Source organism: Bradyrhizobium sp. STM 3562, from assembly GCF_045571435.1.
GTDB lineage: Bacteria > Pseudomonadota > Alphaproteobacteria > Rhizobiales > Xanthobacteraceae > Bradyrhizobium.
Map to the genome: position 1 here is coordinate 1653855 of NZ_CP120694.1, position 113328 is coordinate 1767182.

Consider the following 113328-nt stretch of genomic DNA (forward strand, 5'->3'; position numbering starts at 1 on the left):
GTCAGGCCGTCGCGCCGTACCGCGCCGAAGGCGTCCGCATAGGCCTTGAAGGCGGCGTCGACGGCATCGATCGGCGGCGGCGGCTTGAGCTCACGCAGCGCCGTGCTGCTGTTGCGCAGGAAGTCGGTCGCTGCCAAGGCAGTTGCGTGCATCGATGGCGTGAGCCGCTGCACCACCTCCGCGGGCAGCTCGCAGCCCACGGCCCGCCCGAGCATCACGACGTCATGGCGCAGCCGTAACAGCGTTCGCAGCAACGGCCCCGTATCGGGCGCGGAGGTCAGGCGTGCCATGCGCTCATGCTCGGCCTCGGCGCCGATGGCGTTGAGCCGCGTCAGTGCCGCTCCGATCCCGTCCTGGATGCGGCGCAGACGCCGGTCATCGGGCGGGCGTGCCATCCCCTTGAGCAATTCCGCCAGCGCGTCCGCGATCAGGCGGAGCATGGTGGCAGCGGCCTCGGTCGTGAGCTGATGGCCGCGAGACGGCCAGACCAGGACCGAGACCAGGAAGCCGACGGCGCCGCCGACCACGACCTCGAGCACGCGATCGAGCGCGGACACCTCCGGGCTGACATGCTGCATGGTCGGGACGAGCAGCACGATCACCGCCGTGACCGGCAGGACATTGAAATTGGTCCTGAACGAGGCGATCAGGGCAAGCGGCGCGACCGCAAGCGCGAGCACGCCGAGCAGGGCCCACTCGTTTTCGTGTGGAATCAGGATCGCGAGCGCGCCGCCCCAGGCAACGCCGATGAAAGTTCCCAACAGATAGTCGGTCGCCGCCTTCAGCGAGCGACCGAGGCTCATCTGCGTGACGATCAAGGATGTCAGCACGGCCCAGAGCGGCAGCCGCAAGTGCAGCGCCTGCGCCAGTGCAAACGCCACCAGCGCGCCCAGCGCCACGCGCAACGCCAGGATCAGTTGCAGGCGGTAGCGATGGGCCAGCGCGCGGCCGTGTCGTAAAAACTTTGCAATGCGCTTTGCGTCGAGCGGCATCAATCGGCGTCTTCGGTTCGAACAAAGCCGATTTAACCCGCCCCTTCCGGAAAGACAATTTGGACGATTAGAATGATACACCGTCCGCGCGCGCCAGGGGCGGCTCCTTCAGGGAAAACGCATGACCGAAGCAACATCAATCGGCACGCGGCGGGACCTCATGCGAGGCGCCGCGGCGGGTCTGGCGACCAGAGTTTGCCTGCGGATGCGGCAGGCGCGGGCGGCGGAAAAGATGAGCCAAGCGCAGGCCGAGTATCGCGACACGCCGAACGGCCTCTATAGCTGTGCGATGTGCTCGCTGTTCGAGCCGCCCGCGGCCTGCAAGGTGGTCGAAGGCGAGATCAGCAAGGACGGCTGGTGCAAGGCCTTCGCGCTCGCAGATTAGCGCACCGCCGTCCCCGGCTTTCGGCGGGAAGGCGAGCGATATCACGCGCTTTCAAATGAGTTCACGATGAATCGGTTCACGATGCGCCCATGGGCGCTCCTTGCGGGAGCTGGCGCGCGAGGCCTTTCGACGCCTCCAGCCCTTTCGGGAAGCCGCTGCGATTGTTGTAAAGGCGCAACTTGCCGCGGCCTCGTCTCTGCTGCGCGGCGGCATCCTGCGCGCCGATATAGTCGAGCACCATGATGCCGCCGACCGTCAACAGCGCCAATGCGACATTGCCCTTGCGCGGGTTGCCAATCCGCAGTTCGGGCAGCAGCGTCGCGATATCCATCCCGTCGCCGGCGACGCGGCTCCACAGCCCCGCCTTTTTATCGACCGAGAGCGACATGACGCCGCTCGAAATCTCGCGCAGGCCATAGACGCGCACCAAGCCTTCCCTGCCGCGCATGCCGAGCGCGCGGGTGACGCGGTGCGGAGCGAGCAATTCGATCGCGCCAACACCAATGCTAAACCAGCCGAGCGCTCGCGCGAGCCGGTCGGTCGAGGTGAGCGACCCGGGGCCCGAGCGAATGATCGTTGGGTCGCCTTTCGGCCTGACGAAATTGGAAAGCGCGTACATCGCCGTGCCCATCCTGTTTTCTCGCGTTACGGCCTAAGCATCACTTTGATGCAACTGTCCTGCTTGTCGCGGAACACCCGGTACATTTCGGGGCCTTGCTCCAGCGGCACCGTGTGCGTGATCACGAAGGAGGGATCGATCTGGCCCGCCTCGATGCGCCGCACCAGCTCGTCCGCCCAGCGATGCACATGGGTCTGTCCGGTGCGCATGGTCAGGCCCTTGTTCATGAAGGCGCCCATCGGGACATGATCGGAAAAGCCGCTATAGACGCCGGGGACCGAGATGATGCCGCCGGGCCGGCAGACATAGATGATCTCGCGCAACACGTGCGGCCGGTCGCTCTCCAGCATCAGCATCTGCTTGGCGCGGTCGAGCAGCGTATCCGGCTGGCCGACATTGATATGCGCCTCCATGCCTGTCGCGTCGATGCATTTCTCCGGACCCCTGTCGTCGGTGAGCTCGTTGAGTCGCTCCACCACGCTCTCTTCCTCGAAATTGATCGTAATGGCGCCGGCGGCTTCCGCCATCGTCAGCCGTTCGGGAATGCAGTCGATCGCGACCACCTCCTTGGCGCCGAGCAGAAGCGCGCTGCGGATCGCCATCTGGCCGACCGGTCCACAGCCCCATACCGCGACCGTATCGGTGGGCTCGATATCGCAATGCACCGCAGCCTGCCAGCCGGTCGGGAAGATGTCGCCGAGCATCACCGCCTGCTCGTCGGAAATGCTGTCCGGAATCTTGATGTTGGTGGTGTCCGCAAACGGCACGCGCAGATACTCCGCCTGTCCACCCGGATAACCGCCCGTGATGTGGGTGTAACCAAACAGGCCGGCGGTGGTGTGGCCGAAGACCTTGTTGGCGATCTGCTTGTTGCGGTTGGTGGTCTCGCAGACAGAATAGTTCCCGCGCTTGCACTGCTCGCATTCGCCGCAAATGATGGTGAATGGGACTACGACGCGGTCGCCCTTCTTCAGCTTGCCGTTGACGCCGGAACCGATCTCGACGACCTCGCCCATCATCTCATGGCCCATGATATCGCCGGGCATCATGGCCGGGATGTAATTGTGGAACAGGTGCAGGTCCGAGCCGCAGATGGCGCATCCCTTCACCCGGACGATGGCATCCCGCTCATGCTCGATCTCGGGATCGGTGACAATATCGCAGCGGATATCCTCCTTCCCGTGCCAAACCAGCGCTCTCATGCGAACCTCCCGCACAACCTTCTTGCAGGAAAGTCCGAGAGTTGTGGAAGGTTGCTAGCGCGCTGCGGGATTTTTCTCGTTCGTCGGGCGGCCGATGTGCGGCGATTGGGGCGAGGCACAAGGCAAGTCGCAAAGTACGCGACCAAGCCGAGTCCGCCGGGAAACTAGCCGCAAGCATCGGGCGTTAGCCCATTCCACGCCAAGCGAGGAGAAAGGCCATGCATATTCGCGAGATGATCTCGGCGCACCCGGATGTCAAAGGCAACTTCAGCGAGCCGCTGATCGGCTGTATCGAGGCGTGCGCCGACTGCGCGGTGACCTGCACGTCATGCGCCGATGCCTGCATCGCCGAGGCAAGCGTCGCGGATCTCAAGCAATGCATTCGTCTCAATCTGGATTGCGCCGACGTCTGCGCCATGACCGCGGCGCTGGCCTCGCGCCGGGCCGGATCGGACCAGGAGGTGCTGCGCAGCGCGATCGAACTGTGCGCGCTGGCCTGCCGGCTTTGCGCGGAAGAATGCGCAAGGCACGCGCAGCACCACGAGCACTGCAAGCTCTGCGCCGAGGAATGCCGGCGCTGCGAGGAGGCCTGCGTCAGCGCTATTCGCAGCGTTCATTAACGGCGCAAGGGATCAAGGGATACGAGCCGATGAGCTTCGATTTTCCGATCGCCCCGCCGATCCTCATCAAGGACAGTCCGAAGCCGCGCCGGCTGCAGACGCTGCAGGAGGCGCGGCAGTTCGCCAAGGATGCCCTCGCGCTTGGGCGCAGCCCGCCCTGGCGCGACATCCACCGGCGTCTTGCGGAGGCAAACTCCGAGGAAGACGCAGTCGAGGCGATCGGCGCGCTGCGCGAACTTTTGATGGATGAAGGACTGCTGGTATCCTCGGATAGCAGCCTGGACTAAGTCCTACTGCGTCGGTAGACCCTCATGGCGAGGAGGCGCAAATGCGCTGTCTCCGGACGATGCTGCGCATCGCCGGGAGAGCCCATGAGGCCCCGATGCCGGCCTCATCCTTCGGGACGCTTGGCTCGCGCAAGCCCGTAAGCATGAGGGGGATAGAGCCGCTCACGACATGGTAGGACGAGCCGGCTGCTAAGCCGCCCTCAGTTTTTCCGGGTGATTGCGCGCGAGCCGGGACCGGCGCGCCTTCTGCCGCGTTTTCTCGCGGCGCTGCCTCGCCGGATCACGCCCGGCAAGCGTCTTGACGCTTTTCGGCGTGCGCCGCGCTGCGGGATGCATCTTCTTCACCTTGGGGTTTGCGATTGGACCGCGTGCCATGGACTCTCTGAGTTCAACGTTGGTTCCAGAACGAGCCGAGCCGTAACGGATCGGCCTCCGCTCTCTAACGCCAAGGCGCGCGTCAGGTTGCGCGTGCGATCTCCGCTTTCGACACCACGATCTCCGTGATCGCGCCCTCGCGGCTGAACCGCTGCATACGCTGCTCGACATCGGCCAGCATCGCGCCTGCTCTATCGCCGAGCACCGCAGGCGAAGAGGTCGAGAAGGTGAGCACGCGCTGCGCCAGATCGCGCGGGGTGATTTCATGGTTGCTCTCGACCTTTATGGTCTCGGCGAGACCAAACCTCGTCCCGCCGAGAAGGGCCGCAAGATCCTGACGGCGATGCGCGCTGCCGTCCGTGCCCGACCAGAACTGGCGTGCCGCGTTGTACTCGTCCAGCCATGGGTTGCGGCCATCGGCCGCGGATCGCGCCGAGCACACGACGATCACGCCATGGGGCGCCACCAAGCGCTCAAACACCGCGGCGATGACGGTGCGATCCATCCAGTGCAGGGCGCGGCCGATCGTGACGACCTCGAATGTGCCGACATCGTGAGGCAACTGCTCAGCTTTGCCTTCGATCAACGCGAACGCTTGCCCGGCACGTGCCGGCGCTTCTCTGGCTGCTGCGATCATCGCCGGTTCCGGATCGACGCCGACGATGCGCCCGACGTAAGCGGCAAAGCCGAGTGCCAGCAGGCCCGGTCCCGTGCCGAGATCGATCAGCGCGTGCTGCTTCGAGAAGCCAAGCCTTTCCGCCACGGTGCGGAAAAATGCCGCCGGGTAGGGCGGGCGGAATTGCGCGTAGAGCGGAACGGTGCTGGCGAAGCGGCCGATCATGCGCTGAGTATCGTCTTCCTGCAGGCCGTGGCCAGTTACCGCGGATCAATTTTCCGTTCGGCCCGATCACGCCATGCGGCGCGTTGCTCGGCCCATTCGCTTGATTTGCGGGAACAAGGCAACATAAAGTCTCGTGATCGGCGCTCGCTCTCGACGGAGGATCGATCGATGCGCGTTGCTTTCGCCTTGGCCGGTCTCGGCGGGTTCAATGCCCATGGCGCGGGATTCCTTGCCGCGGCCACGAAGTGGGGCATCAAGCCGGAGCTGGTGACCGCGACCAGCGGGCAAATTCTCGTGCTTGCGGACTGGCTGAGCGCGAAGGATTTGCGGGCGAGCCTGATCATGCGCGAACGCGAAAGCAATCCCCTGGCGCAGCTACAGACTGCCTTTTTCGGCTATCCGGGCGTGTTCAGGCCGGCCTACCCGGAAGCGCTGGCGCGTCTGATCTCGTGGCCGAGCGCCAGGGAAGGCGTGCTGAAATCGGTCGCCGATCGTTTGCTGCCGGCGCAAGAATACGTGCCCGACCGGCCCGAGACCTATTTTCAGAATGTCGCGGACATCTTGAACGCGAGCCCGGTAGGTATTCTCTTCAACAGTTACGAACCGGCAACCGGGCTGGGCTTCCTCTACGGCAACAAAATCGCTGCAGACTTGATGCCGTCTGAGAAGGCCATCCCGAAAGCGCGTCCGACGATCGCAAATCCCAGGCGCGACCTGCGCTACGTCGCCGACGCGACCGCGGAGCGCGCCATTCTGCCGATCACGGCGGAGGCGATCAAATCCGCGCTTTGGCTCTCGCTCTATGGATTCCACAACATTCCCGGCGGAAGGATGGATGGCGCCTATCACCGCTCCTGCATCCTCTCGGAGCTCCACGTCTTCGACCGCATCTTCGTCGCCCGTCCGCTCGCCAATGGCTGGTTTGGCAAGGAGCCGTCCAACTGGTTCGACGTACAGGACTGGATTTATGAGATGTGGTTTTCGGTCGGCTACAAGGCCGAGGTCGATGCGCTGAAACGCATCAACGATCTCATCGAGGCCGGCACGATCAGCGACCCCAAGTTCAAGAAGGTCGAACTGATCGAAATCGAGCCGGAAACGCCGGCCGGCTATTTCCATTATTTCGTCGAACGCGACGAGGTCTACGACCGAGCCTTCAGACGCTCGGAAGAGATGTTCAGAGAATTAAGACTTGCCGAGCCGTCGGCCGGGGCGCGCGAGGCCGCCGGCGCGCTCGAGGTTTGATGAGTTTTGAGCAAGCGCTCGGCGGGTCAAACATTCTCCGCCGTCATTCCGGGTTCGCACATTGCGGCCTGCCGGCGTTGCAAGATTGATCTTCGATGGACGAGCATAGCGAATACCATGTTCGGCGGACGACCAACACCATCAGTGCCATTATCGCGACTGGCGCCAGTGGCACCCCGTTCGAACTCGCTGGTATCGTGATAAATGGACTCACGTAAAGTGCGGCGAGCGCTGCGCGCTCATATGGCAGCCAGCCCTTGCCAATCGCCTCCGAGATCAGCCAGGCGCCGGGTACTGCAAGGATCACCATGTCGTAGTTGCCCAAAAATGGCACGCACAGGGCCGTTGTCGACACAAGCAGGGCCATCTCGGCGGCTCCGCCCGGCCGCCTCGATACAGTGAAGACGAGTGCCGCTGCCGCGGCGGCGGCAGTCACACATTGAACGAGCCAAGCCAACTCAGGTGATCCGCCGGCCAGCCGTATCGCGGCATAGGGACTGGCGAACTTATCAAAGCCCGGAGCGCCACCTCCATTCCAAGCAGCCGCCGCAGGGAGCGAGCCGATGAATCCGCTCCATGAGTCAACTCCGAAAACAATGGTGGCGGCGGCGATCAGCAAAAGAGCCGTGGCCGATGCCGCTGCAAAGGCACGCCATCGTCTGGCTGCTATCAAGACGAGCGGTGCGAGAAGGGCGAGCTGCGGCTTGTACACAAAAGTGCCAATGAGCACGCCTGCGACAACGGGGTAACGATCCAAAGTCAGCGCAGAGCCTCCCAGGAGCGCTGCCGAGAAGAGCGAATTCTGTCCGAAGAGGGCGCACACCGCCACCGCGGGGAACGCGATCGCGGGAACAATTGATCTCCCCTTGAGAACAGCTCGAATTACGGTCGCATAGGCGGCGCCGCTCGCGGCGATCCAAAGTGCTGCAGCCGTCGCAAAGGGGACGGGCGCAAACGGCAGGCAGAGGAATAGAGCAGGTGGAGGATAAAAGAACGGCGGGTACTGCCCCGGGCCGAACAGAGACACTAGTGCAGCACGTTCCGCTTCACCATAAGCATCTCCGGGCCGGCCATGAATCGCGAACCTGGCCGAGGTCCAGAACGCGGCGAAGTCGTGGCCTACGTTCATGGTCGGTACAGTCCATGGAATCGTCGCGATGAACCCGATCGACACGACCAGAAGCACGCGGGCAAATGCGGTAGCACGGTCCTGTGTGAGCCAATGGGCCTCGCGAAAGATGCCCATGCAGCGGGACGTCAACGTCGTTGCAGGCAAGTTCTCCGCACTCATCAGTCCGCCATCCTGCCTTGGACAATCTCTGGATGCCAAAACGCTAGTTGTAGCGGCTTAAAACTTCGTTTGAGACTTCGGGCCTGGACAGCCCCACGAGAACGGGAGGGCGCGTGTCTTCGACAGTCGAAATCGAAGCGAGCTATTCAAAGACGTCGTCCTGGCGATAGCCGCGGCCCGTAACAAAGGCGTTGTGATGGTCGTCTGCCGTTCGAGCCTGAAGACGGATTCGGCGGATGCCAGGATAGGCGGATGCTCTTAGCTGGAGACGACACCGATGGCGCGCTGCAGGTCACCGATGGCGCGCAGAAAGCTGTCGGCCGGCGTGGTTTCGGGATCGATCAGGCGATGCAGCCGAAAACCGTCTTCCAGCGCGAGCAGGATCGCGGCGGCCCAGGCCGGGTTGCGCGGGCTCCGTCCGCTGTTCTTCATGGTGGTCTCCACGATCTCGGCGACCAGCTTGCGCCGCGCGCGCAGCCTTTTGGCGAGCTCCGGCCGTCGCTTCTCGGCGCGCGCAACGTAAAGGATCATCTCCATGTGCAGCAGGGGCGAGCGGCCGAGCGGGTCCTGCTGGCTGCGGTCCATGCTCCTCAGGGCCTCGATGAAATCAGCCGGGTCCTTGTGCTTGTCGAGCAGATCGAGATTGCGCCGAATGGATTGCGCCACGTGCTCCTCGAGCATGGCGATGATGAGCTCGTCCTTGCTCCTGAAGTTGGAATAGAAGGCACCGCGCGTGAAGCCGGCCGCCGCGGCGATCGCCTCGATGCTGGCCGAGCCTATGCCTTGTTCCTCGAACACCCGCGCCGCCGCCTCGAACAGCTTTTCACAGGTATCGTCGCGTGTCGGTCTGGTGCGAAGCCTTGACATCGGCCCAATTTAGGCGACAATGCAACTTAATACAATAGTGTATCGAGTTGCATCCGGCCGGCGCAAGCCCGACGCCAGAGGAAACGCCCAAGCGAACCGAATGTGTGAACGCACATTCGGCGCGGCAAACAGAACGAGGTCACCATGAATGAACATGTGCAGACCACGGCGCCGGACCCGCTGTTCAATCCGCTGTCGCCGGATTTCATCAGGGATCCTTATCCCTCCTATGAACGGCTGCGTACCACCGCTCCGATGCATCTCACCGTGCATGGCGCGTTCCTCGCGAGCCGTCATGCCGAGGTGAGCCAGGTCCTGCGCGACAAGCGCTTCGGCAAAGATTTCGTCGAGCGCAGCAAGCGCCGCTACGGTCCTCACATCATGCAAGAGCCGATCTTTCGCGCCATGAGCCACTGGATGCTGCAGCAGGATCCGCCCGATCATACGCGGCTGCGCGGCCTTGTGGTAAAGGCGTTCACCGCGCGTCGCGTCGAGGACATGCGGCCGCGCATCCAGCAGGTGGTTGATCAGACCATAAACGCCGTCATCGAGCACGGGCGGATGGACCTGATCGAGGATTTTGCCTTCCGCCTGCCGGTAACCATCATCTGCGACATGCTCGGCATCCCCGAGGAGCATCGCGAGGTGTTTTACAAGAGCTCGCGCGATGGCGGTCGCATCCTCGAGCCAGTGCCGCTGACGCCGGAAGAGATCGCGCAAGCCAACGCCGCCAATGCGATGGCAAAAATGTATTTCGAGCAGCTTTTCGAGCTGCGTCGGAAGAACCCGGGCGACGATCTGACCACGCAACTGGTGCAGGCGGAGGAGGACGGTCACAAGCTGACCAATGAGGAACTGACCGCCAATATCATTCTGTTGTTCGGCGCGGGCCATGAGACGACGGTCAATCTGATCGGCAACGGGCTCCTGGCGCTGCACCGGAACCCGGACCAGCTTGCCCGCTTGAGGGCCGATCCGTCGCTGATCACTGGCGCGATCGAGGAACTCTTACGCTACGATTCGTCGGTGCAGATGACCGGGCGGGTGGCGCTGGAAGACATCGAGGATCTCGGCGGCAAGCGGATCCCGAAAGGCGAAAGCGTTCTCTGCTTGCTGGGCTCGGCCAACCGCGATCCGGCCGTCTATCCTGACAACCCCGACCGGCTCGACATCAGGCGGCCCAACGTGCGGCCGCTGTCCTTCGGCGGCGGCATCCACCGTTGTTTGGGCGCGCAATTGGCGCGTATCGAGGCGGAAGTCGCGATTGCGACCCTGCTCCGCCGCATCCCAGAGCTGCGGCTGGATGACGCAGAGCATCCGGAATGGCGACCGACATTCGTGCTGCGCGGCCTGAAGCGGCTCCCGGCGAGTTGGTAGGGTTTTCGGCGTCGGGCCGGGAAGTGTGCCACAACGGGGCTGGTCCTATCCCGCGCAGGTGGGGTCTTTAGTCCACTGCGGCGCCTCAGTCCAACGACTAAAGTCTGTTGGAATATTGGATCATCCCGCTTTCGCGGCCGACGACAGATGGTGTGGATGACTGTGACATCGCCACAGTTGTCTCTATATAAGGTATTGCTCTGGCGCTGAGCGGTCCCCGAGGGCCGCCGGGGGATTGTCGCCGGTGCTTGCCAAAAGGAGACCCCGTGCAGACGACGCTGCTCGGCTTCGCGATCGCCTTGATCTTGGCGCTGATCGCCGCATTGATCGGGCCGTATTTCATCGACTGGAACCAATTCCGGCCGCAATTCGAGGCCGAGGCGACGCAGATCATCGGCGCGCCGGTCAAGGTTTCGGGCGAGTTGCAGGCGCGGCTGTTGCCGACGCCGACCTTGCGGCTGGGCTCCGTTGCGGTGGGTGGCCCCAATGATCTCGGCAAGGTTCGCGCCGACAGGCTCGAAGTCGAGTTCAGTCTCGGTGACCTCATGCGCGGGCAATGGCGGGCCAATGAGCTCAGCATCGGCGGCATGTCGCTCGATCTCGGGCTCGACCGTGACGGCCGGATCGACTGGCCGGCCTCGAACGGCAGGTTCAATTGGGCCTCGCTCTCGATCGATCGTTTGAACGTGACCGGCCGCGCGGCGCTGCATGATGCACTCAGCCGGTCTACGCTGGAGCTGAGCGATATCGGCTTTTCCGGCGATGTCCGCTCGCTCTCCGGCGCAATCCGCGGCGACGGCAAGGTCACCGTGGCGGGTACGCGCTATCCGTTTCGCGTCTCCTCCGGACAGACCAATGACGGCAACGGCACCCGTCTTCACCTCAACATCGATCCGGGCGAGCGGCCCGTTTCTGCCGAGCTCGACGGTGTGCTGAATTTCGAGGCACGAGCGCCGCGTTTCGAAGGCGCGCTCACGCTGGCCGTTCCGCCCGCGCCGAAAGCCAAGGCGAATGAAGCCCGTACGCCCTGGAAGGTGACCACCAAGCTCAAGGCCGATCATAACGGCGCGCAACTCGAGCAGATCGAGGCGAGCTACGGCAGCGAGGAACGCGCGCTGAAGTTTTCCGGCGCCGGCGACATGCGCTTCGGCGCTTCGCCGCTTCTGCATATGGCTCTCTCCGCGCGCCAGCTCGATATCGACCGCTTGCTGGCGACGGACAATGCGGCCGACAGCGGCGTCCAGCCAGTGCTGATATGGCCGGCCTTGCGCGCCCTGACGGCGGACGTGCCGCATCCGCCGCTGCCGGTCCGCATCGAAGCAAGCGGCGAGCAGATCATGCTGGGAAGCCGCCCGCTGCAGAATCCGTCGATCGAACTGCATGGCGATGCGACGTCGTGGGCGATCGATCGGCTCGACCTCCGCGCACCGGGCAACACCCATGTCGGCTTCAACGGCTCGCCTTCCTCCCGCACTCTTGCCGGCGCGCTTGATATCGATTCTGCCGATCCGGATGTGCTGATGGCTTGGCTCCAGGGACGCAGCGATCTTTCCAGCCGCGGCCAGAAGTCGTTGCGCCTGCGCGGTAACGTCGCCGTTAATCCCGACGGCGTGGTCCTCGACCGGTTGAAGGCGGAGACCGACAGCGGGACCCTCGAAGGGCGGGTTGCCTTCTCGCCTGCGGCCGGGAACGGCGGCCCCCGGCTGGATGCGGCGTTGCGGGCGGATCAGCTCGATCTCGATGCAGCGGCGGCATTGGTGCGTTCGTTGGCGGGCCCACAAGGACAATGGCCGGACGAAGCGAAGCTTTCGCTCGATGTGGGCCGTGCCATCTCGGCTGGTCAGGAGTTTCGTCCGCTTCTCGCGAGCTTGACCTACACGCCAAAGAGCATCCTGCTCGATCGGTTGAAGATCGGCCAGCCAGGTGGCGTCACGCTGGATGGCGGCGGCCATTTCGATCGCGACACCTTGCTCGGAAGCCTGACGGTCGACTCGACCGCCGCGTCGATGGGCCAAATCAGCGGGATCGTTGCCCCGTTCGCGCCGTCAATTGCCGCTCGGCTCAATGCGATGGGAACGGGCACGGATCCGATACGGGCGAAACTGACGCTCAATCTGTCCCGAAGCAAGGCAGCGCCGGCCGAGATCTCCGCGCTGGCTCAGCTCAACATCGACGCACCGCAGCTCATCAAAGGCGACGCCACGGCGAGCGCCAGCCTGCCTGCCCAGGCGGTCCGCAACCTTGACTTCGACGCGCTGAGCCGCAGCGACGTCAATATCGCGACCAAGCTGTCGGCGCAGCGGAGCGATACGCTGCTGACGCTGCTTGGCATCGGTCATGTGATCGCGGCAGGCGAGGGGCCGACTCAGTTCGAAGCGTCCATCAGCGGCAAATGGCGCATGCCGCTGCACGTGTCGACGAAGCTGACGGGGACGGCGATTGACGCCGATGCGCAAGGCAGCGCCGAGCCGTGGGCACAGGATGCCAAGACCGACGTGAATTTGCGGGTGCGCAAGGCGAACCTTGCGCCGCTGTTCGGTCTCAAGCCGTCGGATGCGTCTGCGCAAAATATCAGCCTGTCCTCGCACGTCTCGCTTGAGGGCAACAAGCTGACATTCGACGATCTCGACAGCACAAGTGCGACGGCGCGGCTCCGCGGGCATTTGGCCGTCAGCCTTGGCGAGCAGAGGGAGGTGCAAGGTGAGGTGGGGCTGGATGCACTCCAGCTTGCGCCGGCCTTTGCTGTTGCGATTGGCGCTGCCGGTCATGATCCGGCCGCGCCGCTGGTTGCGGGCCTCTCCAAGGGCTGGCGCGGCCGCATCACCTTTCAGGCGCTGCGCGGCGAACTGTGGGATGGCATCGAACTGCGCCCGGTGAGCGGCGTCATCAGGAGCGATGGTCAGTCGATCACGTTTGATGGGCTGAAAGGAGCGATCGGCGGCGGCGAAGCGAGTGCCACGATCGATGCAAGGGACGGCGCCAACGGGCTCGTGCTCAATGCCAGCGTCGAGCTCAGGAATGTTGACGGCGCGGCGCTGCATTATCGCAACCTGAAAATGCCCGCGAGCCGCACCTCCCTGCAAATGGCGTTGACGACCCAGGGGCGGAGCGTCTCCGCGCTGACCGGCGCGCTGTCAGGCAACGGCACGGTGACGCTGCAGGGCGCCAGCATCATGGGCCTCGATCCGCGCGCCTTCGAACTCGCGATCCGCGCCGGCGACAGTGGCCTGTCGATCGACGATGCAAAACTGCGGCAGATCGTCGAGCCGGCGCTCGCGTCGGGGGCGCTGCTGGTTGCCTCCGCGCAAATCCCCTTCACTGTGAGGGACGGACGGCTGCGCGTCGGCGCGACCGCGCTGGAAGGCGATGGCGTCCGCGCCATCATTTCCGGCGGCTACGACATCCCGGCCGACCAGGCCGATATAAGGGCCACGCTCGCGTCCACTGCGATCGGTTCGGGCAGCAGCCATCCGGAGATCCAGTTGTTCATGGCCGGCCCGCCGGGCGCGCTGACCCGCAGCGTCGATGTGACGAGCCTGTCGTCCTGGCTGGCCGTGCGCGCAATCGATCGTGAGACGCGCCGGCTGGATTCGATCGAGCGTGGCGAGCCGCAACCGCAGGAGCCTGCGACCCTTCCGCCATCGACAGCCGCGTTGCCGCTGCCGGGGCGGCCGGAGCCCATGCCGTCTCACCAATCATTGTCGGATGCGCCGCTGTCCGGCCATGAGCCGCCGCGCCGCATCCCGGGAATGCCGAAGACGGCTCCGCCGCGCCTGCCGAGCCCGCCGGCCGTCTCAAATCCTGCACCGGCCGTGAGTCAGCAGGTTGCGCCCCTGCCACCGCCGATCGACGTCCGGCCGCCGCCCGGACCGCCGCCGCTCCCGGTCAAGCCCAAACCGCGGCCGCCGCTGGTGCTGACCCCGCCGGCGATAACGAACCCCTAGATGTGAACTTTGATCCGGAAAAGTGTGCAGCGATTTTCCGGACAGATCATGCTCAAATAAAACTTAGATCGCGAGCTTCGGCGCCGGCACGCCGCGATGAAACAGGAGCAGGTCAAGCGAGGGGGGCTCGCTTCCGGTGACGATCGAACAGCAGGCGTGCGCCTGGCCGCGGTGATGGGTCTGGTGATTGAACAGGTGCAACAGGATGTCCTGTAGCGGCTGCTGTTGCGGCTTGCCCGCCATGGTCTGGTACGACACCGTTTTGCCGAGGTCGTCCGCGCCGTAGCCGGCGATCACGCGCTCGAGCCGCGCATCTTCCGCCATGCGCGCCCGCGCAAGCTCGTACCGGTCCTCGAACAGGATCGCATCGAGCTGGCTGGGATGCTCGCCTTCGCCGGTCAGGCGCTTCAGCCAGACGCGATCGGTAAGCAGCAAATGGTTCAGTGTGCCGTGCAGGCTGCCGAAGAACACGCCGGTGGGCCGGCGGTACTGCTCCTCGCTCATCGCAAGCGCGACCTCGTAGAGGCGGCAATTGGCCCAGTGGTTGTAATCGGCAAGCTGCCTGAAGTTCTCGATGCTCATCGTGGTCCTTGATGCAAGCGAAGCCCGCCGATCTTATCTTGCGGAAGGCACGACATTGGTGAGATTATCTCACCGATTGTCACCGGAGACCCGCCCTTGCCAAGGCCGGCCCCGCCCTCGGCACGCGCATTGTTGGCGCTGTCGCAACTCCACAGCCTCGGCAGCCTCACCGAGGCCGCCGAGCGGCTCGGCGTGACGCGCTCGGCGCTGTCGCATCGGATTGCCGAACTCGAAAAGAGCTTGGCGATCGCGCTCACGCGCAAGGTGGGGCGCAAGCTCGTTCTGACCGAGGACAGGGAAAGGCTGCTTGCCAGCATGGGCGATGCGCTGGAGCGCACAGAAGCGGCCGTCGAACCGTTCCAGCGCCATCGCGGCCAGGTCCGGCTGTCGACGGTTTCGACCTTCGCCTCGCTCTGGCTGATCCCGCGCCTTCCCGATTTTCAGGCGCGCAGGCCCGGTGTTGAAGTCGCGATCTCGACCACTACGCGGGCGGTCGATCTGTCCAGCGAGGACGTTGATTGTGCGATCCGGCACGGCCGGGGCGAATGGAAGGACGTTATCTCGACCTTGTTGTTTGCGGAGACCTTGATGCCGGTCGCCGCGCCCGCGGTGGCCGGCCGCGTGCGCGCGAACATGGGCCGGGGCTGGCGCGGCACTCCGCTGATCCGGGCACGCTCGCGCTTCATGGACTGGACGCGCTGGCAGAAGGCGGCTCCCTTCTCCGCCAACGGCTCGCCCAAATGGCTCACGGTGGAAACGCGCGCTCAGGCGCTCGATGCGGCGATTGCGGGCGCGGGGATCGCGCTGATGGACATGGCCTATATCGGACCGCCCGTGGCATCAGGCAGGTTGACGATGCTGGCCGATCATCCGTTGCGGCTTCCGACTGGTTACTATTTCGTTTATCGGCCGGGGGTACGGAACCTGCGACTTCTGACCGATTTCCGCGATTTCGTCGTCGAGGCCGCCGAACCGTTCCGCGCGGCGGCAGCAGTTGCGAAGTCGTAAACCCATTTGCGCGAAATTAAGCGAAATCTGAGCGGCAATCCTTAGTTGCCGATTTTACGGAATAATTGCGTTTCCCGCCTAGATTCAAAACCATCTGAATCCATGCGGCCTCTGTTGCGAGTTGAGGTTTTCTGACAATGAGTGAGGCGAAATCGTTTCTGCGCGATCTTGATCACGCGATCTCGCGAGGAACGGCTGAAAGCCGCGAGCGCGCCTTGTGGTATGCGACCAACCTGCTGATCACGGGCGGTTACAGCGAAGACGAGATCCGGACCTTCGGCGAAGTGATCGGGCGGCTCGCCGAGGAGATCGAGGTCGCCGCGCGCGCGCAGCTCGCCCAGCGGCTCGCCTCTTTCGACAAGGCGCCGACCAACGTCATCCACAAGCTGGCCTTTGACGATGCGATCGAGGTTGCCGGACCCGTGCTGACCAATTCGGAACGGCTCGACAGCGACATCCTGGTCGCCAACGCCGAGACCAAGGGCCAGCCGCATCTGCTCGCGATCTCCAAGCGCAAATCGCTCGATGCGGTGGTCACCGACGTCCTGGTGACGCGAGGCGATCGCGAAGTCGTCACGTCGGTGGCGAGTAACCAGGGGGCGCGCTTTTCCGGCTTCGGCTTCCTGCACATGATCAAGCGCGCCGAGGGCGATTCCATCCTGGCCGAACAGCTTGGCCTGCGCACCGACATCCCGCGGCACTTGTTTCAGCAGCTCATCGCCAAGGCATCGGAGGACGTGAAGAAGCGCCTGGCGCGCGAGCGTCCCGAGATGGTCGCGCAAATTCAGAGCTCGGTCAGCGAGCTTGCCGGCGCGCTGCAATCCAAGCTCGGTCCTTCCTCGCGCAGCCATTTCGTCGCCAAGCGCGTGGTCGCGACACAGCACCGCCTCGGCAATTTGAACGAGGCGAGCATCGCGGGCTACGCCTGCTCGCATCGCTTCGACGAAGTGACGATCGGGCTGTCTTTGCTGAGCGGCGTACCCGGCGACGTGATCGAACGCGTGCTGATGGACCGCAACCGGGAAATGCTGCTGGTGCTCGCCAAGGCACTCGACTTCTCCTGGGAGACCACGATGTCGCTGTTGTTCCTGGGCGCCAAGGATCACCGCATCTCGGCGAAGGACTTGAGCGACTTCAAGGACGAGTATCGCGGCCTGAACGTCGAGTCCTCGCGTAGCATTCTGAAGTTCTATGAATCCCGCATCTCGGGAGTTCCGATCCCGGCCTGATTACCGCCGCTGTCCACAAGTCCATCAGGAAGCAACCTTGAGCATCGATGTGAGCGAGTTGCGCATCCGTCCCGCCGACCGCAATGGGCCGAAGGGCGAGGGCTCTGTGGCCGATGCGGCCTGGCTCGTTCTCGATGCTGCGAGCGATCTCGGCGATGAGGTCGCGGTGGCGGCGTGCCGGCGCGTCATCGATGCCGGCCTGACCGGCAGGCCGGCCGCGTCATGCGATCTGCAGCTCGTGCAGGATTATTTCAGATAATCAACCCGCGCCGAGCGCGAGTGCGATGTTGTAGGTCGCAAAGCTCGCGGCATAGGCAAGCGCGAGCATGTAGGCGAAGGTGAGCGCCATCCATTTCCAGCTTCCGGTCTCGCGGCGGATCACTGCGAGCGTGGATGCGCATTGCGGCGCGAAGATATACCAGACCAGGAGCGACAGCGCGGTCGCAAGGCTCCATTTGGTGGTGAGCACCTGTCCGATCTGTTCGGCCGCTTCCTTGCCGCCCTCGATCGCATAGACCGTTCCGAGCGCCGCCACCGCGACTTCCCGCGCAGCCATGCCCGGGATCAGCGCAACCGCGATCTGCCAGTTGAAGCCGACCGGCGCCAGCACAGGCGCGATCGCTTTCCCAATGATCGCGGCGAGGCTGTAGTTGATTGCCGGCTCCTCGGCGCCTGTCGGCGGCTGCGGGAATGAGGCCAGAAACCAGATCAGCACCATCATCGCAAAGATCGTGGTGCCAGCGCGCTGCAGGAACATTTTGGCGCGGGTGTAGATGCCGATGGCGATGCCGCGCAGGCGTGGCATCTTGTAATCGGGCAATTCCAGCATGAAGGGCGCGGGCTGGTAGTCGCGCCACATGAAGAATTTCACCAGGAAGGACATGCCGAGCGCGCTGGTGATGCCCGTCGCATAGAGGCCGAACATCACGAGCCCCTGCAGGTTGACCCAGCCCCAGATGTCCTTGGGCGGAATGAACGCCGAGATGATCAGCGTGTAAACCGGGATACGCGCCGAGCAGGTCATCAGCGGCGCGATCAGAATGGTGGTGAGGCGGTCGCGCCGGTTGTCGATCACGCGCGTCGCCATGATGCCGGGGATGGCGCAGGCAAAGCTCGAGAGCAGCGGAATGAAGGCGCGTCCGTGCAGCCCGGCGCCGCCCATGATCCGGTCCATCAGGAAGGCCGCGCGCGCCATGTAGCCGAAATCTTCGAGCAGCAGGATGAACAGGAAGATGATGATGATCTGCGGCAGGAACACGATCACGCTGCCGACGCCGGAGATCACGCCGTTCTGCAAGAAGCTCTGCAACAGGCCGGAAGGCAGCGTGTCGTGAACGAATTGGCCTGCCGCGTCGAAACCTGATGACAACAGCTCCATCAAGGGCTGCGCCCAGGCGAACACCGCCTGAAACATCACGAACAGGATGGCGAGCAGGATCACAAGTCCTGCGACCGGGTGCAGCACGACCGAGTCGATCCGCGCGGTCCAGGTGTCGGGGCGTTTGGGCAGGCTGACGCTCGATGCGATGATGCGATCGGCTTCGCGCTGGGTGGCGCGAAGCTCCGAGGCCGAGAGCGCGCGCCAGAGATTTGGCCGGGACTCGGCTTGCGCTTGTGCCGCGATCTCGTCGGTGAGCCGCAGGAGTTCGGCGGTGCCGCCCTTGCGCACCGCGATGGACGTGACCACGGGCACGCCGAGCGCGGCCGACAGCTTCGGCACGTCGACGGTGACCCCGCGCCGCTTGGCGATGTCGAACATGTTCAGCACCAGCGCCAGCGGCCGGCCGGTTGCCTTGAGCTCGAGCAAGAGCCGGATCGTCAGCCGCAGATTGGTGGAATCGGCGACGCACAGCACGAGATCTGGGAGGATCTCGCCTTTCGCTTTGCCCAGGACGAAGTCGCGCGTGATCTCCTCGTCCGGGCTGCGGCCACGCAGCGAATAGGTGCCGGGCAGGTCGACCACCGAGACCTGGCGGCCCGCCGGCGTGACGAAGAAGCCTTCCTTGCGCTCGACCGTGACGCCGGGATAGTTCGCGACCTTCTGCCGGCTGCCCGTGAGCGCATTGAACAGCGACGTCTTGCCGCTATTCGGTGTGCCCACCAGGGCAAGATGCATCAGGGGAGCTTCCATCGTTTTGAGGCCCGGTCGCGTCAGGCGACGATGATCGCCATCGCTTCGCGCCGCCGGATTGCGACGGTCACATTGTCCACGCGCACGGCGATCGGGTCGCGTGCCACGATGCCCTCGTGCAGGATCTCCACTCTTGCGCCCTCGACAAAGCCGAGCTCGATCAGCCGGCTTTCGAGCTCGTCGCTCGGCAGCGTGGATTTGGCCTGGCCGGCGGCCAGCCGATGGATCGTGCCGCTATAGCCGCGGGGCGCAAGGCCTAGCGGCACTTGCTGCCTGAGGTCCGGGAGGTCGGTCATGAGCTGTATTTTCAATCGGCGCGGGCGAGGTCAAGCGCAAGCTTGCGAATGCTTCGCACCTTAGAGCGATTTTAAAGAGGCCAACTTTGCGCAGGGTCAAACTCGGCTTCCGCGCGTGCCGATTCCGCCGAAAAATGTCTTCGCGCGTGATCGAGGCTTCGTGATCCGCCCGTCGGGAATAGCGCGCTCGGCCGGCGGCCCAGCCGCAAGGACCGCAGGTGTCCCCGCCGCCATCTGAGCGGCTACCAAAAGGCGCTTGGCGGCGGGCGCAACCGAGGCGCCCGCCCCGATCTCTACGAACCCGATGCCGCCGAGGAGGCGTGCGGATGGCCTTTGGGATCGCCTGCCACCGCGCCGGAGCCCGCCGCTGCGCGGCTCTTGAAGTAGTCGAGCACGAACAGGCGGATCGCCGAGGACAGATTGCCCTGCTGGCGTTTGCTGTCGATTTCGCCGACCAGCTCCGAGAGCGTCATGTTGCGCTCTCCGGAGATCTCCTTCATGCCGTTCCAGAACGCCTCTTCGAGGCTGACGCTGGTCTTGTGACCGGCGACCACGATCGAACGCTTGACGACGGGTGACTTCATGATGCGTTCTCGCCCCCGAGCTGATGCTGGTCCAACAACTCGCTGGCGCGCTGCTTGCGCTTTTGCTCGGCCGTCCGTTCCGATTTGCTGCGGCCGAATCGCGCGCGATTCGCTTCGGCCTCTTTGGCCGCCTGCTCGCGCTCGATGCGCTTCTTGAAACGCTTCAGATTGACGATATCCCCCATGCACACCTCCCGCTATTTATGAAATCGGGAAAAGGCGAGGATATCGGGAAGACGCGCGTGGCTCGTAAAATTAAAACCAGTATCCGTATGCGCCGTAAAGGCGAGGGTTAACTCGGTCATGGAAACAATCCCTGCTAATCGCTGCCTAACACAATCAAAAAATACGTGCCGCACTGCGAAAGGCTTTGCCTCTCTGGCGGCCGGCCAACGACAAAGCCCCCTCAGCCTCATCGCCGCCCGTTATGGTTTATAATTATATCGTCCAACGGTAAATCGTATCGCGCTCCGTAGTTTTCCGGTGGACGCGTTTTCGTGTTGCCCCTCAATCGTCAGCCTGGACGTGTCATCTTGTCCGGCTGCACCAACTGATCGAATTCGCTTTCGGAGACGAAGCCGAGGCGTAACGCCTCCTCCTTGAGCGTGGTGCCCCGCGCATGTGCGGATTTGGCCACCTTCGCGGCATTGTCGTAGCCGATCTTGGGAGCAAGCGCGGTCACCAGCATCAGCGAACGCTCCATCAATTCCTGGATGCGCTTTTCATCGGCGCGGATTCCGACGACGCAGTGCTCGGTGAATGAACGCGCGGCGTCGGCCAGCAATTGGGTCGACTGCATCATACAATAAGCGAGCACAGGCTTGTAGACATTCAATTCAAAATGGCCCTGGCTGCCGGCCACGGTGATGGCCGTTTGATTTCCGAACACCTGGCAGCAGACCATGGTCATCGCCTCGCACTGGGTCGGATTGACCTTGCCGGGCATGATCGAGGAGCCGGGCTCGTTTTCCGGCAGGATCAATTCGCCCAGGCCCGAGCGCGGGCCCGATCCGAGGAGGCGGATGTCGTTGGCGATCTTGAACAGTCCGGTGGCGGCCGAATTGATGGCGCCATGCCCAAAGACATAGGCATCGTTGGAGGCCAGCGCCTCGAATTTGTTGGGGGCGCTGACGAAGGGCAGCTTGGTGATCTTCGCGACCTCTTGCGCGAACAGCTTGGCGAACCGCGGCTTGGAGTTAAGGCCCGTGCCGACCGCGGTGCCGCCTTGCGCCAGCGGATAGAGTTCTTTCAAGGCGAGGCGCAGCCGCGCGATGCCGCTCTCGACCTGCGCGGCATAGCCGGAGAATTCCTGTCCCAGCGTCAGCGGCGTTGCGTCCTGGGTATGGGTGCGGCCGATCTTGACGATCTTGGCAAAGGCCTTTTCCTTCGCCCGCAGCGCGGCGAGCAGTTCGCCCAAGGCGGGGATCAGATTGCCGGCAATGGCGGTCGCCGCCGCGATGTGCATCGCTGTCGGGAAGGAGTCGTTGGACGACTGGCTCATGTTGACGTGATCGTTCGGATGCACCGGCTTTTTCGCGCCGAGCTCCCCACCCAGCAGTTCGTTGGCGCGGTTGGCGATCACCTCGTTGAGGTTCATGTTGCTTTGCGTGCCGGACCCGGTCTGCCAGACCACCAGCGGAAAATGTTCGTCCAGCTTGCCGTCGATCACCTCGCGCGCGGCGCGAGCGATTGCGCGGGCGCGGCGCTGATCGAGCAGGCCAAGCCCGCGATTGGTTTCGGCCGCGGCAAGCTTGACGATGCCGAGCGCGTGCACGATCTCGATCGGCATGCGGTCCTTGCCGATACGGAAATTCTGCCTGGACCGCTCGGTCTGCGCACCCCAATAGCGATCGGCAGGCACCTCGATGGGACCGAAACTGTCGGTTTCGATGCGTGTTGCGCCGCTTCGCGATGATCTCGTCGGCTGGTCCATTGAACTGGCCCGTCACTCTCGTCGAACGCGCCGAAAGTTGCACGCGAGCTACGGTCTTTCGAACATCGCGCGTGCGCTATTTCTTGCGGAAGCGATCCAGCCGCACCACCTCGGCGCCCTCGCTCGGCTTTGCCGGCTCTTCCGCGGGTTCAGCCGGCGCCGCCGGAGCGGCGAGGGGAGAAGCCGGGGCCGCAGGCGCTGCGGGGAGGTTTTGGGCCGCGGGCTCGGGCGCGGTCTCCGACTGCTCGAATTTCAGGCCGAACTGCACGGAAGGATCGAAGAAGCTCGTAATGGCGCTAAAAGGAACCGCGAGCCGTTCCGGGATGCCGCCAAACGACAGGCCGACCTCGAAGCGGTCTTCATACACCACCAGGTCCCAGAACTGATGCTGCAGGATGATGGTCATCTCGTCAGGATATTGCGCAAGTAGCCGCGGCGAGAGCTTCACGCCCTCCGCGCTGGAGATGAAAGTAATGAAAAAATGATGTTCGCCGGGCAATCCGTGCGCGGCGGCATCGCTCAAAACCTTGCGCAACACCCCGCGCAGCGCGTCCCGCGCCAGCACATCGTATCTGATATGGTCGGTCGCCATGGTCGGGTCCCTGTCAGGTTCGTCTTACGCCGGCAAAACCGGTAGGCCGGTCATTCCCAACTCCGGTCATCCGACTCGCCCTTCTCACTGCTTATGCTACTCCGGCGGTATTCGAAGGTCAGCAGCCACCGCGGACAGAAATTGCGGCAGGTCTAGCCCGGGGGATAAGCAGGTGAAAGTGGAGGCTTCTGTTGCCAGGTGCCTCCGAACCCCGCCTAGCGGAGCTTAACCCGCTAGGGCTTTAAAGTGGTCTTTCAAACTGCGTTACGCAGCCTGAGCAACCGGAGCATAGTTGTCGTTGGCAACTATTGCAGTAGCCCGATAACGGCGGAACAATACCGGGAAAAAGCTCGCCCTTTACGCCCTCGTCGATCCTGTTTCGCCCCCGCCGAAACCCACCTTTATCCGGTGGGCTTGGGTGGAGGCGCCGGGTACTGCCCCCGGGTCCGATAGGTTTATTGCGACGGCCGTTTATTTCCATAGCCGGCGAACCGGCACTCCCAATATAAGGGCAAACTTCAAGAAAAACAGTGCCGTAATGCCACGCTTGCCGGGAACACGCCAAATTGGCTTGGCGTCGGCGCGACTGCCGTCTACCCTGCCGGAATGTCGTTGGATTCGCCGCCGGCCGCTGTCTCTCGGCCGGATCTCCCCTTGAGCACCGCCCAAGCTCCGCCCGGCCTCGTCGCGCTGTCTTTCGCCTTTGCCAAGATGTCGCTGGCCGGATTCGGCGGGGTTCTGCCGTTCGCCCGCCGCGCAATTGTGGAAGAACACCGCTGGATGACGGCGGACGAGTTCAACGAGACGTTCGCGCTCTGCCATTTTCTGCCCGGTCCAAACATCGTGAACCTGTCGTTCGTGTTCGGTTCGCGCTTCCGGGGCTTCGTCGGCGGGCTTGCGGCCTTTGCCGGGCTGGTCGCCCCGCCGATGGTCCTGGTCATGGCGCTTGCGGCCCTTTACGCCCATTACGGGGATATCCCGGCGCTGCGCCGGGTCCTGGCGGGTATCTCCTGCGCGGCGATCGGGCTTTTGGTGGCGACCGTATTTCGCATGCTGATGCCGCTGATCAAGAGGCGTGATCTCGCGGCGGTCCTGCTCATGGTCGCGGTCTTCGTCGCGATCGGGCTGGGACGGCTACCGCTCCAGTTCGTGCTCCTGGTCGCCGTGCCAATCAGCCTCGCCATCACCCTTTACATGCGACAACGGGCCGTGACGTGACGTCCGAGACGAATCCGATTTGGGCGCTGGTTTGGACCTTCGGTCTGATGTCGCTGTTTGCCGTCGGCGGCGCCAATGCCGCTATTCCGGAAATGCACCGCATCGCCGTCGATGTCCGGCATTGGCTGACCGACAAGCAATTCGCCGACGTGTTTGCGATCTCGCAGCTCTCGCCGGGGCCCAACGTGCTGATCGTGACCCTGATCGGCTATGAGGTCGCCGGCTTCTACGGTGCATTTGCGGCGACGGTTGCGATGTGCCTGCCCACCGCGCTGCTTGCCTATGGCGTGAGCCGGCTGCTGCGGGGCACCAAGGGCGCGCGCTGGCCCGCGCTTATCCAGGTCTCATTGGTGCCGCTGTCGATCGGCTTGATGGGCGCGAGCGCGCTGGTCGTGGCGCAGGCCTCCGATCGGACCTGGCCTGCGGTCCTGCTGACCCTCGCTGCCGCCGTGCTTGCCTTTGCAACCCGGCTGAACCCGCTCTGGATCTTGCTCGCCGGCGGTGTTTTGGGTTTTGCTGGCATCGTCTAGCGAAAGCCGCTAGGCAGGAGGGACCGAGCGGCGACGCGAAGGTCCGAACAAATCCGAAATAAACCGGGCGCCAAGCCCGAATTCGGGGGGAGATATCGATGAGTGACACGCCGGGCGGGCCGCTGCGCCAATCCGTCACACCGAAATGGATTCGGGGCCCGCAGGATTTCGTCGGCGGCATCGTCTTGATGGGCGTTGCGCTGTTCGCGCTCTGGGCTTCCAGCGATCTGCAGGGCATGCATGGCTTCACTTTCGGGCCCGGGACCGCGCCGCGCATGTTCGCCGTCCTGCTGCTTGGGCTGGGCGCTGCGGTGATGATCACCGGCCTCGTCAGCGAGGGGCAGACACTCGCCCACTATTCCTGGCGCGGCCCGCTGTTCGTTTCGCTCGCCATCATCTTCTTCGCCGTAGCGATCCGGCCGCTCGGGCTCGTGGTGTCGGGCTTCGCGGCCTTCCTGATCTCCGCGCTCGGCACGCCCGAGACCCGCTGGGTCGAGACCATCATCGTCGGCATTTGCCTCACCGTCGGCTGCGCGCTGCTCTTTCCTTACGTGCTGGGACTGCCGATGCCGTTGTTCCCGCAATTCCTGGTGCGGTGAGGGCGCAATGGCCGATCTTTTTCACAACCTCATCCTCGGCTTTGGCGTCGCCGTCACCCCGGTGAACCTGATGCTCTGCCTGATCGGCGCGCTGGTCGGCACGCTGGTCGGTGTGTTGCCCGGCATCGGCACCATCGCAACCGTCGCGATGTTGCTGCCGATCACCTTCGGCCTGCCGCCGGTCGGCGCGCTGATCATGCTGGCCGGCATCTATTACGGCGCCCAATATGGCGGCTCGACTACCTCGATCCTCGTCAACATCCCCGGCGAGGCGACCTCGGTGGTCACTACGCTCGATGGCTTTCAAATGGCGAAGCAGGGCCGGGCGGGTCCGGCGCTCGCGATTGCCGCGATCGGCTCGTTCATCGCGGGCTGCGCGGCGACCGTGCTGATCGCGCTGCTCGGCGCGCCGCTCACGAAATTTGCCCTGGCCTTTGGTCCGGCCGAATATTTTTCCCTGATGGTGCTCGGCCTCATCTTCGCGGTGGTGCTGGCCAAGGGCAGCGTGTTGAAGGCGATCGCGATGATCGTGTTCGGCTTGCTGCTCTCGATGGTCGGCTCCGACATCGAAACCGGCGCCTCGCGCATGGCCTTCAACATTCCCGAGCTCGCCGACGGGCTTGGCTTTGCCACCGTCGCCATGGGTGTGTTCGGCTTCGCCGAGATCATCCGCAATCTCGACACCGGCGCGGAGATGGACCGGGAGCTGGTGCAGCAGAAGATCACCGGCCTGATGCCGACCAAGAAGGACATGATGGAGTCGCTGCCCGCGATCTTCCGCGGCACGGTACTGGGCTCGATCCTCGGCATCCTGCCCGGCGGCGGCGCCGTGATCGCGTCCTTTGCGGCCTATACTTTCGAGAAGAAGATTTCGCGCGAGCCGCAAAAATTCGGCCGCGGTGCCATCTCGGGCGTGGCGGCGCCGGAAAGCGCCAACAACGCGGCGGCGCAAACCTCGTTCATTCCGTTGCTCACGCTGGGCATTCCGCCCAATGCGGTGATGGCACTGATGGTCGGCGCCATGACCATTCACGGCATCGTGCCGGGACCGCAGGTGATGCAGAAGCAGCCGGATCTCGTCTGGGGCATGATTGCCTCGATGTGGATCGGCAATCTGATGCTGATCATCATCAACCTGCCGCTGGTCGGCATCTGGGTGCGGCTGCTACGCGTACCCTACCGCTTGATGTTCCCGTCGATCGTCGTGTTCTGCGCCATCGGCATTTATTCGGTGAACAACGCGCCGGTCGACGTCATCCTCGCGGGCGCCTTTGGCCTCGTCGGCTATTGGTTGATCAAGCACGAGTTCGAGCCGGCGCCGCTCCTGCTCGGCATGGTCCTGGGGCCGCTGATGGAAGAAAACCTGCGCCGCGCGCTTCTGATCTCGCGCGGCGACTGGAGCGTCTTCATCACCCGGCCGCTGTCGGCGGTGCTGATCGCCGCAGCCGCCGGGCTGCTGGTGCTGGCGGTATTGCCGACCCTGCGCCGCAAGCGCGACGAGGTGTTCGTGGAAGGGTAGCGCGTCGCGCGCCTTCCCGTTCCGCGAGCCGTCCCCGTGGAAGCGGTCTTCTCCCTCTCAGCGCGAGCTTGGCTCGTTGCGCCCCGTAAGAACGGGGGAGGGAGAAGACAACGCAGGTTCCGCCCCCTTGTTCGTTTTGGGCCGGATGCTCATTTTTTCGGGGTATAATTGCGAAAGACGGCCGAGTCGCGCTGTTGACGGCCGCGCCGGGCCGGTAAATTCGCCCTCTTTCCCAGGCAACGCGACCCCATGAACCAGTACCACGACCTGCTCGAGCGCATTCTGTCTGGCGGTGTGGAGAAGCACGACCGCACCGGCACCGGCACGCTGTCGATTTTTGGTCACCAGATGCGCTTCAACCTGCAGGCCGGTTTCCCGATGCTGACGACAAAGCGCCTGCCGCTGAAGGCGATCGTGCATGAGTTGCTGTGGTTCCTCAAAGGCGACACCAACATCAAATATCTTCACGAGCATGGCGTCACCATTTGGGACGAATGGGCCGACGCCAATGGAGATCTCGGCCCGGTCTACGGCTCGCAATGGCGCTCGTGGCCGGCGCCGGATGGACGCCAGATCGACCAGATCAGCAATGTCGTCGAGATGATCAGGAAGAACCCGGACTCGCGGCGGCTGATCGTCACTGCCTGGAATCCGGCCGAGGTCGACAAGATGGCGCTGCCACCTTGCCATTGCCTGTTCCAGTTCTATGTCGCAAGCGGCAAACTGTCCTGCCAGCTCTACCAGCGCTCCGCGGACGTGTTCCTGGGCGTGCCCTTCAACATCGCCTCCTATGCACTGCTGACGATGATGGTCGCGCAGGTCACCGGGCTCAAACCCGGCGATTTCGTTCATTCACTGGGGGACGCGCATCTCTATTCCAACCATCTCGATCAGGCCCGGCTGCAGCTCACCCGGCCGACGCGCCCCTTGCCGACCATGAAGATCAATCCCGAGGTGAAGGACATTTTCAGCTTCCGCTACGAGGACTTTAAGCTCGAGGGCTACGACCCGCACCCGCATATCAAGGCCGAAGTCGCGGTGTGAGCGATTGAATGTCTCTGACCATTTCTCGCGCCCGCCCCGACGACGTCCCGCTCGTGCTGGCGTTGGTGCGCGAACTCGCCGAGTATGAAAAGCTCTCGCACGAAGTCGAAGCGACCGAGGTGCTGATCGAGGCGGCGCTGTTTGCGGAACAGCCGCGATTGTTCTGCGAGATCGCGCGCTGGAACGGCGAGCCGGCCGGTTTTGCCGTGTGGTTTCTCAATTACTCCACCTTTGCGGGGCGCTTCGGCATCTATCTCGAGGATCTGTTCGTCCGGCCCCAATATCGCCGCAACGGCATCGGCAAGGCGCTGCTCGCCCATCTTGCCAAGACATGCGTCGAGAACGGCTGGTCGCGGCTGCAATGGGCGGTGCTTGACTGGAACGCACCTTCGATCGAGTTCTACAAGTCGCTCGGCGCCGGCCTGATGGATGAGTGGACGCTGTGTCGCGTCACCGGGCCCGCGCTGCAAGCGCTGGCGGCGAAGGCTTGAAAGCGATGGAAATCGTCCTTATCGCCGCGGTCGCCGACAATGGGGTGATCGGCGCGAACAACACGATTCCCTGGCGGCTGAAAAGCGATCTGCAGCGCTTCAAGGCGATGACGATCGGCCGGCCCGTGATCATGGGCCGCAAGACCTTCGTCTCGCTGAAGCGGCCGTTGCCCCGACGTACCAACATCGTCGTCACCCGTGACGCCGGCTTTCGCGCACATGGTGCCATCGTGACGACGTCACTGGAGGACGCGAAAGCGGTGGCGCGCGGCGACGCGCTGCGGCGTTCGGTCGGCGAGATCGCGGTGATCGGCGGCGCGGACATCTACGCGCAGTGGATGCAGGACGCCGATCGCCTCGAAATCACCGAAGTGCATCTCCATCCCGAAGGCGATACCACCTTTCCGGTGATCGACGCGGCTTTGTGGGAAGAGATGGCCCGCACGCGCCATCCCCCCGGCCCGGAGGACAGCGCGGCATTCTCCTATGTGACCTATCGGCGCAGGGCTAAGGGTTACAAGGGTTAACTGCGTTCGGTAATGTTTAATTTGACAAATATCGCCCCAAGCATAGCTGCTTGCGCTAAATGCCGAAGCGGGGGCGTTGCGAAGCTTGCGTTGTAAGGGAAGGGGGCGTCCCTTATAAGGCCTGACGGTATTGCGGGACCGAGCGATCAAGCCGTCGCTCCCGCGGAGGAGAGTATCGAATGCCGTGGAAGAATCAGAGCGGAGGCCCCTGGGGCTCGGGTCCCAAGGGACCATGGGGCTCGGGCCCGCAACCGGTCGGGCCGCGGCCGCCCGATCTGGAAGAGCTTCTGCGCCGCGGCCAGGATCGTCTGCAGCAGCTCCTGCCGGGCGGCTATTTCAGCGGCCTCGGTATCGCGCTGATCGCGCTCATCATCGTCGCGATCTGGCTGTTCTCCGGTATTTTCCGCGTGCAGTCCGAAGAGCTCGGCATCGTGCTTCGCTTCGGCAAATATGTGCGCGATGCGCAGCCGGGATTGAATTACCATCTGCCTTATCCGATCGAGACCGTGCTCCTGCCGAAGGCGCTGCGCGTCAACACCATCTCCATCGGCATGACGCTGATCGACGATCCGGCCCGGCGTGGCCGCTCGATCCGCGACGTGCCCGAGGAGAGCCTGATGCTGACCGGCGACGAGAACATCGTCGATGTCGACTTCACGGTGCTGTGGCGGATCAAGCCGAATGGCGCCGCCGACTTTCTCTTCAACATCCAGAATCCCGAAGGCACGGTGAAGGCGGTCGCGGAAAGCGCGATGCGCGAGGTGATCGGGCGCTCCAACATCCAACCGATCCTGACCGGCGCCCGCACCACCACCGAGCAGGCCGTGCAGCAGTTGATGCAGCGGACGCTCGACAGCTACGGCTCGGGAATCCAGATCACCCAAGTGCAGATGCAGAAGGTCGATCCGCCGGCGCAGGTCATCGATTCCTTCCGCGACGTGCAGGCCGCGCGCGCCGACCTCGAACGGCTGCAGAACGAGGCGCAGACCTATGCCAATCGCGTCGTGCCCGATGCCAGAGGCCGCGCCGCCAAGATCCTTCAGGACGCCGAAGGCTATAAGCAGCAGGCGATCGCCGAAGCCAAGGGCCAGAGCGCGCGCTTCCTGAAGGTCTATGAGGAGTATGCCAAGGCGAAGGACGTGACGCGGGAGCGCATCTATCTCGAAACCATGGAGCGCATCCTCGGCGGCTCCGAGAAGCTGGTCTTCGACGGTGCGGCCGGCCACGGCATCGTTCCCTATCTGCCTTTGAACGAGCTGACGCCGCGGCGCCAGCCTCCGGCGACCACCGGCTCGGCGCAGCAGTCCAGTGGAGTTACGAAATGAAGTCTCCTGTTACAGGCATCATTGCGCTGGTGTTGCTGCTGCTCGTCGCCATCGTCGCCTACAGCTCGGTCTTTGCCGTGCAGCAGACGGAACAGGCGCTGGTGGTGCGGTTCGGCCGGCCGGTTGCCAGCGTGACCGACCCCGGCCTGCATTTCAAGGCGCCGTTCATCGATACCGTGATCCCGGTCGACCGGCGCATCCTTGATCTCGAAAACCCCTCGCAGGAAGTGATCGCCTCCGACCAGAAGCGGCTCGTGGTCGACGCCTTCGCCCGTTACCGCATCAAGAATGCGCTGCGGTTCTATCAGAGCGTCGGCACGGTGCAGGCGGCGAACCTGCAATTGACCACGCTGCTCAACGCCGCGCTGCGGCGCGTGCTCGGCGAGGTCACCTTCATCGAGGTGGTGCGCGACGAGCGCGAAGCCTTGATGCAGCGCATCCGCGACCAACTCGATCACGAGGCCGACGGCTACGGCATCCAGGTGGTCGACGTCCGTATCCGCCGTGCCGATCTGCCCGAGCAGAACAGCCAGGCGGTCTATCAGCGGATGCAGACGGAGCGTCAGCGCGAAGCGGCCGAGTTCCGCGCCCAGGGCGGCCAGAAGGCCCAGGAAATCCGCGCCAATGCCGACCGCGAGGCCACCGTCATCGAAGCGGAGGCGAGATCCCAGGCCGAACGCACCCGCGGCGAGGGCGATGCCGAGCGCAACCGGCTGTTCGCCGAGGCCTACAGCAAGGATCCCGATTTCTTCGCCTTCTATCGCTCGATGGGGGCTTACGAGGCCGGGCTGAAGAGCAGCGACACCCGCTTCCTGCTGCGGCCGGACTCCGACTTTTTCCGCTACTTCAACAACCCCTCGGGTAAGACGGCGGAAGGGTCGGCAGCGCCTGCTACCAGCGGGGCCACCCCGGCGCCCAGCGCAGCCGCGACCAGCCCCTCCCCGAAGCCCTGAACGGCCTCAGGTGATCGACAATTGACAGCGGCGGCGCGAAGCTTTTCGTTCGCGCCCGCCCAAGAGCAACATGGAAAATACACATGAAGCGGGAGGTTCCATTCCGATGAGATCCCTAGCGATCGCCGACTTCCTCATCGGTCTGGGCGTCCTGTTCGTGATCGAAGGCCTGCTGTTCGCGGCAAGTCCGGCCTGGATGCGCAAGGCGATGAAAAGCGCGTTGGCGACTCCGGACAATGTCCTGCGTGCGGTCGGCATCGGCTCGGCGGTGATCGGCCTGATCGTAATCTGGGCAGTGCGGCGCCCGATCTAGTCTCCGTCGTTTCGGGGCGCGCCGGCACGTGGTGCTGACGGGCCATCGGGATGACGTCCCGCAAAAAGAACGCGATCTTGAGGGCTGGCGTCGGCTTTTTGCCGCATTAGCTAACCCTTATGGCGACGAAATCCGCAACAATCTGAATGCTTGCGCCGTACCCCCGTTCGGGCGCAGTGTGGACGTAAATCCCAATTCCGATCTCTGGAGAGAATTTATATGTTCGCTGCCACATCCGCCTTGAGCGATCGCCTGCGCCCGCTTCTGGCTGCAGTCTGCCTGGGCGCGGCGGCGGTGCTGATCTCAAAACCCGCCTTCGCGCGAGGACCCGAGGGCATCGCCGACGTCGCCGAAAAAGTGATCGACGCTGTTGTCAACATCTCGACTTCGCAGACCGTCGAGGTCAAGAACGATGGTCACGGCGCGATGCCGCAACTTCCGCCGGGCTCGCCATTCGAGGAATTCTTCGACGACTTCTTCAAGAACCGAAGGGGCGGCAAGGGCGGCGGCGACCTGATGCCTCATAAGACGAATTCGCTCGGCTCCGGCTTTATCGTCGATCCCGCCGGCGTTGTCGTCACCAACAATCACGTCATCGCGGACGCCGACGAGATCAACGTGATCCTGAACGATGGCACCAAGATCAAGGCAGAGATCGTCGGCATCGACAAGAAGACCGACCTTGCCGTGCTGAAGTTCAAGCCGCCGCATCCGCTGACCGCGGTGAAGTTCGGCGATTCCGACAAGCTGCGGCTCGGCGACTGGGTGATCGCGATCGGCAACCCCTTCAGCCTGGGCGGCACGGTGACCGCGGGCATCGTCTCGGCGAAAAACCGCGACATCTCCTCCGGTCCCTATGACAGCTACATCCAGACGGACGCGGCCATCAATCGCGGCAATTCCGGCGGCCCGCTGTTCAACCTCGATGGCGAGGTCATTGGCGTGAACACCCTCATCATCTCGCCCTCCGGCGGCTCGATCGGCATCGGTTTTGCCGTGCCGTCGAAGACGGTCGCTGCCGTCGTCGATCAGCTCCGCCAATACGGCGAGCTGCGCCGCGGCTGGCTCGGCGTGCGCATCCAGTCGGTGACCGACGAGATCGCCGACAGCCTGAACATCCATCCGGCACGCGGTGCGCTGGTCGCGGGCGTCGACGACAAGGGCCCCGCGAAGCCGGCCGGCATCGAGCCCGGCGATGTCGTCGTCAAGTTCGACGGCAAGGACATCAAGGAGCCGAAGGATCTCTCCCGCGTGGTGGCTGACACCGCGGTCGGCAAGGAGGTCGATGTCGTCATCATCCGCAAGGGCCAGGAGGAGACCCATCACGTCACCTTGGGCAAGCTGGAAGACACCGACAAGGTGCAGGCCGCGCTCAAGCCCAAGGACGAGCCTGCCGACAGGCCTGTGACGCAAAAGGCGCTCGGCCTCGATCTTGCGGCCCTGAGCAAGGACCTGCGCAGCAAGTTCAAGATCAAGGACAGCGTCAAGGGCGTGCTGATCACCGGCGTCGACGGCGCCTCGGATGCCGCCGACAAGCGGCTGTCGGCAGGCGACGTCATCGTCGAGGTCGCGCAGGAGGCGGTATCGAGCGCCGCCGACATCAAGAAGCGCGTCGACCAGTTGAAGAAGGACGGCAAGAAGTCGGTTCTGCTGCTGGTGTCCAATGCGGATGGCGAACTGCGGTTCGTGGCCCTGAGCGTGCAGTAGCCGGTCGCAGCCGCTCTCCCTCCACGTCGTCATGGCCGGGCCTCGTCCCGGCCATCTACGTTTTGTGCACCGTCATTCCGGGGCGCCTCGAAGAGACGAGCCCCGAATCTCGAGATTCCGGGTTCGGTCCTGCGGACCGCCCCGGAATGACGGTGCCCACATTTGGCAGTGAGTTAGGACACAAACTCCTCCCGCCGATAGCCCTGCGCATAGAGCAGCGCGCTGAGATCGCCGTGATCGATTCGCGCGGCGGCCGCGATCGCGACCGCGGGCTTGGCATGATAGGCGACGCCCAGCCCGGCCTTCTGGATCATGCCGAGATCGTTGGCGCCGTCGCCGACCACGAGCGTATCGATCTCATCGAGGTCGAAGGACTGGGTGAGCTCGATCAGCGTCGCGAGCTTGGTGGCGCGGCCCAGGATCGGCTCGCGCACTTCGCCGGTGAACTTGCCATCGCGTACGACGAGCTCGTTGGCGCGATTTTCCTGAAAGCCGATTTTAGCCGCGATCGCATTCGTGAACAGTGTGAAGCCGCCCGAGATCAGGCAGGTGTAGGCGCCGTGGGCGCGCATGGTCATGACCAGCTCGCGGCCGCCCGGGGTGAGCGTGATGCGCTTTGTCAGCACCTCGTCGACCACACTGATCGGCAGGTCCTTGAGCAGGCCGACGCGCTCGCGCAGCGCAGGCTCAAAGGCGATTTCGCCGCGCATGGCGCGCTCGGTAATTTTGGCGACATGCTCCTTGAGCCCGGCGAAGTCGGCGAGCTCGTCGATGCATTCCTGGCCGATCATGGTGGAATCCATGTCCGCCAGAAAAAGCTTCTTGCGCCGGGTCGCGATAGGCTGCACGACAATGTCGATCGGCAGGTCGCCGCGGACCTCGCGCAGCCGGCCCTCGATCGCGTGGACCTCCTCCTCGCTCTGGAAGGGGATGTCGACCGCGACTTCGTCGAACAGCCATTGCACGTGTCCGGGCGAGGGCAGCACGGCAAGCGCGCCGTCCACGATCGTGGACTCGAGTGCGGGATTGGCGGGATTGCAGATCAGGGTCGCGACGAGAGACATCGGGTGATTTCGCTTCGGAAGAACAAGGCGGTGCTTATCGCAGGGCCGACCGCCAGCGGCAAGTCGGCGCTCGCACTGGATCTTGCGGAAAAAACCGGTGGAATCATCATCAATGCCGATTCCATGCAGGTCTATCGGGACCTGCGCGTGCTGACCGCACGTCCTTCGCCCGAGGAAGAGGCGGCCGTCGCCCACCGGCTTTACGGCTATGTCGATGCGGCGATCAACTTCTCGGCCGGCGCGTGGGTCGCTGACGCCGCTTCGGCGCTCACTGATGCGCGTGCCCAAAATCGCGTGCCGATCTTTGTCGGCGGCACCGGGCTCTATTTCAAGGCGCTGACGCGCGGGCTCTCCGCGGTGCCGCCCGTGCCGGCCGAGATACGCGAGGCCGTGCGCGCGCGGCTTGAGCGTGACGGCGTGGAAGCCATGCATGCGGAACTCGTGCGCCGCGATCCCGCCGCTGCGGAACGCTTGAACCCGCGCGATCGCACCCGCATTGCGCGGGCGCTGGAGGTCGTCGAGGCGACCGGGCGCTCGCTGCTCGACTGGCACCGCGAAGGCCTGCCGCCGGTGCTGCCGCCGGGGCAATTTTCCGCCTTGTTTCTCGCGCCCGAACGCGACGCGCTCTACGCCCGGATCGACGCCCGGTTCGAGGCCATGCTCAAGGCCGGCGCCTTGGAGGAGGTCGAGCGGCTGGCGGCGCGACAGCTCGATCCGCTGTTGCCGGCGATGAAGGCCCATGGCGTGCCGCCGCTGCTTCGGTATCTCAAGGGCGAGATCACGCTGGAGCAGGCTTCCGACATTGGCCGCGCCGATACGCGACACTATGCCAAGCGGCAGTTCACCTGGTTTCGGCACCAGCTACCGGAGTTTGCTTGGGTGAAACCGGGGGAGGTGAGGGCGTGGCTCAAGCAGGAGCTGTAGTTATCGGTCCCCGTCATTCCGGGTTCGGTGCTCTCGCACCGTCCCGGAATGCCGGCGCCGGCCATTGCCTTCAGTGCTGTCGCCGCAAATTCGCCCTCGCGGAAATCTTGGAACGCGGTTACACTCCCAAAGCGCACCAAATCGGCCGGTATGCCTTGACTTTGGGCCGTCGGCCGCTATGTTGCGCGCAACCTTTGGGAAGTCCGGCCCGAGCCATGCGTAACTTTATTTCCAACCTCCTTATTATCGTGGTCGTACCCAGGCGCACCGCCGGGGATGGCTGACGTCCATCCAAATCCAGGCGGTGTGCATGGGGCCTCTTGGGCCCTTTTTTATTTCCCGAAACAGAAGACGAAGCGGCCGTGCGAAAGCGGCAAATGCGGAGCCAGCCATGAACGAGACAAGCCATAATCCCAACCAGATGACGGGAGCCGCCATGATCGTGCGGGCGCTGATCGATCATGGTGTGCAGCACCTCTTCGGCTATCCCGGCGGCGCGGTGCTCCCGATCTATGACGAGATTTTTCAGCAAGACGCGATCGAGCATATCCTGGTGCGGCACGAGCAGGGCGCGGGCCACGCCGCGGAGGGCTATGCGCGTTCGACCGGCAAACCGGGCGTCGTGCTGGTGACCTCCGGCCCCGGCGCCACCAACATGGTGACGCCGCTGACCGATGCGCTGATGGACTCGATTCCGCTGGTCTGCATCACCGGCCAGGTGCCGACGCACCTGATCGGCAACGACGCCTTCCAGGAGTGTGACACCGTCGGCATCACGCGTCCCTGCACCAAGCACAACTGGCTGGTGCGCGACGTCAACGATCTCGCCAAGGTGCTGCATGAGGCCTTTTATGTCGCAACCTCGGGCCGGCCGGGACCGGTCGTGGTCGACGTGCCGAAGGACGTGCAGTTCGCCGTCGGCACCTATCATCCGCCGCGCAAGTCCGACGTGCACATCTCCTACGCGCCGCGGGTGAAGGGCGATGCGACGCAGATCCGCAAGGCCGTGGCGCTGCTCGCCTCGGCCAAGCGGCCCGTGATCTATTCCGGCGGCGGCGTCATCAATTCCGGCCCTGACGCAGCAAAGCTGCTGCGTGAGCTGGTCGAGGTCACCGGTTTTCCCATCACTTCGACCCTGATGGGGCTCGGCGCCTATCCCGCATCGGGGAAGAACTGGCTCGGCATGCTCGGCATGCACGGCACTTTCGAGGCCAACATGACCATGCATGATTGCGACGTCATGCTGTGCGTCGGCGCGCGCTTCGACGACCGCATCACGGGGCGGACGGACGCGTTCTCGCCGGGCTCGAAGAAGATCCACATCGATATCGATCCCTCCTCGATCAACAAGAACATCCGCGTCGACGTGCCGATCATCGGCGATGCCGGCAACGTGCTCGGCGATCTGTTGCAGGTGTTCAAGGCGGAAGCCAAGAAGCCGGACATCAAGGCCTGGTGGCAGCAGATCGCGACCTGGCGCGCGCGCAATTCGCTGCATTACAAGAAGAGCAGCGACATCATCATGCCGCAATACGCGATCCAGCGGCTGTTCGAGGCGACGCGCGGCAAGGACGTCTACATCACCACCGAAGTCGGCCAGCACCAGATGTGGGCGGCGCAGTTCTTCGGCTTCGAGGAGCCGCACCGCTGGATGACCTCGGGCGGGCTCGGCACCATGGGCTATGGCCTGCCGGCGGCGATCGGCGTGCAGGTCGCGCATCGCGACAGTCTCGTCATCGATATCGGTGGCGACGCCTCGGTGCAGATGACGATCCAGGAGATGTCGACGGCCGTGCAGCACGAACTGCCGATCAAGATCTTCATCCTCAACAACCAGTACATGGGCATGGTGCGGCAGTGGCAGCAGCTCCTGCACGGCAACCGGCTGTCGCATTCCTATACCGAGGCGATGCCGGATTTCGTCAAGCTGGCGGAAGCCTATGGCTGCGTCGGCATCCGGGCGATCAAGCCGGGAGACCTCGACGGCGCGATCAAGGAAATGATCTCGGTGAAGCGCCCGGTGCTGTTCGACTGCCGCGTCGCCGCGCTGGAAAATTGCTTCCCGATGATCCCCTCCGGCAAGGCGCACAATGAGATGCTGTTGCCGGCGGAGGCCGAAGATGAAGCCACCGCCGCGGCGTTTGCCGGCGGCAAGGCGCTGGTGTGAGCCATGGCGAACGCCACGACGCGTCGCTCTCCACACCTCGCTCCGCTTGCGGGAAGAGGTCGGATCGCATCGAAAGATGCGGTCCGGGTGAGGGGGATTCTCCAAGAACTCGGTGCGTGGATGGAGCCCCTGACCCCAGCCCTCTTAGCGCGAGCTTTGCTCGTCGCGCCCCCGCGAAGAGCGGGAGGCAGCGGGACGGCGCTCGCGTTCGCAGCACCCGCATCCGCGGGGCAATGCAATGTTTGACCTCGCCGAGCTCGAGCGCGCGCATGAGGTGGTCCGCGACGCGGTGCCGCCGACGCCGGCCTATGCCTGGCCGCTGCTTGCAGAGCGGCTGGGAACGGCGGTCATCGTCAAGCACGAGAACCACACGCCGACCGGCGCTTTCAAGGTCCGCGGCGGGCTGACCTACGTCGACCGTTTGAAGCACGAAAAGCCCGAGACGCGCGGCCTGATCTCGGCCACGCGCGGCAATCACGGCCAGAGTCTGGCTTTTGCCGGACGGCGTCACGGCCTGCCGGTGACGATCTACGTGCCGCGCGGCAATTCGGTCGAGAAGAACCGGGCAATGGCCGCATTCGGCGCGAGGCTCGTCGAGCATGGCGAGGATTTTCAGGCCGCGCGCGAAGAGGCCTATCGCCAGGCGGGGCGCGAAGGCCTGCACATCGTGCCCGCCTTTCATCCGAAGCTCGTGCTCGGCGTTGCCACTTACGCGCTGGAATTGTTGCGCACCGCGCCCGATATCGACGTGCTCTATGTGCCGATCGGGCAAGGCTCCGGCATCTGCGGCTGCATCCTGGTGCGCGACCTGCTTGGCCTGAAGACCGAGATCGTCGGCGTGCAATCGTCGCTGGCGCCATCCTACGCGCTCTCTTTCGCGGCCGGCACGGTCGTCACCACCGAGAGCTCCAACACGCGCGCCGACGGCATGGCGACGCGCATTCCGGATGCCGATGCGCTGGCAATCATCCGCAAGGGCGCGTCCCGCATCGTGCAGGTCACTGACGAGGAGATCGCCGCCGCGATCCGCGCCTATTGGACCGATACGCATAACCTTGCCGAGGGCGCCGGCGCCGCCGCGCTCGCTGCCGCGCTGCAGGAGAAGCACAGGCTTAGGGGCCGTCGCGTCGGGCTGATCCTGAGCGGCGGCAATATCGATTTCGATCTGTTTCGCAAATGGGTGATGGCGGAGAGCGCCAGCGCCGAGAGGATACCGGTGTGATGAGGATCATCGCGCCGCGAATGCAGTCGTCATGCCCGGGCTTGCCCGACTTCGATGCTGCCTTCGTCATTCCGGGCCGATGCGAAGCATCGAACCCGGAGTCTCGAGATTCCGGGGTCGTTTCTTTGGGCCGCCCCGGAATGGCGGAACAGAGAGAGTGTGCTCGACATGGCGACACAGAGATGAGCAGGGGACAACAAGCATGAGCCAGCCCGCATCGGCCTATTTCATGGAAGACCGCCAGGATCCCAGCGAGACCCATACGCTCGCGGTGCTGGTGCAGAACGAGCCCGGCGTGCTCGCGCGCGTCATCGGCCTGTTCTCGGGGCGCGGCTACAACATCGAAAGCCTCACCGTCTCCGAGACCGAGAACCAGAAACATCTCTCGCGCATTACCATCGTCACCACGGGCACGCCGATGGTGATCGAGCAGATCAAGCATCAGCTCGACCGCATGATCCCGGTCTATCGGGTTGTCGACATGACGCAGACGGGCCGCGCCATCGAGCGCGAGCTTGCCATGGTGAAGGTGCGAGGGCAGGGCGAGCATCGGGTCGAGGCGCTCAGACTTGCGGACGCCTTCCGCGCCCGCGTCATTGATGCCACCACCGAGAGCTTTGTGTTCGAGATCACGGGCAACACCGCCAAGATCAACCAGTTCATCGACCTGATGCGTCCGCTCGGCCTGGTCGAGGTGTCGCGCACAGGCGTTGCCGCCATCGGCCGCGGGCCTGAAGGGATGTAAGAGCCATGCTGGCGCGCGACTGGTTCTACAATCAGAGACGGCGGATCGGGCTCGACACCGCGGTGGCCTCGATCTACGGCCAAGACCACGATGCCGACCTGCGCGCCCGCGCGGCGCTGAGCATGCTCGGCGTCGAGCCGGGCTGGCGCGTTGCCGATATCGGCTGCGGCAACGGCGTGCTCGCGACCGAGGCGGCGTTGATGGGCGCCGAGGTCGACGCGATCGATATTTCGCCGGCGATGCTGGCGCTCGCCGAAGTCTACGCAACCGATCGCAGGGCCCGCATCCGCACCCGGTCGGCCGGGCTGCTCAGCTTCGCCTATGAGCCCGACTCCTATGACCTGATCGTCAGCGAGTTCACGCTGCACCATCTGCCGGACTTCTGGAAAGCGGTGGCGGCCGCGCGCATCTTCGCCGCGTTGAAGCCCGGCGCAAATTTCTATCTGCGCGACATCGTCTTCGTCAGCATGCCAGACGGGGGCGAGCGCAGCGTCGGAGAATGGGCCGATTTCAATATCAAGAATCACGATTTCGAGCGCGACAGCGTTGTGACGCATATGCGCGACGAATATTCCACCTTCGGCTGGGTGATGGAGCGCATGCTGACCGAGGTTGGCTTCACGCTCATTTCCGCCGATTATCATGCCCCACTGCACGGCACCTATCTGCTGAGGAAACCAAAGCCAGGCGAACAAGGCTAACAAGAGCCAGGAACAATGAAACCGGCCGACGTCTTTATCGCCGTCCTGGTGGCGGTCATCTGGGGACTTGCCTTTGTCGCAAGCCGTATCGCGCTCGACGAATTATCGCCGGCGCTGATGACGGCGCTGCGCTTCGGCATTGCGGCCGTCCCTTGCCTGTTCGTGGCCAAGCCGAAAGTCTCATGGTCGCTGCTGGCCGCGATCAGCTTCACGCTGTTTCTCGGTCAGTTCCTGGCGCAGGCGTATGGCATCGCGCACGGCGTGCCGGTCGGCTTGACCTCCGTGCTCGTGCAGAGCCAGGCGCTCTTCACCATCGCCTTTGCCGTGATCGCATTTGGCGAATGGCCGACGCCGGTGCAGATGCTCGGCATTGCGATTGCCGCAATTGGTCTGCTGATGATCTGCGCCACTGTCGGCTATGATTTCAGCGTTGGCGCCTTCGCCGTGCTGATGGTTTCGCCGATCAGCTTTGCCATTGGCAACCTGTTGCTGCGCCGTGCCCGGGGCGTACCGATGTTCGACCTGTTCGCCTGGCTGTGCCTGACCGCGGCGATCCCGCTCTTCGCGCTGGCCTTGGCCAGCGACGGCCCGGCGCCGACCCTGCATGCGCTGACCCATATGTCGCTCACCGGCCTCGCCTGCATGCTGGCGCTGGGCGCCATCTCCACCTCCATCGCCTATTGGCTATGGGGGCGGCTGCTGCGCGATTATCCGGCTGCCCAAGTTGTGCCCTTTGCGCTCTTGGTGCCGTTCGTGGGCTCGGCGGCCTCCAGCGTCGTTTTCTCCGAGAAATTCGGGGCGTTACGGCTGGCGGGCATGGTTACGGTGGTCGGCGGCATCGCCGTAATGCTGCTGTCGAAACGGTCGCGCGCCGTGCCTGTGATCGTGGAGTGAGCCATGTCGCAGTCGCTTTTCTTCGCCTTCATCGTCTTTGCCATCGTCATGTTCTTCACGCCCGGGCCGAACAACATCATGGTGTTGTCCTCGGGGCTGACTTACGGCTTTCGTCGCACACTGCCGCATATCGCCGGCATCACCGTCGGATTTGCCTTCATGGTCGGTGCCGTGGGCCTCGGCTTCGGCACCATCTTCATCGCCTATCCGGTGCTGCAGACGATCCTCAAATATGCGGGCGCGGCCTATTTGGTCTATCTCGCCGTCGTGATCGCGATGTCCGGCCCGCCGACGCCCGGTGAGGAAGACGGCGGCGGCCCGATGACGTTCTGGGGCGCCGCCGTGTTTCAATGGGTCAATGTGAAGGGCTGGGTCATGGTGATCGGCACCATCACCGCCTATGCCGCGATCGCGCGCTTCCCCCTCAACATCGCGATCCAGACGCTGCTTTGCCTAGTCTTGGGCGTGCTCTCCACCGCGACCTGGACGCTGTTCGGCAGCGCCCTGCGGCCGGTGCTCAAATCGGAACGGGCGGTACGGGCCTTCAACGTGGCGATGGCGCTCTTGCTGCTGGCGTCGCTCTATCCGGTCTTCATGGACGCATAAGGCCGCGATCCGCCATGCAGAATCGAGTTTCCAATGGACGATAAAATGCTCTAGACAACCCGCGAAATCTAAAAACTCACCCGACAAATCCTGATCTGACCCGGCCGATGGCGGCCACTCGAAGAGGAAACCACTGATGCGTGTTTATTACGATCGCGATGCTGACCTGAACCTGATCAAGGGCAAGAAGGTCGCCATCGTCGGCTATGGCAGCCAGGGCCACGCCCATGCGCTGAACCTGAAGGATTCCGGTGTCAAGGAGGTGGCGATTGCGCTGCGCAAGACCTCCGGCTCGGTGAAGAAGGCCGAGGCCGCCGGCTTCAAGGTGCTCGATGTCGCCGAGGCCGCCAAATGGGCCGACCTCGTGATGATGCTCACCCCCGACGAATTGCAGGGCGACATCTACCGCGAGCACCTGCACGACAACATGAAGAAGGGCGCGGCGCTGGTGTTCGCGCACGGCCTGAACGTCCACTTCAACCTGCTCGAGCCGCGCGCCGATCTCGACGTGCTGATGATCGCGCCGAAAGGGCCCGGCCACACCGTGCGCTCGGAATATCAGCGCGGCGGCGGCGTGCCCTGCCTGATCGCGATCGCCCGCGACGTCTCGGGCAACGCCCATGATCTCGGCCTCAGCTACGCCTCCGCCATCGGCGGCGGCCGCGCCGGCATCATCGAAACCACCTTCAAGGAAGAGTGCGAGACCGACCTGTTCGGCGAGCAGGTGGTGCTGTGCGGCGGCCTGGTCGAGCTGATCAAGGGCGGCTACGAGACGCTGGTCGAGGCCGGCTACGCGCCGGAGATGGCCTATTTCGAATGCCTGCACGAGGTGAAGCTGATCGTCGACCTGATCTACGAAGGCGGCATCGCCAACATGAACTACTCGATCTCCAACACCGCCGAATACGGCGAATACGTCACCGGTCCGCGCATCATCACCGATGAGACCAAGAAGGAGATGAGGCGGGTGCTGGCCGACATCCAGTCCGGCCGCTTCGCGCGCGACTGGATGCTGGAGAACAAGGTCAACCAGACCTCGTTCAAGGCGACCCGCGCCAAGCTCGCCGCGCATCCGATCGAGGAGATCGGCGCCAAGCTGCGCGACATGATGCCGTGGATCAAGAAGGGCGCGTTGGTCGATAAGACCAAGAACTAGCCTTTGATCCACGTTCTTGTTTGCGAGATCGCGCAGGGCGCGATCTCGACAGCAGGAACTCAAAACCTTCTGGAACGAAGTTCTCTCTCCCCGAGTGCGGGGAGAGAGCCAGGATAAGGGGACTCTCCGCGGACCGAACTCGTGGAGAGTCCTCCAATGCCCCGCCCGCTTCTCCCCGTGATCGCGACGAGGGACTGGCTCCGCGCATAAGCCGCTCAGCCGCCCAGCCGACAGCGCTTGCTTTCGAGGCTGATGACGTCGTGCACGGTTTCGAATTACCGCAAACGAATTTTTAAGGCTTGCCCGGCATGGTGCCCGCGAGATCCGGGCAAGCGATCTCGCCGCTGTGCAGCCAGAGTTCTTGGACTTCATCCATCCGCTCCGGCTCTTGTCAAACCGCTTCGGCTTCTTCAAGCGCGGCAATGGCGATCAAGAAGTGAGAGTTAAATCACATCCTTGATCTGTGTGCTCTCTGGGCGGATCCTCGTGGTCCAAAAGCCTTGTCGCTTCAAAGACGAAGACTTAATATTTCATCTTCTCTCTCATCGCGAGCTGTGCTCACCTCTCGGCTGAACGAAGCGCCCGCGCTGCAAGCATTGAGAGCTCGTGCATATTCTTGCTGATCGGTGGCATCTTGCCGCGCTCCTGGCGACCGCTTTTGCTTGAGAACATGAAATCGCTCGCGGCATTGTAAGCTGGGCAAAGGCCTGCCCGCGCCGTGCCCGTCACTCCAGGTTCACGGCGGTGGGCACGCGCTGCTTTGCCCACCCTACAACTCTCAAGGAGGTTCGCATGGCTCTCACCGTCAAGCAGATGTTGGAGGCGGCCAATGCCGCCGTGCCGAAGATCTCGCCGCGTGAGGCGCAGGATCTGATCGCGAAGGGCAACACGCTCGTGGTCGACGTGCGCGACGCGCCGGAGGTCGAGAAGAGCGGCAAGGTCAAGGGCGCCGTGCATGTCTCGCGGGGTATGCTGGAGTTTCGCGCCGATCCGGAGTCGCCCTATCACGACAAGAACTTTGTCAAGGACAAGAACGTCATCCTCTATTGCGCATCCGGCGGACGGGCCGCGCTCGCTGGCAAGCTGCTCAAGGATATGGGCTACGACCATGTCTACAATATCGGCGGCTTCAAGGATTGGGCCGACAGCGGCGGCGCGGTTGAACCGGGCGCGTGAGGCTGCGGCAGACCGGGCCCTGGCGGATCAGCGCTCGCAGAGCTGGCGCTGCCCCCCATAGGGCTTGTAGCTGCAGTCCGAAGCCCGGAACGAATGATAATAGCGTTCGCAAGCTTCGACATTGCATCGCGGGCCCTGCTGGGGCGTCGGCGCGGTGTCGCCCTGATCCGACGATCGCAAACCGGCGTTGGACTGTCCGACCGTGGTCGGCTCGGCCGGCGCGGTTTGGGCGAGCGTTGGTGCGCCGGCTTGCTGCATGAAGTCTTTCCAGATCCTGGCCGGGAGTGAGCCGCCGACGACGCCCTTCATCGGAGTGTGATCGTCATTGCCGACCCAAACGCCGACCACGAGAGCGTTGTTGAAGCCGATGAACCAGGCATCGCGATAGTCCTGGCTCGTGCCGGTCTTGCCGGCGGCAAACTCCTCGAGCTGCGCGGCGCGACCGGTGCCGTGCTCGACCACGCCGCGCAAGAGATCGATCAGTTCGCCCTGATATCGGCCAAGGCCGTGCTGGCCTTGCTCGGGTCCGTTGATCTGCACGTAATCCTTGTCGCTCGCGGTCTTGATGGCGGCAATGCCATGGGCATTGACGGGCGCCTTGCCGGCGCGCACGGCCGCATAGGCGGAGGTGAGGTCGAGCAGCGTCACCTCGGACGTTCCGAGCGCGAGGCTGGGATTGTTCTGCAGCGGGGAATGCAGGCCGAGGTCGCGCGCCGCCGCGATCACCTGGGCGATGCCGACCTGCTGGGAGAGACGCACGGTGGCATCGTTGAGCGAATTGGCGAACGCGTCTGCGAGCGTGACCTTGCCATGATGATGGCGCCCGTAGTTCTCCGGTTCCCAGCCCCGAATGTCGACGGGGGCGTCGAGGATTTCGTCATCCGGCGTGAAACCCTGGCGCAACGCCGCATAATAGTCGAACAGCTTGAATGCCGAGCCCGGCTGTCGCTGGGCCTGGACCGCGCGATTGTATTGGCTGTCGGCATAGCTGCGTCCGCCGACCATCGCCACCACTGCGCCATCAGGCCGCATGGCGACCAGCGCCGCCTGCGTTGCGTGTTTCTCGGCTCCGTACCTGGCAAGCATCGACCTGACCGCGTCCGTGGCAAGCTGCTGCAGGCGCAGGTCGAGCGTGGTCCTGATACGAACGGTGCCGCCGAAGGCGGGCGTCACTGCCGCCGCCTTCTTGTACACCCAGTCGGCGAACCAGTCGCTTGAGGCCGGCGCGAGGTCCGCCGGACTGGGCCTTGCCGGACTAAGCTTGGCCGCCAATGCATCGGCCTGGCTCAACTTGCGGTTATCGACCATCGCATCGAGCACCGTCGCCGCGCGCTTGCGCGCCGCGTCAGGATCGCGGAAGGGGTCGTCTTGCGAGGGGGCGTTGATCATGCCGGCAAGCATGGCGGCTTCGGGCAGCGTGAGGTCGCCGACGCCCTTGCCGAAATAGAGCTTGGCCGCGGCAGGAAAGCCGGTGGCGCCCGAGCCCAGATAGACATTGTTGAGATAGCTTGTGAGAATGGCGTCCTTGCTCAGATGATGCTCAATCCAGATCGAGATCGCCGCCTCCTGAATCTTGCGCCTGTAGGTGCGCTCCGGGCTGAGGAACAGGTTTTTCACGAGCTGCTGGGTGATGGTGCTGCCGCCGGCGACCGTCTTGCCGGCCGCCAGATTGTCCTTCATGGCCCGCAACACCGACGGCCAATCGATCGCGGCATGCTCGTAAAAATGCCGGTCCTCGATGCTGAGGACGGCATTGATGAGATTCGCGGGCATCGCATTGGCATCGACCGGCGGCAATTGTAGCTGCCCCTTTCGGGACAGGTCGTGCCCGTCCGCGGAGGTCAGCGCGATCACGCGTCGCCCTGTCACTTCCGCGGCAGAAGGAAAATGCACGTCGCGCAGCGTCCACAGCAGCGCGCCCGCCAGCATCGCCACGACGAAGATCATGCTGACCGCACCCGCAGCCGCGTAGAACAGCGACGATCTCCGGGATGATTGCGAAGTGGAGCCATCATCCGGAGCGCCAGGAGGATGCCCGATCACGGAACCCATGCCTCATTATGGCAACCGCGCTGCCTGACCGGCGGGTACGTCTTGCGCGGTGCGGAAAACCTGGCGAGAAACGCCGGTTCATACACTGCGGTTCCCAACACGCGATCGCTCAACGGTTGGATCTGAGCGCAGGAACAACCGCCTGGATCAGCGGTAGTTTCAGCTTCTACTCCCACGTGAGCTATCGGTTCGCGATTGGGGCACCGACGGCCGCAGGCGGCACGGTGTCAGCGGAGACCTCGCCCTCCACTACACTTGATGAGGCAAGTAATCTTCCAGACGGAACTCGAGCCAGGAGACAAATAATGAGAACTATCTCGATACTCTTCGCCTGCGCCTTGACCTCGTCTCTGCTGGCCGGGCCCGCATTTTCCGCGGTCAAATTCAAGCGCTTCCCCCATTGTCCTGAGGGGCTCGTTACGAAGAGGACCTGCGAATGCCACGCGGGCGCCTCCGGCCGTTACCGTTTTTGTCACGCTGGAGATTATTGCGATACCGCGAGAGGTCACTGCGATAAGTAGCTATTGGCGCTCAAGCGCGGTTCTCCAAATACGGACACATGGCCGCCGCGCGGGGGACAATCCGAAACCGCGATTTCAGCGTAAAGATGGACAAAGCTTACAGCTTGATTCGATATTTTTAAGCGACGGAGTCAGGGGCAATGTTGAACGCGGATGAGAACAAGCCGGCTGCAAAATCCGGCCAGCGGAACCGGAAGTCGGCGGAGCAGGGCGGCAAGGTCCGAGGGCGGAACCGCAAGTCCGATCAAGTGCGGGATGCCAAGCCCGATGAAGCGCAGGAGGCTGCTCATGCGCAGGTGAGCGAGCCGATCGCGGCGATTGAAACCGCACCGGCTGAAACCGCGCCGGCTGAAAGCGCGGCGAGTGAGCCGGCGGCAACCGGCAGCGAGCCAATTGAAAGCGAGCAGAGCGCCGCCGTCCACACCGACGTCCCGCCCGTCGTCTTGAACCCACCGGCAGAAACCGTTCCGGTCAACATCCAGACGATCGCGAATGCCTACGGCGACTACACGAAGAAGTCGCTCGAACAGACCAGGTCCTTTTTCGAAAGGCTTGCGGAAGTGCGCTCGCTCGACAAGGCCTTCGAGCTGCAGACGGCATTCGTCAAGCAGGCATATGAAACCTACGTTGCCGACTCCCGGAAGATTCGCGAGCTGCATAGGGAACTGGCCAGGCAAAGATTGGCGGGTTTCGAGGGCTTCATGACCAGGATGAGCCAAACCCCGTTCGGCCTGCAGTCGGGGACGAGCGGCGGGATCGCGAGCTCTTAACCGGGAGCGCTCTTGCGCAACTCGGTGACGAAAACGCGCATGTTCTCGGAATAGTCGACCGGCGTCGTCACCAGGTGAACGCCTCCTTCTCTGAAGGCGGCTTCGAGGGTCGGCGCCAGGTCGTCCGGGCCGTCTACGCGGCTGCCCGTGATGCCATACGCCCTCGCATAGGCGACGAAGTCCGGATTGCCGAAGCTCATGCCGAAATCGGCATAGCCGTCGACGGCCTGCTTCCAGCGGATCATGCCATAGGCATTATCCTGCAGGATCAGCACGACGAGATTGAGCTTGAGGCGAACCGCCGTCTCCAGCTCCTGCGAGTTCATCATGAAACCGCCGTCGCCGCAGACCGCGAGCACGCGACGCTCCGGATAGAGCGTCGCTGCCATGATCGCCGATGGCAGGCCTGCGCCCATCGTGGCGAGCGCATTGTCCAGCAACAGCGTGTTCGCGACCCGGGTCCGATAGTTCCGCGCAAACCAGATCTTGAACATGCCGTTGTCCAGGCACACGATGCCGTCCTCGGGCATGACTTGGCGCACGTCATGAACGATCCGCTGCGGGGTCAACGGATAGCGGCTTTCCTCAGCCCTCTCGGCGATGTGGCCAAGGATCTCCTGCCGCAGCTCCAGGAGCGCGCCTGCATTTGGTAGCTGGCCCTCGAGGCGGTCGGCCAGCAATCCGAGGCTTGGACCGACATCGCCGACCAGTTCGGCTTGGGGCCAGAACACTTCCTCGACCACGGCCGGCAGGTAGCCGACATGCAGGACGGTCGGGCCATTCGGCCCCATCAGGAACGGCGGCTTCTCCACCGTGTCGTGGCCGATCGAAATAATGAGGTCCGCGCGGTCGATCGCCCGGTGCACATAATCGCGCTCGGTCAAGGCGGCCGTGCCCATATAAAGCCCGGACCCGCCCGATACCGCGCCCTTGCCCATCTGGGTGTTGAAGAAGGGAATCTGCAGCCGCCTCACGAAAGCGGAGAGCGCCTCCGCAAGCCGCGGACGACTCGCCGCGGCTCCCAACATCACCAGGGGCCGCTCGGCGCGGCGGATCAACGCGGCGGCCCGGTCCAGCGCTTCTTTCGGCGCAATCGGCGGATCGACCGGGTGCGGCGGCACCAATGCGACGTCGGCGACGGCGTCGGCCGCGATGTCTTCGGGAAGCTCGAGATGGACGGGTCCGGGCCGCTCCTGCTGGGCGACGCGGAACGCGTCCCGCACCAGCGTCGGGATCGTCCGGGCGCTGACGATCTGGTGGGCCATCTTGGTGAGCGGCGTCATGGTCGCGACCATGTCCACGACCTGAAAGCCCGCCTGCTTGCGGCTCAGGATTCCCTTCTGGCCGGAGAGCATGACCATCGGCATCGCGCCGAGCAGCGCATAGGCGGCGCCGGTCGTCAGGTTCAGCGCACCGGGCCCGAGCGTCGACAGGCAGACGCCCGGCCTGCCGGTCAGCCGTCCATGCGTGGCTGCCATGAACGCGGCCGCCTGTTCGTGCCGCGTCAGCACCAGCTCGATCGAAGATCGCCGCAGCGCATCGACAAAGGCGAGGTTTTCCTCGCCCGGCACGCCGAAGATCCGCTGGACGCCCTCGTTTTCCAATGCAGCTACGAGCAGTTCGGCGCCGTTCATGGATGTGCTCCTTGTTCGAGGCTCTTGCTGAAACTGGACCTATCGGATCAGCTTTTAGTCCCGGATCATTTCAATGTTAACGCCACGGCGCCGTGAAACTGGCCAACGGGAAATGTCTCGGCTCGCGAAGCTGTGATCGCCGGCATCGACTGAACCCTTGCTCCTGTCATCGCCACAGGATGCGTCTTCGTGGCGATGGCAATCAAGCGCGAAGAGCCTCCACGGCACAGCCGCCGTCGCCTGCGACGACGGCAAAGCCGGCGTGGAAAGTGTCACCGATGCGACGGCCGACGCCGGCTATCCGTCCGCGACAAGGAGCCAAACGGTCATGATCCTTCAATCGGTCATCACCTGTCCCAAATGCGGCACGGCTAAGATGGAAACGATGCCGATCGACGCTTGCCAGTATTTCTATGAATGTACTGGCTGCGGCGCCAAGTTGCGGCCTATGGACGGCGATTGCTGCGTGTTCTGCTCTTTCGGATCTGTGCCCTGTCCGCCGAAGCAAACCGAGCGCGCCGGCAGTTGCTGCACGAAATGAGCTGCATGCTTCGCGCCACGGTCGAACCCTCTCGTCGCTGGTTCGCAAACACGTCAGGCAGTTTGCCGGCAGGTCGATAGCTGCGCCCTGCATTGGCGAGAGATCGACCTTGCCTTTGTGGCCCAGCGTCGAAAGCCAGCAATCCAGTGTTGTGCCTCTGACATCTGATTCACTCGGTGTCATTCCGGGGCTCGCGAAGCGAGACCCCGGAATCTCGCGCCGCAACCTCTGGATTCCGGGTTCAGCCCTGCAGGCTGCCCGGAATGACGGAATGGATTGTCAGAGTCACAACGCTAGTACAGCATCCACCACCGCCATCGGTAGTCCGGTTCACGCGTCCGCAGCACCGGCCCGTAGTGGCGAACCCGATGAAAAAAATATGACCAGTTCGCCGCCGGGAAGATGCAGGTTCGCGGCGATTGCACGCTTCTGCCGGTCGGGTCGAAATATGCGGTGTAGCCGTCGCTGCACCAGTTTCCATACCCTTGAGCTTTCGCCGAACCGGGCATGCCGAGCACGCCTATGCTCAGCGCCGCAACTGAGGCCGCAACGATCGTTCGTCTTCTCATTTCGTCCTCCAGAAGGAATTGAATAAGCAAGCGTTCGCCGGGTGGTCCTTTGGTCTTCGCTCACGCAAACCGCGGGACGTGCTGCGTTTTCCACGATGCGCAAAACGGAAACTAAAGTCTAAAAACTAAAGTCTGATCCGAAAAGGCCTGACATTACTGACTTGTAATTGGGGCGCCAAAATTTTTCAAAACTTTGGCAAGATTCTGCGGCCCCCGCGCGCCGCCGCCGCGGTCCGTGACCGGCGGCGCGCCACACATGCCTGACAGGTTCACTTTCCAGGAGTGTTGTCATGCGAGCGTTCGCTCTCGCCCCCATTGCCCTCGCCATCTCGCTGATCGCGCCGGCGGCCCAGGCCGCCGACTCCCACGATGCGAATATCAAAGGCCTTTACCTGATGACCGATTATCCGGCGGTCACGGTCAGGCCGGGCACGACGTCCAACATCCCGCTACGGTTACAGAATTATGGCCTCAGCCCCGAGCGTTATCAGCTCTCGGTGTCAGGCGTGCCGAGCGGCTGGACTGCGACCATCCTCGGCGGCGGCCAGCCGGTAGCCGCCGCGATGCCGGCACCCGACAAGGACGTGCCGCTGCAGTTGCGGCTCGATGTACCCGCGAACGCCAAGCTCGATGAGCAGACGCTGACGGTGAAAGCGGAAGGGCAGGGCAACCAGGCAAACCTGCCGATCCAGGTCGCGCTCGCCAAGGAATTGCCGGCCAAGCTCACCGTGAAGGCACAACTGCCGTCGCTGCGCGGCAGCCCCAAGTCGAACTTCGAATACACGCTGACGATCAAGAACGATTCCGGCCGTAACCTCAACGTCAGCTTCGCGGCGCAGGCGCCGGAAAATTTCGATACCTCTTTCACCGAAGCCTACGGCACGCAGGAGCTGTCTTCCATCCCGGTCGACGCCGGACAGTCCAAGGACATCAAGCTGAAGGTGCGGCCGCCGAGCACGATCGATGCCGGTCACTTTCCGGTTGCCGTGACCGTGAAGGCGGAGGACGCCTCCGCCAAGGTCGATCTCGCGCTCGACGTCGTCGGCGAGCCGCGGCTCCAGGTGGCAGGGCGCGAGGGCTTGTTGAGCGCGCGCGCCGTGGCCGCGCAGCAGACCTCGATTCCCATCGTCGTGACCAACAGCGGCAGCGCACCGGCGGAGAACGTCAAGCTGTCGGCGAGCTCGCCCTCGGGCTGGAAGGTCACCTTCAATCCCGAAACGATCGATCGCCTGGTGCCGGGCAAGGATGCCGAGGTGCAGGCGCTGGTGACGCCGAGCGACAAGTCGCTCGCCGGCGACTACATGGTCAGCGTGAACGCCAACTCGCGCGGTGAAAGCGCCTCCAGCCAGTTCCGCATCACCGTCAGCACCTCGACGGTGTGGGGCATGGTCGGCGCGGGCGTGATCGGCGTTGCGCTGCTTCTGATGCTGGGTGCCGTTGCGAGGTTCGGACGGCGATGAGCGATCCTCGGAACGAAGCGCCTCCGCCCGATGCTGTCATCGTCGCGGATGGCCTGACCAAGCGCTACGGCCAAGCCAGCGCCGTCGATCAGATCAGCTTCAACATCAAGAAGGGCGAGGTGTTCGGCCTGCTTGGCCCCAACGGCGCCGGCAAGACCACGACCATTCTCATGATGCTTGGCCTGACGGAAATCTCCGGCGGCAAGATCAGCGTGCTGGGTTACGACCCCGCGCGGCAGCCCCTGCAGGTGAAGCGGCGCGTTGGCTATCTGCCTGATTCCGTCGGCTTCTACGATCATCTCACGGCGATGGAGAATCTCGCCTACACCGCCAAGCTGATGGGACTGTCCTTGAGGGAGCGGACGGAGCGCATTGCCGACGCGCTCAAGCGCGTGCGGCTCGACGACGTCGCGCACAAGCGGGTCTCGACCTTCTCGCGCGGCATGCGCCAGCGGCTTGGCCTCGCCGAGATCATTGTCAAGAGAGCCGAGATCGCCATTCTGGACGAGCCGACCTCCGGTCTCGATCCGCAGGCGACCTTGGAGTTTCTGGACCTGATCCGCCAGCTCAAGGCCGAGGGCACCACGGTGCTCCTGTCGTCGCATCTGCTCGACCAGGTGCAGCGCATCTGCGACCGCGTCGCGCTGTTCCAGTCTGGCCATATCGTGCTGATGGGCTCGGTGGCCGAACTGTCGGTGCAGGTGCTTGGCGCAGGCTTCGTGGTCGAGGTCGAGGCCGAGGGCACCGGTATCGCCAGGCGGCTTGCGACAATCCCGGGCGTCTCCAATGTCGAGACGCTGGCGGAGGACCGCTTCCGCATGACGGCCGAACGCGACGTCCGCGCCGATGCGGCGCGTGCGGTGGTAGCGGTCGACGGCGCGCTGAAGCGGCTGTCGGTCGACGAGCCCAGCCTGGAGGCGATCTACGCCCGCTACTTCCAGGGCAAGCAATCGGGAGACATGCGTCATGCGGCGTGAGGGTTCACCCTTCCAGGGCCTTGGCACCGTGTTCGCCAAGGAGCTCACCGACAACATCTCCAGCGTGCGCATGCTGGTGCTGGAACTCTTGATCGTGCTCACGGCGCTCGCCGCGCTCTATGGCGCGATCGACAATCTGCGCACCAACACGGCCGAGGATCCGTTCCTCCTGCTGAGGCTGTTCACGCTGTCGAACTCGCCGTTGCCATCCTTCGTCGCCATCCTGGGATTTTTGATTCCGCTGATGGCGATCGGGCTCGGCTTCGATTCCGTCAACAGCGAGTTCAACCGGCGCACGCTGTCGCGGATCCTGGCGCAGCCGATCTACCGCGACGCGCTGTTGATGGGGAAATTCCTCGCCGGCCTTGCGACGCTCGCGGTCAGCCTGACCGCGCTGTGGCTGATGGTGATCGGGCTTGGACTGCTCTTCCTCGGCGTGCCGCCCGGCACCGAGGAGATCGGCCGCTCGCTGGTGTTCCTGGTGATCGCGATCTTCTATGCCGGCGTGTGGCTCGCGCTCGCCATGCTGCTGTCGATCGTGTTTCGCTCGCCGGCAACCGCCGCGCTGGTCGCGCTCGGCATCTGGCTGTTCCTGACCGTGCTGTGGCCCATGTTGGCGCCGGCCTTTGCGCAAGTGATTGCGCCGCCCGATCCGCGCTATGCCGCGCTCGGGTTGGAGACGCCGGAGACAGGCCTGTGGTCGCAATTCCTGCTGCGCATCTCTCCGAATGATCTGTTCGGCGAGGCGATGCTGGCGATCCTCTCGCCCACCACGCGCACCTTGGGCGCGGTGTTCCTGGACCAGCTTCGCGGCGCGGTCATGGGCGCGCCGCTGCCGCTGTCCGAAAGCATCATGATCGCCTGGCCGCAAACCGTCGGCCTCATCGCCGCGACGATCGTGCTGTTCGTCGTGGGCTATATCCTGTTCCAGCGGCAGGAGGTGAGGGCCTGACGATGTAGGTGGGCAAAGGCGGTGCTCGCGCCGTGCCCACCGCGCCCATCGGCAAAGCATGGTGGGGCCGCCTCGCTTAGCGCATCCGCCGATCAAGTTGCAGAGCCGGACGAGTGCGTTCAATCAGGCGCGTCATTGCGAGGAGCGAAAGCGACGACCCGCCGTCGCTCGCTGCGCGAGCTATGGCGAGGCGTGAAGTCCCGCCGAAGCGCCTTTGCGCGTAGGTGGAAGCAATCCAGGCTGTCTCCGCGGACAAAGTCTGGATTGCTTCGCCTCGCTCGCAATGACGGCGGAGCGCGCGCCCCCTCCGATTCGCTCAGCTCGGCGACTGCTCTAATGCGTTCCGATCCGCTGCGCGAGCCAGCGCGCAACGGATGCGGGGGAGGAGTCCGCGTCGTTGCCGCTGGCGCGCAGGTTGGCTTCACGCATCATGGTGATGTCGATCTTGCCGAGCAGCGGCTGCAAGGCCGCTTGCAACGCGCTGTCATGCGCGCGGCTGGGTGCGAGCAGCAGGATCGCATCATAGGGCGGGATTGCGTGTTTGGGGTCGTCCAGCACGACGAGATCATATTTGGCGATCAGTCCGTCGCTGGTGTAGCCCGCGATCACATCGACATCGCCGCTCGCGACCGCCGCATACATGAAATTCGGCTGCATTTGCCGCTGCGAGCGGAAATCGAGGCCATAGGTCTCGCGCAAGCTCGCCCATTCCGGGCGCGAGAAGAACTCGTAATCGCCCGCGATCGAAAAACCTCCTGCGTGCGCCGCGAGATCGGCGATGGAATGAATGCCAAGCGCTTCGGCACGTTTTCTCGGCATCACCAGCGCATAGGCATTTTCAAAACCGAGCGTGCCGAACAACGTGATGTTGCGTTTCGCCAGCAACCCGCTCAACTCGGAAAGCAACTGTTCGCGCGGCAGGATCTGCGTGCGGTGAAACTGGTTCGCCCACAACGTGCCGGAATAATCGACGTAGACGTCGACGTCGTCGGCGGCCAGCGCCTCGAAGATCACGCTCGAGCCGAGCCCCTCGCGCGTGCTCGCTGTCAATCCGGCGCCCTGCAAGCGCTGTGCGATGAGCTGGGACAGCACATATTGCTCGGCAAAGGTCTTGGCGCCGACGATGTAGCTCGAGGACGATCGCGCCAGCATCGGCGTCAGCGTGAGGGCGACCAGGGCGGCAATGCCCGCGCCTCCGAGCGCGCTGCGCGGCCACTTGCGCGAGGCAAAGCCGTTTTCGATCAGCGCCAGCAATTGATCGACCGCGAGCGCCAGCACCGCGGAGGCAACGCAGCCGAACAGCACGAACACCCAGTTCTGGGTCTGCAGCCCGGCAAAGATGTAGTTGCCGAGCGAAGTTTGCCCGATCGGCGTCGACAGCGTCGCGGTCCCGATCACCCACACCGCCGAGGTGCGGATCCCCGCCATGATCACGGGCAGTGCAAGCGGCAGTTCCACCATGAACAGCGATTGCCGCGCCGTCATGCCGACGCCCTGCGCGGCTTCAAGCAGGGCAGGGTCCAACCCGTTCAATCCGGTGATGGTGTTGCGCAGCACCGGCAGCATCGAATAGAGCGCGAGCGCCAGCATCGCCGGCAGGAAGCCGAATGCCGAAAAGTCGAAGCCGAACCAGCCGAAGGTCAATGACGCCAACGCAAGCAGCAGCGGATAGAACAGCGCAAGCAGCGCCAGCCCCGGCACCGTCTGCACGATGCTTGCGACCGCCAGCATCAGCCCTCGCAGCACCGGGCGGTGACGGGCGAGGATCGCGAGCGGCAGGCTGACCACGAGCCCGAGCGCGAGCGCGGCGATGCTGACGCGCAAATGGCTGCCGAGATAGTCGGGCAAATGGCCCGCGGCTTCGCTCCAGCGCGGATCGGAAAAAAGGCTCATGCGACGCCCGCCCCGGGCAGCAGCGTGTTGATGCGCTCGGCCTGTCGCCGCGGCGTGCGCAGGAGCTGAAGGACATAGGCGTCGCGGCTTTCGGAGAGCTCGGCAGGCGTGCCCAGCGCCAGCAGCCTACCGCCGCGCATCACCGCGATGCGATCGGCGAGCAGGAGCGCCTCGGTCATGTCATGGGTAATCATCACCGTGGTCAGCCCAAGCTGGCGGTGCAGGGCGCGATAATCCTCGCCGAGCGCGTCGCGGGTGAGCGGATCGAGCGCCCCGAACGGCTCGTCCATCAGCACGATGCGCGGCCGCGCGGCCAGCGCGCGTGCAACGCCCACGCGCTGGCGCTGGCCGCCGGAGAGCTCGTGCGGCATCCGGGCGCCATGACCGTCGCCGTCCAACTGCACCAGCGCAAGCAGCTCGGCGACGCGCGCGGCGATCTGGTCCGCCGGCCAGCCGAGCAGCCTTGGGGTGATCGCGATATTTTCGGCAACGCTCATATGCGGAAACAAGCCGCCGCTCTGAAACACATAGCCGATGCGTCGGCGCAGTTGCACCGGATCGGCGTTGCGCACGTCCTCGCCCTCGACCGTGACGGTGCCGCTGTCAGCATCGGTCAGGCGGTTGGCGAGCCGCAGCAGCGTGGTTTTGCCCGAGCCCGAGCCGCCGACGACAGCCAGAAACTCGCACGCGGCGACGTCGAGCGAGACGTCCTCAACCGCGACGACGCGCGCAGCCGTGCCGTTGGCAAAGCTCTTGCCGGCATGGGCGAAGGAGATCGGCGGTGCGGTCGGCATCGTCATCGGAGCCCAAGGTCCATCGCAGCTTTCAACCTCTCGGGAGGGGCGGCCGAAGGCTTGGTAGCACGTTGCGCCCCTTCATTGAACTTGCCGGCGCAAGACGCTAAGGCATCTTTCGGATCCGGGAGGAAACGTGGTGAACGAGAAGATGCCGACGGCGGTCGCGCTCGAGGACGCGACGGTGGCTTTTCGCCTTGGCGAGGCGCGTGTCTACACGGCGGTCGAAAAGGCCAATCTTGCGGTCGGCGCGGGCGAGTTCGTGGCGATTGTTGGGCCGACGGGATGCGGAAAATCGACGCTGCTCAACGTCGCCGCCGGCCTGCTAAAGCCGGCGAGCGGCAGCGTGCGCATTTTCGACCGCCCGCTTCCTGGGCTGAACCGCGAGGCGGGATATCTCTTCCAGGCCGATGCCCTGTTTCCCTGGAAGACGGCGCTCGACAATGTGGCCATCGGCCTTGAGATCGCAGGCCTCCCGCGTGGCGAGGCGCTTGCGCGCGCCAACGACTGGCTGGCGTCGGTGGGGCTGGCGCATTTCGGCAATCGCTATCCGCACATGCTGTCCGGCGGCCAGCGCAAGCGCGTCGGCTTGGCGCAGGTGCTGATCCGCGATCCCAAAATCCTCCTGATGGACGAGCCGTTCGGCCCGCTCGATGCGCAGACGCGACAGGTCATGGGCAATCTCCTGCTCGATCTCTGGAACAGGGATCGCAAGGCGGTGCTGTTCGTCACCCATGATCTGGAGGAGGCGATCGCGCTCGCCGATCGCGTGGTGATCATGTCCGCCGGTCCCAGCGCGCGGATCATTGGCGACTGGCAGGTGACGCTGCCGCGCCCGCGCGACATTTTCGAGACCCGGCTGAACAAGGATTTTCATGCGCTGCACCGGGAGATCTGGAGCGTGCTCAAGGGTGAGGTGATGAAAGGCTACGTTCAATCGGCAGAGGCGGAGGCCGGCTGATGTCGAGAATCACACTGCTTGCGCTGCAGCTTCTCGTCGCCGTCGTCGTGATCGTGCTGTGGCAGCTCTTTGCGACAGTGCCGGTGTTCGGGCGAATCTGGCTGCCGCCGTTCTTCTTTTCCAATCCGGTCGATGTCTTCGGCCAGATCGTCAAATGGTTTGCTTCGGGTGTGATCTGGAAGCACCTTGCGATCACGCTGTGGGAATCGATTCTCGCGTTTGTGATCGGATCTGCGGCTGGCGTGGCGGTCGGCTTCTGGTTCGCGCGGCAGCCGCTGATCGCGGCGGTGTTCGACCCCTACGTAAAGATGGTCAACGCGCTGCCGCGCGTGGTGCTGGCGCCGATCTTCACGCTCTGGCTGGGTCTCGGCATCTGGTCGAAGGTCGCGCTCGGGGTGACGCTGGTGTTCTTCATCGTCTTCTTCAACGTCTATCAGGGCGTGAAGGAAGTCAGCCACACGGTGCTCGCCAACGGCCGCATGCTCGGCATGAGCGAGCAGCAATTGATGCGTCACGTCTATTGGCCCTCGGCCTTGTCCTGGATGTTTTCGTCGCTGCACACTTCGGTCGGTTTTGCCGTGGTGGGGGCAGTGGTCGGCGAATATCTCGGCTCCGCCGCCGGGCTCGGCTATCTGATCCAGCAGGCGGAGGGCGTGTTCGACGTCGCCGGCGTGTTCGCGGGCATGTTCGTGCTGTCGATCTTCGTCGTCCTGATCGACATGGGCGTGACGCTGGTCGAGCGCAGGCTGTTGGTGTGGCGGCCGGCGCCGGCGGATGGAAGAGGATAGGTTGTCTCCCCGTCATTGCGAGGAGCGAAGCGACGAAGCAATCTAGACTGCATCCGCGGAGAAAGTCTGGATTGCTTCGCTTCGCTCGCAATGACGGAAGCGGCCTTCTCAATCCTCTTGGGCTGCTCTATCTTGCAGCCAGGCGAATGGAGGAAACAATGAAGAAGCTATTTGGCCGGTTTGCAGCGATGTTGTTCGCGCTGGCTCTCGCCTCGCCGCTCGCAGCCGCGGAAAGCAAGATCACCATCGCGGTCGGCGGCGGGGCCTGCCTGTGCTATCTGCCGACGGTGCTGGCGAAACAGCTCGGCGAGTTCGACAAGGCCGGCGTCAACGTCGATCTGGTCGATCTCAAGGGTGGCTCGGACGCATTGAAAGCCGTGCTCGGCGGCAGCGCCGACGTGGTATCAGGCTATTTCGACCATTGCGTCAATCTCGCCGCTAGGAAACAGGAGCTGCAGGCCTTCGTCGTCTATGACCGCTATCCCGGCTTGGTTCTGGTGGTCTCTCCCGCGCACACCAAGGAGATCAATTCGATCAAGGATCTCGCCGGCAAGAAAGTCGGCGTATCCGCGCCGGGCTCCTCGACCGATTTCTTCCTCAAATATGTCCTGAAGAAGAATGGCCTCGATCCCACCAGCGCCGCCGTGATCGGAGTCGGCCTGGGTGCAACCGCCGTGGCCGCGATGGAGCAGGGGCAGATCGATGCCGCCGTGATGCTGGACCCTTCCGTCACCGTGCTGCAGGGCGCGCATGCGGACTTGAAGATTCTCGCCGACACCCGCACGCAGAAGGACACGCTCGCCATGTTCGGCGGCGAATATCCCGGCGGCGCGCTCTATTCGACCGCGGCGTGGGTCGCATCGCATGAGAAGGAGGCGCAGGCGCTCACCAACGCGATCCTCTCCACGCTCGCCTGGATTCATTCCCATTCCGCGGAAGACATCATGGCCAAGATGCCGGAGGAGATGGTCGGCAAGGACAAGGCGCTCTATCTCGCGGCGCTGAAGAACACCATCCCGATGTATTCGGAGACGGGCAGGATGGACCCCAAGGGCGCCGATGCGGTGCTCGCGGTGTTCAGCGAAGGTTCGCCGGAAGTGGCGAGCGCTCATGTCGACGTCGCCAAGACCTTCACCAACAAGTTCGTCGATCAGGCCAGGAAGACGACCGGGATGGGCGCGAAATAGCGGCATGACGGTTCCGCTGATCCATCGCGTCACGGCGATCGACCTCAAGGTCGAGCCCTGGACTTGGCCGTTTTCGATCGTGCGCCGCGGCGAGATCGATGCGCATTTCGCCGCAACCAAGCGCGACAAGCCAAGGCTCTGGAACGGCCGGGTGCTGCTCGGACGCCGGCCCGCCTTCGACGGCGGGCGGTTTTCGGCCAATTATTTCGAGATCGACTTCGCGAGCCTGCTCGCCTGGCGGGATTGGGGCTTTCCGGACCGCGAGGCCTTCAACGGCTTCGGCATGGGCGCGCTGCGCTGCTCGGACGGCGCCTTCGTGCTCGGCGAGATGGGCGGGCATACGGCCAATGCCGGCCGCATCTATTTTCCTGCGGGCACGCCTGACCTCGAGGACGTCAAGGGCGACGCGCTTGATCTCGCCGGCAATGTGGCGCGCGAGATCGAGGAAGAGACCGGCCTCCGGCCATCCGACTATCGCGCCGCGCCGTATTGGGACTGCGTGGTGATCGGCGCCACCATCGCCCTGATGAGGACGTTGCAGCTCGATTTGCCGGGCGAGGCGGTCCGCGCGCGGATCGAGGCCAACCTCGCGCGGCAAACCCACCCCGAGCTCACCGCCGTGCACCTGGTGCGCAGCCGGAGCGATCTCAACGGCAACATGCCGCGGTTCGTCACCGCGTTTCTCGAACGGCAGTTTGGTGGTTAGTTGTTATTGTCGTTCTGGCGAAAGCCAGGACCCATGCCGGGGACTCTATCCGTGGCCTCATGCGGCAGACGACCTTTTGTAACAAACGAAAGCCTGTGGTTATGGGTCCGGCTTTCGCCGGGACGACAAAAAGCAAGTGGATGCGGATTCGGTCATATGAACAAAAAGCCTTCGCGATCTCTTTCCGAGCTCGACCGCTTCATCACGCCGTTCCGCGTCGACGGTTCGGCACGGTTTCACCTCAAGTCGTTCAAGACCAATGAGAAGGGCGGGCTCGATAAGCAGGAAGCGGAAAAGATCGTGGCGGCCAACCAGGTGCGCTTGCGTGACTTCCAGGAAAAACTTTACGCCCAGGACCGTTGGTCGGTGCTGGTCGTGCTGCAGGGAATGGACGCGGCCGGCAAGGACTCGACGATCAAGCACATCTTCGAAGATGTCAATCCGCAGGGCTGCGAGGTCACGTCATTCAAACAGCCGACCTCCCACGAGCTCAAGCATGGTTATCTCTGGCGCAGCATGATCGCGACGCCGAAGCGCGGCAGCATCGGCATCTTCAACCGATCCTATTACGAGGACTGCCTGATAACGCGGGTGCATCCGGAACTCCTCGAGAACGAAAGACTCCCGTCAAAGCTGATCACCAAGAACATCTGGCGCGAGCGCTTCGAGGACATCGTCGCCTTCGAGCGTTATCTCGCGCGCAACGGCACCGTGATCCTGAAATTCTTCCTCAACATCTCAAGAGAGGAGCAGCGTCAGCGCTTTCTCGATCGGCTGGACCAGCCGGCCAAAATATGGAAGTTCTCCATGGACGACGTTACCGAGCGCGCGTGGTGGAACCGGTATCAGGCCGTTTATCAGGATATCGTTCGTGACACCTCGACGCCGCTGGCGCCCTGGTACGTCGTGCCGTCCGATCACAAATGGTTCGCGCGCGTCGTGATCGGCTCCGTGATCGTCAGGACGCTCGAGGGGCTCGACCTGAAATTCCCGCGCGCGGACAAGACGTCGATCGAGGAGTTCAAGCGCGTGCGCAAGGCGCTGGAGGACGAGAGCACGCGCGGGCTGAAGCGTGAGACGCAGAAGGCGGCCAAAAAGTTAGGTCGTCATGCCCGGGCTTGACCCACGGCTGTCCGGTTTAGAATTTGTGGACAAGGCGCATGGCGTTGATTCTAGTCTGTTCTGGACGTCTGCAAGCGTTCCGGGACACGACAGGAGATCAGCGCCATGCCGCATCACAATACAGTATTCCGCGAGGTTCTGAAGCTCGTGCCGTGGCATCGGTTTGAAGCGCTTGTGGAAGGACATGATGCGGATGCGCGCGTGCGGCGGCTGCCGACCAAGGTGCAGTTCCTGGCATTGCTGTACGGCCAACTTTCGGGGGCGGCGGGGCTGCGCGAGATTGTGACGGCTCTTTCGAGCCATGAGGCGCGGCTCTACCACCTTGGCGCAGCGCCGGTCCGGCGATCAACTTTGTCCGACGCCAACGCCAACCGGCCTTTCACGGTGTTTACCGGGCTGCTGGAGTTGATGATGAAGCAGGCCCACCGTGGCTTGCGCCGCAATATGGCCGAGGCGGTCTATCTGATCGATGCCACCAGCGTGCGGCTGAACAGATATAGTGCCGACTGGGCGCAGTTTTCGGCCGGCGTCTGCGGCGCCAAGGTGCATGTGATCTACGACGCCGACGCCGATCAGCCGATCTATGCGGCGGTCACCGCGGCCAATGTCAACGATATCACGGCAGCCCATCAGATGCCGGTCGAGCCGGGTGCGACCTATGTCTTCGATCTCGGCTATTACGACTATCTTTGGTGGGCCGCGCTTGATGCCGCCGGATGCCGGATCGTCACCCGCTTCAAATCCAATACGCCGCTGGACGTCATCGAGGAGCTTGCGGTCGTTCCCACCAGCAACATCCTCTCCGACCGTATCGGCTTCTTGCCCGCGCGCCAGGCCAAGAGCCGCCGCAATCCGATGCAGGATGCCGTGCGCGAGGTGCGGGTCAGGACCGACACCGGCAAGGTCCTGCGCATCCTGTCGAACGATCTCGATGCCCCCGCCGAGGAAATCGCCGAGCTCTATCGCCGGCGCTGGGCCATCGAGCTGTTCTTCCGCTGGGTCAAGCAAACCTTGAAGATCACCCGCTTCGTCGGCACCTCCGAGAATGCGGTGCGCATCCAGATCGCCGTCGCTCTGATCGCCTTCCTGCTGCTACGTCTGGCTCAAGCTGCCCAAAAAGCCGTCCGAAGCCCGCTCGTCTTCGCCAGGTTGGTCCGCGCCAACCTCTTGCACCGCAGATCAATCCACAATCTGCTCGATCCGCCACCGCTCCTTCAAGATCAGCAACAGATGAGCCTTGCTCTATGCTAACTCTCAACCGGACAGCCGTGGGCTTGACCCGGGCATCCACGCCTTTCCTTTTGGAGCCCAAGACGTGCATGGCCGGGGACAAGCCCGGGCATGACGGCGTGAGCGCCTACACGGCGTGATGATGCGGCTTGAAGAGCCTGCCCTTTTCCGTGATGGCGACGACCGCAAGCGTCGCCAGCGTGCAGAGCAGAAAGCCGGTGGCAAACGGCAGCAACGTGCCGTCATAGTCCTGGCCAATGACGACGCCGATGCTGATGCCCAGCAAGGTTGTGATCGATCCGTAGAGCGAGGAGGCGGTGCCCGCGATATGGCCTTGCGGCTCCATCGCCAGCGCGGTGAAATTCGCGATCATCAGCCCGAACGCGAACATCAGGAGCGCCGACAGGATCATGAACAGCGGCAGGGGCAGGGCGCCGAGCTTCGCCGCCACGAACATGATGACCGCGACGCAGAGAAAGCCGATCAGCGCGCTGTGCGACATCACGCGCATGCCGATGCGCCCCACCAGGCGCGCATTGAGAAAGCCGGCAACGGCCACGCCGCTTGCTGCGGCGGCAAAGGCGAGCGGAAAATAGTGGCCGAGCTTGTAGACGCCGGTGAACACCTGCTGCGCGGAGAAGACGTAGGCGAACAGGGCGCCCTGGATGCCGCCGGCCGCCAGCGCGTAGCCCAGCGTCTGCCGGTTGGTTACGGTCTGCCGGTAGGCATCGATCACCTCGGAAATCGAAAATACCTTGCGCTCGGTGACCGGCAGCGTCTCGGGCAATCGGAGCCAGCTCCAGCACAGCGCCACCAGGCCGTAGGCCATCAGCACCACGAAGATGCCGCGCCAATGCGTCGTCAGCATCACCGCCTGCCCGAAGGAGGGCGCGATCACGGGCACGGCGATGAACACCATCATCGCCAGCGACACCACGCTCGCCATGCGGCGGCCGGCATAGCAGTCGCGGACGACGGACGTGGCGATCACACGGGTTGCCGATGTGCCGAGCCCCTCCAGCGCCCGCGCCAGCAGCAAGGTCTCGAACGAGGGCGCCGCGACCGCCAGCACGCTGGCGATGGCGTAGACGACCATGCCGCCCAGCAGTACCGGCCGGCGGCCAAAACTGTCGGAGAGGGGGCCGATGATGAATTGGCCGAGCCCGAAGCCGATCAGAAACGCCGACAGCACCATCTGCAGGCGGTTCGCAACCGCGATACCGAAGGTCGAACCGATGTTCGGCAGGGCCGGCAGCATCATGTCCATGGCCAGCGGGTTCAGCGCCATGATCGCAGCGATCACGACGACGAACTCGGTGAAACCCATGGGATGGTGTTTAGATACCTCAGAGGAGATCTGAATTGAGGCGTCAGCATTGACATCGGCCACGCGGCAAGTTCCGTATTCCAGCGTTACGTTTGAAACATTCTTACCGTCCGTGCTGCAGTGCACAACCCTCGTTTCGGGATGGCAGATCGGCAGCCCCGGTCTCGGGTGCCGTCGTTTTGACTGCGGTGCCCTCGTTTCGCCCCGAACATGGCGAAGAGCAAAGAACGTCGGTCTGATCGAGGGCAACCAGCCTATCCGTCACCGCTGAGGTGCTCGCCACCGGGTCCGCGCAAAGCGCGGCCCGATGACCGGCTCCGCGAGCCTCGAAGGCGACGGCCCGGCTCTCGCAGCGGGGCCGTTCATCCTTCGAGACGGCCGCGTTGCGGCCTCCTCTGGATGACGGTTCGATACCGGCGCCGAATTGGGTTTGACGAGCACGCGTCAGCGCTAGCTGGCGGAAAAGATGGGGATGGGGGTATCAATGGCAGCGCAATTTGCGCGAGCGCTGATCGCAGCGTCAGTGTTGACCTTATCAGCGCATTCGGCCTCCGCCGCCGAGCCATCACCCGCCGAGCAGATCTCGAACTTTCGCCTCAAGCATGGCGAGGTGAGCGTCACCACGGACGCCACCCTCAACCGCATCGCGCTCGAGCAGGCGAAAGCGATGGCGGCCAAGGACCAACTCAGCCACGAGGTGCTCGGCTCGTTCTCCTCGCGCATCGCGCCGTCGCGTGCGGGACGCGCCGCCGAGAACATCGCCTATGGCTATCCGACCTTCGACAAAACGCTGGAGCAGTGGATCAACTCCAGCGAGCATCGCAAGAACCTTCTGCTGCACAACGCCTCCCGTGTCGGCATCGCCAGCGCCAAGGATGCCAGCGGCAAGCGCACCTATTGGGCAATGGAGATCGCCGGCGACTACGAGCCGAAGCAGCCCAAGCTGCCCAAGGGCAAGATCAAGAAGGAAAGGCCCGTGGTGGCGCACGCCACGGCGCCGGCCGCCGAGTGCCACGTCAAGCTGCTGGGTCTGTGCATCTGAGAGATCCAATTTTTGCGAGAGCGCCATGCGGATGAGCCAAAGGTTCGCAAAAACCTGTTGCGCGGAGCCTGCATGCCAAGCTCAACGCCTCCTCGCCCGCCGGACATCTAACGAACAGAACGGTCGAATCGAAAGAAAGTAATTGTCAGGCGGTGACACGACAGCCAAAAGATGGCGGTCGCTCGTGCGTCGTGAAGCGCGCGACGATGCCGCGTTGCGTGGTCGCCGAGACCGCGTGCGGCAGGCGCATCCAAATTTTCGGATCGAACTGTGAAGCTTTCCTACAAGGTGATCGGACTGACGGCGCTCGCTCTGCCCTCGCTGGTGCACGCCGCAAAATCGAACGACGAACAAATGCTCTCATTGGCGCCCGAGACGCGGATAGAGCAGCGTTGCAATGCGCGCGCGATGGGGGCGCTTGGCCGCGAGCACCCGAATTTCAAACCCGATGAGTTGGTCGCCTACGCCTTCGCGGATCCGGTCATCCGCGGCCACAGCATCGCTGCTGCGGGTGCGGCGGTGCGCAGTCGCGGCGCCTGGTATCACTTTGCCTATCGCTGCGAAACCAGCGACGATGGATTGAAGATCAAGACATTCGAGTACACGCTCGGTACCTTTGTGCCGCGGCAGGAATGGGACAAGCACTACCTGGTTCCTTGAGCGCGTGCCGGCGGGATAGGCCGGCTTACGCTGCGGCACTTTGTCGTGATCACGTGAACCGCGCCTGACGTGGCCAGACACATCGGTAGGCGGCAATGCCGTCAGTATCGGTAGAGCCCTGCCGGTGAACGGCAATTCAAGCCACAGGCCGAACAACGGCCGCGCCGATCGACACGTGGGAGGACGCCGTGCGTGGGATTGCCCACCGTGGCTGTCTTCGTCCTCTGCAGGGTCGTTCGTGACAATCGAACTGTTTTGCCAAACGGGCGAGACAATGCGGTAGCGGCCCTGCGCAACCTGGCGCACCTGCCGGCGTCAATGATGGTCCCGTGCCGTGCCGACGACGTGTCCGCAACGGAGCACCGCTCGCATCCATATGCATCAGGAGGGAACCATGCCTGAGATTGCCCAAACCGTCGATCCGGAAAAGCTCAATGTCTTTGTCGGCCGCATGCTCGGCGACCTGGCGGCAGTGACCAACTCCGTCCTGGTCCATGTCGGGGACCAACTCGGCTTGTACAAGGAGCTTGCAACGTCTGGACCGATCACGTCGGCCGCGCTCGCGAAGCAGACCGGCACCTCCGAGCGGCTGATCCGCGAATGGCTCTCCGCGCAGGCGGCCCAGGGCTATGTCAGCTATGACAAGGAGAGCGGCGCATTCTCACTGTCGCCCGAACAGGCGATGGTCTTCGCCGACGAAGACAGCCCGGTGTTTCTGGCTGGCTTCTTTGATGTCGCACGCGGCCTGTTCGACGATACGCCGAAAATCGTCAACGCCTTCCGAGCCGACGGCAAGCTGGCCTGGCATGAGCACAATGGCTGCCTGTTCTGCGGGACGCAGCGCGTGTTCCGGCCCGCCTATAATCATCATTTGATCAACGAATGGCTGCCCGCGCTGGACGGCGTCGTCGCCCAGCTCGAGCGCGGTGCCCGCGTCGCGGATGTCGGCTGCGGCCATGGCGCCTCGACCATTCTGATGGCGAAGGCGTTTCCGAATGCAAGGTTCTTCGGCTATGACTATCACCCGGCCTCGATCGAGGCGGCGCGGCAGGCTGCGGCGAGGGAAGGCGTGGCAGACCGCATCAGTTTCGAGGTCGGCACCGCCAAGACATACCCCGCCAAGGAGTTCGACCTCGTTTGCTTCTTCGATTGCCTGCACGACATGGGCGATCCCGTCGGCGCGGCGCGCCACGTCAGCGAGACTCTGAAGCCCGATGGAACGTGGATGGTCGTCGAACCCTTCGCGCACGACAGGCTTGAAGAGAACTTTAATCCCGTCGGCGCCGTCTTCTATGCGGCATCGACCGTGGTCTGCACCCCGGCTTCTCTCGCCCAGGAAGTCGGCCTTGCGCTCGGCGCGCAAGCCGGCGAGGCACGCCTGAACAAGGTCATCACGGAAGGCGGCTTTACGCACGTTCGCCGCGCCGCCGAAACGCCGTTCAACATGGTGCTGGAAGCGCGCCTGTAAGCTGCTTCGACAGCCCGGTGCGCGCAGCGCAGCGGGCTTGAAGCGCTCCGCCGCCATTCTCGGGCGCCCGTGCACCGGAATGGCGGCCGATTTTGCCTCGCGTGTTCGAACCAACATTCCAGTCAAAGGCGTTTTCGCCTCGTTCGATCAAAATCAGCAGCAAGGTTGCCCTGTTCCGGGTCGCGGACACATTCGCCGCCGGGAGAAAATGGGAGGTCGCTCCAGAATAAGTGTTGTCGGCAGTATCACTGCTTCGCTATCTTAGCGTGTCTCGGGGCTGGCTGGTGTCGGATAGGTTTTTCTTAGGGAGGACCGTCGTGACCAATGCTTCAGACACTCTGCAAAATGCTCAAGGTTCGGATACGGCGCCGCTGCGCGCGGGGTCGGCTTGGATCATTGCGTTGGGCATCGTTTACGTCGTTGCCGGGTTCTTTGCGCTCGGCAGCATGATGCTGGCAACGGTGGCGAGCGTCTTCGTCGTCGGCGTGATGATGATCATCGCCGGCATTGCCGAAGTCTTCAACGCCTTCCAGATCAAGACCTGGGGCAAGTTCCTGCTATGGGCGCTGCTAGGGGTGCTCTACATCATTGCCGGCTTCATCACCTTCGAAAATCCGATCTTCGCCGCGGTTGTGCTGACGCTGCTGCTCGGGGCTTCGCTGGTCGCCTCCGGCGTGGTGCGGCTTTATCTCGCGTTCAACATGAAGCGGGAGGCACCGTGGGTCCTGGTGGCGATCTCCGGCGTCATCACCCTGCTGCTCGGACTGTTGATCCTGGCCCGCTGGCCCGTCAACAGCGTCTACATCCTCGGCCTGTTCCTCGGCATCGATCTGATCGTGGCGGGCATAAGCTGGATCGGGCTCGGCTTCGGCCTGCGCGGCCACGCTCCCTCACGAATGCGTCCGGCAACGTGAGGCGCGTCCGCGGGACTGTGTCGGTCAGGATATTCCGGCCGACGCGCTGCTGAGAGAGCCACCGCCTGGTCATGGGCCCCGGCCTTCGCCGGGACGGCGATTTGATTCGCCCGTCGCGTTAATGTGCCGCATCCCGTCGGCTTGCCGCGTCGGGCGAATCGGTCTCACCTTTTGCGCGTTCCGCACCGGCAAGGGGCGTACGCGTCGTCACGAACGTGGAGCGGAATGCGGTGGACGCGAAGGTGCCGACAGACGAGCGGCGCTCTTTGCGGACGGCGAAGCCGTGTGGTCCTGGCGCCCCAAGGCTGGCGCTAAGTTGGCGACGATGCTTCTCGCATCGCGCTGATGACGGTGACAACAAAGTCTGGCTCACCGAGGAGAGCGCGGAGTAAGCCGTAAACCACTGCGCGGGGAAGGCCGGAGTGTTTCCGCCTGTACCTGTGGTCAACGCGCGCTTCGCGCAATGTTTTTGCGCGGAGGCCCCGGGTGCAGCGGCCACCCGGCCTTCCCTGCGCCCTTGTATTTCTGGAGGGACAAGGAGATGTAAGACTCGGGTGCAGGGCGCCGCGAGAATGCGAAGGCATGTTTGATGACAGCGGCGCTTGCGAGCGTTGCCGCTTGGAATCGAGACGCCGCCTCCCTATCTGGCGGCTGAGAGCGCCGCCCATTGAAAGCGTGGGGAGGGGAAGAATGCTCAGGGTGCTTGTCGCCAACGATGACGTTACTCCGATGGAATTCGTCGTAACGATCTTGGAAGAAGTCTTCGAAAAATCGCATGACGACGCCGTGAAAATCATGCTGGAAGCTCATCGAGATGGGCAAGCCACTTGCGGCGTATATGCGGAAGCGCGGGCCCGCGACTTGGCGGGCCAAGCAACAATCCTTGCTCAAAGGGCTGCATTTCCATTGCGCTTCTCACTCGCCGATGCCGGGCCGTCCGATTGATTGGCATCACAAAGAGGGCGCTGCCTTAACTGGCGGCGGTGCATAATGGCCGCCCGGGCCGCGGTTTCGTTGACTGTGGCGGCCTGTCGGGAGGCCTGGTCCATCCCAATCGGGTCAGTGACACTGACCCTTCTTTGGCGTTGCGGCTCGGCCCTTTTCTCGTTTAGAAAAGCAGCACGGAGCGGGCGCGGCAACCAAGCGTCAACGGTTTTGACCGACGATTCCTCCCGCTCCAAGGGTCTGGCAATGCTGATTCGCAGCGAAATCGATGGAATTGCAGGGGAAACGGTGCTGGCCGTTCGTCCCGGAGCAATTGCCGCTGCGTCCCTGCCCACCCTCCTTATTGGCGGGCTGCTTCTTATCTGCCCCTGAGGGCCGGCTGGGCGGCATGCGCCTGGGCACTCAGGGGTTTTGGAGATCAAAGACCCTTCAGCGCTCAGGACAGGGCGCACCACCCAAAAGGAATTTCGACATGACTAAGGTGAACAAGTCCGAAAAGGACCGCGTCATTATTTTCGATACCACGCTGCGCGATGGCGAGCAGTGCCCCGGCGCCACGATGACCTTCGAGGAGAAGCTCGAAGTGGCCGAAATGCTGGACGACATGGGCGTCGACGTCATCGAGGCCGGCTTTCCCATCACCTCCGAAGGCGACTTCCAGGCCGTGAGCGAGATCGCCCGCCGCTCCAAGAACGCCGTCATCGCCGGCCTGTCGCGCGCGCACCCCAAGGACATCGACCGTTGCGCGGAAGCTGTGAAGTTCGCGAGGCGCGGCCGCGTGCACACGGTGATCGCGACCTCGCCGCTGCACATGAAGGTCAAGCTCAACATGACCCCGGAGCAGCTGATCGAGACATCGATCGCCAATGTCAGCCGCGCGCGCAACCAGATCGACGATGTCGAGTGGTCGGCCGAGGACGGCACCCGCAGCGAGATGGATTTCCTCTGCCGCATCGTCGAGGCCGTGATCAAGGCCGGCGCCACCACGGTCAATATTCCTGATACCGTCGGCTATACGGTGCCGGAGGAATATACCCACTTCATGCGCACCCTGATCGAGCGCGTGCCCAATTCGGACAAGGCGATTTTCTCCGTCCATTGCCACAACGACCTCGGCATGGCGGTGGCCAATTCGCTGGCCGGCATCATGGGCGGCGCGCGGCAGATCGAGTGCACCGTGAACGGCATCGGCGAGCGGGCCGGCAACGCCGCGCTCGAGGAAATCGTGATGGCGATCAACGTCCGTAACGACAAGTTCCCGTTCTGGAACAAGATCGACACCACCAAGCTGACCGGCGCTTCGAAACTGGTCTCGGCCGCAACCTCGTTCCCGGTGCAATACAACAAGGCGATCGTCGGCCGGAACGCGTTCGCACATGAGAGCGGCATCCATCAGGACGGCGTGCTGAAGGATGCTTCCACCTACGAGATCATGCGGCCCGAGATGGTGGGTTTGAAGCAGTCCTCGCTGGTGCTGGGCAAGCATTCCGGCCGCCACGCCTTCGTTCATAAGCTGGAGGAGATGGGCTACAAGTTAGGCGCCAACCAGATCGAGGATGCCTTTGTGCGGATGAAGGCGCTCGCCGACCGCAAGAAGGACATCTACGACGAGGACATCGAGGCGCTGCTCGACGAAGAGATTGCGGCCGCCCATGACCGCATCAAGCTGACCTCGCTGACGGTGATCGCCGGCACCCACGGGCCGCAGCGCGCCACGATGAAGCTCGACGTCGATGGCCAGACCCGCATCGAGGAGGCCGAGGGCAACGGGCCGGTCGATGCGGTGTTCAACTGCATCAAGGCCCTTGTGCCGCACGAGGCCAAGCTCGAACTGTATCAGGTGCATGCGGTGACGGAGGGCACCGACGCGCAAGCCGAGGTCTCGGTACGGCTGTCCCATGACGGCAGATCGATGACGGCCCGCGCCGCCGATCCGGACACGCTGGTCGCTTCGGCGAAAGCCTATCTGGGCGCGCTCAACAAGATCGTGATGAAGCGCCAGCGCGATTTGCCGACCGCTGCGGCCGCGGCAAGCTGATTTGTGGTGCCGTCATTCCGGGGCGATGCGCCAGCATCGAGCCCGGAATCTCGAGATTCCGGGTCTGGTCTTCGAGCAGCCCCGGCATGACAATCGGGAAAAACGCGACGCCCGGCGTCGCGTTTTGCGTTGCAGCAAAGGTTTCCACGCATCCTTCTAACGGGCAATGGTATTCCAGACTGCTTCTCTGTATTGGTGCCGCTGACTTGAAAGCAGGGGGCGGGCGCAATGGCGCGCGTCCCGCAAGGTTGCGGGAGGAAATATGCGTAAGTTGGTTTTGGCGGCCGTATCGATTGCGGCGCTCGTCTCGGTCGGCCCGGCGGTTGCCGCGGATTCGCCGATCGTGATCAAGTTCAGCCACGTGGTGGCGTCCGACACGCCGAAGGGCAAGGCGGCGGACAAGTTCAAGGAACTCGCCGAGAAGTACACCAATGGCAAGGTGAAGGTCGAAGTCTACCCGAACTCGACGCTCTACAAGGACAAGGAAGAACTCGAGGCGTTGCAGTTAGGGGCCGTGCAAATGCTGGCGCCGTCCAACTCCAAGTTCGGTCCGATCGGCACCAAGGAGTTCGAGGTTTTCGACCTGCCTTACATCCTGCCGGATCTGCAGAGCCTGCGCAAAGTTACCGACGGCCCGCTCGGCGCCAAGCTGCTGAAGCTTCTGGACAGCAAGGGCATGACCGGTCTCGCCTATTGGGACAACGGCTTCAAGCAGATGAGCGCCAACAAGAAGCTGGTCGCGCCGTCCGACTACAAGGGCCTGAAATTCCGCATCCAGTCGTCGAAGGTGCTGGAAGCGCAGTTCCGGGCGCTCGGCGCGATCCCGCAGGTGATGGCGTTCTCCGACGTCTATCAGGCGCTGCAGACCGGCGTTGTCGACGGGCAGGAGAACACCTGGTCCAACATCTACACCCAGAAGATGCATGAGGTGCAGAAATACGCCACGGTCACCAACCACGGCTATATCGGTTACGTCGTGGTCGTGAACAAGAAGTTCTGGGACGGCTTGCCGGGCGACATTCGCGACGAGCTGTCGAAGGCGATGAAGGAAGCGACCGATTACGGCAACAGCCAGTCGGCCAAGGAAAACGACGACGCGCTGGAAGCGATCAAGAAATCCGGCAAGACCGAGATCGTCACGCTGACGCCTGAGCAGAACGAGGCGATGCGCAAGGCGATGCTGCCGGTCTACAAGGAGGTCGCATCCCGCGTCGGCCAGCCCCTGATCGACGAGTTTTTGAAGGAGACCGGCCGCAGTCCGATGAACTGAGGGGCCCGCAATTCGCGGCCTGGCGCGGCCGCCACAGATACTGATCGGGCGGGTCTCGACCCGCCCGATTGTCTAGAGGGGACACTGATGCTGTTACGCATTCTCGACAGGTTAGAGGAGATCATCATCGCAAGCCTGATGGGCGCGGCGACGGTGATCACCTTCATCGCCGTGGCGCATCGCTTTCTGGTCGATGTGCCCTTGCTCTATCCCTATCTGTTCGGGATCAATCTCGCCTGGTCGCAAGAACTCTGCATTTACATGTTCATTTGGATGGCGAAGTTCGGCGCGGCCTATGGCGTGCGCACCGGCATCCATGTCGGCGTCGATGTGCTGATCAATCGGCTTAACGACCGCTGGCGGAAATGGGTGATCCTGTTCGGCCTGTTCGGCGGTGCGCTGTTCACCGCGATCGTCGGCACCATGGGCGCCAAATTCGTCATCGAATTGATGCACACCGACCAGGTCTCGCCGGACCTCGAGCTGCCGAGCTGGCTGGTCTATGCCTGCATCCCGCTCGGATCGTATCTGATGTGCTTCCGCTTCCTGCAGGTGATGTGGGCCTACTACCGCACCGGCGACCTGCCGCATCATGACGCTGCCCATGTCGATGACATCGAGGTCAGCCCGAAAGCGCCGATCGCGCTCGGAGAAGCCTGATGAGCGCGGCCCTTATTTTCGGACTTCTGTTTGCCCTGATGCTGACGGGCATGCCGATCTCGATTGCGCTCGGCCTGACCGTGCTCACCTTCCTGTTCACCATGACGGAAGTGCCGATCGAGAGCGTCGGCCTGAAATTATTCTCCGGTCTCGACAATTTCGGCATCATGGCGATCCCGTTCTTCATCCTCGCCGGCACGTTCCTGACGCGCGGCGGCGTGGCGCGACGGATGATCGCCTTTACCACGTCGCTGGTCGGTCATCTGCCGGGCGGGCTCGGGCTTGCCGGCGTCGCAGCCTGCGCGATGTTTGCCGCGATCTCCGGCTCCAGCGTCGCCACCGTGGTCGCGATCGGGTCGATCATGATGCCGGCGATGGTGGACTATGGGTACCCGAAGCGGTTCGGCGTCGGCGTGATCTCGACCTCGGGCGCGCTCGGCATCCTGGTGCCGCCCTCGATCATCCTCGTGCTCTACGGCGTCTCCACCAACACCTCGATCGGCGCGCTGTTCATGGCGGGCATCGTGCCCGGCATCATACTGGCGATGATGCTCGCCGCGGTGACCTGGTTCGTTGCCTATCGCAACGGCTATCCCAGGATGAAGCGAGCGACCATCGGCCAGCAGTTCACGGCCTTCCGCGAGAGCCTCTGGGGCCTGCTGCTGATCGGCATCGTGCTGGGCGGCATCTATGGCGGCGTCTTCACGCCGACCGAAGCCGCCGCCGTCGCCGCGGTCTATGCCTTCTTCATCACGGTGTTCGTCTACAAGGAGCTGAAGCTCACGGAAGTGCCCAAGGTGCTGCTGCAGGCGGCGAGCATGAGCTCGATGCTGCTCTACATCATCACCAACGCGGTGCTGTTCTCCTTCCTGATGACGCACGAGCAGATTCCGCAGGCGATGGCGGCCTGGATCATCGACAAGAATTTCTCGGTGTGGATGTTCCTGCTGGTCGTCAACGTTATCCTGCTCCTGGCCGGGAATGTCATGGATCCGTCGTCGATCCTCCTGATCATGGCCCCGATCCTGTATCCGCTCGCGACCAAGCTCGGCGTCAATCCCGTGCATCTCGGCATATTGATGATCGTCAATACCGAGGTCGGGCTGTGTCATCCGCCGGTCGGGCTCAACCTCTATATTGCGTCGAGTATTGCCAAGATGGGGATCAGCGAGATCACCATCGCGGTGTTGCCGTGGCTGTGCGCGATGCTGGCGTTCCTCGGCCTGATTACCTACGTGCCGGAGATTTCGCTGTGGCTGCCCAAGCTGCTTGGCATGATCTAGGCGGCGATGCTTTGATCTGTCTCGGTTACATCATGGTAAGAGGGCGCAGTCTGTCCAAACTGTAAGTTGATTGCACCTCTTGCTGCGCCCATCCTTGAAGGGAACTCTTCCAAGGAGGTTCTTATGAGGAAGTTTGCTGTAGCCGGTATGGCCGCGCTCGCCATCGCGGCGTCGACCGCGGTGTACGCCCATCAGGGCTGGTTCCGTGAGCATATGCAGCACATGCGGCTGAGCCCGGAGGACCGGGCGGCGCTGGTCGATGCGCGGATTGCCGCGGTGCACGCCGGATTGAAGCTGACGCCCGATCAGGAAAAGCTGTGGCCGCCGGTCGAGGCCGCGGTCCGGGATTTCGCCAAGATGCGGATTGATCGGGCGAACGCGCGGATGACGGCGCGCGAGGAGGCGCAGGATCAGCAGCAGACGCCACCCGATCCGGTCGCGCGGCTGCGCCAGCGCGCTGACGACTTGGCGGCGACCTCCGCGGCCTTGAAGAAGATCGCGGACGCGGCCGATCCGCTCTACAAGACGCTCGACGATGGCCAGAAGCGGCGTCTTGCCCTGCTGACCCGTCACGGCCACCGGTTCGGCGAGGGCTGGCGGCACCGTTGGATGGAGCATGACGGCCATGACGGCGGCCCGGGCCCGGATCGCGACCATGGTGGGCCGGAGCGGCTCTGACCGCCGGCTGGTTCGGGATTGTCGGTCGATTGAGGGGGAGGCCGCCGAATTCTGGCGGCCTCTCCGCGATTTAGGCCCCAAAACGGATTGGGAAAACTTCGTCACCTTTGCTGGACATCGGGGGGACGCTTTGCTAAACGACGCCCGCTTGCGAAGGCTTTCCGGACAAGCTCCGGGCGCATAGCTCAGTTGGTAGAGCAGCTGACTCTTAATCAGCGGGTCCCAGGTTCGAGCCCTGGTGCGCCCACCATCGCAATATCAAATGCTTGCAGTTGACTGCAGAAACGCCAGTCCGAGGGGCTGCGCAGGCCTCGCTCATGAAGCGAGGCCAAATCCGACCATCATCAGCCCGATCGCGGCGATCCAGCCGCCGAACGCGCGGAGGGCGATCTTCTGCCAGGTGATCGAGGGGCTGCTATCCGGTCCGCGGAACGCAAGCGCCAAGGCCATGGCGAGCGTGATTGCAGCATAGCCCGCGCACGCGAGGCCCGCCGCGAACAGCAGTCGATCGGTCTCAGGCCCGAGGTCGCTCGCGTTCGCCGCACCTCGGATCATCGCCAATGCGAAAGCGAGCGCGCAAAGCAGGCCCGTCGGAATCCGCGTGGCCGCGGCCAGAAGCGCCCCGAGCACGAGGATCATGGCCGCATCAACCGTCGCCCACACAGAAGCGACACCGAAAGATTGTCCGAGCACCAGTCCAGCCAATAGCCCGAGCGGAAACGCCAGCACGAGCCATCGTCCTTTCGCGGCGCCAAGCGAACCCGCCAGTACGCCCGTCGCGCCCCAAAGAATGATGTCCTGGAGGTCCGTCAACGGATGCAACGCACCGGCATAGAAGTCGCCAAGACGCGAGGCCACGATGTGTGCCTCCGCCGCATTGACCTCTGCGAGCAACATCGCTGCGGCAACAACACCGCCCCGGAATCTCATATTCATGCGACGGCTCCGAGGCTCTGCGCGAGAAAGTACCCGCCAAGCAAGGCGATCACCGCGCCGAGCCCCTGGATCAATCTCTCGCCGGCAGGCCAACGCGTCAGCGTACCGATGATGATGCCGCAAAGGTGGAGCAGGCCGGTTGCGACGACGAAGCCGACGCCATAGGCCAGCGGATTTGCCGAATTCGGAAGCTCCGCCCCGTGCGCGTGACCGTGAAAGACCGCAAACACCGCAACGACCACGGCAGCGGCGGCAAACGGCAGTCGCAGGCGCATCGCAACCGCGGCGCCGAGCACGAGCGCCGACAGCGCGATCACGATCTCGGGCATCGGCAGCGGGATTCGCAGGACGCCCAACACGCCGCCGACCGCCATCACCAGCGGAAAGGTGATGGGCAGCACCCAGATGGCGGGCGCTCCGAGCTGCGCGCCCCAGATTCCCACCGCGACCATCGCAATCAGATGGTCCAGTCCCGTCAGCGGATGCAGGAGGCCGCTGACGAGCCCGCCGCCGACGCCGACCTGCTCATGCGCGAACGCAGGCTCTGCGAGGACGAGACCTGCGATTGCCACCGGCAGAGCTCGCATAACACGCAAAGACATGGCTTTCCCGTTCTGTTTCATGGTCACATTGCGGCGAACACGCTCAGGAGACGGCCGAAAAACCAGAACATGGATACCGAGCCGATCGTGTAGGCCGGAAGAGCATCGCCCCAGCGCGGCAAGACGGCATCGAGGCGCCGATGGGCCCAGATCAAGGCCAGCACAAGGAGCACGAAGGCAAGCTGTCCGATCTCAACGCCGAGGTTGAAGAAGAGCAGCGCCGCCGGCAGCAAGCGCCGCTCGAGCCCCAGTCCGGCCAAGGCGCCCGCAAAGCCGATACCGTGAACCAGTCCGAAGGTGAACGCGATCGCCCAGGGATAGCGCGCCGTCAGCCCGGCCTCACCGCGCTGCTGCTTGATGATCTCGACGCCGACGAAGACGATGCTCAGCGCAATGCAGGCGTTGAGCGGACGCTCGGGCACGCCGATAAGGCCGAACGCCGCGGCGGCGAGCGAAACGCTGTGTCCGACGGTAAACGCCGTAATCGTCTTGGCCAGACGCCATCCGCCGTACACGATCCAGATCAATCCCAGCACGAACAACAGATGGTCGGCCCCGAGCAGAATGTGGTCGATCCCGTAGTTGACATAGGTCCTGGCCAGCTCGATCCAGGTCTGAAGGGTCGGCGCACCGGCAGCGAGTACCGAGACCACCGGATTTGCGCTCGAGATCGTATAGCTGCGCGCCTCGCCGGTGAGCGGAATGATGCGGATCAGCACAGCCGACATGTTGGCACCGAGATTGGTGATGGTGACCGGCCCAACCAATCCCTTCTCGCCGCAATTCAATTCTGGCAGCCGCAGGAAGCAATGCGGCGGCATGCGCAAGTCGACATGGTCGGCGCCCATCGTGGGCTCCATGGTCCAATGCCCGATGAAGGCACCGGGGCGCACCTCGCGCAACTCGAGGACACCGAGCGAGGCTTCGTGCGCGCGGGTCTGAGACGGCAGGATGAGTGCGGCGAGAACGAGCAATGCCGCTGCGAGATAGCGCATCGCGCTCACTGTTCGTATCGCACAGTGTAGTTGGCCCTCAACCGATTGACGGCCTCCCAGGCCTGCTTGCGCGTCTCTTCGGTGTGCCAGATCTTCGCGGCCTCATCCTGCACATCCTCGAACTTGGCGAGTCCGCCCGGCCGACGGGAATCGAGGCGAACGACGTGCCAGCCCTCCTTCGACTGCAGGACGTGCCACTCTCCCTGCGGCAGCGTGAGCAGAGCGTTGCGGAAGCCTTCGCCGAAGGAGGCTGCGAGACTGTCGACTGGCCGTCCGAGGATCGCGCGGGTCTGATTGCGGAGCTCTTCGGATTCGCGCTGTGCCCGAATGTCCTCGAGCTGTCGTTGCGCGGTGGCTTGGTCGGTCGGAGGCGTCAGATAGAAGCCGACCTGTTCGGGCTGATCGAAGCGCGCATGATTGCTCGCAAACCAGGCGCGGAGCTGATCTTCGGTCGGCTGTGGCACATGCACCTGGTCGAAGATCAGCAGTTGCAGCTTGAAGGCAACCCGATCGCGGATCATCTCGTCGCCGCGATCGACGCCAAGTGCCTTGCCTTCGCGATAGAGAATCTCGCTCGCGACCCAGGCGTCGATCATCTTCTGGATGTCGGCATCGGTCGGCGTGCGCGCCTTGTCCTCGTCGAAGTTGTCGATGAAGGACTGCCGCATCGCTTTGGTGACGGTAATGACCTTCTCGTCCTTCGCCAGCGGATGCAGCACGGCATTGATGCCGAAGATGATCGCGCCAAGCAGAACGAAATGCACGAGCGGTTCGCGCCGAAGAAAATGCAGTGCCGTCAACACGGTCGGTTGAGAAATCTTAGCTGCTATATTCGATGAATTTTCGGTCGCGCGATCCGTGCGCTTCGCCGACAGATCGAGGGCCTCCGTCACGTTCTGGATCATTGGCGTTGACATAAATCTTTTACATTTGTCCCGAGCACAGCGTGCAGACAAGCTTATGCAACGAGCCGCGCGTACTTGTCACCGGGCAATCGTGCAGTCGATGAAAAAAACTGCGTCGAGAAGCCGCAGTATCGATTCCGGACGCGACGGTGATTCAAAATAAAACCTTCACCAAACTGTCTCCGACATTTGATCTTGTCCGCCCGCGCTGAGATCGCCGCATGGCGCATGCAGCGTCGACGACGTTTTCGATTCATATCAATTCCTGTAGGGGCGACTACATGGTTTCATCTTCCAAGAAGATCTTGCTGACGGCGGCTTCGGTCTCGTTGGCGTTGACGCAGGGGGCCTCCGGCAACGACCGCTGGGAGTGGGGCGAGAAGCGCCACAGGGGCAATCCCTATGTTGCCGGCGATATGCACAACCACAACACCTGCACGGATGGCTCCGTTGCTGCCGGCTACTCCATTGATCGCTCGGTTGGTACCGGCGTCGCCGCTGCGGGCGGCAACAATTTCGGTCTCGACTGGTTCACACTCGGCAACCATGGCGGCTCGGGCAATCGCGACTGCCGCTTCAGCGATGCAAGCGCCAATATCACGGGCGACAATACGACGACCTATTGGAGCCAGACGCTCGGCAAGACCATCGACGGCATCACCATCACGAGCCTGAAGGGCACGCCGAACGGCTCGGGCACCAATGCGACCATGTGGCGCTGGCAGTCGATCGAGGAGGTCGAATATCCGATCATCGTCAACCGCACGCATATGTACAACAAGGTGCTGGTCGAAGGTCTGGAATGGATCGTCCCCGGCCACGAGCACACCGACGTCGCCGTCGTCACCGGACAGAATCCGCGCGGTTACGGCAATGCCAACAGGATGGCCGAGTTCGAGTATCGCTTCGACCGCGCCGACACCGACGCGATCGGGCCGGTTGACGGGCGCAACAATCAAGTCTGGTCAGGCAAGGACAACGTCAACAATAACGGCACCGCAGGTCACCAGAAGGCGCTTGCCGGCATTGCATGGCTGCAGGCGAACCATCCCTTGAAGTCCTACGCCATTCCGACCCACACCGAGCGTCAGGGGCCGTTCAGTGCCACCAGCAGCAAGGGCTACAACATCGAGCACTTCCGCGATTTCAACAATGCCGGTCCGACGGTAGCGTTCGGCATCGAATCTCCCGGCCACATGGCGCAGGGCACGATCTCGGGCGGCTCCGGCTCCTACGAATCCGGCGCGGTCGGCGGCGGCACCTACGGCATGGCCGGCATCTATACCGCGAAGGTCGGCGGCCTCTGGGACGGCCTGCTCGGCGAGGGCCGCAACTTCTTCCTGTTCGTCAGCTCCGACTGGCACAATCGCGGTGCATTCGGCGCGCGCGACGCGGCGACGACGTCGGACTTCATTCCCGGCGAGTACACCAAGCTCTACATTCCGAACTCCCGGCGCTTCACTGAGCAGTCGATCATCGACGGCATGCGCTCGGGAAATTCCTACTCGGTCAATGCCGACATCATCGGGCCGGACCTGCTGTACCGTGCACGCGGTCAGCACGACGACGACTGGAAGACGATGGGCGAGACGCTGGTCGTGCGGCCGGGCGAGAGAATAACGGTCGAGATGGAGATGAGCATCCCGGCCAAGAACAACAGCCCGTACAGCTTCAACAATCCGCTCCTCGCGCAGGTCGGCATCAAACAGCCGCTGAACAAGCCGTCGCTCGACCACGTCGACCTCATCACCGGCGATATCACCGGTGTGATCCAGCCGGGGGCCCCGGGTTATGCGGTGGCGAATGCAGCCGGAACGGCCGGTGCGGCGATCGTGTACAACTCTTCGGCCAAGATCGCTCAGCAGATCCCGGTCACGAAGATGCAGAGCTGGAAGCGGCATGATGGCTCGACCAAGCTGCGCTTCACGACGACGTTCACGGCCGGCAATACGCCGTTCTATATCCGTGCCCGCGGCACCAACATCCCCGTTGCGACGCCAAACGTCACGGATAGCGCCGGCAACCCGCTGATCGACCTCACCAACGCCAATGTGAGCTGCACCGATCCCGCATGCCCCTCGCATCTGCAGACCGATGGCAGCGGCGCGAAAAAGGTCACCTACGACGTTCAGGCCTACTCGAACGTCTGGTTCTATGCGAACCCGATCTTCATTCGTCCGCATAATTCGCCGAAGCTCCTGGTCGAAAAGAATGCGGAGCTCGCGCGCGCCCTCGGCGGCCACGCCGAGAACGATCGGGACCACGACTGGGACGACTGGCGCTGGGATCGCGACTAAAACCAAAGCGTGACCAGGACCCGCGGTGTCGGTTCTGCGTAACGTGGGTCCCGGTGAAACGCCATTGTCGCGCGCAATGGTGACTGACACTGTCGCGCGCTGAAATTGCGCCTCTCTGGCGGGGATATCAAACCGGTAGACCCCGCCAGCACCTTTTGTTTCGAGGCTGGTCGCGCCCGCCGATCAGCACGATCGCTGTCTCGTTGCAAGTGGATTTCTCTTGCGCGGAACCTGTTTTCTCCTTCTGATCCTGATCTCGCTTATGAGCGCTGCGGCCGCGCCTGGAGGCGCTGCCGAAGGCGCGGAGGAAGCCACCCGGGAGTCCTGCGAGGCGGCGGTCGCTGAGGCGCGCCAGCTCGCCGCGGCTTTGGCGGAGGATGACCCTTCGCGGTATTTCGCCGAGCGCGATCTGCACCAGGCCCTGGTCGAGGCCGGTAATGGGGAATTCGACGACTGCCTCGACGCCACAGCGCGCGCCACCGAGGAGCTGCGGGAGCGGCGTCACAGGCTCAAGCCTGGTGAGCGTCTGCAGGTGCTGCAGCCGAGCGAATTGCCGTCGCACTGAGCCTGGTCGAACGCGTCAGCGGCGCTGCGAGGATTGCCGGCGACTGTCATTGCCGTGTCATGCTCATGCGCGCATTGTCCGGCGGACGAGACGTCTGGACGTTGTGGCATGGATCAGATCGAACCGCTTTTCCCGATTCCGCTGATGCGTTCGCCCGGCCTGTTGAGTCCGGAGCTCAAAGATGCCGCGGTGGCGGCGATCCGCAACGCCCGGATCGAAAGCAATCTGCGATCGGATCAGCTTTTCCACACTGAGGTTGCCGACCCTCGCAGCAACAAGCTGTTTCAGGAAATAGCCGAGCTCACCATCCCGAAACTTGTCGATTTCGGCGTGCTGCTCTTCGGCGAGACCTTGCGGTGGACCGTCAAGGAGATGTGGACCAATATGCTGGAGACGGGCGGAAACCAGACGCTGCATGCGCATGCGAACAGTTTCGTCTCCGGCATTTTGTATCTGACGCCGTCGCATCCCGCCAGCAATACGGTCTTCGTGCGGCCGCCGGGTGGTTTTGACTTCTCGTTTCGCCACCACACCCGAAGCGCCGCAGTCGGACCGTACAACGCCGGCAAGTACATGCTGCCCGAGGCAGAACCGGGTGATCTCGTGCTGTTTCCCAGCTATCTCTATCATGAGGTGCCGAGAAACCAGGGCGGGCAGCGCATTACGATCGCCTTCAACGCTATTCCCGACCATCTGGATTGCTGGGGCTATCGGGTGACCTTCGCACCTTGATCGAGGCGCAAGCGGTCCCGCTTCTCACTGGCCGAACTCGCGCGCGAGCAACTCTCTCGCTTCCTCGCGCGAGGGCGCAGCCTCGTTGATCTCGCGCAACAGCCGCGCGGCCGCTGTGCGGTCTGACGCCATCAGCGATTTCGCCATGCCCATCAACGGCCCATAGGCGGGATCGAATTCGGGACTGAGGCGAAGCGCGTCGAGCAGCCCGGGGGACGCGGCCTCGATCAGCGTCCTGCCGCGCGGATCCCCGGGGAGCGCAGCACCCGCTTCAAGAAACCGATTGCGCGCGCGCCAATAGGCCGTCAGCCGCTCGCCGAGGTGATCGCGCTGCGGCGGCGCCAGAAGCTCGGCCGGGTCCGGTTGTATCGCTCGAGTGATGGCGAGCAAGAGTGACCAGGGTGGCGCCGTCAGCGCCCGGACGTTGCGGTGCGCATCGAAGGCGACGAAGGGATAGTCGTCGGTGTTGCGGGCACCTGCGCCGGCAAACGCGGATAGGGCGCGAGGGCCTGCGACGTATTGTCCAAGCAAATCGATCGGCGTCTCGAACCCCAGCGGGCCTGCGACAGGCCTGACCAGAGGATCGCGCAGTCGTGCGGCCAATCTGTCGAGATCGAAATGCTCCCCATCCCGAGGACCGATCAGGGCGAGCATGGGGGTGCGAACGCTATAGTGGTTGAGCCAGGCTGAGCCGCCGGGATAGACCTCGAGAAAGGCGCGGATGATCGCCCGCAAGGACGGTAGATCGAGCTGATACAACGGCAGCCACTGACAAAACACGCCCTGGGGCGCGAGCCGTTTTTTGACGGCCTCGAAATGCTCGATCGTGTAGAGCGAGCCGCTGCCGTCGAGCGCCGGATGAAAGAGATCGGCAACGATCACGTCATGGCTGTCGGTGTCTGCGGCGACGTAGCGCCGCGCGTCCGCCACGGTGACGCGAGGCTTCGCCCTGCCTGCTGCGGGGGTAGCAAACCACGGCAGCAGGTCGACCACCTCGCGCGACAGTTCGACCGCTTGCACCGTGACTCCCGGCATCTGCGAGCCGCCGATCACGGTGGCGCCGGTGCCGATGCCGAGAAACAGGGCGCGGTGCGGTTCCGGATGGAGCAACAGCGGCAGCATCGCCTGCCGATAGTCGGATCGCACCGAACTCGTGCCGCCCATGCGGAAGTGGCCGTTGACGTCGAGATACCTTGTGCCCGACGCGTCATCGACGACGCTTGCAGTCACCATCGGCCCTTCACGGACGGCAAGCAGCGCGCCGCCTGGTGGCACCTTCGTCAGTGAGGGGGCGGGACGTACCCACAGGATGAGCGCGACGATTGCCGGGGCGACAGACCAGGCGAACGCGGCCCGGCCGGGCGGAAGCAGGAGCAGATAGCCGAGCGCGATGGGAATGAGCGCTGTCCATGCGCCGAAGGTCGGGATCAGAAGTTGCGCCGCCAGCAGCGGGGCGATCGAGGCACCGATGCTGTTGATCCCGACCGCCCATCCCAGCGATCCGCGCTGGTCTCGCACCCGTTGTGCCAGGAGCCCGAACAGCGCCCCCATCGCAGTCGACGGTGCCAGAAACAGCACCGTGACCACGGCCAATTCACCGATGATGCCGGCCTCGACGGCGCTCTCGGCGATACGGGCGATGTGAGGTGCAAGAACAGCCGTCGTCAGGCAGGCGAGAGCTGTGCCGGCCAGCAAGCATCGCAGACCTCCATCGCCGGCGTGGCGTCCCGCGCGCTGCCAGACGAGGCCACCGGCTGCGGTGCCCAGCAAATATGCAGCGAGCAGTCCGGCGAAAGTGTACACCGTGTCCTGCATCACCTGCGCCGCAAGCCGGACGACGAGGACCTCGAACGCCACTCCGAGCAGGCCGGTGGCAAACAGCGTGATTGTGAGCCGCAGCTCGCCGATCGCATGTTGCTCCCGTTCCTCGGCTTCAGGCGTGATCTGATTGGAGGAGGCTCCGATCACGAGCGTGCCCAGGGCGCATGCGGCGTTTACGGCGACGAGGCAAAACAACGTCCCGGAAAATCCAAACGCAGGGATCAGCACGAATGTGGAGACGAGGGTACCGGCCACGGCACCCGCGGTGTTTGCGCCATAGACGCCGGCGCTGATGTAAGTGTCGCCGAGGGCTTCCCTCGTCATCCGTTCAAGCGCAGCCAGGGTCCCGCCCATCGCCATGGTCGCGGGAAGCAGGACGAGTGTCGGGAGCATAAAGCTCGCGGCCCAAAGCAGGGCCGGCGCAGGCTCGGTCCCGAGCAGAGGCGACAGAACTCGACCAGCAGTAGGCAGCAGCCACACATTCACCAGGCCCCAGAGCCCGATCACGGCCTCAAGCGCCGCATAGATGGTTCGCGGTGATTTCGCGCGCCGGATCGGGCCGTCGAGAGCAAAGGCACCCAGCGCCAGCCCGGCGAAAAATCCGGCGATCGCACCCAGCACCGCCATCATTTCGGTCCCGAGCGCGAGGCTCAACTGGCGCGTCCAAGCGATCTCGTAGCCGAGGCCGGCGAAGCCGGACGCAGCGACGATCGGGATTAGCGTCCAGCCACCATGGATACGCCGGTGATGCCGCGCCGGCGCTGCGTCGGCGTGAGGCCTAGTCGCGACGTCATCTGCCGATGCGATCGCTTCGCCGGCCGGATCGGATTGCATGAGGACCAAAATATCAACTCTGTGACAGCTCGCGATCAGAGTCGCCAGGCCGCGAAGATCCGTTTGCCGGCGGACAAACGAACCAGCCACCCGCTCCGCGTCAGATATTCTCGGGATTGATGACGGCCATTTGACAGTGCGGTGGAATTGTTCGCATCGGGAGCGAGGACGTGCGACGCAAAGACGCGCAGCGGCAATCACGCCATTCGTTCTCTTGCGCAATAGATCAGATCATCAAGGGGCCCATGGTATGATGATTTTTGCTTGACATCATACTGTCGCCTTGGATCGATAAGGGGCCATGTGGGGGCGATCCGCGTATCCTGATCTTGCGTCGGCTGGCAGCTATTTCCCGGATGCGTTGCGGTCTCTTGCGGTGATGTGGGGTTGGGGGCGTGTCGTCTCGTTTGCGTAGATGGGTGATCGCGAGCATGCTCGTGCTGCCGGCGATCGAGAAAACGGCGCAGGCGCAGCCTGGCTCACTCTCCACCAGTGCTGATTCCGCTGCCTCCGCCAACACGGCTGTCTTGCCGGCAATCACGGTTCGGTCGACGGCGCAATCTCGCAGATTGCATCAATCGCCTGGGCACAACGCCCGGAGCGCAGCACGACCTTCTCAGCACCGGCCGGAATCCTCCCCGACGGCCGGGGCGCCCGCAACGGTGTCGGGTGCGCCCAACGTGGCCTCGGGGCCCGCCGGCCAACCGAACATGGCCAGCCAGATCACCATTGCCGGCGACGCACTGAATGCACGTCCGGTGGCGCGCCCGGGTGAAGTTCTCGAAGCCGTGCCGGGGCTGATCGTGACGCAGCACAGCGGGGAAGGCAAAGCGAACCAGTATTTTCTGCGTGGCTACAATCTCGATCACGGCACCGATCTGGCGATCTGGGTCGACGATGTCCCCGTGAACATGCGCACCCATGCGCACGGCCAGGGCTATGCGGACCTCAACTGGCTGATGCCGGAGACGATCAATGCGCTGGAGGTGCGCAAGGGGCCCTATTTCGCGGATGAGGGCGATTTCAGCTCGGCTGGCAATCTTCACATCGGTCTTGTCGACCGCATCGACAAGAGCATTGCCCAAGTGACTGCCGGGAGCTTCGGCTACAAACGGCTTTTCGGTATGGGGTCGACCAATGTCGGCGACGGGACGCTGCTCGTCGCCGGCGAGGCCGGGACCTACGACGGCCCCTGGGACAATCCCGACGACATGCGCAAGCTGAATACCTTGGTGCGCTACACTCAGGGAACGGCACTGGACGGTCTCTCCATCACCGGCATGGCTTATTCCAACCGATGGAGCTCGACTGATCAGGTCCCGGAGCGCGCCTTCTTGTCGGGCCAGCTTGGCCGCTACGGCGCGGAAGACTCGACCGACGGAGGCAACACCGATCGTTTCGCACTATCGGCGCGGATCGCGGGCACCGATGATGCGGGATCATGGAAAGCCAATGCCTTTGTGGTCAAGAGTTCGCTCGATCTCTTCAACAACTTCACCTACTTTCTCTCCGATCCGACGCTCGGCGATCAGTTTCACCAGCACGACGACCGCGTCATGGCTGGAGCCAATGCATCGCGCACTCTCAACGGATCATTGGCCGGGCGGGCGATGGAGACCACCTTCGGCATCCAGACCCGCTACGATGCCATCGGCCTTGCGCTGACGGATACTTACCAGCGAAGCTTTCTGTCGAATGTGCGCAGCGACCGGGTGGGAGAGGGCAGCGTCGGTGTCTACGTACAGAATACGGTGCACTGGACCGATTGGTTGAGGACCACGCTCGGCTGGCGCGGCGACTACTACGACGCCAACGTCACGTCGTGGTTCGATGCCAACAATTCCGGCAAGGTCAGCGCCGGGATAGGCAGCCCAAAATTCACCATGGTGGTCGGTCCGTTCAACAAGACTGAATTTTTCGTCGGCGCGGGCATGGGCATGCACAGCAACGATGCCCGAGGCGCGACGATTACCGAGATGCCGAACGACCCTTCCACCAAAGTGGACGCCTCGCCCTTGTTGGTGCGAACGAAGGGAGCGGAGGTTGGGATCCGCAGCAAATTCGTGCCAGGCCTCGACTCCTCGCTCAGCCTGTTCATGCTCGACCAAGCCTCCGAGATTGTTTTCAGCGGCGATTCCGGCGACACCTCGGCGAGCCGGGCGAGCCGTCGTTACGGGCTGGAATGGACCAACACCTATCGCCCGGTGCCGTGGCTCGAGTTCGATGCGGATCTTGCGCTGACCCATGCCCGTTTCGTCGGATATGACAGCGATCAGGCCGCAATCTACGATTCGCTGGCGGGATATCCGCAGGCGCAGATCGGCAACGCGCCCGGAAACTACATTCCGAACGCGCCCCCGATGGTAGCGTCAGCGGGCATCACGCTCGGCGAAAAGACCGGCTGGTTCGGCACGCTGCGCTGGCGCTATTTGGCGTCGAGCCCGCTCACCGAGGACAATGCGTTCCGCTCGACGCCGATCAGCCTGTTCAATGGGCGCGTGGGCTACCGGACCGACGACGGCTGGCGAATCCAGCTCGACGTCCTCAACATCTTCAACAGCAAGACCAACCAGATCTCTTACGCCTACGGCTCGATGATCAAGACCGACAGTCTGTACAATCTCTGTTACCCCGTGCAGATCGCGCCGGCCGCCGTGTGCCAGAACGGGGTGATGGATTACGTCGTGCATCCGGCCGAACCCCTGGCGGCCAGACTCACGGTCGCCCGAAGCTTCTAGCGTAGCCGAGCGAGCGCCTTACCAGACCCTTTCCCAGGATCCGCTCAGCTATTCCTCATCGTATTTCGCCGAGAGCTCGGCCGGACGCGTCCTTCGCGCCGGCGACAGATATCAGTGGGTCTTCGCGGAGTGACGTCTATCGAACGCCCGCCTCGATCGGCTCGGGCGGATCGAAAGCGCGGATCGGAGGCGGCGATCCCACATATTTCTCGCATTCGACGACCGTGACTTGGCCGCAGCAGCCTTGCGCCAGCCTTGACGTGCCGATGTCGCGCGTGAGCACGTTCGGATTGCCGTGAACGCACGTCGGCTGCGCGGCCGCACCTGGCTCCGGATCGTACCAGGCGCCGGTCGATAGCTGCACCACGCCGGGCATCACCTCCTCGGAGACGATCGCCGCGGCGAGGCAGGCCCCGCGATCGTTGAACAGGCGGACGATGTCGCCGTGCGCGATGCCGCGGCGCTCGGCATCGATCGGGTTGAGACGCACCGGCTCACGGCCGGCGATCTTGCGGGACTGGCTGTAGGCGCCGAAATCGAGCTGGCTGTGCAAGCGCGTTGAAGGCTGGTTGGCGATCAGCGTCAGCGGATGCCGCGCGGTGGTCGGCTCGGTCGACGGCAGCCAGGTTGGATGCGGCGGGCAGTCGGCATAGGCGAATCCGGCAATCGTCTGCGAGAAGATCTCGATCTTGCCGCTCGGCGTCGGCAGCTTGTTCTTGATGGGATCGTCGCGAAAGGCGCGCAGGAAGCCGCCATCATCGGCCTCGGACGGCAGCGCGAGCTCGCCCCGTCGCCAGAACTCGTCGAAATCGGGCGCCTCCCAGCCGAATTCCGCGAGCGCCCGCCGCGTCGGCTCGTAGAGATGAACCAGCCATTGCCGGCTGTCGCGTCCTTCCGTGAATGCCTGCTCGACCGCGAGCTTGCGCGCCAGATCAGCGAAGATGGCAAAATCGTCGCGCGCCTCGCCGATCGGCTCAAGCACCTTGCGCATGGCGACCAGCCTGGGGTCGGTCGCGGCGGCGCCGATGTCGTCGCGCTCCAGCGTCATCGTTGCCGGCAACACGATGTCGGCGAACCTCGCCATCGGCGTCCAGGCGCTGTCATGCACCACGATCGTATCGGGCACGTTGAAGGCATGCCGTAGGCGATTGATGTCCTGATGGTGATGGAACGGATTGCCGCCGGCCCAATACACCAGCTTGATAGCGGGATAGCGCAGCGATTTTCCGTTGTAGTCGAACGGCTGTCCAGGATTGAGCAGCATGTCGCTGATCCGCGCGACCGGGATGAATTCGGTGACGTTGTTGTTGCCCTGCGGCATCGTCGGGATCGGAGCGGCGTTGACGCGGCGTCCGGTGTGGCCCATGGCACCGAGCGCGTAATTATAGCCGCCGCCGGGCAGGCCGATCTGGCCGAGCATCGCCGCCAGCACCGCACCCATCCAGACCGGCTGTTCGCCGAATTGCGCCCGCTGCAGCGAATGCGAGATCGCGACCAGGGTGCGGCCGCGCGGCAGGCGGCGCGCGAGGTCGACGATGGTGCCTGCGGACAGGCCGGTGATCTCCGCCGCCCATGCCGCATCTTTCGGCGTGCCGTCGTCTTGACCGAGCAGGTAGGTTTTGAATTTCTCAAAGCCGGCGCAATAGCGTGCCACGAAGGCCTTGTCCCAGAGGTCCTCGACCAGGAGCGTGTGCGCGAGCGCCAGCATCAAGGCGACATCGGTGCCGACCTTGATCGGCAGCCATTTCGCGCTCGCTTCCTCGGGCATATCGTCGCGCAGCGGGCTGATACAGAAGAACGTCGCACCACGGCGCGCGGCCTGCTTCATCGCGTCCCGTTCGATATGGGCGCTGATCCCGCCGCTGGCGACGGTAGAGTTCTTCAGTGGCATGCCACCAAACGCCAGCACCGTGTCGGTGTGTTCGGCGACCTGCTGCCAGGTCACGTTGCGGCGCGAAATGCCTTCGAACGGTCCCATCACATGCGGCAGGATCACCGCGGAGGCGCCGGCACTATAGCTGTTGACCGAACGCACATAGCCGCCGAAGGCAAGGTTCAGAAACCGGTGGATCTGGCTCTGCGCGTGGTGGAAGCGTCCGGCGCTGGCCCAGCCATAGGAGCCGCCATAGACGGCGCTCGCGCCATACTCGCTTCGCACGCGTACGAGCTCGGCGGCGAGAAGATCGATCACCTCCTCCCACGACCGTTCGACGAAGCCTGCGTTGAAGTCGCGCTCGCCCCGCGCATTGCCGTCGAGCCAGGATTTTCGCACCATGGGACGCAGGATGCGGGCCTTGTGGCGCAACGCGGTGGTGAAATTGCCGAGCATCGGCGAGGGAGCGGGGTCGCGCTCGTAAGGTGCAACCTCGATCGTCGTACCGTTCCAGCGCGCTGAGAACGCGCCCCAGTGCGCGCTGTGCGGATTCCAGATCGCTGCGGCCTTGTTCATCGTTCGCTCCGAATTTTTCGGCCTCGCCGCTTCTTCGCAAACCGCAAAAGGTTAACGAACGGGGATGCCTTGCCGATCCCTCTTCCAACGCTGGCATTGCGTCGCCGTAGGCGCTAAGAGCGACGTCAACGCGCGCATTGTTATGACGCGATCAGGGCTACGCGGACAAGGTGACTGCCGTCCGATATGCACCGAACACATATGGCCATGACGAGCAACGATGCCGCCTCATGTGCTGGAATGAAAGGGGCAGGAAGGACATTGCGGGGGATGATACGACGTAAGACGGTGGGGCCATGAGCAGGCCGCGACTGCCATCGCTCATCGCGCTGCGCGCATTCGAAGCTGTCGGGCGCACGGGGAGCGTGCGGGCGGCCGGAGAGGAACTCGCGGTCAGCCACACCGTCGTCTCCCGCCACCTGCAAAATCTGCAGCGAAGCCTTGGTGTGGCGCTGCTGCGCAACGAGGGGCGCGGTGTCGCGCTCACCAGCGCCGGACAGCAATATCACGCGCAGGTCTCCCAGGCCTTCGACATCATCGCGCGCGCCACCACCATGGTCCGGCCGGCGTCCCGTCCGACGTTGAACATCTGGTGCATCCCGGGCATTGCGAACCGGCGCCTGCTGTCGCGCCTGCCCGAACTGACTGGACCGCCGCGGAACTGGGACATCAACCTGCAGCCGACACTCTCGCATCCCGATCTGTCGCGCGCCGAAGCCGATGCCGAGATCGTCTATGCCGACGCCGTCGATACCCGCGGCGCGCTCATGGCCGAAGCCTTGGTGCGGCCGCGCGTCTTCCCGGTGGCGAGTCCGGCCTATCTGGCGCGTTACCCGGGGATCACCACGCTGGCGGATCTCGCCAACGTTGCGCTGATTCACGAAGAATCGACCGAGCAATGGCAGCGCTGGTTCGCGCTCGCCGGCATCGAGGATACGCCGCCTCTGCGCGGTCCGCGCTTATGGCACGCGCATCTCGCCATCGAGGCGGCACGCTTCGGCCAGGGCGTCGCGCTTGCGAACGACGTGCTGGTCGAGGAGGAGTTGCGCTCCGGCGCGCTGATCGAGGTGCTGCCGTCCCGGATCTATATGGAGTCCTATCAGCTCGTGGCGCTGAAGGAGCGTTGGGACGATCCACCGATCGTTGCGCTGCGCCGCTGGCTGAAGCAGGTGTTGGCCGGCTAGGTGCGTGAGATAGCGACCTGCACCGGGTTGGCGTGGCTGATCGCATTTTGACCAGCGCCGCCCAACGTCTGTCCACTCCGCGCCCAAGCGTTGAGCGTCCGAGGTTCATTGGTGCATCAGAGTCACCTGATCCGCACCAGAAGCTGATGGATCATGGCTTGCCGCGCCATAGGCTGTCATCCAAGCTTCAGGAGATTTCTCGATGGCAGTGAGCGCGGAGTTGTTGGCACGAAGACAGGCGGCGGTGGTGCGTGGCGTCAGTAATGCCACGCCGGTCTTCGCCGAACGGGCGCTCAACAGCGAGGTATGGGATGTCGACGGCAAGCGCTATGTGGATTTCGCCGGCGGTATCGCCGTGCTCAACACCGGCCATTGCCATCCGCATGTGATCGGCGCCGTCCGCGAGCAGCTCGATCGCTTCACCCATACCTGCTTCCAGGTGCTGCCGTACGAGCCCTATGTCGAGCTCGCCGAGCGCCTAAACGCGCTGGCGCCGATCCATGGCCCGCTCAAATCCATCTTTCTGACCACGGGGGCCGAGGCCACCGAAAACGCCATCAAGATCGCACGCGCCGCCACCGGCCGCAGCGGTGTGATCGCGTTCACCGGTGGTTTCCACGGCCGCACCGCGCTTGCGAGCGCGATGACCGGCAAGGTGGTGCCGTATAAGCAGAACTTCGGCCTGCCGATGCCAGGCATCTTGCACGCGCCCTTTCCCGTGGCCGGCGGGCGCGTCACGGTGGAAGATACGCTGCACTACATCAACCTGATCTTCAAGGCCGACATCGACGCCTCGCATGTCGCGGCGATCGTCATCGAGCCGGTGCAGGGCGAGGGCGGCTTCCACCAGGCCCCGCCGGAGCTCATGCGCGGTCTGCGGCGCCTCTGCGATGAGAACGGCATCGTCCTGATCGCCGACGAGGTGCAGACCGGTTTTGGCCGCACCGGCAAGATGTTCGCAATGGAACATTACGACGTGCAGGCGGATGTGATCTGCGTCGCCAAGAGTCTCGCGGGCGGCATGCCGCTCTCGGGTGTGGTCGGCCGCGCCGCCATCATGGATGCCGCCGAGCCCGGCGGCCTTGGCGGCACCTATGCCGGTCATCCGCTCGCCTGCGCCGCAGCGCTTGCCGTGCTCGATGTTTTCGAGCGCGAGGATCTCCTGAAGCGCGCCAATGTACTAGGACAGCGCCTGCGCACCGCGATCGATCGGTTCGCGCGCGCCAATGCGCTGGTGCCGATTTCCGCGGCGCGCGGTCCTGGCGCGATGATTGCATTCGACGTCTACAAGCAGCGCGGCAGTGATGAGCCGGATCCTGAGATGACCAAGCTGATCACCCGGCGTGCCCACGAAAACGGCCTGATTCTCCTATCCTGCGGCACCACTGCGAGCACCATCCGCATTCTGGTGCCGCTGACGGCATCGGATGCGATCATCGACGAAGGACTGGGGATTCTGGAGAGGTGCCTTGCGGCGTGACCCCAAGACGAGCGCCAGCAATCATCGAACGATCAAGATGTGCAACGGGAGGCAGTAGATGGCAAACAACGCGCTGGATGACGTGACGGAGCGCCTGCGCGCGGCTGTCGATCGTAATTTCGAGGACCAGGTCGCGTTCCTGGCGCGCATGGTTCAATTTCCCAGTCTGCGCGGCAAGGAAGAGCCGCTGCAGCAGTGGCTCGCCAAGCAGTTTGGTGAGCGCGGCTATGCGGTCGATGTCTTCAGCCTCGCTGATATCGATCTCATGAGCCATCCGAAGGCCGCACCGATGGATGACATTTCATTGGCCGGGTCCAAACAGGTCGTGGCCAGCTATGATCCGAAGGGCAACGGCCGCAGCCTGATCCTGCAGGGCCATATCGACGTGGTGCCGGAAGGTCCCGCCGATCTCTGGAGCGATCCGCCTTTCGCAGCCACCGTGCGCGATGGCTGGATGATCGGCCGCGGCGCGCAGGACATGAAGGCGGGCGTCTCCGCCATGATCTATGCGCTCGATGCGATCCGCAGCGCGGGCTATGCGCCGGGCGGCCGCATTCATCTGCAAACCGTGACCGAAGAGGAGAGCACCGGCAACGGCGCGCTGGCGACGATGATGCGGGGATATCGGGCAGACGCCTGCCTGATCCCCGAGCCGACGGCGCACACGTTGACCCGCGCACAGGTCGGCGCCATCTGGTTTCGCTTGCGGGTGCGCGGCACGCCGGTGCACGTCGCCTATTCCGAGACCGGCACCAGCGCGATCCTGTCCGCGATGCATCTGGTGCGTGCTTTTCAGGATTACACCAAGGCGCTCAATGCCAAGGCCGCGGACAATCGCTGGTTCGGCAAGGTCAAGAATCCCATCAAGTTCAACGTCGGCATCATCAAGGGCGGCGACTGGGCGAGTTCGACGCCGGCATGGTGCGATCTCGATTGCCGGATCGGCCTCTTGCCCGGCGAGACGCCGCAGCAGGCGATGCGCGGCATCGAGCAATGCCTGGCCGAGGCGCAGAAGAGCGATAGCTTCCTATCGGAGAATCCGGCTGAGCTCGTCTGGAGCGGATTCCAGGCGGATCCGGCCGTATGCGAGCCCGGCAGCGCCGCGGAAGCGGTGCTTGCGGCCGCCCATGAAACGGCGTTCGGCACAGCGCTCGAAGACCGCCTGTCCACGGCCGTGAACGACACGCGCTACTACACCGGCATGCCCGCGCTCTGCTACGGGCCGAGCGGCATCGGGCCGCACGCCTTTGACGAGCGGGTCGAGCTCGAAAGCCTGCGCAAGACCACCTTGAGCATCGCGCTGTTCGTCGCCGAATGGTGCGGGCTGAAGAAGCTTTGACCCCGATGTCGCGGCCCGCGTGCGCTGCGGCACCGACCGAGTGATTTGAGTTCTCGCGATACCAATTGAGTGATACGGAAAACGAGGGACGGAATGAATAGACGAGAGTTCGCCAAGCTGAGTCTGGCGGCAGGAGCCATGGGCATCACCGGGTTTCCGCTCGGCATCACGCGGTCCGCGGGCCAGACCGGCGGCACGCTGAACACCATCATTCAGCCGGAGCCACCGATTCTCGTCACCGCCTTGAACCAGCAACAGCCGACCCTGACGCTCGGCGGTAAGATCTATGAGAGCCTGCTGCGTTACGATTTTGACTTGAAGCCTCTGCCTGGGCTCGCCCAATCCTGGGAAGTCTCCGAGGATCGCAAGACCTATACCTTCAAGCTGTTTCCCAACATCACCTTTCATGACGGCACGCCGCTGACGGCCGACGATGTCATCTTCTCCGTGACAAAACTCCTGCCCGAAACGCACGCGCGCGCCCGCGGCATCTTTGTGCGGGTCGAGAGCGCTGAAGCGCCGGATCCGCTCACGGTGGTGTTCAAGCTGAAGACGCCGTTTGCGCCGTTTCTCAGCGCCTTCGACTGCACAACCGCGCCGATCGTGCCCAAGCACATCTACGAAGGCACCGACTACCGGAAGAACCCGGCCAACCAAAAGGCGATCGGCTGCGGTCCGTTCAAGCTGAAGGAATGGGTGCGGGGATCGCACGTGCACCTGGTCAAGCATGAGGGATATTACCGCCCCGGCGAACCGCATCTGGACGAGATCATCTACCGCGTGATTCCGGATGCCGCCTCGCGCTCGGTCGCGCTCGAGCAGGGCACCGTCCAGCTCACCCAGTGGTCCGATGTCGAAGCTTTTGACGTGCAGCGGCTCGCGCAGCTACCGAACGTCACCATGACCACCAAGGGCTATGAGCTATTCGCGCCGCATCAATGGCTGGAGCTGAACAACCGGATCGCGCCGATGAACGACAAGCGCTTCCGCCAGGCCGTGATGTACGCGATCGACCGCAAGGCGCTGCTGCAGCGCGTCTATTTCGGTCTCGGCAAGGTCGCAACCGGTCCGGTGTCGTCGAAGACCCGCTTCTACGAGAAGGACGTCAAGCAGTACGAATACTCCCTCGACAAAGCCAAGGCGCTGCTCGACGACATGGGCCTGAAGCCCGGACCGGACGGCAAGCGTGTCTCGATCCCCTATCTGGTGCCGCCTTATGGCGAGATCTACCAGCGGGCCGCGGAGTTCATCCGCCAGTCGCTCGGCCGCGTCGGCATCGATGTCCAGTTGCAGGGCACCGATATCGCCGGCTGGGCGGAGAAGTGCGGCAACTGGGACTTCTCGATGACGATGAACCTCGTCTACCAGCTTGGCGATCCCGCGATCGGCGTGTCGCGCACCTATATCAGCTCGAACATCCGGAAAGGCGTGCTGTTCTCCAACACGGCGGGCTATTCCAATCCGGAGGTCGATCGCCTGTTCGAGGAGGCGGCGGTCGCGACCAGCGACGACAAGCGCCAGGAGCTCTACAGCGCGGTGCAGAAGATCCTGGTCGAGGACGTCCCGATCGTCTGGCTGATCGAGCAGGACTACCCGAATTTCATGGACAAGCGGCTGAAGAATGTGATCACGACCGCGATCGGCGTCCACGAGACCTTCGGGGCGGTGTCGTTCGGATGAGCATGTCGGTGTCGGCTGTATCAGGTGGCCGCGGTGCCGCGATCGTGCTTCCGATCGTCGGCTGGGTGGCCAAGTTCGTTGGCGTGGTGCTGGTCATCGCTACGTTCAACTTCATCCTGGTGCACGCCGCGCCGGGCGACCCGGCCCAGGTCATCGCCAGCCAAAGCGGGGCAGCCGACGCCAAACTGCTGGCGCAGCTTCGCGCCGAATATGGCCTCGACAAGCCCTATCCGGTGCAGCTCGCCATTTATCTCAAGCGCGTCGTAACGCTCGATCTCGGCTACTCCTACCGGCAGCAGCGCCCGGTCCGCGCGCTGATCGCCGAGCGCTTGCCGGCGACCCTGCTCTTGACCGCGACCGCGTTCCTCATCGCGCTGACTGCCGGAGTCGTGCTCGGCGTGCTCGCCGGCGTCCGCGCCGGACGATGGTCCGACACGCTGCTGACGATCGTCTCTCTCTTGCTCTATGCCATGCCGGTGTTCTGGCTTGGCCTGATGCTGGTGTTGTTGTTCTCGGTCAAGCTCGATTGGCTGCCGCCCTTCGGCTACGTCACTATCGGCGTCGAGATGAGCCCGTTGCAGCGCCTGGGCGACATCGCCGCGCATCTGGTGCTGCCGGCCACCTCGCTCGCCGCGGTTTATCTTGCGATCTACGCGCGATTGACGCGCTCCTCGGTGATCGAGGTCATGCATCAGGACTTCATCAAGACGGCGCGCAGCAAAGGGCTGACGCAGGGCAACATCATCGCCCGCCACATCCTGCGCAACGCCATCCTGCCTGTCGTGACGGTTGCCGGCATGCAGGCGGGCGCGCTGGTCGGTGGCGCGGTGGTGATCGAGACCGTGTTCGCCTGGCCGGGTCTGGGCCGGCTGATCTATGACGCGGTGCTGCAGCGCGACTACCCGGTGATGCTCGGTATCTTTCTGGTGATGTCGGTGATTGTCATTGTGCTCAATCTGATCACCGATGCGATCTACCGGCTGATCGACCCCCGCGTCGCCCTGCGTGCGGCGTCCTGAGCGGGGTAGATCATGGATACGCTCAAAGCCTTCCTTCGCCATCCGACCGGCATGATCGGTCTTGTCATCCTGGTCGCGGTGCTCGCGCTGGCCGCGGCGGCGCCGGTGCTGTTTCCGGATAGTCCCTGGGACATGGTCGGGGCGCCGTTCCAGCCGCCGCTCAGCGAAGGCCTGCTGCTCGGCAGCGACATGCTCGGCCGGGACGTTGCCGCCGGCATCGCCTATGGCGCGCGGGTGTCGCTGATGATCGGGATCGCGGCAACGCTGGCCGCGGTTTTGATCGGCGTCGCGATCGGGGCGGTCGCCGGCTATTTCGGCGACAAGGTCGATGACGCGATGATGCGGCTGACGGAACTGTTCCAGACCATCCCCGGCTTCATCCTCGCCATCCTTCTGGTTGCCACGCTCGGGCCGACCCTGACGCACGTGGTGGTCGCGATCGGCGCCGTGAGCTGGCCGCCGGTGGCGCGGCTGACGCGGGCCGAGTTCTTGCGGCTTCGCGGCCGCGAATTCGTGCAGGCCGCGGTCTGCCAGGGCCAGCCGCCCTTGGTGGTCGTGCTGCGCCATATCCTTCCCAATGCGCTGTCGCCCATCATCGTCACCGGCTCGCTGACGATCGCGACCTCGATCCTGGTCGAGAGCGCGTTGAGCTTCATGGGCCTCGGCGATCCCAACCTGATGTCATGGGGATTCATGATCGGCGCGTCACGCACTGTGATCCGGCAAGCGTGGTGGATGAGCGTGTTTCCGGGCATTGCGATCCTGCTGACGGTGCTCGCGATCAACCTGGTCGGCGAAGGTCTCAACGACACATTGAACCCGCGCGTGGCGCGAAAGGTGCGCGCGGCATGAGCGAGGTGCTGCTGTCGATCGAGAAGCTGTCGGTCGCGTTGCCGAAGGGGGGTGACCGCGGCCTCGCCGTCGAGAATGTCTCGATCTCCGTGGCGCGCAACGAGATCGTGTGCCTCGTCGGCGAATCCGGTTCGGGCAAGTCGATCACCGCGCATGCGGTGCTGGGCTTGCTTCCGCCCAACGTGACCGTTGCCGGCGGCGCTATCCGCTATGGCGGAAGCGATCTTGCGCACGCCGATGATGCCGCCATGCGGCGGCTGCGGGGCGGCGCCATTTCGATGATCTTCCAGGAGCCGCTCAGCGCGCTCAATCCGCTGGCGCGCGTCGGCGACCAGATCGCCGAGATGATCATTACCCATGCCAGACCAAGGCCCATGCGCGCCGCGCTCGACGCGCGAGTGCTGGAGCTGATCGCTGCGGTCGGCTTGCCGGAGCCTGCGACGCTCGCGCGCAGCTATCCCTTCCAGCTCTCCGGCGGGCAACGTCAGCGCATCATGATCGCCATGGCGATGGCGAATAATCCGTCGCTCCTGCTCGCGGATGAGCCGACCACGGCGCTCGACGTAACCACCCAAAAACAGATCCTGCTGCTGATCCGTCGCCTGCAGGCCGAGCGCGGCATGGGCGTGCTGTTCATCACCCATGATTTCGGCGTGGTCGCGGACATCGCCGATCGCGTGGTGGTGATGCGCGGCGGGCGCGTGGTGGAGCAGGGCAGCGTCGACGAGATCCTGCGGGCGCCGAAAGATCCCTACACCAAGGCGCTGATCGCGGCAGTTCCCGGCAAACGTCCGCCTTCGGCTGCGGTGAGGGAGATCGGCGGTGAGCCGCTGTTCGAGGCGCTTGGTCTCAACAAGACATTCGTCACGCGGCAAGGCCTGTTTCGTCCGCCGCGGCGTGTGCCGGCGGTTCGTGACGTCGCCTTGGCGCTGCGCCCGCGCGAGACTGTCGCCGTCGTCGGCGAGTCAGGCTCGGGGAAATCGACGCTCGGCCGCATCATCATGCGGCTGATCGAGCCTGACGCCGGCACACTCGATTTCGCCGGGGAGAATTTCCTGAAACTGCGTGGCGCGCAATTGCGTGCAGTGCGGCGCAAGGTGCAGATCGTATTCCAGGATCCGTTTGCGGCGCTCGATCCGCGCCAGAAGATCGGCGCGGCCATTGCCAGCGGCCCGATCGCCTATGGCGTTTCCGCAGAGGAGGCGATGGCCGAGGCCAAGAAGCTCGTGGCTCGGGTCGGCCTGAGTGAAAGCGCGGTCGACCGCTATCCGCACGAGTTTTCCGGCGGTCAGCGCCAGCGCATCTGCATTGCGCGTGCGCTGGCGCTAAAGCCGCTGGTGCTGGTCGCGGACGAGGCGGTCTCGGCGCTCGACGTCTCGGTGCAGGCCAACATCCTGGCGCTGCTCGCCGAGCTTCGCGAGGAGATGAACCTCGCCATGCTCTTCATCACGCACGATCTGCGGGTTGCAGCGGAAATCGCTGACAGGATCGTGGTGATGCAGCGCGGGGCGATCGTCGAACAGGGCGAAACCCGAGAGGTGTTTCGCGCCCCGCAGCATCCTTACACCCGCGCGCTGCTGGATGCCGTTCCCGGCCGCAGGCTGTTCGCGGGTCCCGGCGAAGTTCCGGCCGCTGCCATGTCGGCCTGACAACGAGCAGGGCTCAGCGCTGTACGTCCGCGATGAAATCGCCGATCTGCGCGATCGCGCGGTTCGCTTCGGGCAGGAAGGGGACGAAGAGTTGCCAGACGTGTGGCATGCGCGGCCAGACCTCCAGGCGGCTGAGCGGATTTTGCGATTGCAGCTTCTCTGCCATCCGCACGGCATCGTCCCGCAAAATCTCATCGCCGCCGACCTGGACCAGCACCGGCGGCAGCCCGGCCGGATCGCCGTAAAGCGGTGAGGCATAGGGCGCGCGCGGATCGGCACCGGCCAGGTAATAATCGACGAAGATAGGCAGATGGTGGGCATTCAACATGGGATCGGATGCGGCGTTCTCTCGCAGCGATCGGCCGGTCAGCGCAAGGTCGGTCCACGGCGACAAGGCCACACCGGCGGACGGAAGCGGCCTGCCTTCGTCGCGCAGCCGCAGCAGCAAGCCGAGGGTCAATCCGCCGCCTGCGGAATCCCCCATCACAAACAGGCGGCGGGCATCCGGCGTGTTGTGAAGCAGCCAGGTATAGGCCGCCACCGCATCATCGAGCGCCGCCGGAAAGGGATGTTCAGGCGCAAGTCGATATTCCAGGGCCCAGACGCAGGCCTTGAACGTGTCCGCGAGCCGCCAGGTGAAGTGCCTGTAATGGGCGGGCGCGCCGGAAATGTAGGCGCCGCCGTGAAGGTAAAGCAGGTGACGCGCGCCGTGGGAGCGATCGGTCTCGATCCGGTAAAGCGTTCGCCGGTCGACCAGGACCTTCGTCGTGTGGCAGCGCGACGGAGGATGCGGCACCAGATGCTTGGTGGCGCGCATGCCGGTGCGCCAGGCGTCGAGATCGAATCGTCGGCTGCGCCATTTGAGAAAAGCGCGAGTGCCGAGGCGCACGAATTCGCCGCGCAGGCTCATCGATCGCTCTGCTAGCCGGCTGCTTTTGGCAGGCGCAAGCGCTCGACCTCGCCGGCGGGCTGGTCGACCAGCAACCCATCCTCGATGTGGATGATGCGGTCGGCGAAGGGGACGACGCGCGGATCATGGGTGACGACAAGCACCGCGCGCTCGCGCTGATGCGCGATATCGGCCAGGGTGCGCATGATCGTGCGTCCGTTCTCGCCGTCAAGTGCGGCGGTCGGCTCGTCGGCGAGGACGACCGAGGGATTGGCGACGATGGCGCGCGCGATCGCCACGCGCTGCTGCTCGCCGCCCGACAGCGCGTTCGGCAGGCTGCGGATCTTGGACCCAAGTCCGACCATCGCGAGCGCCTCGCGCGATCGCTTCACGGCCGCGCCGCGATGATCGCCGCGGATATCGAGCGCAAGCTGCACATTCTGCGCCGCCGTCAATGTCGGAAACAGATGATAGGACTGGAACACGAAGCCGATATGATCGCGCCGGAGCTTTGCAAGGGCCTCCTTGTCGAGGTTGGTGGTCGATGTTCCGCATACGGTAACGGTGCCGGACGTCGGCGTCAGCATGCATCCGAGCACAAGCAGCAGGGTGGTCTTGCCGCTGCCCGAGGGGCCCATCAACAGCGTGAGCTCGCCGCGGCTTAGCGACAGGTCGATGCCGCGTAGCGCCCGCACCTCGCGGGCGCCGCTTCCCAGCTTTCGTGTGACGGACTTGGCTTCAATGATGCAGTCGCTCATGCCATGAACACCGTCGCTGGATCGATCCGCACCACGCGGAAGATGGCGCCGATCGCCGAAATCACGCACATCAGGATCGTGAGCGCCAGCAAGCCGGCGACCAACCAGGGCGTGATCACGATCGGCAGCGCGCTCTTCGCGGTCATCTGAACCACCACGGCGCCGATCGCGGCCGCAAAGGCGAACCCGATGACCGCGTTGAGCAGCGCCTGATAAATGATGACGTTATAGATATAGCCGTTGGAAGAGCCCATGGCGCGCAAGGTCGCAAATTCACTTAAGTGATCCTTGGTGCTGGAATAAAGCGTCTGGGCTACGATCACCGTGCCGACGATCACGCCGAGCAGGGCGCCGGCGAACAGCGCGGCGCCGGCACCGGTCCCGAACAGCCAGAAGTCGCGGCTGCGCTTTCGGAACTGGCTGGCCGAAAGCACCTCGGCATCGCCGACCTGGGCCTTGATGGCCTCGATTGCCTTGTCGCGATCGGTGCCTGGATCAAGCCGCACCAAAAGATCGCTGGCGCGGTCCGGTGGCGTACCGGTGTAGGTGCGCGCATTCTTGACGTCGACAAAGATGTAGGGCGTCGTCGTGAAAGAGCGAATTCCATCGGTGATCGCGGCAACCTTGACGCGGCGGCCGCGGATCTCCGCGGTCCCGCCGACGCCGTCGACGCCGAGCCGTTCGAAATAGGAGCGGTCGACCGCGACATTGGGGCCTTGCCCCAGAGCCTGCACGTCGCCCTCAACCACATTCCATGGATGCAAGCCGCCATCGTGCAGATCGAGCCCGACGATAAAAACAGGCGTCACCTCGCCGCTGTCCAGCCGCCAGTCCGAAAAGCCGATCACCACCGGAATGACGCTTGCGACGCCGGCAACGCCTGCCACGCGATTGCGCAGCTTGAGGTCGAGCAGGGAAGGGTCTTCAAAGGACTTCGCTCCTTTCGGCACCACCCAAATATCGCCGGAGGCATGATCGATCATCATCGTGACCATGTGGCCGAAACCGAGAAACAGGCCCATTTGAACCATCACGAGGACGACCGAGAACATGATCCCGATCAGGGTGGCGACGAAGCGGAGTCGGTCGTGGAATAGATTGCGGGAGGCCAGTGTGAACGTCAGGGACATCTGCCTATTCCGTTAGCGCGGTTGATCCGCCATCGCGCGCCCGCCGGGCGTGCCGAAGTGGCGCGGGTTGAATGCGGTCAATCCGCTACTTGCGCCCCAGCTTAGCGCCAGCGCGCCACACAAGACAATTGCAGCCTTGGCAAGTGCGTCAAAAGGAATCGTGAGCAGCGCATACTGCAGCCACACGACGAAAACATAATGCAGAAGATAAATGCCATAGGCGTTGCGCGAGAGGCTGTCGAGCACGCGATGTTGTGTTCGCATCAGCTTGAGACAGATCGCCAGCATGCACAGTACGCCGCTCGCGCAGGCGAGCGGATATGCGAATGCGGCCGCCAGGCGATAGGCGAGCGGACTGTTGTCCCAGCCTTTTAGGGTCAGCGACGTGAGGACGCCCCACAGCGCGAAGCTTGCAACGGCAGCGACGAGCCAGGCACACCAATGCTTTGCGAGCTGGCCGTCGCCACGGAGCAGGCCGTGCTGCGTGCCGGCCGCGCCGATGGCATAGCCGACGAAGAAATAGAGGAGATAGAGCAAGGGACGGCTGAGCTGGAACGAAAATGGACCCCACGAGGTCCAGTCCCAAGGGTTGAAGGCCATCACCAGCGGTACATAGGCCAGGATAGAGAGCGCCGTCAGCCCCATGAAGAACGCAAGCGGCCGGTCTTTCAAGCTCCCCGCAAGGCGACCCAAGCGCGTCAGGCTTTGCGGCGCGAGGGCGCGAAGCGCCGCCGCGAGCGTGCTGAGCAGGAAGAGCTGCCATAAGAACCACGCCGGTCCGGCCGGCCACATCGGCAGCGCCCGCCAATGCTCCCAAAAGGCCGACAGCGACGGCGCGGCGGCGGTCAGGCGATAGGATGCGTAATAAGCCAGCGGACTGAGCACCCCGGCCGCAAGCAGGAACGGCAATCCAATCCGCCACCAGCGCTCGCGCAAATAGACGCGACTTCCCTTGCGATCCAGGCTCGCGGGGGCGAATAGGCCGGCCAGGAAGAACATCAGCGACATCAGGCTGACGTCCTGCCAGGCGCAGAACAGGTCGAAACCGAACCAGCGTTCATGATCGATGATCGGAAACGCCACCCAGCGGTAGGGCGGCACATCGAAGGCGAAGGGCTGAGGCGGTTGAGAGGCGAGGTACGGCAGCACCGAATGAAACGCGACGACGATCACGATCACGACTGCACGCAGGTTACTGAGTGGAACGTTGACACGATGGGGCACGTGCGCCTGTCCGAGCCGGGAGAAAACCGCCTAACAAATCCAATGGAACCAACGTGGAACCAGCGGCGCAGTTCCGGCGGCCGGCCGTTGTGACGCAGGCGCCCGCCGCCGGCCGATGGGTGGGTTAACTTATTGATAGAATACAGCTTCCTTCCTTGAATTCGCGGCCACGCGCATCATCTGTTCACTCGGAACCAGGTTTTGAGCCAGTCAGGCCGCATCACCCGTGATGGGCCCGATAGACATTCACCATGAGCACTCCAATCAAGCGTCACGGTCGGTTTTGGACCGAAGAGGACGACAACCTGCTGCGCACGATGGCCTCGGCCGGGAAGAGCATTACGCTGATGACCGTGAAGCTCGGCCGCCCGATCAGAACGATCAAGGCGCGCGCGCAGGAATTGCACATCGCGCTGCCCGGCGAGGACAAGAACACCAAGCGCTGGGTCGGCTAGGCGCTGGCCTGTGCGCGGAAGGCTGCCACACGCGCCCGCTCTTCGCGGGCCTGCATGCATTTGCGCGATCGTGAATGGTCGCGCTCGTCACAGATGAATGCGGCGCGACAGCTCTTCATAAGCCGCGGCTTCCGCCATCGGCAGCTTCTCGAGCCGGACGGCGACATGCTTGTGATAGGGCGTGCCGGCGATCGGATCGCAATTCCGGCTGTCGGTCAGCACGTTGACGCGCGGGCCGTTGCTTAGGCGCTCGCCGTCCCTCGTCGGATAGGACTGGCCATAACCGTGCGGCAGCGCCAACTGTCCCTCGCGTACGCTGTCGTCGGCCTTGCAGCGGGCGACGATGCGTCCGGCCCGCGATGTCACCGCGATCCATTCGCCGTCGCTGGCGCCCAACGAGGCCATGTCCTTGGCGTTGATCAAGAGCGCCCCGTCGGGATCGTCGCGCCGCCAGGCGGGATCGCGAAAGATCTGGTTGGCATTGAACATCCGCCGCTGTCCGGCCGCGAGAATGAAGGGATAGTCGCTCGGCGCGCCTGTGACCGCGGGATCGAGCCTGTTCAGCCATTCGAGCAGGGTGGGAATCGCAAGATGCACCTTGTGGTCGGGGTGGCCGATCAGCGACCACACCTCTTCGTACATATGCGTCGTGATTGCGGCGCCGCTGCGCGCGTTGACGATCGCGTCGAACAGCGCATCACCGAGCTGCGCATCCGCCACCTCCTCGCCGAGCCTGAGTGCGCGTCGCACCGCCTCCGGCGCGCGTTTCGCGCAGGCGAGCGCGGCTCCCCACAGCGGCGCAGCCGCGGCCGTTCCGTCGGGGAGCGAGGGGCCGAGCGTGTTGTAGAGCACAAGCGCGCCGAGCGGCACGGCGGCGGGGTTTTCCGCCATGAAGGCGCGGAACGCCGCGGCGAAAGCGGGGCGCGAGCGGAGCGCCGCCTCGCGCAAGGGCGCCAGCACATTATCGCCCGGCAAAAGCCCCAGCGCACGCGAGAGCCGCGTGTAGATTTCAGGCTCGGGCAGGGTGCCTTGGAGCGGCGGCACCACGCCTGGCCGCACATGGAAGTAGTTCGTCGGAAATTCGAAATTGAACAGCGTGAATTCGCATTTCTCGTATTGGGAGGAGGCGGGCAGCACGTAATGCGCCAGCCGCGCCGTTTCGGTCATGGCGACGTCGACGACGACGCAGAGTTCGAGCGCCCGCAACGCCTTCTCCACCTCGCTCGTGTTCGCTGCGGTATTCGCGGGGTTCGAACTGTCGATCCATACGCCGCGCAAGCGGTCCGGATGATCGGTCAGCACCGCCTGCGGGAACAGATTGGGCGGCAGAAGGCCGGCGATGACTTCGGTGTCCGTCGGCGCAAATTTCTGATTGGGCGTGTTGCCCCACAGCGGTTGCAGCCAGCTATGGAGCTGGTTGGTGCCCTTGCGGCCGAAACTGCCGGTCAGCATGATCAGCAGCTTTTCCAGATAGGAATTGAGCGTCGAATTGACGCCTTGCTGGATGCCAAGCTCGACGCGTACGGTCATCGCCCTGGCGGCAACGATCATGTCTGCGCAGCGCTCGACCTCGCCGAGCGGAATGTCCGCGGCGCGCGCCCAATCCTCGACAGGGATGCGCAGCAGCGTCTCTTTCACTTCGGCAAAGCCGGTCGTGTGCTGGGCGAGAAATTCGTGATCCACCGCATCCCGCCGCAACAGCGTCGCGAGGATCGCCCCGAGCAGGAACGCATCCGCCCCGGGCCGCACGGCCAGATGCAGATCGGCCATCTCGGCGGTCTCGGTGCGGCGCGGATCGATGACGATCAGCTTGCGGGCCGGATCCTTGCGGATCTGGTTGAGCTGGTCGCGCGCGTTCGGAAAGCCGTGTGCGACCCAAGGGTTGGCGCCGATCACGAACAGGAGGTCGCAGTGGTGCACGTCCTCCGCGGTATGGCAGGTCTGGCTGCCGAACAAATGGCCGTTGACCCAGAAGTCGCCGGTCTTCTCCTGCGACAGTGCATTGAAGACGTGGCGTGAGCCCAGGGCCCGCAGCATCGCATTGACATAGGCGCCGCCGGCGTGGTTGCCCTGGCCGCCGCCACCATAGAGCGCGATGCTCTTGCCGCCGTGACGATTGACCAGCGCGCGCAGGCGTGACGCGATCTCCGCGATCGCGGTGTCCCAGTCGATCGCCTCGAACTCGCCGTCGGCGCGGCGGCGCAAGGGCGTGGTCAGCCGGTCCGCGTGATGGGCATAGAAGGGAATGCGGCCTGCCTTGTTACAGAGGTAACCTTGCGACTTCGGATTGTCACGATCGCCGCGCACCTTGGCGATGCGGCCATCCTCGACCAGCACCTCGATGCCGCAATTGATGTAGCAGAGATTGCACGCCGTCTTTCGCCACGCTTGGCCTGACATGACGAGCCTCCATACTGTCGATCCCTTCATATTAAAGTACGATCATCATATAAACAATCGAAAAAGAGCGGCCGTTCATCCTTCGAGGCTCGGTGGCGCGAGCCCCTCAGGGATGACGGGTTGAGCAATTCAGTTGAAGAGTTCCGCGGGCAGGCGGCTGTAGACGCGCCGGGCATTCCCGGCGAAGATCGCGCGCTTCTGCTCAGGCGTCAGGCTCGTTGATCCCTCGATATAGCGTCTTGTGTCGTCGTAATTGAACCCGGTCTCGGGATCGACGCCCCTGACCGCGCCGACCATCTCGGACGCAAACAGGATATTCTCGGCGGGGATCACGCGCGTCAAAAGATCGATGCCCGGCTGGTGATAGACGCAGGTGTCGAAGAACACGTTCTTCAGGATGCTTTCGGATAAAGGCGGCCGCTTCTGGTCCTGGGCGATGCCGCGATAGCGGCCCCAATGATAGGGAATGGCGCCGCCGCCATGCGGGATGATGAACCTTAGCGTCGGAAAATCCTTGAACAGGTCCGACATGAGGAATTGCACGAAGGCGGTGGTGTCGCCGTTGATGTAGTGGCTCGCGGTGGTGTGAAAGACGGGGTTGGCCGCAGCGCTGACATGGATCATCGCGGGCACGTCGAGCTCGACCATTTTTTCGTACAGCGGATACCACCAGCGGTCGGTCAGCGGCGGATCGGTCCAATAGCCGCCGCTGGGATCCGGATTGAGATTGCAGCCGACAAAGCCGAGCTCTTCGACGCAGCGCGTCAATTCCGCGATGCAGTTTTTCGGCTCGACCCCGGGGGATTGCGGGAGCTGGCAGACGCCGGCGAAGTTCTTCGGATAAAGCTGCGTCAGGCGATAGATGATGCCGTTGGACAGGCGCGACCACGCCGCGCTGACGCCGGCATCACCGATGTGGTGGCTCATGCCGGAGGCGCGCGGCGAGAACAGCGTGAGCGACGTGCCGCGCTCGCGCTGCAGCTTGAGCTGGGCGCCCTCGACCGATTCGCGCAGCTCGTCATCGCTGATCTCGAGGGAGTCGACGCTCGGCATCTGCGAGGGATCATTGATCGCAGCGATCTGGCGCTTGCGCCAGTCCAGCATGGCGGTCGGCTCAGTGGTGTAATGCCCGTGACAGTCGACGATCATGCCGCCCGCGCCGGCCGCGCGCGAGCGTCCCTCGATGGCTTCGATGTTCGTCGCCGGCGGAAGCGATGAGCCGCCGGAGGCCACCCGCCACGGATTGAGGCGCGGGCCGCAGCAGGCGCACCCCATGGGATGCGTCATCCCGAAATCATTGAGCACGATGTCCTCCCTCAGATGTCCGCAAACGTCAGCTCTGGATCGTGCAGCCGAGCCTTGCGAGCGTCGCATCGACCCAGGCGCGGTCGCTGCGGCCGTCCTTGATCGCGGCGAGCTGCTTGATCTCGGCCTGGTGCTTGGCTTCGGCTGCCTTCAAAACTTCCGCCGTGACATCGTAGGGCACGCAGACGATGCCGTCACCGTCACCGACGATGAGGTCGCCGGGCGCGATCACCATGCCCTCAATCGCGATCGGCACGTTGATCTCGCCAGGACCATCCTTGTAGGGCCCGCGATGGGTGACCCCCGCCGCGAACACCGGAAAGTCGCCGGCATGCAGCGTGTCGTAGTCGCGGATCGCGCCATGGATGACGATGCCGCCGATGCCGCGGGCCTGCGCATGCGCCACCATCATTTCCCCGATCAGGGAGTTGGTGAGGTCGCCGCCGCCGTCCACGACGATGACATCGCCGGGCTCGGCGAGATCGAGCGCCTTGTGCACCATGAGGTTATCGCCGGGCCTTGTCTTCACCGTGAAGGCCGGACCTGCGAGCACGCCGCCGCGGTGTATCGGGCGCAGGCCGGCGCCGCCCGCCGTCATCCGTGACATCGAATCACTGATGTTGGCGACCGGCAGTTCGCGGAATCGCGCGACGAGTGCCGCATCCACCTTGCGCTCGCGCTTGCGGATCTGGAATCCAATCACGATTTGCTCCTTAGTGTTTTATCCGTTCATTGTTGCTTCAAGCCTCGCATAGGATCGCCCGCGAGCATCGCGGCCAGTCAACCGTAGCCTGCCGTCGAGATCAAGGTGAGGCGCAGCGGTGCTGTCGCTTGTCGCAACTGCCCGATCAACTTGCCGCGGTCGGGTTGTCCCGCCTCCGGTTTTCGAGCAGATTGGCGGTCGTCGACCCGTGATTTGGGCTTGCGACGGCGCGAGCCGGCCAGCCAGTCCGACGGGATTTGTGTAGGGGATTTGAAGGTGCTGGACAATTTTTCGCGCCGGACGTTTGCGAAGCTTGCGGGTCTTGCGCTCGGCATCGCCGCGACGCCCGCGAAAGCGGACGAGAGGCCAGCGGAGCCCGCAGCCGGCCGATTGGCGTCCGGCAGCTTCCCGAGCGGATTCATCTGGGGCACGGCCACGTCGGCCTATCAGATCGAGGGCGCCGTCAATGAGGATGGGCGCGGGCGCTCGATCTGGGACACCTTTTCGCATCAAGCCGGCCATATCGCCGACGGGACGAATGCCGATCGGGCCAATGATCACTATCACCGCTACAAGGAAGATGTCGGCCTGATCAAGGAGCTTGGCGCGAAGGCCTATCGCTTCTCCATCGCCTGGCCGCGGGTGTTTCCGGAAGGGGCCGGCGCGCCCAATCCCAAGGGCCTCGATTTTTACAACCGCGTCGTGGACGAGCTGCTGGCGAACGGCATCGAGCCCTACGCAACGCTTTATCATTGGGATCTGCCGCAGGCGCTGCAGGACCGCGTCGGCGGCTGGCAGTCCACCGAGACCTCAAAAGCCTTCGCCGACTATGCGGCCTATGTGGCGGAGCGCCTGACCGATCGCGTGAAGACCATCTTCACCATCAACGAAGTCGGGCGCTTCGTGAATTTCGGCTACGGCCTCGGTATCGATGCGCCGGGGCTCAAGCTTCCCCAGAAACAGCTCAATCAGGTTCGCCACAATGTTGCCCTGGCCCACGGACTTTCGTTGCAGGCCATTCGCGCTCATGGGCACGCCGGAACGAAGGTCGGCCCGGCCGAGAACATCGCCGCCTGCGTGCCTGCGATCGACACGCCGGAGAATGTCCGTGCCGCGGAGATCGCCACGCGCGAACTCAACGCCGGCTTTCTCAACGTGATCCTCGAGGGCAAATACACCGAGCACTTCCTTGCCTATGCCGGCGCGAATGCACCGACCTTTACCGAGGACGAGCTGAAGATCATCGGCTCAAGGAACGATTTCATCGGCCTGAACATCTACGCGCCACAGTTTTATATAGTCGCCGCCGAGCACGCTCCCGGCTTTTCGGTGCTGCCTTTCCCGAGTTCTTTCCCGCATATGAGCTCGGAATGGCTCAGGATAGGTCCGGAGACCGCCTATTGGGTGCCGCGGCTGGCGGCGAAGATCTGGGCCGTCGAGACCATCTATATCAGCGAAAACGGCACGTCGTCCTCTGACGAGATCAGGCCGGACGGCAAGATCTACGACCTCGACCGCATCATGTATCTGCGCAACTATCTCACGCAGTTGCAGCGCGCCATCGCGGAGGGCGCGCCGGTTCGCGGCTATTTTCTCTGGAGCCTGATGGACAATTTCGAATGGATTTTCGGCCTGGAGAAGCGCTTCGGGATCTACCATGTCGATTTCGAAACGTTGGTTCGCAGGCCGAAGCTCAGCGCATCCTTTTACCGCAATGTCGTCGCGCGCAACGCGGTTCACGTTTAGGCCGGGAGGGCTAGCGCTCGGCCTTTTGCGGAGCACCATCAGTCCCCATGGCCGGCTGCGCCTCAGCCGTGCCGGCGCAGGCCGAGCGAGCGCACCTTGCCTTCAAATTCGTCCTCGATGTCTTCAAGGGTCGGAAGGTGCAGCCGGCGCAACTGCGCGTGCACCTTCTTGGCGGGCTCGGACCTCAAATCCCGCTTGAAATTGGTGATCAACTCCGCCGCCGAACGGTAGCCGCGGTAGCGCTCGATTTCGGCCCGGGTTGCGTCCTGCAGATGCTGCAGCGTCCGTCGGTCGGAATCCGACTTGCCGTCCGGCCTTGCCCGCATCACCGGCTCAAACGCTTTGTCGATCACGAACTCGGCAAGCTGGCGTTTGCTGTTGGCGACCATCGCTCTCTCCTCCATCCGGTTCTTGAATCAAACCAGAGGAGGGCGGCAAGGTTCGGCTCTGCAGGACGCGGACGGTCGTGGGAGGCGCCCAACGACCGGGCATTCCTGTGACATAGGAACGAAACTCGCCCATGGGAATTGAAGGAACATCAACAAACACTGAATGCGTGCGGGACGCGTCAGGTCATGAGCTATCTCGGGAAGTTGACGTTCGCCACCACGGCCATTTTACTCATTGGCGGCGGGATTTGGGCTAATCTGGTGAAAACGCCGCTGCCCGAAATGCGCGGCGTCTGGGTCACTCAGGCCATGCGCGGCATGGCATATTGAAGCCGCAAAGTTACGCTTTCATCGTAGACCTGCCACGCGTTTAGGTCATGCTGATGAGACAGGGACGCTTTGTGCTGGTGCTCACCAGCGTGCTTGCAGCGCTGCCGGTCAAGTCCGTAACGGCGCGGGACGATGGTCGTTACGCCAATTCCCCGCTCAAACCCTGGTTTGACAGTCTCAAAAGCAGCAAGGGGCTGTGTTGTTCCGTGGCCGACGGCTATGCGGTCGCCGATCCGGATTGGGAGTCTAAGGACGGCCATTACCGCGTCCGCATCGATGGCGAGTGGATCACCGTGCCCGACGATGCCGTGATCACGGAACCCAATCGGGCCGGACGCACCATGGTGTGGCCGATCAAGGGCTCCCTGGGCACCACGATCCGCTGTTTCCTGCCGGGCACCATGAGCTGAAACTCACGCTGGCTGCTTCCCTGCCGCCGAACGAATGGACAATCAAGATGACCGATCCGGATCAGCAGAAGTCGCTGAGCCCGCGCGCGGCGACGCGGCATCGGCATCGTGTGCCTGAGCGCGATCATGGTAGCCATCGCCGTCCTGGCCCGCCTTACGCCTACACGCCTTGGAAGAATCAAGCCGCCGGCGATAGCGCCAACAGCAACGGCGCGCCCGATCAGCCAGGGCGCGGGTGGCTCGACCGGCCGGCGCCGACCATGCCGGGTCAGGCTGCGCTAGGCTCCAATTCACCTTCGCGTTGATGCCGGGCGGCGTAGGAACGGCCGCTCGTAGATTTCGTTGCCGACACAGCCGTACCGAAGAATGGCAGTTCGGAGACGTCGATTTGACCTCGGATAACATCCTCCGCCCGACCTTGCAGATCGCCGGGCATCCGATCCACCCAATGCTGGTGCCGTTTCCGATCGTCTGCTTCATCGGAGCCTTGCTCACCGACATCGCCTACGCGCTGACCGCTGAAATCATGTGGGCGGATTTCTCGGCCTGGCTGCTCTTGGCCGGCCTGATCATGGGCGTACTGGCAGGGATTGCCGGTCTCACCGATTTTCTCGGCAACCGGATGATCCGGGCGCAGAAGCCGGCGTGGCCGCACATGCTCGGCAATCTGCTCGTGCTCATCATCGCTTTCTTCAACACCCTCGTGCATACCCGCGACGCCTGGACCTCGGTCGTCCCCACCGGCCTGATCCTGTCGGCGATTACCGTTCTCATTCTGCCGATCACCGGCTGGCTGGGCTGGTCCATGGTGTATCGTCACGGCGTCGGAGCGGTGCGATGATGGCATCGAAAGCGGCGATGGTACGCGCGAGGCGTGTCGGCGCCCTCGTGCTGTTGTGCGGGGCGGTGCTTTCGTTGGCCGGCTGCGACGACGGCGGCGACCCCAAGGCGCAGATCGGGCCGCACCCGAATCTTCCTGCTCTCAGTCAATTTCTTCTGCCGCCGGTGCACATTGCCCATGTGATCGGGTGGAAACAGGGCGAGACGCCGACGGTCCCGCAAGGGCTGAAGATCCAGCCGCTCGCAACGGGGCTGGAGCATCCGCGCTCGCTCTATGTGCTGCCCAATGGCGATATCCTGGTGGTGGAATCCAAGGCGCCGCCAGCCCCGTCCATCAAGCGGCCCAAGGATATCGCCATGGGGCTCGTTGAATCCTGGGCGACCTCCGGCGGGTCGACCGGGCCGAGCAATCGCATCACGTTGTTGCGCGATGCCAATGGCGATGGCGTGCCGGAACAGCGCAGCGTTTTCCTCGACCATCTCAATTCGCCCTTCGGCGTGGCGCTCGTCGGCAATGATCTCTACGTCGCCAACACCGATGCCATCGTTCGATATCCCTACAAAGAGGGCGAGACCAAGATGACGGAGGCCGGCAGCAAGCTTGCCGATCTGCCGGGCGGCCCGATCGATCATCATTGGACCAAGAGCATGGTCGCGAGCGACGACGGCTCGCTGCTCTATGTCGGGGTCGGCTCCAACAGCAACATCACCGAGAATGGCATGGAGGCGGAGAAGAACCGCGCCGCGATCCTGGAAGTCGAGCGCGACACCGGACGCTGGCGCGTCTATGCGGAAGGATTGCGCAATCCGGCCGGCTTGAGCTTCGAACCGCAGAGCCATGCGCTGTGGGCGATCGTCAACGAGCGCGACGAGCTGGGGCCTGACCTCGTGCCCGATTACATGACCTCGGTCAAAGAGGGCGGTTTCTATGGCTGGCCCTACAGCTATTTCGGCCAGAACGTCGATCCGCGCGTCGAGCCGCAGCGGCCGGACCTGGTCGCGAAAGCCATCGTGCCGGATTACGCGCTGAGCTCGCACGTGGCGCCGCTTGGGCTTGCATTCTATACGGGCAGCAGCCTTCCACAGAATTATCGCGGCGGCGCCTTTGTCGGCGAGCACGGCAGTTGGAACCGGCCAAATCTGAACGGCTATAAGGTCATCTTCGTGCCCTTCAGCAATGGACAGCCGAACGGCCCGGCCCAGGACGTTGTGACGGGATTTCTCAACGACCAGGGACAGGCGCGCGGCCGCCCCGTGGGCGTGGCGTTCGACAAGACCGGCGCGCTGTTGATTGCGGACGACGTCGGCAACACCGTCTGGCGCGTTTCAGCCGCGGGCGGCTGAAACGGCGGCGCGAAGCGCCATGGCCATCGTCTTCGTCGATGCTCGGCTTATGAGCGGGCGCTGAACAGTCCAGCGTGCTCGAGCATAGCGACAGCCTCTAAGGCGGACTGTTCTTCGGACAGCCGCGTCTCGAGATATATCCTTTCAACCTCGGTCAGCTTGGTTGTGAGCAGGCGGCGATACCTCTCAATGTTGCTCTTGTGGGCACGCAAGCGGGCAATCGTCTGGTCCATTGTGATGCGTCTCGTAAATATAAAAATATGAAAATGCCGTTAGAGGCCAGAATTTAAATAAAAATGCGGCGTGTGAAAAGCCGAAATTTTAATTCATGAGCTTGAGGGGCGAACCTGAACCTTGGTCGCGCCGAGCCGTACATGCGAGGAATACCAGAAAATCCGGAAATTTCGCGGCGCTGTCGAAGTTCAAGCGGGAGGTCCGGAGGATGCGGGCCGACGATCGGTATATTTAAATGGTTTTAAGTTAATAAATATATTCACATTTAAATGGAAATGGTTTTATATTGTTCTCGTTTTTAATTATGGAGGAGGTATTTATGAAGCTTGTAGTTTTGCTCGCTATTGCTGCGTTGCTTGGCCTGACCCTCGCATCAACGACCGTACCGTCATATGCGGCGGCCCCGGGGGCGATGAGTGGCAAGGGAGACTGGGCGACGAGGGGATACAATCAGGCCGCCAAAGAGAAGCAGATGAAATCCACGAAAGCGAAGAAGCAGCAGTAAGGCCTCTTCCATACAGTCATTGAAGCCTCGGCAAGCCGAGGCTTCTTCTTTTTACGAAACTCAGATGCAGGACAATAAGGTTGCGTACCGCGATGTCGGATCGGCACGTCGATGAGTGCGACGAGGTTCTTGATGCTCTGGCGTCATCTTCTCCGCAACGCTCACGCCGTGTGGCCGGGATCGACGTTCTTGGGCTGCTTCTTCTCACGCTGCGGCGTCATCTTGGCGGGATCCGGCTCACCGGGAACGCCGCGCGGGCCGAACTGCCGGCGCTGGATGTCTTCTTCGGAATGCTCGGGTTCAATGCCGTTTGGCTCGCGAGGTTTGGCCACGAAACACTCCTTCCGGTGCTGACGACATCTGTTGATGGCTAATGCGCAACGCAAGTGCGCGTTCCCAGCGAGTGAATGTGTTCATGAAATCGCTGGAAGGCCGGGAACGGGAGGCAGCGTCGCCGGTTGGTGGCCAAACTTGAGCGGAGGACGTCATGAGAGTCTCTGAAGTAATGACGGCGGATGTTCAGCTTTGCACGCCCGAGGACACGGTGAGAGATGCAGCGGAAGCCATGTGGGAGCTTGACGTCGGGCTGCTGCCGGTCGCGGAGGATGATCATCTCGTCGGAATGATTTCGGATCGGGACATCGCCGTCCGCGCGATCGGAAAAGGGCGTGGTCCCGACACCAGGATCAGAGCGGTGATGACGCCGGATGTGAAATATTGCTTCGACGATCAGGATGTCGAGGAGGTTTCCTGGAACATGGGTGACATCCAGGTAAGGCGCCTGCCGGTGCTCGATCGTGGGAAGCGGCTGGTCGGAATCGTCTCGCTTGGCGACATCGCACGAAGCCAGGCGGGTGATGTCACCG

Annotated in this window: 107 protein-coding genes, 1 tRNA gene and 1 other RNA gene (2 of these 109 running past the window's edge); 71 read left to right on the forward strand and 38 right to left on the reverse strand. The window is 63.7% G+C overall.

Translation table 11 applies throughout. The features are described 5' to 3' along the window. On the reverse strand, window positions 1–992 hold the 5' portion of the coding sequence (locus P6U23_RS07565) for an FUSC family protein (protein WP_407178932.1). It extends 154 nt beyond the left edge of the window; only the first 992 of its 1146 coding nucleotides appear in the window; the start codon lies at window positions 990–992; its stop codon lies beyond the left edge, outside the window. A gap of 121 nt (window positions 993–1113) precedes the next feature. Here P6U23_RS07565 and P6U23_RS07570 point away from each other — a divergent pair, with 121 nt between their 5' ends. Next, a complete protein-coding gene (locus P6U23_RS07570; protein ID WP_407178933.1) occupies window positions 1114–1377 on the forward strand; it encodes an iron oxidase in 264 nt (87 codons plus the stop codon). A 76-nt stretch (window positions 1378–1453) separates the two neighbouring features. Here the strand turns inward: P6U23_RS07570 and P6U23_RS07575 are convergent, their stop codons facing one another. After that, window positions 1454–2008, reverse strand: a complete 555-nt coding sequence (locus P6U23_RS07575; RefSeq protein ID WP_407178934.1) for a hypothetical protein — start codon at window positions 2006–2008, stop codon at window positions 1454–1456. A 14-nt stretch (window positions 2009–2022) separates the two neighbouring features. Beyond that, window positions 2023–3198 (reverse strand): zinc-dependent alcohol dehydrogenase, encoded by a 1176-nt coding sequence (locus P6U23_RS07580; RefSeq protein WP_407178935.1) that lies wholly within the window; start codon window positions 3196–3198, stop codon window positions 2023–2025. A gap of 218 nt (window positions 3199–3416) precedes the next feature. Between P6U23_RS07580 and P6U23_RS07585 the strand changes: the two genes are divergently transcribed. Both P6U23_RS07585 and P6U23_RS07590 read left to right on the forward strand, forming a co-directional pair. Further along, complete coding sequence (locus P6U23_RS07585) at window positions 3417–3818, forward strand: four-helix bundle copper-binding protein (protein WP_407178936.1); 402 nt, start codon at window positions 3417–3419, stop codon at window positions 3816–3818. Between the two features lie 29 nt (window positions 3819–3847). Further along, window positions 3848–4105: a hypothetical protein gene (locus P6U23_RS07590; RefSeq protein WP_407178937.1), complete on the forward strand. Its 258-nt coding sequence runs from the start codon at window positions 3848–3850 to the stop codon at window positions 4103–4105. 189 nt (window positions 4106–4294) lie between these two features. On the opposite strand, the gene P6U23_RS07595 is transcribed toward P6U23_RS07590, so the two are convergent. Next, on the reverse strand, window positions 4295–4480 hold the full coding sequence (locus tag P6U23_RS07595; RefSeq protein ID WP_407178938.1) for a hypothetical protein: 186 nt from the start codon (window positions 4478–4480) through the stop codon (window positions 4295–4297). 82 nt (window positions 4481–4562) lie between these two features. Continuing rightward, window positions 4563–5321 carry a class I SAM-dependent methyltransferase gene (locus P6U23_RS07600; protein WP_407178939.1) on the reverse strand — a complete coding sequence of 253 codons (759 nt, stop codon included), beginning with the start codon at window positions 5319–5321 and terminating at the stop codon, window positions 4563–4565. Window positions 5322–5489: 168 nt separating this feature from the next. On the opposite strand from P6U23_RS07600, the gene P6U23_RS07605 reads away from it, so the two are divergent. Further along, window positions 5490–6566 carry a hypothetical protein gene (locus P6U23_RS07605; RefSeq protein WP_407178940.1) on the forward strand — a complete coding sequence of 359 codons (1077 nt, stop codon included), beginning with the start codon at window positions 5490–5492 and terminating at the stop codon, window positions 6564–6566. A gap of 43 nt (window positions 6567–6609) precedes the next feature. Here the strand turns inward: P6U23_RS07605 and P6U23_RS07610 are convergent, their stop codons facing one another. Then, complete coding sequence (locus tag P6U23_RS07610; RefSeq protein WP_407178941.1) at window positions 6610–7857, reverse strand: glycosyltransferase family 87 protein; 1248 nt, start codon at window positions 7855–7857, stop codon at window positions 6610–6612. 258 nt (window positions 7858–8115) lie between these two features. Next, window positions 8116–8724 carry a TetR/AcrR family transcriptional regulator gene (locus P6U23_RS07615; RefSeq protein WP_407178942.1) on the reverse strand — a complete coding sequence of 203 codons (609 nt, stop codon included), beginning with the start codon at window positions 8722–8724 and terminating at the stop codon, window positions 8116–8118. 144 nt (window positions 8725–8868) lie between these two features. Between P6U23_RS07615 and P6U23_RS07620 the strand changes: the two genes are divergently transcribed. Then, entirely contained in the window at window positions 8869–10101 is a 1233-nt protein-coding gene (locus P6U23_RS07620) for a cytochrome P450 (protein ID WP_407178943.1), read from the forward strand. Between the two features lie 266 nt (window positions 10102–10367). Then, the gene (locus tag P6U23_RS07625) at window positions 10368–14045 is read left to right on the forward strand and encodes an AsmA family protein (protein ID WP_407178944.1); all 3678 of its coding nucleotides are present in this window, start codon (window positions 10368–10370) and stop codon (window positions 14043–14045) included. A 63-nt stretch (window positions 14046–14108) separates the two neighbouring features. On the opposite strand, the gene P6U23_RS07630 is transcribed toward P6U23_RS07625, so the two are convergent. Further along, on the reverse strand, window positions 14109–14627 hold the full coding sequence (locus tag P6U23_RS07630; protein ID WP_407178945.1) for a DinB family protein: 519 nt from the start codon (window positions 14625–14627) through the stop codon (window positions 14109–14111). Window positions 14628–14723: 96 nt separating this feature from the next. Here P6U23_RS07630 and P6U23_RS07635 point away from each other — a divergent pair, with 96 nt between their 5' ends. The 3 genes from P6U23_RS07635 to P6U23_RS07645 all read left to right on the forward strand — a co-directional run bounded on the left by P6U23_RS07635 (window position 14724) and on the right by P6U23_RS07645 (window position 17123). Continuing rightward, window positions 14724–15635, forward strand: a complete 912-nt coding sequence (locus P6U23_RS07635; RefSeq protein ID WP_407178946.1) for a LysR substrate-binding domain-containing protein — start codon at window positions 14724–14726, stop codon at window positions 15633–15635. Between the two features lie 137 nt (window positions 15636–15772). Then, window positions 15773–16864 carry a DUF2336 domain-containing protein gene (locus P6U23_RS07640; RefSeq protein ID WP_407178947.1) on the forward strand — a complete coding sequence of 364 codons (1092 nt, stop codon included), beginning with the start codon at window positions 15773–15775 and terminating at the stop codon, window positions 16862–16864. Window positions 16865–16901: 37 nt separating this feature from the next. Then, complete coding sequence (locus P6U23_RS07645; RefSeq protein WP_407178948.1) at window positions 16902–17123, forward strand: hypothetical protein; 222 nt, start codon at window positions 16902–16904, stop codon at window positions 17121–17123. On the opposite strand, the gene P6U23_RS07650 is transcribed toward P6U23_RS07645, so the two are convergent. The 7 genes from P6U23_RS07650 to ssrA form a co-directional block, all read right to left on the reverse strand. Then, entirely contained in the window at window positions 17124–18995 is a 1872-nt protein-coding gene (locus P6U23_RS07650) for a ferrous iron transporter B (protein WP_407178949.1), read from the reverse strand. A 20-nt stretch (window positions 18996–19015) separates the two neighbouring features. Further along, entirely contained in the window at window positions 19016–19291 is a 276-nt protein-coding gene (locus tag P6U23_RS07655) for a ferrous iron transport protein A (protein WP_407178950.1), read from the reverse strand. 293 nt (window positions 19292–19584) lie between these two features. Continuing rightward, window positions 19585–19875: a ribbon-helix-helix domain-containing protein gene (locus tag P6U23_RS07660; RefSeq protein ID WP_407178951.1), complete on the reverse strand. Its 291-nt coding sequence runs from the start codon at window positions 19873–19875 to the stop codon at window positions 19585–19587. Beyond that, complete coding sequence (locus P6U23_RS07665; protein ID WP_084305090.1) at window positions 19872–20060, reverse strand: DUF4169 family protein; 189 nt, start codon at window positions 20058–20060, stop codon at window positions 19872–19874. The genes P6U23_RS07660 and P6U23_RS07665 overlap by 4 nt, the downstream gene beginning before the upstream one ends. 329 nt (window positions 20061–20389) lie before the next feature. Beyond that, window positions 20390–21808 carry a class II fumarate hydratase gene (fumC, locus tag P6U23_RS07670; protein ID WP_407178952.1) on the reverse strand — a complete coding sequence of 473 codons (1419 nt, stop codon included), beginning with the start codon at window positions 21806–21808 and terminating at the stop codon, window positions 20390–20392. 76 nt (window positions 21809–21884) lie between these two features. After that, window positions 21885–22400, reverse strand: a complete 516-nt coding sequence (locus P6U23_RS07675) for an SspB family protein (RefSeq protein ID WP_407178953.1) — start codon at window positions 22398–22400, stop codon at window positions 21885–21887. 177 nt (window positions 22401–22577) lie between these two features. Further along, window positions 22578–22935: a transfer-messenger RNA gene (gene ssrA / locus P6U23_RS07680) on the reverse strand. Between the two features lie 71 nt (window positions 22936–23006). Between ssrA and P6U23_RS07685 the strand changes: the two genes are divergently transcribed. From P6U23_RS07685 to P6U23_RS07735, 11 genes are all read left to right on the forward strand, one after another. After that, window positions 23007–23618: a chromate transporter gene (locus tag P6U23_RS07685; protein WP_407178954.1), complete on the forward strand. Its 612-nt coding sequence runs from the start codon at window positions 23007–23009 to the stop codon at window positions 23616–23618. Next, window positions 23615–24148: a chromate transporter gene (locus P6U23_RS07690; protein ID WP_407178955.1), complete on the forward strand. Its 534-nt coding sequence runs from the start codon at window positions 23615–23617 to the stop codon at window positions 24146–24148. The genes P6U23_RS07685 and P6U23_RS07690 overlap by 4 nt, the downstream gene beginning before the upstream one ends. Window positions 24149–24246: 98 nt before the next feature. After that, a complete protein-coding gene (locus P6U23_RS07695; RefSeq protein ID WP_407178956.1) occupies window positions 24247–24747 on the forward strand; it encodes a tripartite tricarboxylate transporter TctB family protein in 501 nt (166 codons plus the stop codon). Between the two features lie 7 nt (window positions 24748–24754). Then, a complete protein-coding gene (locus P6U23_RS07700) occupies window positions 24755–26266 on the forward strand; it encodes a tripartite tricarboxylate transporter permease (RefSeq protein ID WP_407178957.1) in 1512 nt (503 codons plus the stop codon). 249 nt (window positions 26267–26515) lie between these two features. Continuing rightward, window positions 26516–27310, forward strand: a complete 795-nt coding sequence (locus tag P6U23_RS07705; RefSeq protein WP_407178958.1) for a thymidylate synthase — start codon at window positions 26516–26518, stop codon at window positions 27308–27310. 8 nt (window positions 27311–27318) lie between these two features. Continuing rightward, a complete protein-coding gene (locus P6U23_RS07710) occupies window positions 27319–27801 on the forward strand; it encodes a GNAT family N-acetyltransferase (RefSeq protein ID WP_407178959.1) in 483 nt (160 codons plus the stop codon). A 5-nt stretch (window positions 27802–27806) separates the two neighbouring features. Next, on the forward strand, window positions 27807–28328 hold the full coding sequence (locus tag P6U23_RS07715) for a dihydrofolate reductase (RefSeq protein WP_407178960.1): 522 nt from the start codon (window positions 27807–27809) through the stop codon (window positions 28326–28328). A 179-nt stretch (window positions 28329–28507) separates the two neighbouring features. Beyond that, window positions 28508–29653, forward strand: coding sequence for an FtsH protease activity modulator HflK (hflK, locus tag P6U23_RS07720; protein WP_407178961.1), 1146 nt, complete (start codon window positions 28508–28510; stop codon window positions 29651–29653). Beyond that, window positions 29650–30606 (forward strand): protease modulator HflC, encoded by a 957-nt coding sequence (hflC, locus tag P6U23_RS07725; protein WP_407178962.1) that lies wholly within the window; start codon window positions 29650–29652, stop codon window positions 30604–30606. Before hflK ends, hflC begins: the two co-directional genes overlap by 4 nt. A 106-nt stretch (window positions 30607–30712) precedes the next feature. Continuing rightward, on the forward strand, window positions 30713–30919 hold the full coding sequence (locus P6U23_RS07730) for a DUF2065 domain-containing protein (protein ID WP_407178963.1): 207 nt from the start codon (window positions 30713–30715) through the stop codon (window positions 30917–30919). 219 nt (window positions 30920–31138) lie between these two features. After that, complete coding sequence (locus tag P6U23_RS07735) at window positions 31139–32626, forward strand: Do family serine endopeptidase (RefSeq protein ID WP_407178964.1); 1488 nt, start codon at window positions 31139–31141, stop codon at window positions 32624–32626. A gap of 173 nt (window positions 32627–32799) precedes the next feature. Here P6U23_RS07735 and serB read toward each other — a convergent pair whose 3' ends face one another. Beyond that, window positions 32800–33690: a phosphoserine phosphatase SerB gene (serB, locus tag P6U23_RS07740; RefSeq protein ID WP_407178965.1), complete on the reverse strand. Its 891-nt coding sequence runs from the start codon at window positions 33688–33690 to the stop codon at window positions 32800–32802. 3 nt (window positions 33691–33693) lie between these two features. Here serB and miaA point away from each other — a divergent pair, with 3 nt between their 5' ends. The 9 genes from miaA to P6U23_RS07785 all read left to right on the forward strand — a co-directional run bounded on the left by miaA (window position 33694) and on the right by P6U23_RS07785 (window position 43281). Further along, window positions 33694–34614 carry a tRNA (adenosine(37)-N6)-dimethylallyltransferase MiaA gene (miaA, locus tag P6U23_RS07745; protein WP_407178966.1) on the forward strand — a complete coding sequence of 307 codons (921 nt, stop codon included), beginning with the start codon at window positions 33694–33696 and terminating at the stop codon, window positions 34612–34614. A 391-nt stretch (window positions 34615–35005) separates the two neighbouring features. After that, window positions 35006–36781: an acetolactate synthase 3 large subunit gene (locus P6U23_RS07750; RefSeq protein ID WP_407178967.1), complete on the forward strand. Its 1776-nt coding sequence runs from the start codon at window positions 35006–35008 to the stop codon at window positions 36779–36781. A gap of 238 nt (window positions 36782–37019) precedes the next feature. Then, entirely contained in the window at window positions 37020–38003 is a 984-nt protein-coding gene (locus P6U23_RS07755) for a threonine dehydratase (RefSeq protein WP_407178968.1), read from the forward strand. 202 nt (window positions 38004–38205) lie between these two features. Continuing rightward, complete coding sequence (ilvN, locus tag P6U23_RS07760; RefSeq protein ID WP_407178969.1) at window positions 38206–38748, forward strand: acetolactate synthase small subunit; 543 nt, start codon at window positions 38206–38208, stop codon at window positions 38746–38748. A 5-nt stretch (window positions 38749–38753) separates the two neighbouring features. After that, a complete protein-coding gene (locus P6U23_RS07765; protein ID WP_407178970.1) occupies window positions 38754–39449 on the forward strand; it encodes a class I SAM-dependent methyltransferase in 696 nt (231 codons plus the stop codon). A 15-nt stretch (window positions 39450–39464) separates the two neighbouring features. Continuing rightward, on the forward strand, window positions 39465–40343 hold the full coding sequence (locus P6U23_RS07770; RefSeq protein WP_407178971.1) for an EamA family transporter: 879 nt from the start codon (window positions 39465–39467) through the stop codon (window positions 40341–40343). Window positions 40344–40346: 3 nt separating this feature from the next. After that, complete coding sequence (locus tag P6U23_RS07775; RefSeq protein WP_407178972.1) at window positions 40347–40949, forward strand: LysE family translocator; 603 nt, start codon at window positions 40347–40349, stop codon at window positions 40947–40949. Window positions 40950–41085: 136 nt separating this feature from the next. Further along, the gene (gene ilvC / locus P6U23_RS07780) at window positions 41086–42105 is read left to right on the forward strand and encodes a ketol-acid reductoisomerase (RefSeq protein WP_407178973.1); all 1020 of its coding nucleotides are present in this window, start codon (window positions 41086–41088) and stop codon (window positions 42103–42105) included. A 792-nt stretch (window positions 42106–42897) separates the two neighbouring features. Beyond that, complete coding sequence (locus tag P6U23_RS07785) at window positions 42898–43281, forward strand: rhodanese-like domain-containing protein (RefSeq protein ID WP_407178974.1); 384 nt, start codon at window positions 42898–42900, stop codon at window positions 43279–43281. Between the two features lie 27 nt (window positions 43282–43308). Here P6U23_RS07785 and P6U23_RS07790 read toward each other — a convergent pair whose 3' ends face one another. Further along, the gene (locus P6U23_RS07790; protein WP_407178975.1) at window positions 43309–45228 is read right to left on the reverse strand and encodes a transglycosylase domain-containing protein; all 1920 of its coding nucleotides are present in this window, start codon (window positions 45226–45228) and stop codon (window positions 43309–43311) included. A 766-nt stretch (window positions 45229–45994) separates the two neighbouring features. Here P6U23_RS07790 and P6U23_RS07795 point away from each other — a divergent pair. Continuing rightward, window positions 45995–46624: a phasin family protein gene (locus tag P6U23_RS07795; protein ID WP_407178976.1), complete on the forward strand. Its 630-nt coding sequence runs from the start codon at window positions 45995–45997 to the stop codon at window positions 46622–46624. On the opposite strand, the gene P6U23_RS07800 is transcribed toward P6U23_RS07795, so the two are convergent. Continuing rightward, window positions 46621–48258, reverse strand: a complete 1638-nt coding sequence (locus P6U23_RS07800; protein ID WP_407178977.1) for an acetolactate synthase large subunit — start codon at window positions 48256–48258, stop codon at window positions 46621–46623. The two genes, P6U23_RS07795 and P6U23_RS07800, sit on opposite strands and share 4 nt — an antisense overlap. A 328-nt stretch (window positions 48259–48586) precedes the next feature. Here P6U23_RS07800 and P6U23_RS07805 point away from each other — a divergent pair, with 328 nt between their 5' ends. Continuing rightward, window positions 48587–48799 carry a GDCCVxC domain-containing (seleno)protein gene (locus tag P6U23_RS07805; protein WP_407181370.1) on the forward strand — a complete coding sequence of 71 codons (213 nt, stop codon included), beginning with the start codon at window positions 48587–48589 and terminating at the stop codon, window positions 48797–48799. Window positions 48800–49092: 293 nt separating this feature from the next. Here the strand turns inward: P6U23_RS07805 and P6U23_RS07810 are convergent, their stop codons facing one another. After that, a complete protein-coding gene (locus P6U23_RS07810) occupies window positions 49093–49368 on the reverse strand; it encodes a hypothetical protein (protein ID WP_407178978.1) in 276 nt (91 codons plus the stop codon). 290 nt (window positions 49369–49658) lie between these two features. On the opposite strand from P6U23_RS07810, the gene P6U23_RS07815 reads away from it, so the two are divergent. From P6U23_RS07815 to P6U23_RS07825, 3 genes are read left to right on the forward strand one after another with little or no spacing between them, the layout of a single operon-like run. Beyond that, window positions 49659–50828 (forward strand): NEW3 domain-containing protein, encoded by a 1170-nt coding sequence (locus P6U23_RS07815; protein WP_407178979.1) that lies wholly within the window; start codon window positions 49659–49661, stop codon window positions 50826–50828. After that, the gene (locus P6U23_RS07820; RefSeq protein WP_407178980.1) at window positions 50825–51805 is read left to right on the forward strand and encodes an ABC transporter ATP-binding protein; all 981 of its coding nucleotides are present in this window, start codon (window positions 50825–50827) and stop codon (window positions 51803–51805) included. The genes P6U23_RS07815 and P6U23_RS07820 overlap by 4 nt, the downstream gene beginning before the upstream one ends. Continuing rightward, window positions 51795–52757 carry an ABC transporter permease gene (locus P6U23_RS07825; protein ID WP_407178981.1) on the forward strand — a complete coding sequence of 321 codons (963 nt, stop codon included), beginning with the start codon at window positions 51795–51797 and terminating at the stop codon, window positions 52755–52757. The genes P6U23_RS07820 and P6U23_RS07825 overlap by 11 nt, the downstream gene beginning before the upstream one ends. A gap of 333 nt (window positions 52758–53090) precedes the next feature. On the opposite strand, the gene P6U23_RS07830 is transcribed toward P6U23_RS07825, so the two are convergent. Next, a complete protein-coding gene (locus P6U23_RS07830) occupies window positions 53091–54650 on the reverse strand; it encodes an ABC transporter permease/substrate-binding protein (RefSeq protein WP_407178982.1) in 1560 nt (519 codons plus the stop codon). Next, window positions 54647–55444: an ATP-binding cassette domain-containing protein gene (locus tag P6U23_RS07835; protein ID WP_407181371.1), complete on the reverse strand. Its 798-nt coding sequence runs from the start codon at window positions 55442–55444 to the stop codon at window positions 54647–54649. The genes P6U23_RS07830 and P6U23_RS07835 overlap by 4 nt, the downstream gene beginning before the upstream one ends. Window positions 55445–55595: 151 nt before the next feature. Between P6U23_RS07835 and P6U23_RS07840 the strand changes: the two genes are divergently transcribed. The 6 genes from P6U23_RS07840 (at window position 55596) to P6U23_RS07865 (ending at window position 61459) form a co-directional block, all read left to right on the forward strand. After that, window positions 55596–56405 (forward strand): ABC transporter ATP-binding protein, encoded by an 810-nt coding sequence (locus P6U23_RS07840; RefSeq protein ID WP_407181372.1) that lies wholly within the window; start codon window positions 55596–55598, stop codon window positions 56403–56405. Then, window positions 56405–57193, forward strand: a complete 789-nt coding sequence (locus tag P6U23_RS07845) for an ABC transporter permease (RefSeq protein WP_407178983.1) — start codon at window positions 56405–56407, stop codon at window positions 57191–57193. The genes P6U23_RS07840 and P6U23_RS07845 overlap by 1 nt, the downstream gene beginning before the upstream one ends. Window positions 57194–57351: 158 nt before the next feature. Beyond that, the gene (locus P6U23_RS07850) at window positions 57352–58380 is read left to right on the forward strand and encodes an ABC transporter substrate-binding protein (RefSeq protein ID WP_407178984.1); all 1029 of its coding nucleotides are present in this window, start codon (window positions 57352–57354) and stop codon (window positions 58378–58380) included. Between the two features lie 4 nt (window positions 58381–58384). Then, window positions 58385–59086, forward strand: a complete 702-nt coding sequence (locus tag P6U23_RS07855; RefSeq protein ID WP_407178985.1) for an NUDIX hydrolase — start codon at window positions 58385–58387, stop codon at window positions 59084–59086. 156 nt (window positions 59087–59242) lie between these two features. After that, the gene (locus P6U23_RS07860) at window positions 59243–60208 is read left to right on the forward strand and encodes a polyphosphate kinase 2 family protein (RefSeq protein ID WP_407178986.1); all 966 of its coding nucleotides are present in this window, start codon (window positions 59243–59245) and stop codon (window positions 60206–60208) included. 105 nt (window positions 60209–60313) lie between these two features. Next, a complete protein-coding gene (locus P6U23_RS07865) occupies window positions 60314–61459 on the forward strand; it encodes an IS4 family transposase (protein ID WP_407176029.1) in 1146 nt (381 codons plus the stop codon). 106 nt (window positions 61460–61565) lie between these two features. Here P6U23_RS07865 and P6U23_RS07870 read toward each other — a convergent pair whose 3' ends face one another. After that, on the reverse strand, window positions 61566–62828 hold the full coding sequence (locus tag P6U23_RS07870; RefSeq protein WP_407178987.1) for a multidrug effflux MFS transporter: 1263 nt from the start codon (window positions 62826–62828) through the stop codon (window positions 61566–61568). A 421-nt stretch (window positions 62829–63249) separates the two neighbouring features. Here P6U23_RS07870 and P6U23_RS07875 point away from each other — a divergent pair, with 421 nt between their 5' ends. The 11 genes from P6U23_RS07875 (at window position 63250) to P6U23_RS07925 (ending at window position 73973) form a co-directional block, all read left to right on the forward strand. Next, the gene (locus P6U23_RS07875) at window positions 63250–63807 is read left to right on the forward strand and encodes a CAP domain-containing protein (protein WP_407178988.1); all 558 of its coding nucleotides are present in this window, start codon (window positions 63250–63252) and stop codon (window positions 63805–63807) included. Window positions 63808–64077: 270 nt separating this feature from the next. Beyond that, window positions 64078–64467 (forward strand): DUF930 domain-containing protein, encoded by a 390-nt coding sequence (locus P6U23_RS07880; protein ID WP_407178989.1) that lies wholly within the window; start codon window positions 64078–64080, stop codon window positions 64465–64467. A gap of 394 nt (window positions 64468–64861) precedes the next feature. Next, window positions 64862–65935: a class I SAM-dependent methyltransferase gene (locus P6U23_RS07885; protein ID WP_407178990.1), complete on the forward strand. Its 1074-nt coding sequence runs from the start codon at window positions 64862–64864 to the stop codon at window positions 65933–65935. 317 nt (window positions 65936–66252) lie between these two features. Further along, window positions 66253–66849 (forward strand): HdeD family acid-resistance protein, encoded by a 597-nt coding sequence (locus P6U23_RS07890; protein ID WP_407178991.1) that lies wholly within the window; start codon window positions 66253–66255, stop codon window positions 66847–66849. 690 nt (window positions 66850–67539) lie between these two features. Next, on the forward strand, window positions 67540–67794 hold the full coding sequence (locus tag P6U23_RS07895) for an ATP-dependent Clp protease adaptor ClpS (protein WP_407178992.1): 255 nt from the start codon (window positions 67540–67542) through the stop codon (window positions 67792–67794). 472 nt (window positions 67795–68266) lie between these two features. Beyond that, entirely contained in the window at window positions 68267–69832 is a 1566-nt protein-coding gene (locus tag P6U23_RS07900; protein ID WP_407178993.1) for a 2-isopropylmalate synthase, read from the forward strand. Between the two features lie 262 nt (window positions 69833–70094). Then, window positions 70095–71102, forward strand: a complete 1008-nt coding sequence (locus tag P6U23_RS07905; protein ID WP_407178994.1) for a TRAP transporter substrate-binding protein — start codon at window positions 70095–70097, stop codon at window positions 71100–71102. Between the two features lie 87 nt (window positions 71103–71189). Next, entirely contained in the window at window positions 71190–71762 is a 573-nt protein-coding gene (locus P6U23_RS07910; protein ID WP_407178995.1) for a TRAP transporter small permease, read from the forward strand. Further along, window positions 71762–73045 carry a TRAP transporter large permease gene (locus tag P6U23_RS07915; protein ID WP_024511232.1) on the forward strand — a complete coding sequence of 428 codons (1284 nt, stop codon included), beginning with the start codon at window positions 71762–71764 and terminating at the stop codon, window positions 73043–73045. Before P6U23_RS07910 ends, P6U23_RS07915 begins: the two co-directional genes overlap by 1 nt. 123 nt (window positions 73046–73168) lie before the next feature. Beyond that, a complete protein-coding gene (locus P6U23_RS07920) occupies window positions 73169–73723 on the forward strand; it encodes a Spy/CpxP family protein refolding chaperone (protein ID WP_407178996.1) in 555 nt (184 codons plus the stop codon). Window positions 73724–73897: 174 nt separating this feature from the next. Further along, window positions 73898–73973, forward strand: a tRNA-Lys gene (locus P6U23_RS07925). 65 nt (window positions 73974–74038) lie between these two features. Here P6U23_RS07925 and P6U23_RS07930 read toward each other — a convergent pair. The 4 genes from P6U23_RS07930 to P6U23_RS07945 are packed head-to-tail and all read right to left on the reverse strand — an operon-like array spanning window position 74039 to window position 77173. Then, window positions 74039–74659 carry a HupE/UreJ family protein gene (locus P6U23_RS07930; protein WP_407178997.1) on the reverse strand — a complete coding sequence of 207 codons (621 nt, stop codon included), beginning with the start codon at window positions 74657–74659 and terminating at the stop codon, window positions 74039–74041. Then, entirely contained in the window at window positions 74656–75261 is a 606-nt protein-coding gene (locus P6U23_RS07935) for a HupE/UreJ family protein (protein ID WP_407178998.1), read from the reverse strand. The genes P6U23_RS07930 and P6U23_RS07935 overlap by 4 nt, the downstream gene beginning before the upstream one ends. A gap of 23 nt (window positions 75262–75284) precedes the next feature. Beyond that, window positions 75285–76256, reverse strand: coding sequence for a HupE/UreJ family protein (locus P6U23_RS07940; RefSeq protein ID WP_407181373.1), 972 nt, complete (start codon window positions 76254–76256; stop codon window positions 75285–75287). 5 nt (window positions 76257–76261) lie between these two features. Continuing rightward, a complete protein-coding gene (locus tag P6U23_RS07945; protein WP_407178999.1) occupies window positions 76262–77173 on the reverse strand; it encodes a peptidyl-prolyl cis-trans isomerase in 912 nt (303 codons plus the stop codon). A gap of 269 nt (window positions 77174–77442) precedes the next feature. On the opposite strand from P6U23_RS07945, the gene P6U23_RS07950 reads away from it, so the two are divergent. The 3 genes from P6U23_RS07950 (at window position 77443) to P6U23_RS07960 (ending at window position 80755) form a co-directional block, all read left to right on the forward strand. Next, a complete protein-coding gene (locus tag P6U23_RS07950; protein ID WP_407179000.1) occupies window positions 77443–79458 on the forward strand; it encodes a hypothetical protein in 2016 nt (671 codons plus the stop codon). Window positions 79459–79720: 262 nt separating this feature from the next. After that, a complete protein-coding gene (locus P6U23_RS07955; protein WP_407181374.1) occupies window positions 79721–80023 on the forward strand; it encodes a hypothetical protein in 303 nt (100 codons plus the stop codon). Between the two features lie 108 nt (window positions 80024–80131). Continuing rightward, entirely contained in the window at window positions 80132–80755 is a 624-nt protein-coding gene (locus P6U23_RS07960) for a 2OG-Fe(II) oxygenase family protein (protein WP_407179001.1), read from the forward strand. A gap of 24 nt (window positions 80756–80779) precedes the next feature. On the opposite strand, the gene P6U23_RS07965 is transcribed toward P6U23_RS07960, so the two are convergent. Next, window positions 80780–83410 carry a spermidine synthase gene (locus P6U23_RS07965; RefSeq protein WP_407179002.1) on the reverse strand — a complete coding sequence of 877 codons (2631 nt, stop codon included), beginning with the start codon at window positions 83408–83410 and terminating at the stop codon, window positions 80780–80782. 710 nt (window positions 83411–84120) lie between these two features. Between P6U23_RS07965 and P6U23_RS07970 the strand changes: the two genes are divergently transcribed. Further along, the gene (locus P6U23_RS07970) at window positions 84121–86148 is read left to right on the forward strand and encodes a TonB-dependent receptor (protein WP_407179003.1); all 2028 of its coding nucleotides are present in this window, start codon (window positions 84121–84123) and stop codon (window positions 86146–86148) included. 136 nt (window positions 86149–86284) lie between these two features. Here P6U23_RS07970 and P6U23_RS07975 read toward each other — a convergent pair whose 3' ends face one another. Beyond that, the gene (locus P6U23_RS07975) at window positions 86285–88597 is read right to left on the reverse strand and encodes a molybdopterin guanine dinucleotide-containing S/N-oxide reductase (RefSeq protein ID WP_407179004.1); all 2313 of its coding nucleotides are present in this window, start codon (window positions 88595–88597) and stop codon (window positions 86285–86287) included. A gap of 296 nt (window positions 88598–88893) precedes the next feature. Between P6U23_RS07975 and P6U23_RS07980 the strand changes: the two genes are divergently transcribed. The 7 genes from P6U23_RS07980 to P6U23_RS08010 all read left to right on the forward strand — a co-directional run bounded on the left by P6U23_RS07980 (window position 88894) and on the right by P6U23_RS08010 (window position 97800). Then, window positions 88894–89781 carry a LysR substrate-binding domain-containing protein gene (locus P6U23_RS07980; protein WP_407179005.1) on the forward strand — a complete coding sequence of 296 codons (888 nt, stop codon included), beginning with the start codon at window positions 88894–88896 and terminating at the stop codon, window positions 89779–89781. A gap of 202 nt (window positions 89782–89983) precedes the next feature. After that, the gene (gabT, locus tag P6U23_RS07985; protein WP_407179006.1) at window positions 89984–91261 is read left to right on the forward strand and encodes a 4-aminobutyrate--2-oxoglutarate transaminase; all 1278 of its coding nucleotides are present in this window, start codon (window positions 89984–89986) and stop codon (window positions 91259–91261) included. A 58-nt stretch (window positions 91262–91319) separates the two neighbouring features. Further along, on the forward strand, window positions 91320–92600 hold the full coding sequence (locus P6U23_RS07990; RefSeq protein WP_407179007.1) for an ArgE/DapE family deacylase: 1281 nt from the start codon (window positions 91320–91322) through the stop codon (window positions 92598–92600). 93 nt (window positions 92601–92693) lie between these two features. Beyond that, complete coding sequence (locus tag P6U23_RS07995; protein WP_407179008.1) at window positions 92694–94280, forward strand: ABC transporter substrate-binding protein; 1587 nt, start codon at window positions 92694–92696, stop codon at window positions 94278–94280. Window positions 94281–94282: 2 nt separating this feature from the next. Continuing rightward, the gene (locus P6U23_RS08000) at window positions 94283–95299 is read left to right on the forward strand and encodes an ABC transporter permease (protein WP_407179009.1); all 1017 of its coding nucleotides are present in this window, start codon (window positions 94283–94285) and stop codon (window positions 95297–95299) included. 12 nt (window positions 95300–95311) lie between these two features. Beyond that, a complete protein-coding gene (locus tag P6U23_RS08005) occupies window positions 95312–96151 on the forward strand; it encodes an ABC transporter permease (RefSeq protein ID WP_407179010.1) in 840 nt (279 codons plus the stop codon). Beyond that, the gene (locus P6U23_RS08010) at window positions 96148–97800 is read left to right on the forward strand and encodes a dipeptide ABC transporter ATP-binding protein (RefSeq protein WP_407179011.1); all 1653 of its coding nucleotides are present in this window, start codon (window positions 96148–96150) and stop codon (window positions 97798–97800) included. The genes P6U23_RS08005 and P6U23_RS08010 overlap by 4 nt, the downstream gene beginning before the upstream one ends. A gap of 13 nt (window positions 97801–97813) precedes the next feature. On the opposite strand, the gene P6U23_RS08015 is transcribed toward P6U23_RS08010, so the two are convergent. From P6U23_RS08015 to P6U23_RS08030, 4 genes are read right to left on the reverse strand one after another with little or no spacing between them, the layout of a single operon-like run. Then, window positions 97814–98710 carry an alpha/beta hydrolase gene (locus P6U23_RS08015; RefSeq protein ID WP_407179012.1) on the reverse strand — a complete coding sequence of 299 codons (897 nt, stop codon included), beginning with the start codon at window positions 98708–98710 and terminating at the stop codon, window positions 97814–97816. A gap of 11 nt (window positions 98711–98721) precedes the next feature. Further along, window positions 98722–99447 carry an ABC transporter ATP-binding protein gene (locus tag P6U23_RS08020; protein WP_407179013.1) on the reverse strand — a complete coding sequence of 242 codons (726 nt, stop codon included), beginning with the start codon at window positions 99445–99447 and terminating at the stop codon, window positions 98722–98724. Then, the gene (locus tag P6U23_RS08025; protein WP_407179014.1) at window positions 99444–100577 is read right to left on the reverse strand and encodes an ABC transporter permease; all 1134 of its coding nucleotides are present in this window, start codon (window positions 100575–100577) and stop codon (window positions 99444–99446) included. The genes P6U23_RS08020 and P6U23_RS08025 overlap by 4 nt, the downstream gene beginning before the upstream one ends. Before the next feature lie 12 nt (window positions 100578–100589). Then, on the reverse strand, window positions 100590–101801 hold the full coding sequence (locus tag P6U23_RS08030; protein ID WP_407179015.1) for an acyltransferase family protein: 1212 nt from the start codon (window positions 101799–101801) through the stop codon (window positions 100590–100592). Window positions 101802–102052: 251 nt separating this feature from the next. Between P6U23_RS08030 and P6U23_RS08035 the strand changes: the two genes are divergently transcribed. Continuing rightward, window positions 102053–102256 (forward strand): hypothetical protein, encoded by a 204-nt coding sequence (locus tag P6U23_RS08035; protein WP_024511256.1) that lies wholly within the window; start codon window positions 102053–102055, stop codon window positions 102254–102256. 87 nt (window positions 102257–102343) lie between these two features. Here the strand turns inward: P6U23_RS08035 and P6U23_RS08040 are convergent, their stop codons facing one another. From P6U23_RS08040 to P6U23_RS08050, 3 genes are all read right to left on the reverse strand, one after another. Continuing rightward, window positions 102344–104656: a molybdopterin-dependent oxidoreductase gene (locus P6U23_RS08040; RefSeq protein ID WP_407179016.1), complete on the reverse strand. Its 2313-nt coding sequence runs from the start codon at window positions 104654–104656 to the stop codon at window positions 102344–102346. 129 nt (window positions 104657–104785) lie between these two features. Then, window positions 104786–105805 (reverse strand): amidohydrolase family protein, encoded by a 1020-nt coding sequence (locus P6U23_RS08045; RefSeq protein ID WP_407181375.1) that lies wholly within the window; start codon window positions 105803–105805, stop codon window positions 104786–104788. Window positions 105806–105989: 184 nt separating this feature from the next. After that, window positions 105990–106667 (reverse strand): RraA family protein, encoded by a 678-nt coding sequence (locus P6U23_RS08050; RefSeq protein WP_407181376.1) that lies wholly within the window; start codon window positions 106665–106667, stop codon window positions 105990–105992. Between the two features lie 273 nt (window positions 106668–106940). Between P6U23_RS08050 and P6U23_RS08055 the strand changes: the two genes are divergently transcribed. Further along, window positions 106941–108410 carry a GH1 family beta-glucosidase gene (locus tag P6U23_RS08055; protein ID WP_407179017.1) on the forward strand — a complete coding sequence of 490 codons (1470 nt, stop codon included), beginning with the start codon at window positions 106941–106943 and terminating at the stop codon, window positions 108408–108410. 62 nt (window positions 108411–108472) lie between these two features. On the opposite strand, the gene P6U23_RS08060 is transcribed toward P6U23_RS08055, so the two are convergent. After that, window positions 108473–108799, reverse strand: coding sequence for a hypothetical protein (locus P6U23_RS08060; RefSeq protein ID WP_407179018.1), 327 nt, complete (start codon window positions 108797–108799; stop codon window positions 108473–108475). Between the two features lie 186 nt (window positions 108800–108985). Here P6U23_RS08060 and P6U23_RS08065 point away from each other — a divergent pair, with 186 nt between their 5' ends. The 5 genes from P6U23_RS08065 to P6U23_RS08085 all read left to right on the forward strand — a co-directional run bounded on the left by P6U23_RS08065 (window position 108986) and on the right by P6U23_RS08085 (window position 111723). Continuing rightward, on the forward strand, window positions 108986–109129 hold the full coding sequence (locus P6U23_RS08065; RefSeq protein WP_407179019.1) for a hypothetical protein: 144 nt from the start codon (window positions 108986–108988) through the stop codon (window positions 109127–109129). A 47-nt stretch (window positions 109130–109176) separates the two neighbouring features. Then, a complete protein-coding gene (locus P6U23_RS08070; RefSeq protein WP_407179020.1) occupies window positions 109177–109539 on the forward strand; it encodes a hypothetical protein in 363 nt (120 codons plus the stop codon). 47 nt (window positions 109540–109586) lie between these two features. Continuing rightward, window positions 109587–109844, forward strand: a complete 258-nt coding sequence (locus P6U23_RS08075) for a hypothetical protein (RefSeq protein WP_407179021.1) — start codon at window positions 109587–109589, stop codon at window positions 109842–109844. An 83-nt stretch (window positions 109845–109927) separates the two neighbouring features. Beyond that, entirely contained in the window at window positions 109928–110380 is a 453-nt protein-coding gene (locus tag P6U23_RS08080; protein ID WP_407181377.1) for a DUF2231 domain-containing protein, read from the forward strand. Window positions 110381–110397: 17 nt separating this feature from the next. Then, complete coding sequence (locus P6U23_RS08085; RefSeq protein WP_407181378.1) at window positions 110398–111723, forward strand: PQQ-dependent sugar dehydrogenase; 1326 nt, start codon at window positions 110398–110400, stop codon at window positions 111721–111723. Between the two features lie 47 nt (window positions 111724–111770). Here P6U23_RS08085 and P6U23_RS08090 read toward each other — a convergent pair whose 3' ends face one another. After that, the gene (locus tag P6U23_RS08090) at window positions 111771–111956 is read right to left on the reverse strand and encodes a hypothetical protein (protein ID WP_407179022.1); all 186 of its coding nucleotides are present in this window, start codon (window positions 111954–111956) and stop codon (window positions 111771–111773) included. Window positions 111957–112276: 320 nt separating this feature from the next. On the opposite strand from P6U23_RS08090, the gene P6U23_RS08095 reads away from it, so the two are divergent. Then, entirely contained in the window at window positions 112277–112462 is a 186-nt protein-coding gene (locus P6U23_RS08095; protein ID WP_407179023.1) for a hypothetical protein, read from the forward strand. 161 nt (window positions 112463–112623) lie between these two features. Here P6U23_RS08095 and P6U23_RS08100 read toward each other — a convergent pair whose 3' ends face one another. Continuing rightward, the gene (locus tag P6U23_RS08100; protein WP_198026588.1) at window positions 112624–112794 is read right to left on the reverse strand and encodes a hypothetical protein; all 171 of its coding nucleotides are present in this window, start codon (window positions 112792–112794) and stop codon (window positions 112624–112626) included. Between the two features lie 155 nt (window positions 112795–112949). Here P6U23_RS08100 and P6U23_RS08105 point away from each other — a divergent pair, with 155 nt between their 5' ends. After that, window positions 112950–113328 carry the 5' portion of a CBS domain-containing protein gene (locus P6U23_RS08105; RefSeq protein ID WP_407179024.1) on the forward strand. The gene runs 56 nt beyond the window's last position, so only the first 379 of its 435 coding nucleotides appear in the window; it begins with the start codon at window positions 112950–112952; the stop codon falls past the right edge of the window.

Excerpts from the sequence above, each read along its gene's own strand:
- P6U23_RS07955 (WP_407181374.1), top strand. The coding sequence starts at position 79,721 with ATGAGCGCTGCGGCCGCGCCTGGAGGCGCTGCCGAAGGCGCGGAGGAA.
- P6U23_RS07605 (WP_407178940.1), top strand. The coding sequence starts at position 5,490 with ATGCGCGTTGCTTTCGCCTTGGCCGGTCTCGGCGGGTTCAATGCCCAT.
- P6U23_RS07820 (WP_407178980.1), top strand. The coding sequence starts at position 50,825 with ATGAGCGATCCTCGGAACGAAGCGCCTCCGCCCGATGCTGTCATCGTC.
- P6U23_RS07585 (WP_407178936.1), top strand. The coding sequence starts at position 3,417 with ATGCATATTCGCGAGATGATCTCGGCGCACCCGGATGTCAAAGGCAAC.
- P6U23_RS07685 (WP_407178954.1), top strand. The coding sequence starts at position 23,007 with ATGTCGTTGGATTCGCCGCCGGCCGCTGTCTCTCGGCCGGATCTCCCC.
- P6U23_RS07860 (WP_407178986.1), top strand. The coding sequence starts at position 59,243 with ATGAACAAAAAGCCTTCGCGATCTCTTTCCGAGCTCGACCGCTTCATC.
- P6U23_RS07815 (WP_407178979.1), top strand. The coding sequence starts at position 49,659 with ATGCGAGCGTTCGCTCTCGCCCCCATTGCCCTCGCCATCTCGCTGATC.
- P6U23_RS08005 (WP_407179010.1), top strand. The coding sequence starts at position 95,312 with ATGGATACGCTCAAAGCCTTCCTTCGCCATCCGACCGGCATGATCGGT.
- P6U23_RS07730 (WP_407178963.1), top strand. The coding sequence starts at position 30,713 with ATGAGATCCCTAGCGATCGCCGACTTCCTCATCGGTCTGGGCGTCCTG.
- P6U23_RS07795 (WP_407178976.1), top strand. The coding sequence starts at position 45,995 with ATGTTGAACGCGGATGAGAACAAGCCGGCTGCAAAATCCGGCCAGCGG.
- P6U23_RS07595 (WP_407178938.1), bottom strand. The coding sequence starts at position 4,480 with ATGGCACGCGGTCCAATCGCAAACCCCAAGGTGAAGAAGATGCATCCC.
- P6U23_RS08075 (WP_407179021.1), top strand. The coding sequence starts at position 109,587 with ATGACCGATCCGGATCAGCAGAAGTCGCTGAGCCCGCGCGCGGCGACG.
- P6U23_RS07975 (WP_407179004.1), bottom strand. The coding sequence starts at position 88,597 with ATGAACAAGGCCGCAGCGATCTGGAATCCGCACAGCGCGCACTGGGGC.
- P6U23_RS07900 (WP_407178993.1), top strand. The coding sequence starts at position 68,267 with ATGACTAAGGTGAACAAGTCCGAAAAGGACCGCGTCATTATTTTCGAT.
- P6U23_RS08060 (WP_407179018.1), bottom strand. The coding sequence starts at position 108,799 with ATGGTCGCCAACAGCAAACGCCAGCTTGCCGAGTTCGTGATCGACAAA.
- P6U23_RS07855 (WP_407178985.1), top strand. The coding sequence starts at position 58,385 with ATGACGGTTCCGCTGATCCATCGCGTCACGGCGATCGACCTCAAGGTC.
- serB (WP_407178965.1), bottom strand. The coding sequence starts at position 33,690 with ATGTCTCTCGTCGCGACCCTGATCTGCAATCCCGCCAATCCCGCACTC.
- P6U23_RS07590 (WP_407178937.1), top strand. The coding sequence starts at position 3,848 with ATGAGCTTCGATTTTCCGATCGCCCCGCCGATCCTCATCAAGGACAGT.
- P6U23_RS07920 (WP_407178996.1), top strand. The coding sequence starts at position 73,169 with ATGAGGAAGTTTGCTGTAGCCGGTATGGCCGCGCTCGCCATCGCGGCG.
- P6U23_RS08020 (WP_407179013.1), bottom strand. The coding sequence starts at position 99,447 with ATGAGCGACTGCATCATTGAAGCCAAGTCCGTCACACGAAAGCTGGGA.
- P6U23_RS08085 (WP_407181378.1), top strand. The coding sequence starts at position 110,398 with ATGGTACGCGCGAGGCGTGTCGGCGCCCTCGTGCTGTTGTGCGGGGCG.
- P6U23_RS07675 (WP_407178953.1), bottom strand. The coding sequence starts at position 22,400 with ATGGCGACCGACCATATCAGATACGATGTGCTGGCGCGGGACGCGCTG.
- P6U23_RS07980 (WP_407179005.1), top strand. The coding sequence starts at position 88,894 with ATGAGCAGGCCGCGACTGCCATCGCTCATCGCGCTGCGCGCATTCGAA.
- P6U23_RS07995 (WP_407179008.1), top strand. The coding sequence starts at position 92,694 with ATGAATAGACGAGAGTTCGCCAAGCTGAGTCTGGCGGCAGGAGCCATG.
- P6U23_RS07665 (WP_084305090.1), bottom strand. The coding sequence starts at position 20,060 with ATGGGGGATATCGTCAATCTGAAGCGTTTCAAGAAGCGCATCGAGCGC.
- P6U23_RS07790 (WP_407178975.1), bottom strand. The coding sequence starts at position 45,228 with ATGATCTTCGTCGTGGCGATGCTGGCGGGCGCGCTGCTGTGGACGCTG.
- P6U23_RS07810 (WP_407178978.1), bottom strand. The coding sequence starts at position 49,368 with ATGAGAAGACGAACGATCGTTGCGGCCTCAGTTGCGGCGCTGAGCATA.
- P6U23_RS07935 (WP_407178998.1), bottom strand. The coding sequence starts at position 75,261 with ATGTCTTTGCGTGTTATGCGAGCTCTGCCGGTGGCAATCGCAGGTCTC.
- P6U23_RS08095 (WP_407179023.1), top strand. The coding sequence starts at position 112,277 with ATGAAGCTTGTAGTTTTGCTCGCTATTGCTGCGTTGCTTGGCCTGACC.
- P6U23_RS07875 (WP_407178988.1), top strand. The coding sequence starts at position 63,250 with ATGGCAGCGCAATTTGCGCGAGCGCTGATCGCAGCGTCAGTGTTGACC.
- P6U23_RS07705 (WP_407178958.1), top strand. The coding sequence starts at position 26,516 with ATGAACCAGTACCACGACCTGCTCGAGCGCATTCTGTCTGGCGGTGTG.
- P6U23_RS07970 (WP_407179003.1), top strand. The coding sequence starts at position 84,121 with ATGGCCAGCCAGATCACCATTGCCGGCGACGCACTGAATGCACGTCCG.
- P6U23_RS07700 (WP_407178957.1), top strand. The coding sequence starts at position 24,755 with ATGGCCGATCTTTTTCACAACCTCATCCTCGGCTTTGGCGTCGCCGTC.
- P6U23_RS07990 (WP_407179007.1), top strand. The coding sequence starts at position 91,320 with ATGGCAAACAACGCGCTGGATGACGTGACGGAGCGCCTGCGCGCGGCT.
- P6U23_RS07755 (WP_407178968.1), top strand. The coding sequence starts at position 37,020 with ATGTTTGACCTCGCCGAGCTCGAGCGCGCGCATGAGGTGGTCCGCGAC.
- ilvC (WP_407178973.1), top strand. The coding sequence starts at position 41,086 with ATGCGTGTTTATTACGATCGCGATGCTGACCTGAACCTGATCAAGGGC.
- P6U23_RS08010 (WP_407179011.1), top strand. The coding sequence starts at position 96,148 with ATGAGCGAGGTGCTGCTGTCGATCGAGAAGCTGTCGGTCGCGTTGCCG.
- P6U23_RS07785 (WP_407178974.1), top strand. The coding sequence starts at position 42,898 with ATGGCTCTCACCGTCAAGCAGATGTTGGAGGCGGCCAATGCCGCCGTG.
- P6U23_RS07735 (WP_407178964.1), top strand. The coding sequence starts at position 31,139 with ATGTTCGCTGCCACATCCGCCTTGAGCGATCGCCTGCGCCCGCTTCTG.
- P6U23_RS07945 (WP_407178999.1), bottom strand. The coding sequence starts at position 77,173 with ATGTCAACGCCAATGATCCAGAACGTGACGGAGGCCCTCGATCTGTCG.
- P6U23_RS07660 (WP_407178951.1), bottom strand. The coding sequence starts at position 19,875 with ATGAAGTCACCCGTCGTCAAGCGTTCGATCGTGGTCGCCGGTCACAAG.
- P6U23_RS08045 (WP_407181375.1), bottom strand. The coding sequence starts at position 105,805 with ATGATCGTCGACTGTCACGGGCATTACACCACTGAGCCGACCGCCATG.
- P6U23_RS07715 (WP_407178960.1), top strand. The coding sequence starts at position 27,807 with ATGGAAATCGTCCTTATCGCCGCGGTCGCCGACAATGGGGTGATCGGC.
- P6U23_RS07640 (WP_407178947.1), top strand. The coding sequence starts at position 15,773 with ATGAGTGAGGCGAAATCGTTTCTGCGCGATCTTGATCACGCGATCTCG.
- P6U23_RS07905 (WP_407178994.1), top strand. The coding sequence starts at position 70,095 with ATGCGTAAGTTGGTTTTGGCGGCCGTATCGATTGCGGCGCTCGTCTCG.
- gabT (WP_407179006.1), top strand. The coding sequence starts at position 89,984 with ATGGCAGTGAGCGCGGAGTTGTTGGCACGAAGACAGGCGGCGGTGGTG.
- P6U23_RS07615 (WP_407178942.1), bottom strand. The coding sequence starts at position 8,724 with ATGTCAAGGCTTCGCACCAGACCGACACGCGACGATACCTGTGAAAAG.
- P6U23_RS07930 (WP_407178997.1), bottom strand. The coding sequence starts at position 74,659 with ATGAATATGAGATTCCGGGGCGGTGTTGTTGCCGCAGCGATGTTGCTC.
- P6U23_RS07850 (WP_407178984.1), top strand. The coding sequence starts at position 57,352 with ATGAAGAAGCTATTTGGCCGGTTTGCAGCGATGTTGTTCGCGCTGGCT.
- P6U23_RS07630 (WP_407178945.1), bottom strand. The coding sequence starts at position 14,627 with ATGAGCATCGAGAACTTCAGGCAGCTTGCCGATTACAACCACTGGGCC.
- P6U23_RS07830 (WP_407178982.1), bottom strand. The coding sequence starts at position 54,650 with ATGAGCCTTTTTTCCGATCCGCGCTGGAGCGAAGCCGCGGGCCATTTG.
- P6U23_RS07950 (WP_407179000.1), top strand. The coding sequence starts at position 77,443 with ATGGTTTCATCTTCCAAGAAGATCTTGCTGACGGCGGCTTCGGTCTCG.
- P6U23_RS08070 (WP_407179020.1), top strand. The coding sequence starts at position 109,177 with ATGCTGATGAGACAGGGACGCTTTGTGCTGGTGCTCACCAGCGTGCTT.
- P6U23_RS07600 (WP_407178939.1), bottom strand. The coding sequence starts at position 5,321 with ATGATCGGCCGCTTCGCCAGCACCGTTCCGCTCTACGCGCAATTCCGC.
- ilvN (WP_407178969.1), top strand. The coding sequence starts at position 38,206 with ATGAGCCAGCCCGCATCGGCCTATTTCATGGAAGACCGCCAGGATCCC.
- P6U23_RS07885 (WP_407178990.1), top strand. The coding sequence starts at position 64,862 with ATGCCTGAGATTGCCCAAACCGTCGATCCGGAAAAGCTCAATGTCTTT.
- P6U23_RS08035 (WP_024511256.1), top strand. The coding sequence starts at position 102,053 with ATGAGCACTCCAATCAAGCGTCACGGTCGGTTTTGGACCGAAGAGGAC.
- P6U23_RS07805 (WP_407181370.1), top strand. The coding sequence starts at position 48,587 with ATGATCCTTCAATCGGTCATCACCTGTCCCAAATGCGGCACGGCTAAG.
- P6U23_RS07710 (WP_407178959.1), top strand. The coding sequence starts at position 27,319 with ATGTCTCTGACCATTTCTCGCGCCCGCCCCGACGACGTCCCGCTCGTG.
- hflC (WP_407178962.1), top strand. The coding sequence starts at position 29,650 with ATGAAGTCTCCTGTTACAGGCATCATTGCGCTGGTGTTGCTGCTGCTC.
- P6U23_RS07825 (WP_407178981.1), top strand. The coding sequence starts at position 51,795 with ATGCGGCGTGAGGGTTCACCCTTCCAGGGCCTTGGCACCGTGTTCGCC.
- P6U23_RS07580 (WP_407178935.1), bottom strand. The coding sequence starts at position 3,198 with ATGAGAGCGCTGGTTTGGCACGGGAAGGAGGATATCCGCTGCGATATT.
- P6U23_RS07910 (WP_407178995.1), top strand. The coding sequence starts at position 71,190 with ATGCTGTTACGCATTCTCGACAGGTTAGAGGAGATCATCATCGCAAGC.
- P6U23_RS07865 (WP_407176029.1), top strand. The coding sequence starts at position 60,314 with ATGCCGCATCACAATACAGTATTCCGCGAGGTTCTGAAGCTCGTGCCG.
- P6U23_RS08000 (WP_407179009.1), top strand. The coding sequence starts at position 94,283 with ATGTCGGTGTCGGCTGTATCAGGTGGCCGCGGTGCCGCGATCGTGCTT.
- hflK (WP_407178961.1), top strand. The coding sequence starts at position 28,508 with ATGCCGTGGAAGAATCAGAGCGGAGGCCCCTGGGGCTCGGGTCCCAAG.
- P6U23_RS08065 (WP_407179019.1), top strand. The coding sequence starts at position 108,986 with ATGAGCTATCTCGGGAAGTTGACGTTCGCCACCACGGCCATTTTACTC.
- P6U23_RS07610 (WP_407178941.1), bottom strand. The coding sequence starts at position 7,857 with ATGAGTGCGGAGAACTTGCCTGCAACGACGTTGACGTCCCGCTGCATG.
- P6U23_RS07695 (WP_407178956.1), top strand. The coding sequence starts at position 24,247 with ATGAGTGACACGCCGGGCGGGCCGCTGCGCCAATCCGTCACACCGAAA.
- P6U23_RS08090 (WP_407179022.1), bottom strand. The coding sequence starts at position 111,956 with ATGGACCAGACGATTGCCCGCTTGCGTGCCCACAAGAGCAACATTGAG.
- P6U23_RS07965 (WP_407179002.1), bottom strand. The coding sequence starts at position 83,410 with ATGCAATCCGATCCGGCCGGCGAAGCGATCGCATCGGCAGATGACGTC.
- P6U23_RS07915 (WP_024511232.1), top strand. The coding sequence starts at position 71,762 with ATGAGCGCGGCCCTTATTTTCGGACTTCTGTTTGCCCTGATGCTGACG.
- P6U23_RS07775 (WP_407178972.1), top strand. The coding sequence starts at position 40,347 with ATGTCGCAGTCGCTTTTCTTCGCCTTCATCGTCTTTGCCATCGTCATG.
- P6U23_RS07835 (WP_407181371.1), bottom strand. The coding sequence starts at position 55,444 with ATGCCGACCGCACCGCCGATCTCCTTCGCCCATGCCGGCAAGAGCTTT.
- P6U23_RS07770 (WP_407178971.1), top strand. The coding sequence starts at position 39,465 with ATGAAACCGGCCGACGTCTTTATCGCCGTCCTGGTGGCGGTCATCTGG.
- P6U23_RS07650 (WP_407178949.1), bottom strand. The coding sequence starts at position 18,995 with ATGGAAGCTCCCCTGATGCATCTTGCCCTGGTGGGCACACCGAATAGC.
- P6U23_RS07620 (WP_407178943.1), top strand. The coding sequence starts at position 8,869 with ATGAATGAACATGTGCAGACCACGGCGCCGGACCCGCTGTTCAATCCG.
- P6U23_RS07845 (WP_407178983.1), top strand. The coding sequence starts at position 56,405 with ATGTCGAGAATCACACTGCTTGCGCTGCAGCTTCTCGTCGCCGTCGTC.
- P6U23_RS07750 (WP_407178967.1), top strand. The coding sequence starts at position 35,006 with ATGAACGAGACAAGCCATAATCCCAACCAGATGACGGGAGCCGCCATG.
- P6U23_RS07570 (WP_407178933.1), top strand. The coding sequence starts at position 1,114 with ATGACCGAAGCAACATCAATCGGCACGCGGCGGGACCTCATGCGAGGC.
- P6U23_RS08025 (WP_407179014.1), bottom strand. The coding sequence starts at position 100,577 with ATGTCCCTGACGTTCACACTGGCCTCCCGCAATCTATTCCACGACCGA.
- P6U23_RS08040 (WP_407179016.1), bottom strand. The coding sequence starts at position 104,656 with ATGTCAGGCCAAGCGTGGCGAAAGACGGCGTGCAATCTCTGCTACATC.
- P6U23_RS07940 (WP_407181373.1), bottom strand. The coding sequence starts at position 76,256 with ATGCGCTATCTCGCAGCGGCATTGCTCGTTCTCGCCGCACTCATCCTG.
- P6U23_RS07800 (WP_407178977.1), bottom strand. The coding sequence starts at position 48,258 with ATGAACGGCGCCGAACTGCTCGTAGCTGCATTGGAAAACGAGGGCGTC.
- P6U23_RS07765 (WP_407178970.1), top strand. The coding sequence starts at position 38,754 with ATGCTGGCGCGCGACTGGTTCTACAATCAGAGACGGCGGATCGGGCTC.
- fumC (WP_407178952.1), bottom strand. The coding sequence starts at position 21,808 with ATGGACCAGCCGACGAGATCATCGCGAAGCGGCGCAACACGCATCGAA.
- P6U23_RS07960 (WP_407179001.1), top strand. The coding sequence starts at position 80,132 with ATGGATCAGATCGAACCGCTTTTCCCGATTCCGCTGATGCGTTCGCCC.
- P6U23_RS07655 (WP_407178950.1), bottom strand. The coding sequence starts at position 19,291 with ATGACCGACCTCCCGGACCTCAGGCAGCAAGTGCCGCTAGGCCTTGCG.
- P6U23_RS08015 (WP_407179012.1), bottom strand. The coding sequence starts at position 98,710 with ATGAGCCTGCGCGGCGAATTCGTGCGCCTCGGCACTCGCGCTTTTCTC.
- P6U23_RS07840 (WP_407181372.1), top strand. The coding sequence starts at position 55,596 with ATGCCGACGGCGGTCGCGCTCGAGGACGCGACGGTGGCTTTTCGCCTT.
- P6U23_RS07575 (WP_407178934.1), bottom strand. The coding sequence starts at position 2,008 with ATGGGCACGGCGATGTACGCGCTTTCCAATTTCGTCAGGCCGAAAGGC.
- P6U23_RS07895 (WP_407178992.1), top strand. The coding sequence starts at position 67,540 with ATGCTCAGGGTGCTTGTCGCCAACGATGACGTTACTCCGATGGAATTC.